The following is an 85,003-nucleotide window of genomic DNA, read 5'->3' as shown; positions in this document are numbered from 1 at the left end:
CTTTAATGATTCACATTATGAAGGCTTAAGGGTAATGGATAGTGATGCTGAGGTGATGCGCTATATCAATAAGGGTATCGTTAAAACGCCCGAAGAAACCAGGGAGGGCATCAGAAGGGTGCAGGCTCGCTGGGATAAGTATCACTTCTCGTGGTGGGCTATCAGAGAGAAATCTTCTGGTGCGATCGTTGGTGCAGCATGCCTCCAGCACCTGGCGAACGTGGAGGGGGCACCATTAGAGATTGGCTGGCGCCTCGTGCCTGAACACAATGGCAAAGGCTATGCTACAGAGGCAGCGAAAGCGATCGTTGATTACGCTGTAGAACGGGTGGGAGCATCTTATCTGGTGGCCGTGGCCGATCCAGAAAATATCGCATCGCAGCGTGTAATGAAAAGGTTAGGTATGTCTTATAAAGCCATAGAGCGGCATTACGATACGGAATGCGTTGTGTACGAGCTTAACATGAGTAAGCCTGCTTAATTAAGCGACACATAACTGCCACTTTATCTCAGCTTACAGCACCTCAACCAATTCAAATTCTTCTGCGATCAGTTCCATATCTTCAGAAAAATGGCCTTCGCGGAAGAAAAATCCCTGATGCTCTTTCCGCCAGTATTCAAGGCTTAAATCACCTTCACCCTCTTTGCGAGCGAATTTCTCATTAACATCGCAAAAACGCACCAGTCGCATGGAAACCAGCCGGATCACACAGACCGGGACATTCTGACCATCAAGGATTATGTTGTAGCTTCCTATCCGTGGAGCAGAGACATCCTGCGAGTACGAGGCAAAAGATCCGCAGGTGGCCGTTTTGAGCCCTTTTTTAATCAGGTCCGCAAGCGCGTTCGCCAGTTCCGGGTTGTCACCCATTTGCCAGGCCGCTGCGCCTGGGTACTTCGTTTTTAATTCCTCAACCTTAACCATTGAAATCCCTTCTCAACCCTTGACCATAAGAAACATAATAGCGGTTTTAACATAAACTCCCTCGATATTTGAAGCGTAATCGGCTTTCCTTCTACTTTTGTACACAGGCTGCCTGGAATACAAAGGGTTGCATGCATTGGTTGTGTAAATATATTCTTATGGGGGTATCTGTGTGGTGAATCTGCTGCCTGCACCCCGGCGCGTGACGTTATAATCAGTAACGAGTCATCGGGATGCTATCGGCACCACGCATTTTCTGTAACTTTTATCCCATTGGAAGGGGTTAGCGTGTTCAAGCTTAATACATCTCTACTGGCGGTTTTGCTGCTGTCAGGCTGTAGCTCCGATCTGGTTCTCAACCCACCTAAGCAACCTGAATACAAGTCGATGCCTGAAATAACGCAGTCTGTGACGCCATCACAACAGCGTGCAATCATGGCTGGCGAGCGGCCTGACTGGTCAGAAAGAACGCCGGTCAAGACAATAAAGCAATACTAATAAGCACTTAACAACCAGGGCTGCCGTTCGGCGGCCTTTTTATTTACCCATTTGAGAAGGTGCAAAGATGGAGCCTGGTTTGCGGGAAAATTTCTGACGGCGGACATGGTATTTCTTTCTTTATCAACCATGCTTAAGGCGAAGATAATTCAATCACTTCAGCATCACCGAAGCGGCAACGTCACTCGAGTCGAGAATCCTGAATGCGCCACGCACCTATCTCCATAGCTGCAGCCACGGCAATTTTTGTGCTGGGCGTTTTTATCATCAATATCCAGGTCTGGTACTCGGCGCGGGCTGACAGCCTTGCCGGGGCGCACTACGTCGTCAGGAATATGCACGTCATTCTTACAGAAGCGCATCATGCGACCCAGGTTGCAATGCGGCTTGCTGAGAATGAGTGTGATGCTGAAGGACAGTATCGGCTCGGCACTGAAGCGGCATTACAACCCCATCTGAGAACGATCGTTATTCTGAAAAAAGATGTGGTCTGGTGTTCCTCCTTGCCGGGAAACCGCGTGTTGTTGGTTAACGGGTCAGCGCTGCCTGAAGCGCCATTGTTACTTGTTCCATCGAAAAGTACGGTCAACGGCCTGCCGGTTCTCTTATACCAGACAAATCATGCCGGAAGCCGAATCATGGTGAGCATCAGCGACAGCCATATTCGGGATGCGCTGAATATGCCACTACGTGGCGTGGCGTATTCGCTGCTGGTCGGCAATCGTCGTTTAGGCCAATCTGGCGATGTCTTGACGGCAGCCCATTCAAACAACGATGTTCTGACGGTAAAAGACGTTGATTATGCCTTCGCGATTCAATTTAACGCTCCGCCTCTTTTTAGCCTAACGCGATTATTCGACCAGGCCGGTGGAGTGGTGTTATTTCTGCTGCTCGTTTCCTCTCTTTCTGCTTATCTTCTGCTGCGATATCTGTCTAAGGATATTTCGCCGGAAGAATCGCTGCGGACTGCCATCTACAGAAATGAAATTATTCCCTATTACCAGCCCGTCGTGAGCGGAAAAGAGGGCACCTTGCGCGGTGTAGAGGTGCTGGCAAGATGGAAGCATCCGCAATCCGGGTTTATTTCTCCCTCGTCATTTATTCCTCTTGCTGAAAAAACAGGGCTAATCATTCCCTTAACCCAAAGCTTAATGCGTCAGGTTGCAACGCAGATGAATGCAATTTCTACGCTGCTGCCGGAAGGATTTCATGTCGGGATTAACTTCAGTGCGTCTCATATCGTTGCCTCTACCTTTTTTGAAGAGTGTCTGAATTACAAGCGCAGCTTTGTTCAACAGGATCTTAATCTCGTTGTGGAGGTGACCGAGCGTGAACCTCTCCACGTAGATGAACATCTCGTTAAGACCCTGAATGCGCTACATGAAATAGGGTTTGCCATTGCCCTGGATGATTTTGGAACGGGATATTCCGGCCTGTCCTACCTGCAGGATCTGCACATCGATTACATTAAAATCGACCAAAGCTTTGTTGCCAGAGTGAATGCCAATGAGGATTCCACCCTGATCCTGGATTCGGTACTGGAACTGGCAAAAAAACTGTCAATCCGTATTGTGGCGGAAGGGGTTGAAACCCAGGAACAGCTTGATTACCTCATGCGCAATAACATCACGTTTTTACAGGGCTATTTCTTCTACAAACCCGTTCCTTTTAAGGAGTTGATAAAAATTCTGTTATCGAAGCCAAAGGTTAAAGTGAGGGTGGAGTGACGTTTGTCCCGTTGTCAGCAATTCCCGCCCGATACATTCATAAGTAGCGTATAATGCGGCGTCGAAAACCGCTCAACTCTTCTCTGGCCAGTACTATGACCCTCAATCGCGTTTGTTATTTACTCCTGCTCTTTGCTGCGATCGGCAGTCTTTTTACCTCGAGCCCTTTGGCTATGTGGTTTCTGCTGATCAATATGCTGACATTGGTCATGTATGGCGCCGATAAAATAGCGGCGCGGAAAGGCATGCGCAGGGTTCCGGAAGCCACGCTGCTGGTATTTGGCGTAACGGGCGGCTGGCCTGGCGCGATTGTGGGCCAACAGCTCTTTCGCCATAAAACACAAAAGCAGCCGTTTAAAACCTACTTTTTCTTAAGCATTGTCGTCAGCATCGCCGTGATGGCGGCGGTTTACCATTTCTCGCCTGTTTCTTCTTTATGGTCGTTTTGACATCAAGTTAACCTGAGTTTTTCAGATGCCAGCACTACGTTGATAAGAACGGTCATTCGGATAGTGCGTCGTGAATAAATCCTCTATCACTGCCAATAGTAGTAGGACTATTCTTAAGTTGTTGCTGTTTTTTGCACAATCTGAATAATACGTGCAACAACACGGACGGCAACATCCCATGAAAATAGTCTCTATTACGCTGGCAGCGCTGGTGCTTTATTCTGCACCTGCCTGGTCCGCTTTTCAGAAGCGGGAATATAATACCTGGTATATGAAAAATGCGGTGCTTTATGATATGACGCAGACCTCGGAAGGTTTTCCCGTCATGGTGAGCGTATCCCAGCCTGGGAGAAAATCCGCTAATTTGCTGGTGTCATATATTACGGAAGGCCGCTGTGGTGAGAATAATCTACCGCTTAATGTGAATGGTAAAGTGCTGCCCGCCAAATATAATTGTGTCCAAATAGGAAAGAACAGAATTGAACATTTTTCAGTGGTGGATGCGGACAGCGTTAATGGCATGGTGACGCATCTGAAATCTGATTTCACTATTCTCCTGCAAAACGATATCAAAATTTGGGCAGCAAATATCAAAGCGCCAAAATACGGGCTAACCCCGCGCTTTTAAAATCATGCTACGCTTGTTTGTTGTATCAGGAGCATGAGTATGAAGAACAAAGACGAACAAACAGGATTAGTGGGGCTGGCGATTGGGGCGGCCGTTATTGGGCTGGTTTCTGCCCAGAAACCAATCGATCGCGACAGCATTGTTGATGAGCTGGTCAGGCTCGGCAGGCAGAAAGGCGATGGTGTAGAGGATGAGGTTTTCGTCAAGGCTGCTGACCTGGTGAGGAAGGGGATCTAGCCATGGCTGATATTCGTCATGCGCAGTGCCATTGTGGCGCGGTGGCCTTTACCGTTGCGCTAACGGATGGCCTGAATACCGCGCGGCGCTGCAGTTGTTCCTTTTGTCGCATGCGGGGTGCGGTCGTCGTCTCTGCGCCGCTGTCAGGGATTACCGTGACCAAAGGTGAGGATAAGCTCACGGAGTACCGCTTCAATACGGGAACGGCACGGCACTTTTTCTGCTCGGTGTGCGGAATTTACACGTTCCATCAGCGGCGTTCTAATCCAAACGAATACGGCGTGAATGTGGCCTGCTTTGATAACGTCTCTCCGTTCGATTTCCCTGAAGTGAAGGTGATGGACGGGGTTAACCATCCCTCGGATGGAGATAGCGGGGTGTTTGGCTACCTCTCTTTTCGCAAGAAAGGAACAGGTCAGGCGTAATTGCCGCCTGGCCACTCTGTAATTAGCCTGGCTATAGTGGAGGGTGGTTATCTGAAACAGGAGAAACTATGCTTTGTGTTGAAAAAGACGATCCGCGTGAGGCCCCTGAATCAGGTGATAAAAAGCCTCAACCCGTGAAAAAATAACGCAATCTGTGCGTTTTCCCGCCACCGGCACTGCTGGTGGCTTTTCATTTCTCAGGGAATAATGTTAACCGCCATCCAGGTGGTTCAACACAGCACTGAGATGCCCGACAATATCAGCAAAATCAAAAATTAACGCCATCCAGATGAGCGCTAAAAGAGTTAGTACGACAACGGATACACGACCAAACAACGCTGTTATCCTTAGTGATGGAAAGGCTATCACCTGAGTTTAAACAGCTTTACCTCAACTTACCCTCAACCACGTGATTTCAGAACCTGCTTTTTGTGACGAACGTCAAGAGATGGGTGAGCCCGCATACTGATGCGGGCTCTGGCAATCAGAACTGGTAAACCAGACCCAGTGCCACGACATCATCCGTGCCGATGCCGTTGTTTTTGTAGAAGCTGTCATCTTCATCCAGCAGGTTGATTTTGTAATCAACGTAGGTGGACATGTTTTTGTTGAAGTAATAGGTTGCGCCGACGTCAGCGTACTTAACCAGATCCTGGTCGCCCTGGCCGTTGCCAAGGTCCTTGCCTTTAGACTGCAGGTAGGAAAGGGACGGACGCAGGCCGAAGTCGAACTGGTACTGTGCGGTCACTTCGAAGTTCTGGGTTTTGTTGGCAATACCGCCGCCTGAAGTGCTGTCACTGGAACCGTATGGCGTCATATTGCGGGTTTCAGAGTACATTGCCGCCAGGTAGATATTGTTAGCGTCGTATTTCAGACCCGCGGTCCATGCGTCCGCTTTATCGCCGCCAGCATATTGAGATGCTGCACCGGTGCCTGCGATCACCTGGTCATTAGTACGATCTGAAGAGGTATACGCTGCACCCGCAGTAATCCCCATGCCAAAGTCATAGGTTGTGGAGATACCGAAACCGTCACCGTTTTGGTTACGAATGTTGTTATCAGAACGGTTGTTCGTTCCTTCCTGAGAACAACCATTTTCGTCACAGTTGCTGCCTTCATTTTTGCCCTGATACTGCAGCGCAAAGTTCAGACCCTGCACCAGACCATAGAAGTCGGTGTTACGGTAGGTTGCTACGCCATTGGCGCGGCCGGTCATGAAGTTGTCGGCTTTGGTGTAGGAGTCGCCGCCGAACTCAGGCAGCATATCGGTCCAGCCTTCCACGTCGTACAGTACGCCATAGTTACGACCGTAATCGAAGGAGCCGTAGTCACCCACTTTGATACCGGCGAAGGCCAGACGCGTCCAGGACTGGTTATCAGACCCTTCGGTGTTATTGGCCTGAATGTTGTATTCCCACTGTGCGTAGCCAGTCATCATGTCGTTGATCTGGGTTTCGCCTTTGAAGCCCAGACGCATGTAGGTTTGATCCCCGTCAGCGCCTTTATCATCGGAGAAATAGTGCAGACCATCTACTTTTCCGTACAGATCTAATTTGTTACCGTCTTTATTATAAATCTCTGCTGCATGAGTTGCGCCAGCCATTAACAGAGCCGGAATCATCAGGGCCAGTACTTTTCTTTGCATTTTGATATTCCTTTGCGGTTGTTTTTATTTAATTACCTGTTGAACTTTCCGAATGCGAAAGTTGTCTCATGCTAAATCACTCCCGTGTAAGAGTAATAAATTATAATTGTTACGAACTAAGTAAAATCTAAACTGAATACATCAACGGTAATGGTCATTGGTTTGGTGAATGCTTTAAGGCTAAACATAATAAATTAAAATTATTAATCAGGTATGAATTAAGCTATTCTTGATGGCGTTATATGCCTTTAAGATTATTTATCCATAATTCGCATGAATAATATTTAGGGAACTAAATAGATATTTAATGATTATCTGGATTCGCCCGGTGTGAATACACCGGGTTTTTTTATGGCAAAAAAATGCCCGGACGCGCCGGGCAGAGAGACTAGTCGCTGGTCGATTTTTCGGCTTTACCCGCCAGCTGCGCCAGGAAGTCATACCGTTTTTGCAGATCTGCCGCAGCGTCTTTCCATAGCTGTTCGGCCACTTCCGGCTGCTGCGCGTTAAGGCGACGGAAGCGCTGTTCCTGCATTAACGTCTCGGCCAGAGCATCTGACGGCGGACGCGAATCCAGCGCCAGCGGTAATTTACCCTCGTCCGCACGGCGCGGATCGAACCGGTACAGCGGCCAGAAGCCGGTCGCGGTTAGCTGTCGCATCTGATCGTGGCTAAGAGCCAGGTCGTAGCCATGCTCTTCACACGGGCTGTAGGCAATGATCAGCGACGGGCCGGGATACGCTTCCGCCTCCTGGATCGCCTTCACCGTCTGGTTAAGCTGTGCCCCCAGCGAGATTTGCGCGACGTAAACGTGACCGTACATCATCATGCTCACCCCGAGATCTTTGCGTGCCTTGCGTTTCCCGTGCTCACCGAATTTCGTGACGGCACCCAGCGGCGTGGCTTTCGACGCCTGACCACCGGTGTTGGAATAACACTGCGTATCCAGCACCAGGATATTGACGTTTTCGGTCAGGCTTAGCACGTGGTCCAGCCCGCCAAAGCCGATGTCATAAGCCCAGCCGTCGCCGCCAATCAGCCAGATCGATTTTTCGACCAGGGCGTCCGCGTCGGTCAGCAGCTGTTCAGCGCCCGCCACGCCCTGAAGCGCCTGACGCAGCTCTGCAACCTGCTCACGACGTACCTCTGGCGTCGCGTCGGCGTGAAGCGCGTCATTGAGCCCGGCGGGGATCTGCCCGGCAAACTGCTCCAGCAGGCGCATCACGCGCGCGCGGTGCTGGTCAACGGTCAGGCGGAAGCCCAGACCAAATTCGGCGTTATCCTCGAACAGCGAGTTGGCCCACGCGGGACCGCGGCCGTTGGCGTCAGTGGTATACGGCGTAGAGGGCAGGTTGCCGCCATAGATAGACGAACAGCCGGTGGCGTTGGCAATCAGCATCCTGTCACCGTACAGCTGGGTAAGCAGCTTGATATACGGTGTTTCACCGCAGCCCGAGCAGGCGCCGGAGTATTCAAACAGCGGCGTGATCAGCTGCGAAGTGCGAATATCAATGCGTTCCAGTTTGCTGCGATCGATTTCCGGCAGATTCAGGAAGAAGTCATAATTCACTTTCTCTTCTTCGACGTGCTCCAGACGCGACATCATATTGATGGCTTTAATCTCCGGGTTCTGCCTGTCTTTCGCCGGACAAACCTCGACGCACAGGTTACAGCCGGTGCAGTCTTCCGGCGCGACCTGCAGAACGTATTTCTGTCCGCGCATATCGCGGGATTTTACATCCAGGGAATGCAGGCTGGCCGGGGCGGCCTCCATCTCTTCCGGCGACACCACTTTGGCGCGAATGGCAGAGTGCGGGCAGGCCGCCACGCAGTGGTTGCACTGAGTACACAGATCTTCTTTCCAGATGGGGATCGCTTCGGCGATGTTGCGTTTTTCCCAGCGGGTGGTGCCCATCGGCCAGGTGCCATCCGGCGGTAGGGCAGAGACGGGCAGGGCATCACCCAGCCCGGCCAGCATCGCCGCCGTCACGGTCTTCACGAAATCAGGTGCCGCATCAGACACCACCGGAGGGCGGTTCGGGCTTGCGGCGTTGACCGGCTGCAGCGGGACCTCAAACAGCGACTCGCGCGCCAGCGCGAGCGCCTGCCAGTTACGTTCGACCAGCTCCTGGCCCTTGCTGCTGTAGCTTTTGGCAATCGCGCCCTGCAGTTCCGCCAGCGCGCTGTCGCCCGGCAGGATATTCGTCAGATGGAAGAAGGCCATCTGCATAACGGTATTGATACGCGCGGCAAGGCCACATTCGCGGGCAATTTTCGCCGCGTTAACCACATAGAAACGGGCTTTTTTCTGGTTCAGCACCGCCTGCACTTCCTGCGGCAGGCGCGACCAGACTTCATCCGCGCTGTATGGCGTATTCAGGAGGAAAATACCGCCAGGTTTCAGGCGCTCGGCCATCTGGTACTTATCAATGAACTGCAGCTGGTGACAGCCAACAAAATCAGCCTGAGAAATTAGATACGCAGAGCGTATGGGCTGTTCGCTCACCCGCAGGTGGGAAACGGTCAGGCCGCCGGCTTTCTTGGAGTCATAGACGAAGTACCCCTGGGCGTACCACGGCGTGGAGTTCCCGATGATTTTGATGTTGTTCTTGGTCGCGGAGACGCTGCCGTCACTGCCCAGACCATAGAACAGCGCCTCGAGTTTGGCGGTCGAGGGCAGGGTGTTTTCCGGCAACGACAGGGACAGATTCGTCACATCATCATAAATGCCGACGGTAAAGCGCGGCTTGGGCTTCGCTTCGCTGAGCTCGTTGAAGACCGCCAGCACGCAGTCCGGTCCGAACTCTTTGGAGGACAAACCGTAACGCCCCCCGATCACGCGCGGCAGCGTTTCACGTTCGCCATGATTAAAGGCCTCGGCCAGGGCGGTCATCACATCCAGATACAGCGGTTCCGCCTGCGCGCCCGGCTCTTTGGTGCGATCGAGCACCGCAACGGTACGCGCGCTTTCCGGCAGCGCAGAGAGCAGATGTTTCGCCGAGAACGGCCGATAGAGACGCACTTTCAGCACGCCAACTTTTTCGCCGCGCGTCAGCAGCTCATCAACAACTTCCTCGCAGGTGCCAATGGCCGATCCCATCAGCACAATGACCCGTTCCGCCTGCGGATGGCCGTAATACTCAAAGGGTTTGTATTCCCGACCCGTTGCGGCAGCAAAGTCATTCATCGCCTGTTCAACATGGTCGTAAACCGCGTTGTACCACGGGTTGGTGGCCTCGCGGGACTGGAAATAGGTATCCGGGTTCGCCGACGTGCCGCGAATCACCGGGTGTTCCGGATTCAGAGCGCGGGCGCGATGCGCGTCAATGTCCGCCTGCGGAAGCAGATTCAGAATTGTCTCGTCAGCCAGCGGGACGATTTTGTTAATTTCGTGAGACGTACGGAAACCATCAAAGAAATGAATAAACGGCACCCGGCTTTTGAGCGTGGCGATATGCGAAATCAGGGCAAAGTCCTGGGCTTCCTGAACGCTGCTGGCGCACAGCATCGCGCAGCCGGTCTGGCGAACGGCCATCACGTCAGAATGATCGCCAAAGATAGAGAGCGCGTGGGTGGCAACGGTACGCGCAGCGACGTGCAGAACGAAGGGAGTCAGTTGTCCGGCAAGTTTGTACAGCGTCGGGATCATTAATAACAATCCCTGGGAAGAGGTAAACGACGTGGAAAGCGCCCCGGTCTGAAGCGCGCCGTGCACCGTGGCAATTGCACCGGCTTCAGACTGCATCTCAACCACTCGCGGGACATCGCCCCAGACGTTTTTTAACCCGTTACCCGCCCAGGCGTCCGCCTGCTCAGCCATGGTAGAACTTGGCGTAATCGGGTAGATGGCGATAACTTCACTGGTGCGAAACGCGACTGAGGCAACTGCACCATTACCGTCAATAGTTTGCATAGGACAGCACCCTTACATTGCGCAAAAAAATAGGGGTCTGTATTACGGCAACAAACCCTGAATATTATCTGTGTATTCTAGCAAACGGGGGATTTTTCGATTTTCGCTTTTGTGTCCTCGTTATTCCTGCCATCAATGTGTAGATCAAACTTTTGGCAGAAAAATTGCGAGAAATTGTTTCAGGAGCGCATAAATACGCACTTCCGCTCTCGACGACACGGGATGGGATGCCTATTATGCATAGGTTTCGCATTATTCATGGGGGAGAGAGCATGCGCTCAGCATTTTTGGTAGGGTGTGCCGCATTATTGTTGTCGGCATGCAGCAGTGAACCTGTCCAGCAGGCAACGGCCGCGCACGTGGTGCCGGGTATGAAAGCCGCGATGTCCAGCTCCGGTCAGGCCAACTGCGCGATGATTGGCGGTTCGCTGTCGGTAGCTCGCCAGCTTGATGGTTCAGCTATTGGGATGTGCGCCTTGCCAAACGGCAAACGCTGTAGTGAACAGTCGCTTGCCGTTGGAACCTGCGGTAACTACTGATTATTCTGCACGCTTAAACATCAGCGTTTTATCGGCTGTCGCCAGCGTTAACTGGTCTTCAGTCAGGTCGACCTGCGCGCCTTTGCGCAGCATGTCGCCGATGGCCTGATCCAGCTCGTTAAGCTGCGGCTCACTACAGAGCTTGCGCGTCATGGCCAGCGTTTTCACCTTCAGCTCGCCTTCGGACAATTTCCCCTGTCCGTTGAAGCGGTTACACATCTGGCCAGAAACGCTGATGTTATTCACCAGACTGATATCTGGCAGTGCGCTAAAACCGATCTCAGGTTGCGTTGTCGCGGTCTTCACGGCCTTACCGTCCACACTTTCCAGCACAAAGCGGTGGTTCTTAAGTTGCTCCGGCTGAACGGAGGCTTTACCCGGATTAACGCAGCCGGTAAGGACAAGACTGATAACACTTAACGCAATGAGCTTTTTCATTTTTCTTCTCAAACTATAAACACCGTGAATCTTTTTCCAGTGTAACGATACTCTGCCATGCGTTAATGGGGTTTATCTGAAAGTGCGGGGAGGAGCCGGGCAACGCAGCGGTTGCCCGGGATGACGTTAATGTGATTTAAACCCTGCCGCCGTCATCAGCATACGGAAGAGCATACTGACCGCAGCCAGCGCCAGTACGCTGCCGCCCCAGATAATGGCCAGCCACAGTAATCTTTTCCAGACCGGTTGTTGCATCAGTGATAACCCTCCCCATGCCGAACTTTGCCGCGAAATACGTAGTAACTCCAGAAGGTGTAGACCAGGATAACGGGAATGATCAACAGCGCGCCGACCAGCATAAAGCCCTGGCTTTGCGTCGGTGCGGCGGCCTGCCACAGGGTGATTGACGGTGGAATGATGTGCGGCCAGATGCTGATCCCAAGCCCGCTAAAGCCGAGGAAGATCAGCCCCAGCGTCAGGATAAACGGTCGGCTATGGCTGTCGGGATTATTCAGGCAGCGCCACTGATACAAACTAAAAATCACCACCAGGGCCGGGACGGGCAGCAGATAGAACAGGTTCGGCAGCGTAAACCAGCGCGCCGCGATGGCCGGCTGCGCCAGCGGTGTCCAGAGGCTGATCGCCGCAATAAACGCCAGCAGCACGATTAACAGGGTTTTCGATACCTGACGCATCCGCTGTTGCAATGCATTTTCGCTTTTCATTACCAGCCAGGTCGAGCCTAACAGCGCGTAGGCCACCACCAGGCCCGCGCCGCAAAACAGATTAAACGCGGTAAACCAGTCAAAGGGGCCGCCGATATAGGCCCGGCCGGTGACGCTAAAGCCGTTAATGACGGCGCCCACCGTCACGCCCTGGGTAAACGTCGCCAGAATGGAACCGCCTATAAACGCCTTATCCCAGAAAGGACGGTGTGCTGGCGTGGCTTTAAAGCGAAACTCAAACGCTACGCCACGAAAAATAAGACCGATCAGCATTAATGTGAGCGGAATGGTGAGGGCATCGATAATCACGGCGTAGGCCAGCGGAAAGGCGCCGAACAGGGCGGCCCCGCCCAGCACCAGCCAGGTTTCATTCCCGTCCCAGACCGGCGCGACGCTGTTAACCATCACATCGCGATCGTCGGCGTTCTGCGTGGCCGGGAACAGAATGCCAATCCCCAGATCAAAACCGTCCATCACGATATACATCAGCGTGGCAAAGACGATGATCACAAACCAGATAATGGAAAGATCGATACCCATTACGGCTGCTCCTTATGTTCAGTTGTGACGGCAGAAAGCGGGCGCGCCGGACGTCCGTCGGACTCGGTGGCGAAAGATTCATGCGGCTGCGGGCCTTTTCGGATGAGGCGCACCATATAGCTGTAACCCACGCCAAATACCGAAGTGTAAACGACGAAGAAGGCCAGCAGGCTCACGCTCATATGCAAATCGCCATGGGCAGAAACCGCATCCTTCGTGCGCTGGAGCCCATAGACCACCCACGGCTGGCGGCCCACTTCGGTGGTGATCCACCCGGCCAGAATAGCAATCAGCCCGGAGGGCCCCATCAGCAGGGCAAACCACAGGAAAGGACGGGAAGAATAAATGCGCTTTTTATAGCGCAGCCAGAGTGCCGTTACCCCAAGCAGCAGCATCAGCATGCCCAGGCCCGCCATAATGCGGAACGACCAGAAGACGATGGTGGAATTTGGGCGGTCTTCCTTTGGAAACTCTTTGAGCGCCGGAACCTGTTTATCCAGACTGTGTGTCAGAATAAGGCTTCCCAGCGCCGGGATCTCCAGCCCAAAGCGGGTGCGCTCCTGTTCCATATCCGGCCAGCCAAACAGCAGTAGCGGGGTAGGCTCGCCCGGTGGATTTTCCCAGTGACCTTCAATGGCGGCAATTTTCGCGGGCTGGTGCTTTAAGGTGTTCAGCCCGTGCATATCGCCCACCATGGCCTGGAGGGGCGCGACAATCAGCGTCATCCACAGCGCCATTGAAAACATTGCCCGGATGGCGGGGGTATTATTCCCGCGCAGCAGATGCCATGCCGCGGATGCGCCAACAAACAGGGCGCTGCTCAGGAACGCGGCTATCGACATGTGCAGCAGGCGGTAAGGGAAGGAGGGGTTAAACACCACCGCGAACCAGTCTACCGGCACCACCTGACCGTTGACGATCTCATAGCCCTGCGGGGTTTGCATCCAGCTGTTGGAGGAGAGGATCCAGAAGGTGGAGATAATGGTCCCCAGTGCCACCATGCAGGTGGAAAAGAAGTGCAGCCTCGGCCCGACTTTATTCCAGCCGAACAGCATCACGCCGAGGAACCCGGCTTCGAGGAAGAAGGCGGTAAGCACTTCATAGGTCAGAAGCGGGCCGGTAATACTGCCCGCAAACTGCGAAAAGCCGCTCCAGTTGGTGCCAAACTGGTACGCCATCACCAGCCCGGAGACCACGCCCATGCCAAAATTGACGGCAAAAATCTTCGACCAGAAATGGTATAGCGAGCGCCAGACCGGATTTTTTGTTTTCAGCCACAGCCCTTCGAGCATGGCAAGATAGCTTGCGAGACCAATGGTGATGGCCGGGAAAATGATGTGAAAGGATACGGTAAAGGCAAACTGTATCCGCGCAAGGTGAAAAGCATCTAAACCAAACATGCACAGCCTCAATGTCAAACGGTGTGCTGTTATGGTATAGGGGCGAAGATCGGACGAGCAGACGCAGAAAAGCGAATTTTAACCATAACAGTTGGCGTAAATTTCACGCTTTGGCCATCTGATATACCTCGCCGTTGTGGAATAAAAACATTCTTTTTATGAATTTTCCGCATTAAACCGCTTGCTTTGTCGTCAGCGTCGTGCGTTAATGGCCTTCTGGTTTTGAGTCCAAATAAATATCTGACGTAGTTTTATAAAGCAGTTCTCATCACGTTGTGCCTCTCCGCAGCCTCTCTTGGGTCTTTATCTACATTCCGATTCGTTTTGTTTAAAACCATTATGCCCAATCGGCCCATTAGTAATTTACGTTTTTACGTTTCAGGAGAAACCTATGACTTCATATATTCATTTTCGCTGCCCATGCTGTCATGGCTCGCAGTACCGTACCTCAGCCTTTGATGTGTCTGAGAAAAACCCGTTTGGCGCGAAATGCATTTTTTGCAAATCGTCGATGATCACGCTCGACCACCTGGCCGCCGCGCGTTCCGCTCAGAGCCACGTGACCGAATACCGTAAGTAATTCATCTTCCAGACTATAACAGTTCGCTAAATCTTCTCTTTTTCTCCTGCTGATATACACTGTCGGTCTTAAGGAGAATCTGATGAAAAAATACCAGCGTCTGGCGCAACAAATTATCTCGCAGATTGAGCTTGGCGTATGGCTGCCGGGCGATAAGCTGCCTTCCCTGCGAGAGCAGGTGGCAAGCAGCGGCATGAGTTTTATGACCGTTGGCCACGCGTATCAGATGCTGGAAAGTCAGGGGCGCATTGTCGCCAGACCGCAGTCGGGCTATTACGTTGCCTCGCGCCCGACCGCACAACAGCCTGCGCCACCCGCTCAGGTGATGCGTGACGAAGCGGTGGATATCAATACCTACATCTTCGACGTCTTACAGGCCAGCCGCGACCCGTCCGTTGTTCCTTTTGCTTCCGCATTTCCCGACCCCAGGCTTTTCCCGCTTCAGCAGCTCAACCGTTCGCTGGCAAACGTCAGCAAAACCGCGACGGCGATGAGCGTGATTGAGAACCTGCCGCCGGGAAACGTCGATCTCCGCCACGCCATTGCCCGCCGCTACGCGCAGCAGGGGATGAACATCTCCCCGGAAGAGATCGTGATCACCGCAGGCGCGCTCGAAGCGCTGAATCTTAGCCTTCAGGCGGTAACCGAGCCGGGTGACTGGGTGATTGTCGAAAACCCCTGTTTTTACGGTGCGCTGCAGGCGCTGGAACGCCTGAAGCTCAAAGCGTTGTCGATTGCGACGGACGTTCGCGAGGGGATCGATCTCAATGCCTTAGAGCAGGCGCTGAATGAGTACCCGGTTAAAGCCTGCTGGATCATGACTAACAGCCAAAACCCGCTCGGCTTCACGCTGAGCGCGGAGAAAAAAGCCCAGCTTGTCGCCCTGTTAACCCAGCACAACGTCCCGCTGATTGAAGATGACGTCTACAGCGAGCTCTATTTTGGACGTGAAAAGCCGCTTCCGGCGAAAGCGTGGGATCGTCAGGACATGACGCTACACTGCTCGTCCTTTTCAAAATGTCTGGTGGCCGGTTTTCGCATCGGCTGGGTGGCGGCAGGAAAACACGCGCGGCGCATTCAGCAGCTGCAGCTGATGAGCACGCTTTCAACCAGTTCTCCCATGCAGCTGGCGCTGGTGGATTACCTGGCGACCAAACGCTACGACGCCCACCTGCGCCGCCTGCGGCGTACGCTGGCCGAGCGAAAGCAGCAGGCCTGGCAGTCACTTCTTCGCCATATGCCTGCAGGCGTTAAAATTCACCATAACGACAGCGGCTACTTTTTATGGCTGGAACTGCCGGCACAGCTGGATGCGGGGCTGCTGAGCGAAAAGGCCTTAACGCACCACATCAGCATTGCTCCCGGAAAAATGTTTTCCACCTCTGACGCGTGGACGCCGTTCTTTCGTTTTAATACCTCCTGGGCCTGGGGAGAGCGGGAAGAGCAGGCGGTCATTCAGTTAGGAAAATTAATTAGCACGATGCTGGAATAATCCTTTCTCCGTTATTTAAATAATCAATTCTTATCCTGATGACGGCGCTGCGACTATTTCGCGGTGACCCGTCATAGGAAATCTGCATACCGTCTCTCGCGCCTAACCCCTTGTCTATAATCCAGTTAACGGGGAATGCGCCCTCGGTCACACCTTGATGAAATTTCCTGAAGCCGAACGGTGCGGCGCATTTGCGCGGTCTACGTTTAATAAGGGAGATATTTTTACGGCACGGCTGCCGCTAAATTTCATTGCGACAGGAGTAACTCTTATGAGCAAAAAATTTGCCCGCAGCAGCCTGTGCGCGCTCGGCATGACTATCATGACAGCGCAAGCCGCAGAACCACCAAAGGCCATTGGCGACGGGGAAGGTCGACTGGATATTATCGCCTGGCCGGGATACATCGAGCGGGGGCAGACGGATAAAAACTACGACTGGGTCACCCAGTTTGAAAAAGAGACCGGGTGTGCGGTTAACGTCAAAACGGCGGCCACGTCGGATGAAATGGTCAGCCTGATGGCGAAAGGGGGATATGACCTGGTGACCGCCTCAGGCGATGCCTCCCTGCGGCTGATCATGGGCAAACGCGTCCGGCCGATTAACCCCGATCTTATCCCCAACTGGAAAACCCTCGACGAGCGGATTGTGAAAGGGGAATGGTTTAACGTCGGCGGTAAAGTCTACGGCACGCCGTACCAGTGGGGGCCAAACCTGCTGATGTACAACACCAAAACCTTCCCGACGCCGCCGGACAGCTGGAGCGTCGTCTTTACCAAACAGGATCTGCCGGACGGTAAAACCAATCAGGGACGCGTGCAGGCCTATGACGGCCCGATTTATATCGCCGATGCGGCGCTGTTCGTCAAAGCGACCCAGCCGCAGTTGGGTATCAAAGACCCTTACCAGCTCACCGAAGCACAGTATGCCGCCGTGCTGAAAGTGCTGCGCGACCAGCATGCGCTGATCCACCGCTACTGGCATGACACCACCGTCCAGATGAGCGATTTCAAAAACGAGGGCGTGGTGGCCTCCAGCGCCTGGCCGTATCAGGCGAATGCCCTGAAGGCCGAGAACCAGCCCATTGCCACCGTCTTCCCGAAAGAGGGGGTGACAGGCTGGGCGGACACCACCATGCTGCACGCGCAGGCTAAACACCCGATGTGCGCCTACAAATGGATGAACTGGTCGCTGACGCCGAAAGTGCAGGGCGATCTGGCCGCATGGTTTGGCTCCCTGCCCGTGGTGCCGGAAGGGTGTAAAGCCAGCACGCTGCTGGGCGATAAAGGCTGCGAAACAAACGGTTATAATGAGTTCGACAAAATCATGTTCTGGAAAACCCCCATCGCAGAAGGCGGCAAATTTGTCCCTTACAGCCGCTGGACGCAGGATTACATCGCCATCATGGGTGGTCGTTAATTGCCCGGGAGCAGAACATGACGTACGCAGTCGAGTTTAACAATGTTTCCCGTCTGTACGGCGACGTCCGGGCGGTGGATGGGGTCACCATTGCGATCCGCGACGGAGAGTTTTTCTCCATGCTGGGGCCTTCGGGCTCCGGCAAAACCACCTGCCTGCGTCTGATCGCCGGTTTTGAACAGCTGTCAGGCGGGACGATTTCCATCTTCGGCAAAGAGGCGAGCGAACTGCCCCCCTGGGAGCGGGACGTGAACACCGTGTTTCAGGACTACGCGCTGTTCCCGCATATGTCGATCCTCGACAATGTTGCCTACGGGCTGATGGTCAAAGGCGTCGACAAGAAAAAACGCCATGCCCAGGCCCGTGATGCCCTGGAAAAAGTGGGCCTGAGCTTTGCCATCGCCCGCAAACCTTCGCAACTTTCCGGCGGCCAGCGTCAGCGTGTCGCCATCGCCCGCGCGCTGGTAAACGAACCGCGCGTCCTGCTGCTGGACGAGCCTTTAGGGGCGCTCGATCTCAAGCTGCGGGAACAGATGCAGTTCGAGCTGAAGAAACTTCAGCAGGAACTCGGCATCACCTTTATTTTCGTCACCCACGATCAGGGCGAGGCCCTTTCCATGTCGGACCGGGTGGCGGTGTTCAATAACGGGCGTATCGAGCAGGTGGATACCCCACGCGATCTTTACATGCGTCCGCGCACGCCGTTTGTCGCCGGATTTGTCGGCACCTCCAACGTTTTTGATGCGGGCCTTGCGCAGACGCTTTGCGGGATGGAGGGCACCTTTTCCCTGCGCCCTGAACATATTCGCCTTAATGAACAGGGTGACGTTCAGGTTCAGGGCGTCGTGCAGGCCGTTCAGTATCAGGGGGCTGCCACGCGTCTGGAGCTGAAGCTCGCCGATGGCGCCAAACTGCTGGTGAGCCAGGCTAACTTCAGTGACGCCTCGCCGCTGAGCGGCATTGCGCCGGGGCAGGCGGTCATGGCGTCATGGTCGCGCGAGGCGATGATCCGCCTTCACGAGGAGAGGTGAAATGGATATGAGCGTTGCGCATCCTCCCGCCCCGCGCGGCCGTCTGAGCCGCATGACGGCCCTGTTCTGGCGAAAGCCGTCGCTCGGTCTGTTCCTGCTTCTGCTTGCGCCGCTGATGTGGTTTGGCATCGTCTATTTAGGATCGCTGCTGACGCTGCTGTGGCAGGGGTTTTACACCTTTGACGATTTCACCATGGCGGTCACGCCGGATCTCACGCTGGCGAACATTCAGGCGCTCTTCAACCCGGCAAACTACGACATCATCCTGCGCACGTTAACGATGGCGATTGCGGTGACCATTGCCAGCGCCATCCTTGCGTTCCCGATGGCCTGGTACATGGCGCGATACACCAGCGGCAAGTGGAAAGCGTTTTACTATATCGCCGTGATGCTGCCAATGTGGGCGAGCTATATCGTTAAAGCCTACGCCTGGACGCTGCTGCTGGCGAAGGACGGTGTGGCCCAGTGGTTTCTCAGCCATCTCGGCCTGGAGCCGATTCTGACATCAATCCTGACGCTCCCGGCAATTGGCGGCAACACTTTGTCCACCTCCGGGCTGGGACGGTTTCTGGTCTTCGTGTACATCTGGCTGCCGTTTATGATCCTGCCCGTCCAGGCGGCGCTGGAACGCCTTCCGGCCTCGCTGCTGCAGGCCTCAGCCGACCTCGGCGCGCGTCCCCGGCAGACGTTCCGCTATGTCGTTCTGCCGCTGGCCATTCCGGGCATTGCGGCGGGGTCAATCTTTACGTTTTCCCTGACGCTGGGGGATTTCATCGTTCCTCAGCTGGTCGGCCCGCCGGGCTACTTCATTGGTAACATGGTCTACTCCCAGCAGGGCGCTATCGGCAATATGCCGATGGCCGCCGCGTTCACGCTGGTTCCCATCGTGCTGATTTCTCTTTATCTGGCGTTCGTGAAACGTCTGGGAGCATTCGATGCACTCTGAACGCGCACCGCTGTTCCTGAAAGTGGCAGCGTGGGGAGGCGTCATCTTCCTGCACTTCCCGCTGCTGATCATCGCGACCTATGCCTTCAACACCGAGGACGCCGCCTTCAGCTTTCCGCCGCAGGGGCTGACGCTGAAGTGGTTTAGCGTGGCGGCGGGGCGCGGCGATATCATTGAATCCGTGACGTTGTCACTTCAGATTGCCGCGCTTTCTACCGCTATAGCCCTTGTGCTTGGCACGCTTGCTGCAGCAGCGCTGTGGCGAAGCGCGTTTTTTGGCAAGAATGCGATCTCTCTGCTGCTGCTGTTACCGATTGCGTTACCGGGGATCATCACCGGCCTGGCGCTGCTGACGGCTTTCAAAACGATTAACCTGGAGCCGGGGTTTTTCACCATCGTGGTCGGACACGCCACCTTCTGTGTGGTGGTGGTGTTTAACAACGTGATTGCCCGGTTCAGACGCACCTCCTGGAGCCTGGTGGAAGCGTCAATGGATCTCGGGGCTGACGGGTGGCAAACCTTCCGCTATGTGGTGCTGCCCAATCTGGGTTCCGCGCTGCTGGCCGGGGGAATGCTGGCGTTTGCCCTGTCGTTTGACGAGATCATCGTCACAACGTTTACGGCGGGACACGAGCGCACGTTACCGCTGTGGTTGCTCAATCAGCTCGGGCGTCCGCGCGACGTGCCCGTCACCAACGTCGTGGCTCTGCTGGTGATGCTGGTGACAACTCTCCCCATTCTGGGAGCCTGGTGGCTAACCCGCGAAGGCGAAAACATTGCCGGCAGCGGGAAATAACAGTGATTTCAACAGGAAAATGCTATGCAAAAACATCTGCTGATAAACGGTGAGCTGGTTGCCGGAGAGGGTGAAAAACAGCCGGTTTATAACCCGGCCACTGGAGAGGTATTGCTGGAAATTGCTGAGGCGTCAGCGGCCCAGGTCGACGCGGCGGTGCTGGCGGCTGACCGTGCTTTTGCGGCGTGGGGACAAACGACGCCGAAAACCCGCGCCGAGTGCCTGCTGAAGCTGGCGGATGCGATTGAAGCGCACGGTGAGGCGTTTGCCCGGCTCGAGTCCCTCAACTGCGGCAAGCCGCTGCACTGCGCGCTGGGGGATGAAATTCCTGCGGTGGTCGACGTTTTCCGTTTCTTTGCCGGGGCCGCCCGCTGCCTGAACGGTCTGGCAGCGGGCGAGTACCTTGACGGTCACACGTCGATGATTCGCCGCGATCCGGTGGGCGTGGTGGCCTCTATCGCGCCGTGGAACTACCCGCTGATGATGGCAGCCTGGAAGCTGGCCCCCGCGCTGGCGGCAGGGAACTGCGTGGTGATAAAGCCCTCTGAGATCACGCCCCTGACCGCGCTGAAGCTGGCAGAGCTGGCAAAAGATATCTTCCCAGCGGGCGTTCTGAACGTGCTGTTTGGTCGCGGGAAAACGGTCGGCGACCCGCTCACCGGGCACGAGAAGGTCCGCATGGTTTCGCTGACCGGTTCGATTGCGACCGGGGAACATATCATCGGCCATACGGCGTCCTCGATTAAACGCACCCATATGGAGCTGGGCGGCAAAGCGCCGGTGATCGTGTTTGATGATGCCGATCTGGATGCGGTGGTCGAAGGGGTGCGGACGTTTGGCTTCTACAATGCCGGGCAGGACTGTACGGCAGCCTGCCGCATTTATGCCCAGAAGGGAATTTATGCCCAACTGGTTGAAAAGCTGGGCGCCGCGGTTGCCAGCCTTAAAATGGGGGCGCCGGAAGACACCTCTACCGAACTGGGACCGCTCAGCTCGGCCGCCCATCTGTCACGCGTCTGTCAGGCCGTCGATGAGGCGAAAGCGCTCGGCCATATCCGGGTTGTCACCGGCGGGAGCAAAAAAGAGGGGGCGGGCTACTACTTCCAGCCAACCCTGCTGGCGGGAGCAAAACAGGACGACGCCATCGTTCAGCGCGAGGTGTTTGGCCCGGTGGTGAGCGTCACCGAGTTTGATGACGAGGCGCAGGTGCTGGCCTGGGCAAACGACTCGCAATACGGCCTGGCGTCATCGGTCTGGACCAAAGACGTGGGGCGCGCCCATCGCCTGAGCGCGCGCCTGCAGTACGGCTGCACCTGGGTGAATACCCATTTTATGCTGGTGAGCGAAATGCCGCACGGCGGCATGAAATTATCGGGCTACGGGAAAGATATGTCGGTCTACGGGCTTGAGGATTATACGGTTGTCCGGCATGTCATGATCAAACACTGATCCGCTTAGCCTGGCCGCTTGCGCGGTCAGGCGTTCTCTTTGCCCGCCAGATGTGTTACGTAAGATACTCAATTGTTATTAGCCATAATTTTTAAGTGGTTATTCTGTAACGAAAAAACTTGATCTGTGTCAACATATGACGCATATTGCGTGCGGTTATTTTTTCGGCTCTGGTATACAGAATGACGTTGTATCAAAAGATGTTGGTTTTTTACGCAATCATGGCTTCCATCTGCGCGTTAATCACCTGGTTCCTCTCAAAAGACCGCAAACGTATCCGCCTGCTGAGCGCTTTCCTGGTGGGGTCAACCTGGCCAATGAGCTTTCCCGTTGCGCTGCTGGTCTCGCTTTTCTGAAGCACGCTTCCAGTTTTAAAAGATGAACATAGCATTCCTGATGTGATAACTGTATAAATACACAGTGCATCGTAAAAGGAGTGCTTATGAACAGTTTTTACTCGCAACAGGCCGGTTGCACCGTGCGCTGGCACGACTTGCCCGGCTCCGGCGATCCCGTGGTGTTCATTCACGGGCTGGGCTGCGCCGCTTCCTATGAATATCCCCGCGTCGTTTGTGACCCGCTTTTTGGCGCGCGCAGAGCGATTCTCATCGACTTGCCCGGCAGCGGCTACAGCGATAAGCCTGAGCACTACAGCTATAAAACCACCGACCAGGCGCACGTTGTGGCGGAGCTGATTGACCATCTTAAACTGGATTCCTTCTGGTTATACGGCCACAGCATGGGCGGCAGTATTGCTATCGAAACGGCGGGGCTGCTGGCTACGCGCGTGAAGGGACTGATGGTGTCAGAACCCAATTTTCACGCGGGTGGGGGGATGTTCAGCCGGTCAATCGCGGCGCAAAGCGAGCAACAGTTTCTGGAGCAGGGTTATGACGCCATGCTCAGCGCAGAAAAAACGGCGTGGGCAGGGTGCCTGCAGAGCAATGCGGCTTATGCCGTCTGGCGCGGTGCATCCAGCCTGGTGGCCGGCGTTGAACCGGAATGGGAAGCGCAGTTTCTGTCACTTCCTTGCCCGGTAACGTTGATTTTTGGCGAGCTCTCTCTGCCGGATGACGATGTGGAAAATCTGCAACAGAAAGGCGTTGAGGTAAAAATTATCCCTGCGGCGGGGCACTCTATGTCGTGGGAAAACCCCTCTGCGCTGGCGCAGGCATTAGCCGGGTGTATGACGATGTGATTATTGTGCAATTTATCATCGTGGCGAAATGTAGGCCGGGTAAGCGCAGCGCCACCCGGCAAGAAGGCGGCTACATTATTAAAGCACGTAGTGCCTGACGAGCGTCAGGCTGAACATCATGCGGGTGATGGTAATCAATGTTCTCGATCGCGCGGCTATAGAGTGCGACTAGCCAGTCGTAAACGTACGCGGTAGCCGCATGGACCGGCTGTTCACCCAGACGCGTCAGGCGGGGCTCGGCGCTGCTCACCACCGGGGTGACGAAGATGGCCTGCCCCTTGCGGATGCGGCTTGCCGGGCGCGTCGCCACGGGCGTCTTGTCGTAACCCAGCCAGCCAATGAAATTGCCCATCACGGCATGCAGTTGCGCAGCGCTACTCTTATCCGCTTCGACAATTCGCTGCAGCTGCTGAGGCAGATCCAGCCGGTAGCTGGTGACCACCAGCACATCCGCAATTTGCTGCAATACCGCAGGATCCAGCCCAAGACGGGCGGCTGTCGCCTCGTTGCGGCTCCACTGGCGCAGATGATTTATCCAGACTTTGTGCGCCAGGCGCGCTTTGTCTTTGGTCTGGTACAGACCTGCGCTTTCCTGGGCGTTCTCGGCAAACAGGTCAATGGTATCCGTAAATAGCCCGTTAACCTGCTCCTCGCGCGGCTGCTGAACGGCCAATAGCGTTTCAAAGGCCTTCAGCGGCGGCAGCAGGCCTTCAAGCAGCTCGCCGTGGCGGGCGGCACTGCTTTGCAGCGTGCGCACCATGTTTTCTGCCTGAGTGCGTCGGATACCTGGCTCCTCAACCAGCGGTGCCAGGTAGCTTTGCATCATCGCCGAGAGCTCCAGACGCAGCGCGTTTTTGAGCGTGCCGAGACGCTTCTGTCGCTGCGCGGGCAGCGTGGCCTGAGACAGCCACTCAATGACGCGCTGCATGCTGTGGCTGTCCAGAGCCTGCAGCGTGCCCCAGCGCAGGCCGGGCTTCCCGAGCAGATGCTGTACGGCTTCATCGAGATTCTGCCGGGTGGTAAAGCGAGCGTCGTGCGGGGTGATCGCCCATACCAGACCCGGCAGGGCAGATTCTTCCGCAGGCTGCGTCTCCCTGACCCAGTTCATTAACACTTTTGCTTTTTTGGCCGTCTGTTCGTGCTGCGCCGTCGCGTTGCAGATGACCAGCACATCCGGCTGGAGCTGTTGACGGTAGTGCTCAAGCAGCCACTGGGATTTTGCCTGGCGTAGCGGATCGGCATGGCGGTCTTCAAACACCGGGATATCAATGATATCGACATTATCCAGCGCGCCGTTCTCAACCGGAAGTACCAGCTCGCGGGTCAGGAAGGCCAGCACATCGACGGGGAGGCTGATGGCGTTCAGCATCTCACCGTTGTTCAGCGGATGGAGAAGCGTCTCTTGCGTATTCTGCAGCGCTACCGAGCCGTCGTGCGTCAGGAACCCTTCGCTAGGCAGCCCGAAGCTGTCCACCAGCAGGCTAAGGGGGGCCGCAATCTCGCTGGCATGGCTGGTCTGGTGCAGCACATGGGCCAGATTTAACCACTGCTGGGTCAGTTCCTGCTGCTCGCCCCACAGCAGCGACCAGACGCTGGCGCGGGTGCTGAGATCGAGCGAAGGCACCAGTTGGGCGAACTCGTGCCACAGGGCATCATCAATTTGCTGTTTCGCGGCGGGTACCGTGCTCTGCCAGAAGCGGGCAATCGCCCCCACGTCCTGCGCCGTGATGCCGGGCACGTTCTGCGGCTGGCGCAGACCGCGCCATTTCTCCAGGCGGGTTTCGATGACCGCCTTATCCACCGCGCGCATCTGCGGGTGCAGCGTCGTGCGGGCAATAAACAGCTGCACCAGCTCGGCCTCGGTGACCAGACTCAGGCGCAGCGGAAACGCCTCGTCAAGCGCTTCCGGGGTTTCCCCGGTGAAGCGGACGGCCATGTTGGTCAGGGCATGTCCCGGATTGATATGCGAAAAATAGTCAAAGGTGCGCTGGCCTGGCGTCACGTTCAGGCGTCCATTGCCGCTGCCGCACAGCGACAACAGCAGGTGCGCTTTCGCGCTCTGCGAATGGCCGTAAAGCCCGATGCTGCTCTGGCGGGTCATGGCGCGTTCAATGGCCTGCTCGCGCGCCTGCGCCGCGTTGATGCGGGCAAGCAGGGCGTCGGCATCGTTATCCAGCACGGGGGCGTTCAGGCGCGTCTCGTTGATCCACCCGATTAAGGCCTGAGTGGTGGTGGTCGTCGCTGTCATTTCAGGTATACGCTCCCGCTGTCGATCCAGTAGTGGCTGCCGCTGTGTCGGCGGTCGGCCAGGGTATTCAGTTTGAAGGTTAAGGCGTCAGGCGCCACCGGCGTGCCGTCCTGCAACCAGGCATCGCTCAGCTCGAAGGCCTCCGGGCCTTCATGCTTGCTGCCGCCGCAGAGTTTGAGCCGCACGTTCAGCACGCCGTCGCCGGCAATCGCTTTTGCCAGTTCGGCCGAGTTAATGCTGAGCGTGTAGAGCGGCGTGGCCGGCCAGCGCGCGTTCGCCAGCTGGCGGAAGCCGAGGGTGACGTTACCGCGCAGCGGGAAGTGCAGACGCGCGTCAAGCTTCGCGCCGGGTTTATCGAGATCGATATCCTGATACCAGACGTTTTCCTCGCGCAGGGTATTGACGGTGTTATCCAGCACGCCCAGATAGCGCACGGTGGAATACGCGCCAATGTCCGCGGCCTTAAAGTTGAAGCGCGGCAGACGCAGGTCAAGCGCCAGGCTGCAGAGCATGGCCCCCACGGCAGCGGTCGATTTCGGGTTGCCAATGCGCCCCTGCTGGCTGAACGGATACCACTCATGCACCTGGTATTTATCCAGCCAGACGATGCGGTTGACCGGCACCGGCTGCAGGTGGCGAATCAGCGCCTGAACGCCAGGCAGGCAGCCCGGGCGTCCGGTGATCAGCAGAATGTCGCAGCTATAATGGGAGATCGCCTCACACACCGCGTGGAGCGGGGAGGCCAGCGTAAACTGCCCGGCCAGCATCGCATCCTGCATTTCGCGGAAATTGACGTGCAGCGGCACGGCGAAGAGGTCAAAAGCGTCAGAACCCGCAGGCAGGGCATGGTCGATCGCCTGCTGCAGATAGTTCATCACGTTGCGGGTCGGCTTCTGCGGCAGGAGATCGCCAAAGGTGGCGTGCAGACCAGCCAGCGGATCGTCAACGTCGCTGGACTCCCACCCGGCAAGAATCGCATGGCCAAGCGGCATAAACAGCTGCAGCGCCGTCTGCTGGCGCAGTACGGCCTGGGTATCAATGCGCCCGGAGTCACCGAACAGCGAGGCCATCAGCAGCGAGGCATCCGCGATACCGGATTTCTGCAGCTGCGTTTGCAGAGCGGGCAACACGTAGCGCTGAATCACGTCCAGAAGCGTATCGTCGCCCGCGACCTTAAACCCTTCGCGGAACAGCAGCTGCGGGGTGATTTTGACGTTATTGCCGGAACCGTCGTCCAGCTGGTAATGGGTGATCGCCATATCCGTTGTGCCGCCGCCGATGTCGATGGACGCGACGCGTAACGCCCGTCCCGGCTGGCTGCCCGGCTCAGGCTCACGGTCCGGACGGGCAAGGGAGGCGAAGAAGGCTTCGGTCTGGCCGCCAAAGCGGGAGATGGCTTCGTTATACAGCCAGACCAGCTGACCGCAGCTGGCTTCATCCCACTCCATCTGGATTTCAGGTACCGGCACCACGCTTTTTTCCTGCTGTTTGCGGGTGACAAAATCCTCATCCTGCGGGTGCCATCCCATCGCTTTCCAGACAATCGCGATGGCTTCAAACATGCGGCGACGGAAGATCTCGCGCTCCTGCTTTGGCATGGCGGAGGGCAGCGTCAGGATCAGCGTGCGCAACTGGCGCGGCGAGGCAGGGAAGCCCAGGCGCAGGCGCGTGGCGACGCTGTTGATCTGCCCCAGCGCCTGTGCCAGCAGCTCGCACAGCATATGGGTCATCAGGGTGCTGCGGCTGTATTGCGGCGAGAAGACCGGCAGGCGCTCGTCCTGCGGCAGCGTGAAGAGCGGCTCGCCGTCATCGTTCATCAGGTTCATCAGCGGGAACGCGGTGGCAAGCGGTTCACGCTGGGTCTTGCTGTTCATCTGGCTAAAGCGCCAGTCCTGCACGACCGGGGTTTCATCCCACAGGTAGCGACGCGGGCTGGAGATACCGCTGTTGCCCTCGGTGCCCAGACGCTGCATCGCCAGCTTGCGGGCTTCATCACCGACGCGGACAATCGACGGCCAGACAAAGGCATCTTCGCGACCGCTTTCCACCGAGAAGTGCTGCTTGCCAAAACGCGCTTCCGAAAACTCGAGACGGCTGGTGAACAGCGGTTCGTTCAGGAACTGCGGCTCGCTGAGCGAGCGGACCTGCAGCTCGGCGGTCTGGCGCAGCCCATCGTTGGCATCGCCGTGGTCTTCAATAATGACGCCGCAGGTGTGGGTATTGCCCACGTCGAGGATCAGGTCGACCGGAATGGCAGGCGTGCTGAGCGTATGGGTGACAAATTTCACTTCCGGCACGGTGAGCTGTTCACCGAGCATGGTCAGCAGGTTGAGCCAGTGGGCCTGATACTCAAAGCTGCGCATCGCCTGCTGCAGGTCGCGTTCAGAGCGGTTCTCAACGCCGTCGGCATACTGGGTAAACGCCTCGCGCAGCCAGCCGTCAATCCAGGTCTGATCGAGGAAGCTGTCTACCTCGTTATCGCGCCAGGCCAGCGCGAAGCGGGTGCCGTTCAGAATATCGTTTTCCACCGGAGAGAGCGCGGACGTGGCATGGTCGGCAATCTGGCTGTCAAGCGCGAGGGTCACGCGGTGGGTATTGCCTGCCGTGTCGGGGGTCTCAAGCTTGCGCACCTGAACGCGGGCCCAGTTATCCGGCCCTTCCACAAACGTCCGCGGCGGGTTGAAGCGCAGGAAAGGAACCGGAAGCCAGACGCCATCCAGTACCGTCAGCGACTGATGCAGCGGGATAGTGGTTTCCGGCTTGACCACTTCAGGCTGGCCGCCGTTCATGCCCGGCAGGGTATAGCGACCGTTGACCAGGTCGAAATCGAGGCGCAACAGCGGGCCGTTCGCGGTTTTACGTACGAAGCGCCCGTTGCTGGCGGAGTCCTGCGGCGTCAGACCGAAATCGAGGAACTGCACGCCGCTGTTGGCAATAAGCGTGACGCTTTGTTTATAGTCGCAAAGATTTACCAGCATAGGATCAGGCACCTGCTTTCTTGAACGTCAGTGGGACGACGGTGTTGGCATCATAACGGGCGCGACATTCTGCGATATCGCTGGTGCCTGCTTTACAGGCCACTTCCGGCATCGGGTAGCGGGAACCGTCGGTGCAGCGGGCAGTACCGCGACTCTTAATCATCAGCTCGCCATTGCTGTGCAGCCCGGAGAAGACCTCCGCGCGGCAGACAATGTTGTCGCCGTGGACAACGCGGGCGAAACCTTTGTTGTTCTGGATTTGATAGCGCAGCGACGGCGGCTTGCCGGTGACCGGATCCTTCACGTCGAGGATGGCGCGCCAGGTGCCGTTCAGGAAGCGCGTCGATCCCGCTTTCACCTGATTCGCTTCCATCACCATGGCGTCTTTCGGAATGGCGACAATCACCACCGGAGCGGGTTGTGGTGCAGCTTCACCCGGAGCCGCTTCTTTTTCTTTGATGGCCACGACCTCAGCCTGATGCAGCGGTAACTTCATCGCCAGCGGTTCAACCGCCTTGATCGGCTTTGGCGCAATCTCCACGGGTTCAGGTGCGGGCGCCGGGGCGGGCTCAGCGGAAGGCGCCTGTTTCGGCCACAGCAGCGGGGCGGCAACGGCGGCAACGATCACGGCGGCAACCGGCAGAGTCCACAGGGGAACGCGGCGCTTTTTCACGACGTTCGCCGGAACAGGTTCCTGGACAGGTTGCGCAACGACGGGGGCCGGTTCGGGCTCATACAGATCCTCCGGCGTAATACGCACCACCGTGGACGGGGCGATCAGCGGCTCGTCCGCATGCTCAAAGGTCATCACCGGCTCTGGCTCAGGCTCGGGTTCAGGATCGTCAATCACAACGGGGGCTGGCTCAGGGATCAGCGATTCACGCAGGCAGTCGAGGACATCGTCGCGCGCGTTCTCGTTGAGGTTTACAAATCCCCAGAAGCTGATGACCGGCTTTCCGTCCACCAGGAAGAGGAAGTTTTCGCCCGGAAACTGAAATGCCTTCGACAGCAGAGAGCCAAAAAGCTGTTGCGCGGTTTTAGGCGACTGCAGGCATTTCTTGCTTAATGACTCGACGCTGGCGAGCGTGTTTTCCAGATAGCGCAGGGCGCGATAGCGATCATCTTCATCGGCCGCTTTCCAGCTGGTTACGCTCCCTTCAACCGGGGAATACCAGTCCACGCGGTCGCCGCTGTCGTTGACCTGAGGAATCGCCAGACAGTCGACGATGGCCTGTTGTTTGCGCAACCGGAGCGCTTCCCGGATTTGCAACGCTGATTCGAAAACGGCTTGTCCGCCGCCGCCAACGGCCTGAAAATCATCCAGATTACCGCTGCGTAAAAGAGTTTTTGCCACGATTTGATCCCATATACTTCTTCACACCATTACTTTAACGAACCGAGGACGCAACCAAACGGAGGAAGAGACGCTAAAAGCGCCGATTTCTTGCGGCATAGAAAGTGACGGTTGTGCTTGACGAATAATGGCACTTAAGACAAATCGTCTTTCTGGCTGCTGGCGGTTAAAACAGCAAAAACCGCGGCTTTAGAATAACCTGATAGTGTTTCGTTATTTGCCAGGTCAAAACGCCTGTGCTGTTATTACTGTCCTATATAATAAAACTGTCAGGGTTATAACCATGTCTACAGGGAAAACACTGCTCGCCCTTGCGCTGAGCGCGCTGTTACCAGCCGGTGCCGCATGGGCGGCAAACAACGACACCCTTATTTATTGTTCAGAAGCCTCCCCCGAGTCCTTCAACCCACAAATCGCCAGCTCTGGCCCGTCTTTTGTGGCCAGCTCTCAGGTGCTGTATAACCGCCTGATCAATTTCGACCCGGTGAAAAATACTCCGGTGCCGTCGCTGGCGGAGTCCTGGACAATCTCCCCGGACGGCAAGACCTATACCTTTACCCTGCGTAAAGGGGTGAAGTTCAACAGCAACAAATACTTCAAACCGACGCGCGATTTTAATGCCGATGACGTTATTTTCTCGGTCATGCGCCAGAAAGACCCTAAACACCCGTACCACAACGTGTCGCAGGGCAACTACGAATACTTTAACGATGTGGGTCTCGATAAGCTGATCCAGGACGTGAAAAAGGTCGATGACTACCACGTCCAGTTCACCCTCAGCGAACCCAACGCTGCGTTTCTGGCCGACTGGGGGATGGATTTCGCCTCGATTCTCTCCGCGGAATACGCCGACGCGATGCTGAAAAAAGGCACGCCTGAAAACGTGGACACCTGGCCGATTGGTACCGGGCCATACGTGCTGCAGCAGTACAAAGTGGATTCGCTGATCCGCTACGTCGCGAACCCGAACTACTGGGAAGGCGAGGTGCCGACGAAGCATCTCATCTTCTCCATTACGCCAAACGTGGAAACCCGCCTGGCGAAGCTGCAGACCAACGAGTGCCAGATTATTCCTGCGCCATCCCCGGTTCAGTTTGACGCCATCAAAAACAACAAAGACCTGACGCTGCACGCCGTCGATGCGCTGAACGTCGGTTATCTGGCGTTTAACACCGAGAAAAAACCGTTTGATAATGTGCTGGTGCGTCAGGCGCTCAACTACGCGACCGACAAGAAGGCCATCGTTAATGCGGTCTTTATGGGATCGGGCACGGTGGCAAAATCGCCGATCCCGCCAAATATGCTGGGCTTCAATAAAGACCTGAAGGACTACAGCTACGATCCTGAAAAAGCGAAAGCCCTGCTGAAGCAGGCGGGTCTGGAGAAGGGCGCGGAAGTCACGCTGTGGTCAATGCCGGTGCAGCGTCCGTATAACCCGAATTCGCGTCGTATCGCGGAGATGATCCAGAGCGACTGGGCAAAAGTCGGCGTGAAGGCCAAAATTGTCTCCTACGAGTGGGGCGAATATCTCTCCGGAATGCGTAAAGGCGAGCATGACTCCGCGCTGTTTGGCTGGATGTCCGACAACGGCGACCCGGACAACTTTGCCGATGTACTGCTCGGCTGCAACAGCATTAAAACCGGCTCAAACGCCGCGCGCTGGTGCGATAAGGGGTATGATGCCCTGGTACAAAAAGCGAAGCTGACCAGCAGCCCGGCCGAGCGCGCGAAGCTCTATGGCCAGGCGCAGGAGATTTTCTATCAGCAGGCGCCGTGGATTGCGCTCGCAAACGGGAAAACGTTCTACGCGACCCGCAGCAATGTGAGCGGGTACAGCGTAAGCCTGATGGGCAGCGATTTCTCAAAAGCGAAGCTGAACTAAGCCTTTTTAGCCGGGTGGCGGCTCCGCCTTACCCGGCCTACATTTGGCACCTGTAGGCCCGGTAAGCGTAGCGCCACCGGGCACATAATGAGGAGTGACAATGTCACATTTAAACGAAGTTATCGCCCGCGTCGATGCCGCCATCGAAGAGAGCGTGATTACCCACATGAACGAACTGCTGATCGAATTAAGCGATGATGCAGAGCTCAGCCGTGAAGAGCGCTACACTCAGCAGCAGCGTCTGCGCACCGCGATTTCGCACCACGGTAAGCAGCATAAAGAGGAGATGGACGCGCGTGAGGAACAGCTGACGAAAGGCGGCACCATACTGTAACCATCAAAACTGGCGTCGCGCCACCAGCCAGGCCCCGACCACCAGCATCACCGCGCCGCACACCGGGCCGATCAGGGCGCGCAGCGGGATGCCCTGGCTCCTCAGCACGTCCAGCACCAGCCCGCCAATCAGCTGGCTTGCCACCAGTACGGCGATGGTCGTCGCCGCGCCAACGTTCTGATAGCCGCTGATGCTGGCAAACACAAAAAACGACCCCAGCAGTCCCGGGATAAGCGTCCACCAGCGCACCGTTGCGGCGAGCTCGCTGAACCCGGCGACGCCCTGTTTCAGCAGCAGAATGCTGACAAACAGCACGATGCCGACCAGCGAATTCAGCAGCATCGCGATAAGAATGGTGGAGGAGGACTGGGTGATACGCACCATCAGGGTGTTTTGCACCACCAGGCCAATACCCGCCGCCACCAGAAACGCCAGCGTCAGTGACTGATTCATGGGATCGCGTCCGGGTCGCTGCGCTCGTCCAGCTGCAGCTGCATAAAGGTTAAGTCCAGCCAGCGGCCAAACTTGGTTCCCACCTGCGGCATTTGTCCCGTCGTCACAAAGCCGAGCGTTTCGTGGAGGTGTATCGAGGCATGGTTTTGCGCTTCAATCCCGGCCACCATCACGTGTTTACCGATGGCGCGGGCCTCGTTAATCAGCGCCTTCATCAGCGTGCGGCCAATCCCCTTGCCCTGATGGGCCGGGTGGACGTAGACCGAGTGCTCAACCGTATGACGGAAGCCGTCAAAGGCGCGCCAGTCGCCGAAAGAGGCGTAGCCGGTGATTACGCCGTCTTCCTCGCTCACCAGAACCGGGTAGCCCGCAAGCGAGCGCGCCTCAAACCAGGCGATGCGGTTATCGGTATCGACGGTTTTATCGTTCCAGATCGCGGCAGTGTGCAGCACCGCGTGGTTGTAAATCTCGCCTATCGCAGCGCAGTCTTCTTTGCAGGCATGACGAACGATCATGATGAAGCCTCTGTGTGTTGTTCACTATAGTATTACGTTATCGCTACGATATTACACAACTGTATCGCCCGATCGCTACGGCATAAGCCATATTTTTTTGTTATCAAAAGCCCATTGAATTGCCGTTCATACACTATAGTATGACGTCATGAACACCATAACAGACACAATGAATCAACGGATTAGCGCAAGAATTCGCCTTGAACGCGAGTCTCGCGGGTGGTCCCTGAGCGAGCTGGCGGACCGGGCAGGCGTCTCCCGCGCCATGATCCATAAAATCGAGCGCGGGGACAGTAGCCCGACAGCCACCTTGCTTGCCCGCCTGTCGGGCGCGTTTGGCATCAGCATGTCAACGCTGATTGCCCGGGCCGAAATGCAGGAGGGCAAGCTGCTGCGCCTGGCAAATCAGCCCGTATGGCGCGATCCGCAGACGCACTACCTCCGCCGCCATGTTTCCCCCCGTACCGATCTGCCCATCGACCTGGTTCAGGTTGAACTGCCTGCGGGCAGCGATGTTCCGATGCCGGCCTCTTCTTACGCGCTGGCGCGTCAGCTTATCTGGCTGCAGTCCGGTGAGCTGGTGTTTCAGGAGGGCGACACCCGCCACGAGATGCACGCCGGAGACTGTCTTGAGCTGGGGCCGCCTAATGACTGCCGGTTCATCAACGAGACGAATGAAACCTGCATCTATCTGGTTGTACGCCTCAATCAGTCTGGCTCGTAATGCTAATGCGATAACGCTGAACGTGAGCCAGGCTGTAATGACATTTGTACCAGAAGGAGATCCTGATGAATCACTCTGTTTCGCATAACCGCCGCTGGGTGCTGGCCTCTCGTCCACAGGGCGCACCGGTCGCGGAAAATTTTCGTCTGGAAACGCAGCCTGTTCCGGAACCAGGGGCGGGGCAGCTTTTGCTTCGTACCGTCTGGCTGTCGCTGGATCCTTATATGCGGGGTCGCATGAGCGACGCGCCATCCTATTCACCGCCGGTTGAGCTCGGTGCGGTGATGGTGGGGGGAACGGTCAGCCGCGTTGAACAGTCAAACCATCCCGACTACAAAGCCGGTGAATGGGTGCTGGGCTACAGCGGCTGGCAGGAATATGAACTCTCGGACGGCAGCGGCCTGGTGAAGCTGGGCGAAAATCCGTCTCATCCTTCCTGGTCGCTGGGCGTACTGGGTATGCCGGGCTTTACCGCCTATATGGGGCTGCTGGATATCGGGCAACCGAAAGCGGGTGAAACGCTGGTGGTGGCGGCGGCGACCGGCCCGGTTGGCGCGACGGTTGGGCAGATCGGCAAAATCAAAGGTTGCCGGGTGGTCGGCGTGGCCGGTGGCCCAGAGAAATGCCGCCATGCCGTTGAGGTGCTCGGGTTTGACCTGTGTCTGGATCACCACGCCGCGGATTTTGCCGACCAGCTCAAGCAGGCCTGCCCGAACGGCATTGATGTCTACTATGAAAACGTTGGCGGGAAAGTGTTTGACGCCGTGCTGCCCCTGCTGAACACCTCCGCGCGCGTGCCGGTGTGTGGCCTGGTGAGCGGCTACAACGCGACGGGCTTGCCTGACGGGCCGGACCGCCTGCCGCTTCTGATGGCGACTCTTCTCAAGAAACGCATTCGGATGCAGGGCTTTATCATCGGCCAGGACTATGGACATCGCATCCATGAGTTCCAGGAAGAGATGGGGCGCTGGGTGCAGGAGGGAAAAATCCACTATCGCGAACAGGTCACGGACGGGCTGGAAAACGCCCCCGAGGCGCTCATTGGCCTGCTGGAAGGACGAAACTTCGGCAAAGTCGTGATTCGCGTCGCGAGTGACAATAAATAAAGCGCAATATGGCGGGGTTTCCCGCCATATTTATTTGTGAAGATACGATATATTGTCTTTAATTACTGGACATGACTTTTCGCGCCATCATCCCCGATGAGCCCGAAAACGATAAAAAAAATGACGTTTACTTTTTTTGCTGTTTTTTGTACTTCCCACCACCAGGCATGACGATACAGGATATATCGTACCGGCGCCGTTTTATTAAAACTGGCGTTTAAAAATAGCATTAAGTTTTAGCTACAGGAATTCCACATGCTTGATTTGGATCACTTAGAAAAAGCCCAAAGGGTTAGCCTTACCATGCAGGTTGAACACAGTTTGAAAGGGGCGTTAATTACAGGCTCTCTCAAACCAGGAGCACGACTGATTACGAAAGAGATTGCTGATAAATTAGGCACCAGTATTACGCCGGTCCGCGAAGCGCTGCTGCGCCTGGTCTCCTCAGGCGCGCTTCACGCCACGCCCGCACAGGCATTTCTGGTCCCTGAAGTGACGCTGGAGCGTTATAACGAGATTAACGCCATCAGAAAACAGCTTGAGCCAATGGCGGTCGCCGCAGCATGCCAGAAGATGTCAGACGGCAAGCTGGAGGCGTTGCGCAAAATGTCAGAGGCTTTCCATGAGGCCATGCGCAATGGAAACGTTCAGCAGGCATTGCATGCGAATCGTATCTTCAGGTTTACGCTTTATCAGTATGCGGAAATGCCTACGCTTAATGCCTTAATTGAACAGCTATGGGTCCGCATCAGGCCCTGCATGAACTACCTGCATCACGAGCTTAACGACATCAAAACGGCAACGTATCACTATGACGAGCTGCTTTCGGCCCTTGAGCGGAGAGATGTTGATGCGAGCCAGAAGGCGATTGATAAGTTGATTGATGAAGCAGATTCTCTTTTACAGCGACAATATTTTAACTGAGAGATTATTTATTAGAGCGACTATATACCGCCGCTAATTATTTATCTGGTGAATAACTCCTGATGGCTTAATGCCATCAGGAGGGTTATTTCATATATAAAATAAACTTTTCTTTTTTGCTTACTCGAAGCGATAAGAGACCGACAGCCCGACGCCATAGTTTCGGCCTGGTGCAGGCTCGTAATAACGACCGTTGGACTCGTTGACAATTACCGAGCCCGCGTACTCTTTGTCGAACAGGTTATCGACGCGGCCAAAGACGTCCATTCCCCAGTTGCCGTAGTTAAATTTATACCCGGTATTCAGCCCGACTACCGTATAGGACGGCGCTTTCGCGGTGTTTTCGTCGTCGGCCATGATATCGCTCATGTAACGCACGTCTGTCCCCGCATACCAGCCTTCCTCTGGCTGCCAGCCAAACGAGGCGAAGCCCATGTTGCGCGCAATCCCCGGCATACGGTTACCGTTACAGTCTGCGTCGCTGCAGACGTTAGTCCGGTAGGTGGCATCCAGGTACGTCCAGGCCATCTTCAGCTTCCAGCTCTCAGCGAACTGCTGATCCAGGGAAACTTCGACACCCTGACGACGGGTTTTCCCGGCATTTTTATAGGTTGTACGGCCGCCAGAACTGGAGTCCACCACGATCTCGTCATCCGTATCGGTGCGGAACAGCGCCGCCGTCAGCAGGCCGTTGCCGATGCGGGTTTTGCTGCCCACTTCATACGTATTATTCGTGGACGGCTTCAGGCCAATATTCAGACCGCCCTGGTTATCGGCGCGATAGGAGAGCTCGTTGATGGTTGGCGTTTCAAAGCCACGCCCTGCGGCAGCGTAGAGGTTCCACGCATCCGTCACCGCATACTTCACGGCGCCCGCCGGGAGCCACTTGTGGTAGCTCGCGTCACCGCTGTCATCGCCGTTGCCCGGCGTAACGTAGTGGTCGTTGGAATCAAACCAGACCGAACTGTAGCGGACACCCGCGTCGACAGAGAGTTTCTGCGTCAGCTGCCAGCTCGTTTGCAGATAAGGATCGACGTTCCACATCAGGTTGCGTTCGTCACGACGTTTATCGCCTTTGACGCCGTAGTCCGGCACGCCGTTGCGCATCACGAAGTTCTCGTATCCGCGACGGTCTTCGCTCATGTTTTCGTAGTTCAGACCGGTGGTGAAGGTCACCGGAACCAGCAGCTCGCCGCGGTGTGTCCAGCGAGTGTCCACGCCCTGATAGTGGCGCTGCATATCAATCACCCCGCCGGAGTGAGTGGCTTTTAGCTGCGGCTGATACGGAATCGACTGGTACTGCGTCATTTCACGCTCGCCGGCGTACATCATCACGCTCAGGTCGTCCTGAGCGCTGAGCTGGCGATCGTAGCGCAGGCCGGCCTGGGTCTGCTTGATGGTCTTACGGGTGTTGTACTGATCGCCGCGCGGCGACTGACGCGGGTTGTCCCGCCACTCCTGGTAATTCAGTCCACCCGGATCGTTGGCCTTCATGTCCACGCTGTTGAAAATCAGCGTCAGCTTGCTGGCGTCGTCAATCCGTACACCCAGTTTGGCGTTAGCGAGATTTTTCCGCGCGCCGCTGTGGTCGCGGTAGCCTTTGGTGGTGAAGCGGGTGGTGGAGACGGTGTAATCCACGTCCCCGGCGTGGGTGCCGTCACCCATCGCGCCGGTGGCTTTCATGCCATAGCGCCAGGTCCCGTAACTGCCGTAATAGCTGCTGGCTTCAATGGTCGGCGGCTGCTGCCCGGTCTGAGTGTTGATGTTGATTACGCCGCCAGAGGCGTTGCCGTACAGGGCAGAGAAGGGTCCGCGCAGCACTTCAACGCTCTCCACGCTGGAAAGGTCGATGTTGGAGGTCTGACCCTGTCCGTCCGGCATGGTGGCTGGAATACCATCGACGTACATACGGATACCGCGCACCCCGAAGGTTGAGCGGGCGCCAAATCCGCGCATCGAAAGCTGGAGATCCTGGGCGTAGTTTTGACGGTTCTGAATTTGCAGCCCGGGTACGCTACCAAGGGATTCAGACAGGTTAATGCGGGGCGCGGCCTGGCGCATATCGTCGCCATTGACGACGCTGACCGCGGCCGGAGTATCAAGCTCCGATACGGTTTGCGGCGTGGCGCTGACGATCATGGTCTGTTCCTCTGCGCTCACGGCGGTGAGCGGCGCAAAATAACAGGAACCAGCAGCAGCGGGAGAGAAGCCTTACGGGCAGAAATGATTTTCATGAATAAAACCGGTTGTGGTGTATAAACGAACCAAATGGAACATGTCCATATATGTTAAAGGTTTTGTAAAAGTTTTGAAAACTATAACCGCACATTGCGTTAATGGAAGGCGAAGCGGGAAAGAAAAACTCCACATTTAACACATTAATGATTACTATTCTCATTATCAAAAGACAATGCCATGACGTTGTCTGCCGGAAGTGATGTCAGCCCAACCCCACTTTTCAGAAAAGGAATTGATATGTCTTTACGTCAACTGTGCTCGCCGCGTCTGAGCCTGTCGCTGCTGTCTGCCACTTTACTGCTTGCCGGGACGTTCCAGGTGCATGCCGCCGAAGAGGTGCTGCGTAAAGCGGTGGGCAAAGGGGCGTATGAAATGGCCGTGAGCCAGCAGGAGAATGCGCTGTGGGTGGCCACCTCGCAAAGCCGTAAAACCGACAAGGGCGGGGTTGTCTACCGTCTTGATCCGGTCACGCTGGACGTGACGCAGGCAATCCATAGCGATCTGAAACCCTTTGGCGCCACCTTTGACAAGGCGACTCAAACGCTGTGGTTCGGCAATACGATCAACGGCGCGGTAACCGCGATTGATGCAAAAACGGGTGACGTAAAAGGGCGGCTGGTGCTGGACGGGCGTCAGCGCAGCGAAACCGTCAAACCGCTGCAGCCTCGCCAGCTGGTGGTAGATGACGCGAGCAACACGATTTACATCACCGGTGTCGGTAAAGAGAGCGTGATTTGGGTCGTGGATGGCGCCACGCTGAAGCTGAAAGAAACCATTGCCAATACGGGCACCTACAGCACCGGCCTGGCGCTGGATGCGCAGGCGAAACGTCTGTACACCACGAATGCGGACGGCGAACTGGTGACGATTGATACGGCCAGCAATAAAATTATTGCCCGTAAAAAGGTGCAGGATGACGGGAAAGAGCACTTCTACCTGAACCTGAGCCTCGACACTGCCGGTCAGCGCGCGTTCCTGACCGATTCAAAACAGCCGGAAGTGCTGGTGGTGAGCCTGAAAGACGGTAGCGTGATCGAGAAAATCGCCGCGCCGGAATCCCTGGCGGTCCTGTTTAACCCGGCCCGCAATGAAGCCTACGTGACGCACCGTGAAGCCGGCAAGGTGAGCGTGATTGACGCGAAATCCTATAAGGTGACAAAAACCTTCGACACGCCGGTCTACCCGAACAGCCTGGCGCTCTCTGCGGATGGCAAAACCCTGTACGTGACGGTGAAACAGAAATCCACCCGCCAGCAGGAAGCCACCCAGCCTGACGATGTGATGCGTATTGCTCTGTAAGATGGGATTGCCCGGTGGCGCTGCCGCTTACCGGGCCTACAAAACCATGAAATGTAGGCCGGGTAAGGCGAAGCCGCCACCCGGCTTTTTTATTAACGCGAGGTTTCTTCTACCAGCGGGGCGTCGTGTTTTTCATCGTCAGGATGAACCGGCGCGGTGCTGTGAATTTCATGAACGCGTTTACGCACGCCGAACCAGCCCGCAATCAGTAGCACGGCCAGCAGCGGAATGGTCGCGATGGTGTAGGTGCCGTTCGGGTAGTCGAAGGCCATCAGCACCAGCACGCTGAACAGGAAGAGCAGGGTGAGCCAGGAGGTCACCGGCGCGCCAGGCAGCTTAAAGCTGACGTCAGCGGCTTTTCCTTCTTTAATCGCTTTGCGCAGACGCATCTGGCAGACCACGATAAAGCCCCAGGACGCAATAATCCCGAGTGCCGCCACGTTCAGAACGATTTCGAATACCTGAGACGGCACCAGATAGTTCAGGAACACGCCGAAGACATAGACCACCAGCGTCGCCAGAATACCGGCGTACGGCACGTGCTGCTTGCTCATCTTGGACATGAACTTCGGCGCAGAACCGCCCATGGACATGGAGCGCAGGATACGGCCGGTAGAGTAAAGACCTGAGTTCAGGCTGGAGAGCGCTGCGGTCAGGACCACGATGTTCATGATGCTGCCCACGTACGGCACGCCCAGCTTCGAGAAGAAGGTGACGAATGGACTCTGACCCGCCTGATAGGCGTTCCACGGCAGCAGCAGCACCAGCAGCACCACGGAGCCGACGTAGAAGAGACCGATACGCCAGATCACGCTGTTAATGGCTTTTGGTACCATCGTCTGCGGATCTTTACATTCACCTGCTGCGGTGCCCACCAGCTCGATGGAGGCGAAGGCGAACACGACGCCCTGAACCAGCACCAGCGCAGGCAGCAGACCGTGCGGGAAGAATCCGCCGTTATCGGTTATCAGGTGGAAGCCGGTGGCATTGCCATCCAGCGGCTTACCGCTGCCGAGGAAGACGGTACCCACGACCAGGAACACCACGATGGCCAGCACTTTAACCAGCGCAAACCAGAACTCCATCTCCGCGAACCACTTCACGCCGATCATGTTCATGGTGCCGACAATCGCCAGCGCGCCAAGCGCAAAGACCCACTGCGGCACATCGCCAAACGCGCCCCAGTAGTGCATATACAGCGCAACGGCGGTGATATCGACGATACCGGTCATCGCCCAGTTGACGAAGTACATCCAGCCCGCGACGTAAGCGGCTTTTTCACCGAGGAATTCACGGGCGTAAGAGACGAAGCTGCCGCTGGAAGGGCGATGCAGTACCAGCTCGCCCAGCGCGCGGAGAATGAAGAAAGAGAAGATCCCGCACACCAGATAGACCAGGGCGAGAGCCGGGCCAGCCATCTGCAGACGTGCACCCGCACCTAAAAACAGACCCGTTCCGATAGCGCCGCCGATGGCGATCATTTGAACCTGACGGTTGCCCATCGCTTTGTGGTAGCCCTCTTCGTGGGAGTTCAACCAGCGACGTTTAGCAGCGTGATGATCGGCTGCGCTTTTATTGCTTGTTTTCATTGAGTTACCTGTTTGCCTGTCTGAACCATTATCGTGATAGTCCTGCCTGGCAGAAAGCAATACAAACGATTGCTTCTGCGCAAACACATGTCGCCTTCCCAGTCATTCTGCGTATGGATAAGGCGAAACATGGCGAGGCATCCTACCTGCAATTCATAAGCGACGCAAAATATAACCGTGCCGAAAGTGATGCACGTCGAAGGAAATCGTGTGGTCAGAGCAGACGGGGAACACAACACGCTGAAACGTGATGAGTTTTTAGTCAAAACAATGGTGGGGTTGATTATTTAATCATCAGATTCTCTTAATTATTACCAGATGGTATAAATTTTTGCTGCTGCAGGGCATCGAGAAGTAACCTGAACGCGGTTGTGTGCTGCCGACGGCTCGGATAATAGAGGTGGTATCCTTCAAACGTGGGGCACCACGATTCAAGGACCCTGACCAGCCGTCCCTGATTCAGAGCGTCCAGGACCGAGGACTCGGGCACGTAGGCTAATCCGAGACCATTCTCCGCGGCGTCGATGCGCTGCGACAGGTTATTGAGCGTAAGCTGTCCGTCAACCCGCACGCGAAGCTCGCGCCCGTCGCGCTCAAATTCCCAGTCATACAATCCCCCTCGGGTGGGCAGGCGGAGATTGATACAGCGGTGTTCACCCAGCTGCTCCGGCACGAGCGGCACGCCAAAACGAGCCAGGTAATCCGGGGAGCCGACAACCGCCATGCGCATGTCCGGCGCAATCCGCACCGCAATCATGTCTTTTGCCACCTGTTCACCCAGGCGAACCCCCGCGTCGAAGCGGCCATCGACGATATCTGTCAGGCCATTGTCGACCGTCACTTCGACGTTAATGTCAGGATACTGCAGCATAAAAGCCTTCAGTACCGGCCAGAGCACGGCGTCCATCGCGTGCTCGCCGGCGACGATGCGGATAGCGCCTGCGGGTTTGTCGCGGCTGCTGCGAAGCGCCGTGAGTTCCTGTTCGATCTCCAGCAGATGCGGGCTGAGGCGCGAAAAAAGCTGCTCACCCGCGGGTGTCGGAACCACGCTGCGGGTTGTGCGGGTTAACAGGCGAACGTCTAATCGTGCTTCAAGCTTGCGCATCGCATGGCTCAGTGCCGATTGCGAGACGCCCAGCTGCGCCGCTGCGCGCGTAAAGCTGCGCTCGCGGGCCACCACCATAAAGGAGAGCAGATCGTTGAAATTATCTTTTAGCATCGCGGTTCTATTTATGAGTTTCAGTCATGTGTCCTATCTGATTATGCACCCTAATGCTGCGGAGTGCTTTGCGCTACTGTTAACGCAACAGTCAACGAGGAGCATAAGATGAAAATTATCCGTAGCGGTTCATTACCTTCAGTACGAGGACCGGAAGCCTGGTTCACCGGGGATGTTCGCATTGACGCGCCCTTTCAGGCGACCGAACCTGCCAGCGTCGGCGGGGCAACCGTAACCTTTGAGCCGGGCGCGCGCACGGCCTGGCATACGCATCCCCTGGGACAAACGCTGATTGTGACGCAGGGTCGCGGCTGGCTACAGGCGTGGGGCGAAGAGGCGGAAATACTGAATCAAGGCGATATCGCCTGGATCCCACCCGGCGTGAAGCACTGGCACGGCGCAAGTGCGCAAACGGCGATGACGCATCTTGCCATCGCCGAAGCGGTAAACGGCAGCCCGGTAACGTGGCTGGAAAAAGTGACCGACGAGCAGTACCCGAACGGCTAACCGCCAAAAACGGCAATCGCCTGCTGCAGGCGCGTCGTCCGCTGCGTCAGGTGATTCGCGGCGTGAGTGACATTATCCACCATCCCCGTATTGCTTTGGGTCATTGCGCCGATACGGGAGAGGGAGGCGTTGATGAGCGTCAGCGCCTGGGTTTGCTCCTGCGTGGCGAGGCCAATCTCCTTAATCAGGGTGGAAACCTGCAGAACATGGTCGATCATAACCGTCAGCTGTGATTCGGTTTGTCCCACCTTCTCCACGCCAGCGTTGACGCTGGCAACGTTTTTCTCGATCAGCGCTTTGATCTCTTTCGCCGCCGTCGCGGAGTGCTGCGCAAGATTGCGCACCTCAGCCGCGACCACGGCAAAGCCGCGGCCGGCTTCACCCGCGCGCGCCGCTTCCACGGCGGCATTCAGCGCAAGAATATTGGTCTGGAAGGCAATACGATCGATAACGCTGATAATATCGACGATCTGGCCGTTATCCTGCGAAACGGACTGCATCATACCGATGGTCTCTTTCATCATCGCTTCCCCGCAGTGGGCGCTGTCGCGGGTGCGATCCGCCATCTGAATCGCCTCGTTCGCGGTTTCGGCCGTCTGCTTCACGGCGCTGGCGATCTCTTCCACCGCAGATGCGGTTTGCTGCAAGAAATCGGCGGTTTCTTCAGAACGCGCCTGCAGCGCCGCGCCTTCTTTCGCGACCTGCTGGCTGATGGTGCCAATACCGCTGATTTGCGCCCCGACATCATCAACCAGAGAGTTCAGGTTTAAACCAGACTGATTCACCAGGCGCATCATCAGCCCGATGTCATCGATCCTGTCAAAATGGTAATAGTCCGTTTTACGTCCTGAAACCACGCGCTGCATCTGTTGAACAATGGATTTTACCGGCCGGGCGATCTGCGCATGAAGATAACAGGACAGCGCAGAAAAAAGCAGCACCAGAGTGGCGGCCTGAACGAGACGATCGCGGAATAAATACATCGCCAGGCAGGAAAGTAACGCCGTCACAGTAATACCAAGCTGAATTCGTTTTCCGGTACTGAGACATTTAAAGAGCGACAAAAAGGAAAATATACCGCGCCGAACGAACAGTCCTTTATAAAAACGGTACTGTTTTAATTCATTATTACGTACTTTTGCATACAGATTTTCACTGGCCGCGATCTCTTCCCGTGAGGGGATATTGCGCACCGAAATATAGCCGGTCAGGGATTCCCCCTGCCAGACCGGCGTCACGTTGGCCCGCACCCAGTAGTGATCGCCATTATGACGACGGTTCTTCACCAGCCCTGTCCAGGTCTCGCCCTGCTGGAGGGTAAACCACATGTCGCCAAACGCTTCGGCAGGCATGTCGGGATGGCGGATGAGGTTATGCGGCTCCCCCAGAAGATGCTCTTCTTTATATCCGCTGGCTTCTATAAAAGCCGAGTTAGCATAGGTAATATGACTTTTTATATCGGTAGTGGACATTAACGTCGAACCGGCGTTAAGCAAATACTCGTTTTGTGTAACGGGGGTGTTACGCCTCATGAGTAACTCCATGATGTTGTGCAAGAATAAAAAAGCCAGGAAAGCGCTCCGGCAAGATAAGTGTGATTATTTTAATAACGGTCTGGATATATTCTCGCTGAAATTGAGACTCTCCGAAATACCCGGCATTCATTATTTTTAATCTGTTAATGTTGTCGAATGTAATAAAATTGAAAATATTTTACTGGGTGTTATTTTGTATCGGCTTAAATAAATGACATAAGCCAAACTGCAAGAGGGAGATCGTCTCTCTGGAAAAATTGTCATGCTGAAATAGCGTTTCGTTAACAGGATGAAAACGCTATCATTTGGTCACATTTTCGTAAATACAGGGAGGCTGAGGTGAAAATTAACGTCATCGGTACCAGCGGGAGCGGAAAAAGCACGCTGGCGAAGCAGATTGCGACCGCGCTGTCTATTCCCTGTATCGAGATGGACAGACTCTACTGGCAGGCTAACTGGCAGGGCACGCCGGACGACGAGTTTCAGGCAAAGCTGGCGCAGGCGCTACAGGCTTCGCCAGACTGGGTGCTCGACGGTAACTACAACCGCACGCGACCGCTGAAATGGCGCGATGTCGATGTGGTGGTCTGGGTGGATTATGGGTTTACCCGCACCCTCTGGCAGGCCGTCACGCGAGCAATAAAGCGGGCCTGGCGTAAACACGAGCTCTGGCCGGGAACGGGAAACAAAGAGAGTTTCCGACGCGCGTTCTTCATCAGAGAATCCATTATCATCTGGACGATGAAAACCTGGCGTAATAACCGTACGCGCTATGAAGCCGACCTGCAAAACCCGCAATATAGCCATATTCGCTTCGTCCGCATTACCCGTCGGGAGCAGGTGGAAACGCTGATTGCCTCCTTAAAATCTTATTCTTAGCAGGGTTTTATATATCTGTTTTCCGGCAAACTAAATGTAAATTAATTGTTTCTCAGAGGTGAAATGCGCCTTTAATAATGTCGACATGTTAAGTCAAACGAGAACGCAACATGTCATGGCGAATCAGCATTCTGGATAAAAGCCCCATCGCTGAAAACGAAACGGCTGCCGATGCACTGGCGCGTACCCTGGCGCTGGCGCAGCAGGCAGAAAATCTGGGCTATCACCGCTTCTGGATTGCCGAACACCACAACACCCCACAGCTTGCCAGCCCTTCGCCGGAGCTGCTGATTGCCTGGATCCTCGGGCAAACCACGCGCATTCGCGTCGGGTCCGGCGGCGTAATGCTCCAGCACTACAGCCCTTATAAAGTCGCCGAGAACTTCAACGTGCTGGCCGCGCTGGCGCCTGGCCGCGTCGATCTCGGCGTTGGAAAAGCCCCCGGCGGATTACCGCTCTCAACCCGCGCGCTGCAGCAGGGCCTGAATCAACAGGAAAAGGGCAGCTTTGCCGAACAGCTGGCCCAGCTCGACCGCTGGATCCGTCCTGAGCATCACGCTATTGAAGAGGCCGTCCGCGCCACGCCGCTGCCGCCGTTGCCTGCTGAGGGTTTCCTGCTGGGCGCGAGTACCGAAAGCGCGCTGCTGGCCGCCAGGCTCGACTGGCACTTTGTGTTTGCCGCACACCTGAACGGTGACCCGGACCTGCTGCGCGAGGTGGTATCGACCTGGCGTGAGAACAGCGCGCGGGACGTGATAGTGGCGGTGCAGGCGATTGTCGCGCCGACGCAGGCCGAGGCAGACGCGCTGGCGCAGAAGGTCGAAGTGTGGGGCGTTGAGCTGGCAAACGGCCAGCGTGTCACCGTGGCCAGCGAAGAACAGGCCTACGCGTTTGCACGCCAGGCGGGCAGTGAGCCGGTGCGCATTGCACGTCGCGCACAGTCGCTGCTGGCGGGCACCGCTGAGTCGGTAGTGGAACAGCTCAACGCGCTGCATCAGCAGTGGGGCATTGACGAATTTATCATCGACACGCCGGTAGCGGAGGGGGCTACGCGCGTTGCGTCGCTGCGACTGCTTGCCGGGGCGCGTCTTAACAAGGAGGTCACCGTATGAGCTTTGGCGAACAACTGATTGCCTGGCGCCGCGAACTGCACCAGAACCCGGAGCTGTCCGGCCAGGAAGTCGAAACTACCGCGCGCCTGCGCCAGTGGCTGACCAACGCCGGGATCACCCCACAGCCTTACGACCTGTCGACCGGGCTGGTGGCGGAAATCGGGACGGGCAGCAGGCTGGTTGCGCTGCGCGCTGACATTGACGCGCTGCCGATCGAGGAGCGCAGCGGCGTGCCGTTTAGCTCACAGCATGCAGGGGTGATGCACGCCTGCGGACACGATATTCACACCAGCGTCATCCTCGGCGCCGCGTTAAAGCTGAAAGAGCGGGAGGCCTCGCTTAACGGCCGGGTGCGCATCCTGTTTCAGCCTGCTGAAGAGAACTTTGGCGGTGCGAAGAGCATGGTGCGGGCCGGTGCCCTGCGCGATGTCAGCGCGATTTTCGGTATGCACAACGAGCCTGGCCTGCCGGTTGGTGAGTTCGCCACCCGCGGCGGGCCGTTCTACGCCAACGTCGACCGCTTCGTGATCCGCATTACCGGTAAAGGCGCGCACGCCGCACGTCCTCATGAAGGCAACGACGCCATCGTGCTGGCAAGCCAGCTGGTAACGGCGCTGCAAAGCGTCGCCAGCCGCAACGTCAACACGCTGGATTCGGTGGTGCTGAGCGTCACCCGCATCGCAGGCGGCAACACCTGGAACGTGCTGCCGGAAAGCGTCGAGCTGGAAGGCACGCTGCGTACCCATCGCACGGAAGTGCAGCAGAATGTGAAAGCCCGCGTGGGTGAAATTGCCGCCGGGTTTGCCAGCGCCTTCAGCGCGCAGATTGATATCACCTGGTATGCCGGGCCTACCGCGCTGGTGAATGACGAACGCTGGGCTGATTTTGCCACCTCGGTCGCGCGTGAGGCCGGATATGAAACCCGGCACGCGGAACTGCATATGGGCGGGGAGGATTTTGCGGTCTATTTGCAGTCTGTTCCCGGCGCGTTTGTCAGCATTGGCAGCAACAGTCCGTTTGGTTTACATCACCCGGCCTTTAATCCGGATGAAGCACTGATTGAGCCCGCCGCCCGCTATTTTGCACAGCTTGCGGAAAAAGCCCTGCAACACGTTTAATTCAGGAGAGGTAAAGATGTCTGCAACCCGACAACTGCGGCTGGGCACCATTCTGCATGGTGCATCCGGGAATATGTCCGCCTGGCGCCATCCTGCGGCGATTGCCGACGCCAGTATTAATTTCGACTTTGTGAAAGCGACGGCGTTAAAGGCTGAGGAAGGGAAGCTCGATTTCCTCTTCGTGGCCGATGGTCTCTATATCAACGAGAAATCGATCCCCCATTTTCTGAATCGGTTTGAACCGTTAACCGTGCTTTCCGCACTGGCCAGCATTACCTCGCGCCTGGGGCTGGTGGGAACCTTATCCACCTCCTACAGCGAGCCCTTTACCACGGCGCGCCAGTTCGCCAGCCTCGATCACCTGAGCAATGGCCGCGCGGGCTGGAACGTGGTGACCTCGCCGCTGGAAGGGTCAGCAAAGAACTTTTCCCGTGAAAAACACCCCGAGCATGCGCTGCGCTACCGGATTGCCGATGAGTATCTCGACGTGGTGAAAGGGCTGTGGGATTCCTGGGAAGGGGACGCGTTTATCCGCAACAAAGAGAGCGGCCAGTTTTTTGACCCGGCCAAACTGCATACGCTCGATCACCACGGTGACTTCTTCAAGGTCGCCGGTCCGCTGAATATTGGCCGCACGCCGCAGGGGCGACCAATTGTCTTTCAGGCCGGGGCGTCGGACGACGGGAAAAAGCTGGCGGCAAAACATGCCGACGCCATTTTTACCCACCACGAGACCTTCGACGAGGCAAAAGCCTTTTATCAGGATGTAAAACAGCAGCTCGAAACAAACGGCCGCCGCGCGTCGGATCTCCATATTTTCCAGGGCGTTAGCGTGATTGTGGGGAAAGATGCCGATGACGTGGAACACCAGTACCAGACCACGGCGGCGCTGGTGTCGATTAATGACGCCCTCAATTACCTCGGGCGTTATTTCGAACATCACGATTTCAGCCAGTATCCGCTCGACGAGCCGTTCCCGGATATCGGCGACTTAGGCAAAAACAGCTTCCGCAGCACCACGGATGAAATCAAGCGTAATGCCCGCGAACGCAGCTTAACCCTGCGTCAGGTGGCGCTTGAAGCCGCTTCGCCGCGCCCGCGCTTTTCCGGCACGCCGGAGGAGGTGGCTGACGGTCTTCAGGCCTGGTTTGAAGGTTATGCCGCAGACGGCTTCATCATTCAGGGCGGCACGCCGGACACCTTCCCGCGCTTTGTTGACCAGGTGGTACCGATTCTTCAGTCTCGCGGGCTGTTCCGTACCGACTACCCGGGCACCACGCTGCGCGAAAGCCTTGGCTTAGACCAACCGAAAAACCAGTACACACAACAATAAAAGAGAACCCCGCTATGCAGAAATCATCGCTTGTTCTGGCGCTCGCGCTGGCCTTTACCCCTGCCGTCTGGGCAGAGAACGTCAATATTAACGGCACCGGCGTAAGCATCGAGGCCAATAAAACGCCGATTAACACCGCGAAAAATAGCGAGGCGGTGGCACAGCTGCCGAAAGACTATCGCTTTGCCGTGCCGGGGAAATTTACCGTGGCGGTGGCGGGACTCAATCAGCCGCCGCTGACGGTCTTCTCCGACGACAACAAAACGCTGCTGGGGAGCGAAGTTGACGTCGCGCGTCTGGTCGCCGACAGCCTCGGGCTGGAGCTCAACGTGGTGCCCACCTCCTGGGAAGACTGGCCGCTGGGCGTCGCGTCCGGGAAATACGATGCCGCCATCAGCAACATCACAGTCACTAAAGAGCGCAAACAGAAGTTTGATTTTGCCACCTACCGTAAGGATTCCCTCGGTTTCTACGTGAAATCGACAAGCCCAATCAAATCGCTTCAGAAAGCGGAGGACATCGCCGGGCTGAAGATTATCGTGGGCTCCGGCACCAACCAGGAGGCCATCCTGCTGGCGTGGAATGCCGAAAACCTGAAGAAGGGACTGAAGCCCTTTACCCCGATCTACACCAAAGACGATGCGGCCCAAACCCTGGCGCTGCAGTCCGGGCGCGCGGATGCCTACTTTGGCCCGAACGTGATTGGCGCCTGGAAAGCGGCGCTGAACGGGAAAACCAAACTGGTGGGCAGCGTCGACGGCGGCTGGCCGAAGGCGGCGCACATTGCGGTGACGCTGAAAAAAGGCAGCGGGCTGGTTGAGCCGGTACAGACCGCGCTGAACGGCGTCATCAAAAACGGCGATTACGACAAAGTGCTGAACCGCTGGGGTGAAGGGGTTGAGCGCATTCCGCAGTCCGAAGTGAACCCGGCGGGCCTGGGCGATTAAGGAGGCGTGATGAGCGAACGATTTCGTGATGTTTCACCGGAAGATGCCGAACTTCAGCCCATTATCGAGGGGCTGTTCGGGGAATATGCGGCCCGCTACGGGGACTACTTTTCCAAAGACGCGGAAGTGGAGCTCACCGAGTGGTATTTAGCGCCGCAGGGGCTGTTTATCGTCCTGGAGCGCGACGGGAAGATTATTGCCACCGGCGCGTACAAACCCTTCGACGAACGCACCGCGGAAATCAAACGTATCTGGACGGACAAAACCCTGCGTCAGCAGGGGCTTGCCGGGCGCGTGGTGCAGGAGCTTGAGCGCAGGGCGGTGCTGGCAGGGTACAGTCAGATCTACCTGACAACCGGCTTTCGTCAGCCGGAAGCGGTGAGGCTCTATCTTAGCCAGGGCTATCAGCCGCAGTTCGATCTGAACCGCGATCCGGAAGAGTATAGCCAGCCGCCGTTTGACGGTCGGCTGCGTTTCACCAAAACGCTGGTACGTGAAGCGTTCAGCAAAACCGCATGAGGAACGACGATGAGCAACGTTGAAACCATTAAGGTGGTCCCGGCGCGTTATCCGCTGCGGGCCGTCGGCGCCGCGGTGGCGCTGTTTGTCCTGGCGGTCGTGATTCAGTCAGTTGCCTTTAACCCGCGCTGGGAGTGGGCGGTGTTCGCCCGCTGGTTCTTCGACCCGGTTATCCTCGAAGGCGTCGGGCAGACCCTGCTGCTGACGCTGATCGGCACCGCGCTGAGCGTGGTGTTTGGCGGCATGCTGGCGCTGGCGAGACTCTCGTCATCCTGGCTGCTGAGCAGCCTGGCGTGGGCGTATATCTGGCTGTTTCGGTCGCTGCCGCTGATCGTCGTGCTGATCATCCTGTACAACTTTTCCTATCTCTACGACACGCTCTCGCTCGGCGTGCCGTTCACCGGCATCACCTGGGGCAGCTTTGAAACCATCAACGTGCTGGGGCAGTTCTCTACCGCCGTGGTGGGGCTAACGCTGGTGCAGAGCGCCTATACCGCCGAGATCATTCGCGGTGGTTTCCTCGGGGTCGATCACGGGCAGTATGAGGCCGCCGCCGCGCTCGGCCTGCCGGCCTGGCGCCGCACGGTGCGCATCATTTTGCCTCAGGCGCTGCGCACCATCCTGCCGTCGGGGTTCAATGAAATCATCAGCCTCGCCAAGGGCACGGCGATGGTCTACGTCCTGGCGATGCCGGAGCTGTTCTATACCATTCAGATGATCTACAACCGCACGCAGGAGGTGATCCCGCTGCTGATGGTCGGTGCCGCCTGGTATCTGGTGATTACCACCGTCCTGTCCGCTATCCAGTACGGTGTTGAACGCGCACTCGCCCGCAGCGAACGCCGCTCTGCGGTTAATCAGAACCGTGCCGCCCGTCGCACCCGTTCCGTCACCACCACGCCAGCACAGGAGCCTATCCATGCAAGCCTCTCCTGAAGGACATATCTCAATCACCGGCGTCAGCAAGTATTTTGGTCGCCATAAGGCGCTCGACAACGTGTCGCTTGAGATCCCGCCCGGGTCCGTGACGGTCATCCTAGGGCCGTCCGGGTCGGGAAAATCGACGCTGCTGCGCACCATAAACCACCTGGAGCGCGTCGACGAAGGCTTTATTCAGATCGACGGGGACTACATTGGCTACCGTCGCCAGGGCGACAAGCTCTACGAGCTGAAGGAGAAAGAGATCCTCAAACAGCGCGTCAACGTGGGCTATGTGTTTCAGAACTTCAATCTCTTTCCCCATCTCACGGTGCTGGAAAACCTGATTGAGGCGCCCATCGCGCATAAAAAGCTCAGCAAAAGAGAGGCGGTGGAAAGCGCGTACAGCCTGCTGGACGTGGTCGGGCTACGGGACAAAGCCGATGCCTGGTCCCGCCATCTCTCCGGCGGCCAGCAGCAGCGCATTGCCATTGCCCGCGCGCTGGCGTTACGTCCCCGCGTGATGCTGTTTGATGAACCCACCTCGGCGCTGGATCCGGAGCTGGTAGGGGAAGTGCTGGACGTGATCAAAAAACTGGCCCGGTCCGGCACTACCCTGGTGGTAGTGACCCACGAGATCGGCTTTGCCCGCGAGGTGGCGGATCAGGTGGTGTTTATGGTCGACGGAAAAATCGTCGAGCAGGGCAGCAGTGACGAGGTATTAAACCGTCCGTCACATGCGCGAACGCGCCAGTTCCTCTCCAAAGTCTTGTAAGGAGTGCCAATGAAATATGGACTTCTGGCGGGGCTGGTCTTCACGACGGCGAGCCACGCCAGCATCGATCTGAAAGCCAACGAGCAGCCGCTGCCGGTGACGGTGGATCGGCAGGCCGTGGCGAAGATCCCCGCCGGCTATAAATTCGTTGAGCCGGGTACGCTGACGGTCGCCGTCTCGATGCTGAACTCCCCGCCGCTGGCGCTGATGGCCAGCGATAACCGCACGCGGATCGGCAGCGACCCGGATATCGCCCGCCTGCTGGCGGGCAGCCTGGGGCTGAAGCTAAAGCTGGTGCCGACGGCGTGGGAAGACTGGCCGCTGGGGATCGCCTCCGGGCGCTACGACGTGGCGCTGGTGAACATTGCAGTGACCGAACAGCGTAAAGAGAAGTTTGATTTTGCGACCTACCGCGTCGATTCGCTGGCGTTTTCGGTGAAATCCACCAGCGAGATTCAGTCAATCAAAAGCGCGGAAGATCTGGCCGGGAAAAAGGTGATTGTCGGCTCGGGTACCAATCAGGAGCGCATCCTACTGGGCTGGAACGAAGAGAATAAAAAGGCGGGGCGGGCGCCTGCGCTGCCGGTCTATCTTCACGACGATGCCTCGGGCAATCTCTATATCCAGTCCGGCAGGGCGGATGTGTTCTTCGGCCCCCAGTCGGTTTCAGCTTACAAAGCGGCGCTCACCGGCAAAACCCGCGTGGTCGGTTTAGGGCCGAAGAAAGCTTATGTCGCCACCACGACCAAAAAAGGCAATCAACTGGTTTATGCCCTGCAGGCCGCGCTGAACGGTGCGATTGAGCGCGGAGAGTACCAGAAGGTGCTGGCGCGCTGGGGCGAGCAGGGCGAAGCGGTGACGCAATCGGAGGTCAACCCGCCTGGGATAACCTACTAATGGTGCTCTACACTTAGGATTTTCACTCCTGAGGGGGCAACATGATTAAACTCTATGGCGTACCCGGCTGGGGCTCGGCAATCAGTGAGGTGATGCTGACCCTGGCTGATATCCCTTATCAATTCATCAACGTGGACGGGTTTGACCAGCCCGGTCCGCAGCGTGAATTGCTGCACAAGCTCAATCCGCTGTGCCAGGTGCCGACGCTGGAGCTGGAAAATGGCGCCATCATGACCGAAACGGCGGCGATTGCCCTGATGGTGCTCGACCGGTGTCCCGATCTCGCCCCACCCGTAGGGCAGGCTGAACGTCAGCCGTTTCAGCGTTTGCTCATCTGGTTCGTAGCCAACGTCTATCCCACGTTTACCTATGCAGACTATCCCGAACGCTGGGTGCCGGATGCGCCGGAACAGCTGCAGAAAAACTGCATCGAATACCGGAAATCCCTCTATTTGTGGTTCGAAAGCCAGCTTAAGGCTGCCCCGTTTGCGCTGGGGGAACGGCTGACGCTGCTGGATGTGTATATTGCGGTCGCGCGCACCTGGGGGCCCCGTCACGCCTGGTTTGCCGAAAATACCCCTAAATTCACGGCGATTGCGGACGCCGTATGCCAGCGACCGGAACTGCACAAGGTGTTAAAGGCAAACAAAATTATCTGATAACGTGGAACCCACATTCACAACCGGAAGCCTGCACATGCCACACGTAGATATTAAATGTTTTCCCCGTGATTTAAACGACGAACAGAAAGCTGCCCTGGCGGCGGATATTGCCGACGTGATTATTAGCCATTTCAACAGCAAAGACAGTTCCGTGTCGGTGGCGCTGAAGCAGATCGCGCCTGAAGACTGGAAGGCGCAGGTCTGGGATACCGAAATTGGACCGAAGCTGGAGGAGCTTATTAAGAAGCCCGGGTATTCGATGTAAGATCTTCTGCCGGGGAGCGGATAAATCCTTCCCGGCTTGACTTCCCGTTTTTCGCAAAAATCGATAAAAATGCGTTTTGTCTTATCCGCTACAATTAACGTTTCTGACTGGCATATTATTCATCCTTAGGAAAGATCTCCAACAGAATCAATTAAGGACAGACACGTTAAAGGATAATTTTCTGATGACAAAATTACCCCGTTTTTCATTCGCCTTTCTTCATCCCCGTTACTGGCTAAGCTGGGCCGGCATTGCGGCTCTGTGGCTCATCATGCTGCTCCCTTATCCGTTTCTGTTCAGAATCGGTCATGGCCTGGGTCGACTGGCGATGCGCTTACTGCCTCGCCGCGTTGAGATTGCCCGCCGCAACCTGGAGCTTTGTTTCCCGGAGATGAAAAAGGATGAACGCGAGTCATTGCTGCAGCGTAATTTTGAATCGGTAGGAATGGGGGTAATCGAAACCGGAATGGCATGGTTCTGGCCTGCATGGCGGGTAAAGAAATGCTTTACCGTGCAGGGGTATGAGCACATGGAAAAGGCGAGGGCGCAGGGAAAAGGCGTGGTGCTGGTAGGGATACATTTTCTGACCCTTGAGCTGGGCGCGCGGATATTTGGCATGCTTAACCCCGGTATCGGGGTCTATCGTCCTAATAACAATGCTCTGCTGGACTGGCTTCAGACGCGCGGGCGCCTGCGCGCCAACAAAACCATGCTCGATCGCCATGATTTAAAGGGCATGATCCGCGCGCTGAAGCAGCATGAAATTTTGTGGTACGCCCCGGATCACGACTATGGCAAAACCAACAGCGTGTTTGTGCCGTTCTTTGCGGTGCCGGATGCCGCGACGACGGCGGGCAGCTATATGCTGGTCAAAAGCGCTAACCCTGCCGTTATCCCCTTTGTGCCGCGCCGCAGGGCGGATGGCACCGGTTACGAGCTGATTATTCTGGAGGATATCAGCGAGGCGCTGCAGGGCGGCGATAAAGAAGCCGTGGCGACGCAGATGAACAGGGCAATTGAGCAGGCCGTACGCATGGCCCCAGAGCAGTATATGTGGCTGCACCGTCGCTTCAAAACCCGTCCTGAAGGGGTACCTGACCGGTATGCCCGTCTGAAGCAGGCGGCAACTCGGGTTGATAGTCTCTCCGCCAGCGATTTTTCTGACCGTTCACGCATACAGCACTGACACCACAGCGATGCCCTCACCCTGCGGTGAGGGCATGACCGGCGCTACAGCGCGGATCGGCGGTACGGTGCATAGTCCGCCTGCCACCAGGTTTTCTCGATACGCGCCATCAGGGTTTCATCATCTAACGCTGGCGCCACGCCTTGTTCAATGGCGGCCCGGGCGACGGCAACGGCAATCTGGCGTGAGACCGTTTCAATCTGATCTACCGGCGGCAGTAATCCTCCTCTTTCCGTGGTCACGAGCGGAGACTGCGCGGCCAGGCTGCGGCTTGCTGCCATCAGCATCTCTTCCGTCACCCGGCGCGCGTTACAGGCCAGCACGCCCAGCCCAAGGCCCGGGAAGATATAGGCGTTGTTGCACTGGGCAATCTCATAGTGCGCATTCTCCCAGAATACCGGGGCGAACGGACTGCCGGTGGCCACCAGCGCGGCACCCTGGGTCCAGGCGATAAGGTCCTGCGGCTGGGCTTCCGCCCGCGACGTTGGGTTCGAGAGCGGCATGATGATTGGGCGCGGACAGTGGCGATGCATCTCTTTGACGATCTCTTCACTGAACAGCCCCGGCTGGCCTGAAACGCCGATCATCACCGTGGGATGCGCGTTCTTCACCACGTCCAGCAGGGAAATATTTTGCGAGTCTACCTGCCAGCGACTAACGGCGTCGCGCGCGGTGAGCAGGTTTTTCTGGAAATCGAGCAGGTTGGTCATGTCGTCGGTCAGCAGGCCGAAGCGATCGACCATAAAGATCCGGCTGCGGGCTTCCGACTCGCTCAGGCCGTCATCGACCATTAGCGCCACAATTTTTTCAGCAATCCCGCATCCGGCAGAGCCGCTGCCCAGGAACACCACGCGCTGGTCGCGAATGCGCGTCCCCGCCGCGTGCGCCGCCGCGATCAGCGTCCCGGCGGTGACGGCTGCCGTGCCCTGGATATCATCATTGAAGCAGCACAGCTGGTCGCGGTAGCGCTGCAGAAGTCGGGTGGCGTTTTTCTGCGCAAAGTCTTCAAACTGCAGGAGAACGTTGGGCCAGCGCGCCTTAACCGTGCTGATAAACATATCCATAAATTCAGCGTACTGGTCGTCGCTGATGCGCGGGTGACGCCAGCCCATGTACATCGGGTCGTCGAGGTGTTGCTGATTATTGGTGCCGACATCCAGCATAATCGGCAGGGTGGAGGCCGGATGGATCCCTCCGCAGGCGGTATACAGCGACAGCTTGCCAATCGGTATGCCCATACCGCCGATACCCTGGTCGCCGAGGCCTAAAATGCGTTCTCCGTCCGTTACCACAATCACCCGAACGTCGTTGCGCGAGAAACTTTGCAGCATCTCATCAATGCGGTGGCGGTTAGGCCATGAAATAAACAAGCCGCGCGCGCGGCGATAAATCGTGGAGAAATGCTCGCAGGCTTCACCCACCGTCGGGGTATAGATAATCGGTAACGTCTCTTTCAGATGCGAACGCAGGAGGTTGTAAAAGAGGGTTTCATTGGTGTCCTGAATATTGCGCAAATAAACATGGCGGGAAATGTCGCTTTTAAAATGGCAGAACTGCACCCAGGCGCGCTCCGTTTGCTCTTCAATGGTTTCAACGTTATGCGGCAATAATCCATGCAGATTAAAATTATCCCGCTCTTCCTTAATAAAGGCGAGGCCTTTATTTAATAACGGATTTTCCAGCAGTACGGCGCCATTATAGGGCGTGTACAGAACGTCTTTACGAGACATGGTTAACTCCTGAATATTTAAACGAAACAGAAATAAGACGAGCAGAAACAGTGACTTTAAGGATGATAAAGACACGGGGTTTTCTGTGTTTTGTTGGGGAGCTAATTTAGCGCTTAGCTAACGGAGCAGGAGTGATAAGGGTCACATTATTTCTGGTTTTATTAATTTCAAAAGAATTGCATTGAATGCCATGAATAAATTTAGTTACATAATAATGAATTAAATTATTTAAAAGGAAAGGGCTGTTGTGTTCACATTTCTCTTCGAAAGCCCATGTTAATTTCACGCTGAGCCTGTTTTTGAGAAAAGGCCACCAAAGTCATTATTTTCTATTTAAGAACATTTATTCGAATCAGGAATAGTTTTCCGCTTATTCCTTTCTCTGTATATCCGAACACAAATTTCAGGTGATTATATGAAAGATAATCCTGTACCGACTTCCGCGCTGTCGACCTCGCGTTTTGCTTTTGGGCTTAACACGACCGAGGTGGGCGCGGTTCCGCTGATGCTGTTCGTCGGGATTGCCGCGATTGTGGCGACGTCCGCCTGGGCAGGGCTGCTGCCGAAAAATATGATAGGCGGACTGGCGGTCATCATGACCCTTGGTTTTGCGTTTGCCAAAGTGGGCCGTCAAATCCCCGTGCTGAAGGACATCGGCGGCCCGGCGATCCTGTGTCTGATGGTGCCTTCCGTGCTGGTCTATTTTGGCGCATTCGGGAAACAAACCCTTGATACGGTGCATCTGCTGATGAAGGAGGCGAATCTGCTCTATTTCGTCATCGCCTGCCTGGTGGTCGGCAGCATCCTGGGGATGAACCGGGTGCTGCTGATCCAGGGCATGATGCGCATGTTTGTTCCGCTGGTGGCGGGAACACTGATGGCCGTGCTGAGCGGGCTTATTGTGGGAACGCTGTTTGGGTATACGCCTTACCACACCTTCTTCTTTATCATTGTCCCTATCATTGGCGGTGGAATTGGCGAGGGGATTTTGCCCCTGTCTCTGGCTTATTCGGCAATCCTGGGGCAGACGCCGGACGTCTACGTGGCGCAGCTGGCTCCCGCTGCGGTCGTCGGAAATATCTTCGCCATTATTTGTGCCGGCTCGCTGGCGCGTCTCGGGACGAAACGTCCTGCGCTTTCAGGAAATGGCATGCTCACGCGGAGTAAAGACGACGCCAGCCTGTTCGCCGGGGCGCCTGGCGCTCAGCAGACGGATTTTCATTTGATGGGCGGCGGATTGCTGATGGTGTGCGCGTTTTTCATCGTCGGAGGCTTGTTTGAAAAACTGGTCCATATTCCCGGCCCGGTGCTGATGATCCTGATTGCCGTCCTGTGTAAATACTTCAGGGTGATCCCGGCCTCAATGGAGCAGGGGGCGCACAGCTGCTATAAATTCGTTTCGGCTGCGCTGGTCTGGCCGCTGATGATCGGCCTCGGGATGCTATACGTGCCGCTTGAAAGCGTGGTGTCGGTCTTCTCGGTGGGCTATGTAGTGGTATGCGGATCGGTGGTGATTGCGATGGCGCTGAGCGGCTACGTGATTGCGTCGCGTCTGAATATGTATCCGGTGGAAGCGGCGATTGTAACCTGCTGCCACAGTGGGCTGGGCGGTACGGGAGATGTGGCCATTCTGTCCGCCTCCAACCGCATGTCGCTTATGCCGTTCGCGCAGATCGCGACGCGTATTGGCGGTGCCTCAACGGTGATTTTCGCCACGCTGTTGATGGGCTGGATTATGGCGCACTGATTCGAATCGTCAGGATACTGAATCGCAACGACATTTACAGCGTGTCGCTGCGGTTCAGTCCTTTATAAAACTCACCGCGCTGTATAGAATTACCGCAGCCACAGCGACGGGATACCACACGATGACCGGAAGAGTTGATTATCAGATTGAAAAATATCTCCTGACCGAAGCTGCCGAACCGGAGCGCCTGACGCGCCAGTGGGCAGAGGTTCTGGAGGAGTGTCGTGAGCAAAAGGCCGGTGCAGAGGAGCGGCTGCGCCTCGCGTTGCTTAATGTGGATTACGTCACCAGCTTCGAGCTGCCCTTCAGGCTGCTTCTCACCCGTGCGCCCCAGTTGATTGATGCCGTCAGGAAAGAGCTTCAGCTCAGTCAGAAAAATGTTCTGTTTAACGGCAAGCGCTTTGGCTGCGTCTACAGCCTTAAACGGGATCTGGACGGCATACCTGACGAGTTTACCTATCACCTGAAGACGCGGATCCAGCGCAGTGACGCCACGGGCGCGACGGAAGCGTCTTACCGACAAATTGCCCAGCAGGTGAAAGCGCCAAAGGAACGCCTCAAACTGGCGCTGGACAACGGGCTGTCTGTAACCGCGCTTGACGGGCTTTTCTGGTTTGGCATTCAGCGCATCGCGGCTGATGTACAACGGTTACGCAAAACAGGGATGCGGATCGTGACGTCCAACGCCGAGGTGTTCGATACGCTTACCAAAACAACCCGGCAGATCCCGGTCTATCGCCTGGAAGGGACTGAAATTACTTAACCTGCAGCAGGATCGCCATCAGCCCCGGAAAACGGGTATCCAGATCGTCTCGTCGCAATGAAATCATGTTTTCGCGTCCCTGCGGACGCTGCCAGATGACCCCGCTGTCGCGCAATACGCGCCAGTGATGGGTCATCGTGGACTTCACCACGTCCTCCGGGCGCAGCGCGTTACAGCTCAGTTCGCTGCCGTCGGCGAGCCGGCGAATAATCGATAGCCGGAGCGGGTTGCCGAGGGCAAAGAGCACATTTTCCAGCAGTATTTGTTCAGTTTCAGGGTGGTTAGGGATCATCGTTTTCCTGCGTATGGCGTCAGATTGAGCTATATCAACAATAGGTCAATCCTTAAAAAATAGTTCGATAATACTCGTACAATAGGACTATTATAGCAAACGAACGAATGCACGACCATCCTGGTCGTCACAAACACGTCATACTGACTAAGGAAATATCATGCCCCGACCCATCCCTCTCGAACGTTATCGCAACATCGGTATCTCCGCGCATATCGATGCCGGTAAAACCACCACCACCGAGCGCATCCTGTTTTATACCGGGATGAGCCACAAGCTGGGTGAAGTACACGATGGCGCGGCAACCACTGACTGGATGGCGCAGGAGCAAGAGCGCGGGATCACCATTACCTCCGCGGCGGTTAGCTGCTTCTGGCCAGGTATGGACAGAGGCTATGAGCCGCACCGGATTAACATCATCGACACCCCGGGGCACGTGGATTTCACCATTGAGGTGGAACGTTCCATGCGCGTCCTCGACGGTGCCGTGATGGTGTATGACTCCGTGGGCGGCGTGCAGCCGCAGTCGGAAACCGTCTGGCGTCAGGCCAATAAATATCACGTACCGCGTCTGGCCTTCGTCAACAAAATGGACCGTCCGGGTGCCGACTTCTTCCGCGTCGTGCGGATGATGCAGGAACGCCTGAAGGCCAATCCGGTGCCGATTGTCATCCCGGTGGGTGCCGAAGATCACTTCACCGGCGTGGTGGATCTGATCAAGATGCGCACCATTCTGTGGGACGATGCGACGCAGGGCATGGTGTTTACCTATGCGCCCGTGCCGGACGATTTGGTCAGTACCGCGCAAGAGTGGCGTGAAAAAATGGTCTCTGCGGCGGCGGAAGCCAGCGATGAACTGATGGACAAGTACCTGGAAACCGGCGACCTGACGGAAGCGGAAATTATTAAAGGGCTGCGTATTCGCACCATATCGGGCGAGATCCAGCCGATGCTCTGCGGCAGCGCGTTTAAAAACAAAGGGGTGCAGCGCATGCTCGATGCGGTGATCGAGCTGATGCCGTCGCCGCTGGACGTGCCGGCCATTGATGGCGTGGATGAAAAAGGGCAGCACGCGGAGCGTCACCCGAGCGATGATGAGCCGTTCTCGGCGCTGGCGTTCAAGCTGATGAGCGATCCGTACGTCGGGCAGCTAACCTTTATCCGCGTCTACTCTGGCGTGCTGCGTAAAGGCGACGCGGTGTATAACCCGGTAAAAGGGAAGAAAGAGCGTATCGGGCGAATCGTACTGATGCATGCCAACGATCGCCACGAGGTGGACGAACTGCGCGCCGGGGATATCGCGGCCTGCGTGGGGCTGAAAGACGTGACCACCGGCGACACGCTCACCGATCCGAACGCCGTCATTACGCTTGAACGCATGGAGTTCCCGGACCCGGTGATCTCGCTGGCGATTGAGCCGAAAACCAAAGGCGATCAGGAGAAAATGGGCATCGCGCTGCAGCGTCTGGCGGCGGAAGATCCGTCTTTCCGCCTGCACACTGACGAAGAGTCCGGTCAGACCATTATCTCCGGGATGGGTGAGCTACACCTTGAGATTATCGTCGATCGCATGAAGCGTGAGTTTGGCGTCGAGGCAAATATCGGTCGTCCGCAGGTGACCTACCGTGAAACCCTGCGTAAAACGGTGAAGGACATCGAAGGCAAATTTGTCCGACAGTCCGGCGGTAAAGGCCAGTACGGCCATGTGGTCCTGAGTCTGGAGCCGCTGGAGCCCGGAAGTGGTTTTAAATTTGAAGATGCCACCAAGGGCGGCGTGGTGCCGCGCGAGTATATCCCGTCCGTTGAGAAAGGGCTGCGGGAAGCGATGAACAGCGGCGTGCTGGCGGGCTATCCGGTCGTCGATGTTAAAGCGACGCTGACGTTTGGCTCGTATCACGACGTCGACTCCTCGGAGATGGCGTTCCGCATGGCGGCGATCCTCGGCTTTAAAGAGGGCGCCCGCAGGGCGGATCCGGCGATCCTTGAGCCGATCATGCACGTGGAGGTGGAAACACCGGAAGAGTACGCCGGTAACATCATGGGCGATCTCTCTTCCCGCCGCGGCATGGTGCAGGGGATGGCAGAGCAATACGGAAGCCAGATTATTCGCGCTGACGTGCCGCTGGCGGAGATGTTTGGTTATGCCACGACATTGCGCTCGATGTCCCAGGGACGCGCGACGTATACGATGGAGTTCCATCATTTTGCGGAAGCCCCGCGGAATGTTGCGGATGAGATTATTGCACGGCGTGCGAAGTAGTACGGTCACCCTCTCCCAATAGGGGGAGGGTTTTCTCAATCCAGCGCCTTCACCATCTTCCCGCTCGCCACAAACGTCCCGGCTCCAAGATGATGCAGGGTATTGAGCTTATCCCCGTCAAACTGCCAGCGTCCGGCAATAAACGCCCGCTCATCCGCTGCCGCTGAAACCACTTCACCAAACAGCGTGTCGTATTTCTCTGCCGCGGAGGTCACGGGTAATAACCGGCATTCCATCCACGCCAGGCATTTCTCTTCAATGACCGGCAGGCCGAGCTCCGGGCCATTCACGACCGGGATCCCGTAGCAGTTGAATTTGTCCTCGTCGCGCCCGCTGACGCTGCCCACCGCGTAAGTCCAGTTGGCCGCCGCCACGCCGGGAATGACGATGCCAAATTTCCCGCTGCGTTCGATCAGCTCGCGTGACCAGGTACTTTTATCCACGACTATCGCGATGCGTGGCGGTTCAAACTCAACGGGCATGGACCATGCGGCGGCCATAACGTTACGTCTGTCGATCGTTTCATCACGACTGGTAATCAGTACGGTAGGACCGTGGTTGAGCAGACGGCTGGCATGACGTAATTCAACAGGGCGAAAGTGGCTCATAGGATCTCCTCATCTGTAACGATGAGTATGACGAAAAAGCACGTAAATCAAAGTGAGCGCGTAGAATTAGTTTATAAACACAGCGTCACTATCAAAGGAAACTGATATATGTCCCCCTTTCTGACCGCCTATTTCGCCCGCATCGGCTGGAAGCAACCGGCTTCTGCTGATATAGACACCCTGCGCGCACTGCATTTACATCACAACTGCGCGATCCCGTTTGAGAATATCGATGTCGTCCTGCCGCGCGAAATTCATCTCGAAGACCAGTGTCTGGTCGACAAATTGCTGACCGCCCGTCGTGGGGGATACTGCTTTGAGCAAAACGGCCTGTTTGAGCGGGTATTGCGTGACGTCGGGTTTACCGTGCGCAGCGTATTGGGGCGCGTGGTATTAGCGAGCCCGCCGCAAATGCCGCCGCGCACGCACCGCCTGCTGCTGGTTGAGCTTAACGGTGAGCGCTGGATTGCGGACGTGGGGTTTGGCGGCCAGACGCTGACGGCGCCGATTCGTTTACTCGCTAACGAGGAGCAGGAAACGCCGCACGGTCTGTATCGTCTGCTGAGCGAGGGCAACGACTGGGTGCTGCAGTTCCGCCACCACGAGCACTGGCAGTCGATGTACCACTTTGACCTGACGACGCAGTATTTCAGCGATTACGTGATGGGGAATTTCTGGTCGGCGCACTGGCCGCAGTCGCATTTCCGCCATCATCTGCTGATGTGCCGCCATCTGCCGGACGGCGGCAAGCTGACGCTGACCAACTTCAACTTTACCCACTGGCAGAACGGTCATGTGCAGGAGCAGATCCATTTGCCGGATGCGGAGGCGCTGTATAAGCTGCTGCAGGAACGCTTTGGGCTGGGCGTTGACGATGCAAAACACGGTTTTTCACTTGCAGAGTTGACGGCGGTGATGGCGGGCTTTGATACACATCCTCAGGCGGGAAAATAATGCGCAAAGGGGCCTTAGCCCCTTTGTCATGTCATGGCTTACAGCTGAGTAAACTTGCCAATCCACGGGCTGTTGTTTTCCGCTGACCATAGCTGAACAAGCAGCTCTCTGAATTTTTCCGCCGCCGGGCTGAGAGGGTTTTCCCGGCGTTGTACTAGCCCCAGCGTTCGCCGGATGACGGGTTCAATCAGCGGGCGACTAACAAGGACATGATGTTCATCGGTCGGCATCGCCAGACTCGGCACAACAGACACCCCGAGACCCGCCTCTACCATCCCCAGTGACGTTGACAGGTGACGCACTTCGTAAAACCAGTTCGGCTTCCAGTCCATCTTTTCAAAAGCCTGATCGATAAGCGAACGGTTCCCGCTGGAACGCCTGACTCCAATCAGCTTCATGCCTGCCAGATCGTCCCAGGTCACCAGCGGTTTTTTCGCCAGTTCATTGTCGCGGCGGCATGCCAGAACAAAGGGTTCGTTTACCAGCGGGGCAAAATCGATATTCGGATGTGTGATGTTTATCATATTTATGCCGAAATCTGCGTCGCCATTTAAAACCGCTTCGAGACAATCGCTGGCACTGTGCTCAAGGATGCGGATCCGGATGTTTGGATAGTCATTGTTATAATCTCGTATCACTGAAGGCAGAAAATAGAAGGCGGCAGTAGGGATACAGGAAACCGTAATAACCCCGGCCTGATGCGTCGCCATCTCTTTAATACTCAGGACTGAGCTTTCATAAAAATCGATTAAATTCTTTGCCTTAGGTAAAAATTCTCTTCCCACCGTCGTGAGCTTGACGCTGCGCGTTGAACGCTCAAATAGCGTGGTACCCAGACTTTCTTCCAGTTTTTGAATTCTTCGTGTTAACGCCGGTTGTGAAATATGAAGAAATTGCGACGCTTTTGTAAAACATCCGATTTCTGCAATTTTTACAAACGCTTGTATTCCCTGTAATTCATGTTGCATGTCTGCATCCCATTTTCGCTTTTCTTAAACCACGATAACGCAAGGGCTATTAATGTGCAAAACGTATTAATCCCGCTTTTTTTGACATTAGAGTTATCAACTGGAGTGTGAAAACCTTATTGCGTTCCTGATAAAACGAAATGAGAAAAACACATGTTAAAGATCCCTTGCGTATTAATGCGTGGCGGTACGTCAAAAGGCCCCGTTATTTTGGCCAGCGACCTGCCTGAGGAAACCGAAGCGCGCGACGCGGTGTTACTCAGCTTGATGGGCGCAGGTCATGAACTTGAAATTGATGGCATTGGCGGTGGAAGCCCGCAAACCAGTAAGGTGGCCATCGTCAGTCCTTCCGACAGCCCGGACGCTGATGTGGATTATTTATTCGCACAGGTGATGGTGAATGAACGTCGCGTCGATACCACGCCAAACTGCGGCAATATGCTCTGCGCGGTGGGGCCCTTTGCGATAGAAAAAGGGCTGGTGAAGGCGCAAAGCCCGGTGACAACGGTGCGTATCCGCAATCTGAACACCGGAACACTGGTCGACGCCGAGGTGCAAACGCCGGATTATCGCGTTGTGTATGAAGGCGATACCCAGATTGACGGAGTTCCGGGTACTGCCGCGCCCATTGGTTTAACCTTCCTGAATTCAGCGGGTTCCAAAACAGGAAAATTGCTTCCGACCGACAGCGTTACAAACGTATTCGACGGTATTGACGTTACCTGTATTGATATGGCGATGCCGATGGTATTGATTGAGGCCTCGGCACTGGGGAAAACAGGAGGGGAGTCACCCGCGGAACTGGATGCCGATGCGGCGTTTAAAGCAAGGCTGGAGAGCCTGCGTCGTCAGGCGGGTGAGGCGATGGGCTTAGGGGATGTGTCAAACAAAGTGATCCCTAAACCGGTTCTCCTCAGCCGGGCGCGCAACGGCGGAACGCTTCAGGTGCGGTATTTCATGCCACACACCTGCCATAAATCCCTGGCCATTACCGGCTCGATTGGTATTTCGACCGCGACGCTTATAGAAGGCTCCGTCGCCGCTAAAATTGTCGCTGGTCGTCCAAAAGAGCGCTTTACCAATATTATTGATATTGAACACCCAAGTGGAAAAATATCCGTGTCATTGTTGAGGGACGGGAACAATATCGAAAATACCCGAGCTGCGGTAATTCGTACTTCCCGTAAGCTATTTGAAGGTGTCGTCTGCGTACCTGAAAAAATGCTCTCTGAAGTTGATTAGGTAAAAGCCAAACTAAGAAACATACCTGTCTTAAACAATTACATTCTGTACCTTAACTATAATACTGAGGTTATTATGGCGTTCACGCATGCTAACAATACCCTGAAAGCGCCCGATCCTGTAAAAGCCAGCGCGCATATTCGCGTAATTCTGGCACTCGCATTATCCGGGCTTGCAGAACTTGCTTCTCTGTTTTTTATTCAGCCACTGCTTCCAACGCTGGCCGTGGAATATAATGTTCCGGTCAGTCAGGTGAGTATTATCTTATCCGCAGAAACGGCCTTGCTGGCAATTGGGTTGCTGTTTACCGGGACGTTATCCGATCATTATGGCAGGAAGCGGTTAATTATCGTCTCCCTCCTGCTGGGCGGCATTCTGACGCTGCTCTGCCCGCTGGTGGAATCCTGGGCGATGCTGGTGGCGCTGCGTGCGGTGATTGGTCTGGCGCTGAGCGGCATCGCGGCGGCAGCAACCGCCTACATCAGTGAGGAGGTCGCACCGGTGGCAGCTGGCATCGTGACGGGCTATTTTGTCTTCGGTAACTCGATGGGCGGCATGTCCGGCCGTATTGTTGCCAGCCAGCTGATCGACCACGTTTCCATTAATGTCATCTTTTACGGCTTTGCCGTCAGCCTGATTGCGGTTGCTATTTTGGTGAAATTCCTGCTGCCAGATTCCAAAAATTTTACCCCTACCCAGAACCTGGACGTGATGCGAATGGTGAAAGGGGCAGCATCGCATTTCAAAAATAAAAATCTGGCGCTGGCGTTTGTCATCAGCTTTATTATCTTCGGCGCATTTACCTCACTGTATAACTATCTGGCCTTCTTCCTGAAAGGTGAACCGTTCCATATTTCACCGGCAAATGCAGGCCTGCTCTCCTTTAGCTTCGCCCTGAGTTTCTTTACGGCACCGCAGGCAGGCCGCTTATCGGCAAAATATGGCGCAATGAAAGTCCTGCGCGTGTTGTTCCTGATCATGGCGTTCGGCATGCTGCTGACGCTCACGTCGAACGTTGTCACCTTTATTGTTGGCGCAGTGATTTTTACCGGCTGTTTCTTCGGCTGCCATTCTATCGGCTTAAGCTGGGTCAGTAAAAATGCCACGCATGCAAGAGGTCAGGCCGTCGCGCTCTATTTATTCTTCTACTACATGGGCGGTTCGGTGATTGGTTTTATCAACGGTTTTGTCTTCCATTCAATGGGCTGGCAGGGAATGACCGGATTTATTCTGGCATTACTTGGCGTTGGCGTAGTCGTGGCTACGTATCTGGCATCTGGTAATAAGCAGGTTCTGGTTCCAGCGCGGTCAGCTGAGTAAGTAGCATGACAATGTGTTCACGCTTCGGTGCGTGAACACAGAATGAGCACGTATATTAATCAGGTATTATTATGAAACTAGCAAGTTATATTCATCAGGGCCGTAAAAGCTACGGAATGTATACTGAGTCGGGCTTTATCGACCTGGGTAATAAAATTGGCCATCAATATGCAACCCTGAAAGATCTCCTTCAATGGGATGCGATTGATGTCGCCAGACAATATATCGATTGCCCGGTGGATATTAGGCCTGAAGACGTGACCTTTTTGCCCGTTATAGAAGCGCCCGGAAAGATTTTCTGCGTGGGGATGAATTACGCTGAAAAAAGAAAAGAGTTTGCTGAGACGAATAATGCCCCCACGCTGTTTATCCGTTTTCCTGATTCGCAAACTGGGCATGCTCAGCCGGTGATAAAACCGGTTCTCTCCAGCGAGTTCGATTATGAAGGCGAGCTGGCCGTAATTATCGGTAAACCCGGTAGCCAAATTGACGTCAAAAACGCGCTCAGCCACGTCGCGGGATACAGCTGCTACATGGACGGCTCCGTGCGCGACTGGCAGCACGCCTGGTTCACCGCCGGTAAAAACTGGACGCAAACCGGCGCCTTCGGCCCCTACATGACCACGGCGGACGAGATCCCCGATCCTCACGCCCTGACCATTCACACCTGGCTGAACGGCATGCTGGTTCAGGATGACTCCACAGGCAGCATGATCCACAAAGTGGCGGATCTTATCGCCTACATCAGTACGTTCACCTCTCTCAGCGCCGGCGACGTCATTATTACCGGTTCGCCAGGCGGCGTCGGCAAAAAGCGCAATCCACCTCTGTTTCTGCACGACGGCGATCGCGTTGAAGTGGAGATCGAAAATGTTGGCCGGCTGGTCAATACCATTGTGGAAGCCCAGCCGCAGCCACAAGCGTTAGCTGTCTAAACGCTCAGGAGAGAGAAGATGTACACCGCCAGAACACCCGAGTTTGAGGTTATTAACGCCGGTAACGCCCAGTCCCGGGAAGAGGTTGTCCGCTTCCTGGCCCGCAACGGTTTAGGTATTGATGACGATATTGCGCAATTTATTGTTGCCCGCTATCAGCGCCATCTTGTCGCCTGCACCGGCATTGCGGGTAACACGTTGAAGTGCATCGCAGTGGATGCCGGGTGGCGGGGCACGTCGTTAATCCTGACGTTAATCCATGAGGCCGAACTTCAGGCGGCACAGAACGGTGAACATCAACTCTTTCTCTTTACCTGTCCGGATAACGTGAAGTCATTTCGCGGATGCGGGTTTTATCCGCTGGTGACGGTCGAGAACCGTGCGTCATTAATGGAGAATACGCCGGTGGGTATTCATCGTTATTGCAGCCAGCTGCGCCGCCATCATTTCGTGCCGGGGAAAAATATTGGCGCGATTGTGATGAACGCCAATCCGTTCACCCTCGGCCACCAATATCTTATCGAGCATGCGGCGAGCCGGTGCGACGCGTTACATGTTTTCGTGGTCCAGGAAGATGTCTCGGCATTTTCGTTTAAAGAACGGTTCGCGATGGTCAGGGACGGATCGCAGCACCTGCCGAATGTCACCGTTCATCCGGGGTCGGCGTATATTATTTCGCGCGGGACATTCCCGAGCTATTTCCTGAAAGATAAGCAGGTCATCGATAAAACCTACGCGGCAATTGACCTCATGCTGTTCAGAAATTACATCGCCCCCGCGTTGAATATTAACCATCGTTTCGTGGGTACCGAGCCGTTCTGTCCTTTAACCGCCGAATATAACCGGGCGATGCACCGCTGGTTGGAAGAAGAGACGAGCACAGCGGCCCGTATTAGCGTACACGAAATAGAAAGAAGAACGGACGGTAATAATGTGCCGGTATCGGCTTCAGCCGTTCGTCGTTTATTAAAAGAAAACAACATCGCTGCCGCCAGCCGCATGGTGCCTGCCACCACGCGCGCGTTTCTGAATAACGGAATACAGCATCAGCCCTGTTTATCCGAGCCGCTGACGGCAGCGGTTTAAGTGCATTATCACAGGAAAATGAATATGAAAATTGTGCAAGCCGCGATGGCGGGAACGCTGGAGTCCAGCGACCTCATGGTTAAGGTCAGCCCCGATGAGAGCGGGCTGGACGTGGTCATCCAGAGCGAAGTGTATAAGCAATTCGGCGACCGAATTGCAGAGGTAGTCTATGAAACCCTGGCTGCGTTCAACATCGAACAGGGGCAGATCATTATTGATGATAAAGGCGCGCTGGACTGCGTGATCCGCGCCCGCGTGCAGGCTGCACTGCTCAGAGGGACAGCCCGGGAAGACATTGCATGGGAAACGTTATAATGAAAAAGTTACGTCGCAGTATGTTATTTATTCCCGGTTCAAGTGCTGCCATGTTGTCGACGGCATTTATCTATAAACCAGACTCCATTATGTTTGACCTGGAAGATGCCGTTGCGCTGAAAGAAAAAGACAGCGCGCGTCTTCTGGTATTTCACGCGCTGCAACACCCGATGTACAACGATATTGAAACCGTTGTCAGAATTAACCCGCTTAATACCCCTTTTGGTTTAAAGGATCTGGAAGCCGCCGTCAGGGCAGGGGTGGATGTTATTCGTCTGCCGAAAACCGACACACCGGAAGATATTTATCAGCTCGAACGTGAAATCGTCCGCATTGAAGAAAGCTGCGGGCGTCCTGTTGGCTCAACGAAATTAATGGCGGCAATCGAATCCGCCGTCGGCGTCATTAATGCCGTTGCCATTGCGAAATCCTCCGACCGTTTAATGGGGATTGCGCTCGCCGCCTTTGACTACGTGATGGATATGCAAACCGAGCGGGGCGACGGAACAGAGCTGTTTTATGCGCGGTGCGCGGTATTACATGCCGCGCGCGGGGCAGGGATCGACGCTTTCGACGTGGTCTACGCCGATGTCAATGACGAGGCCGGTTTCCTGAAAGAAGTGGATCTCATCCGCCGGATGGGCTTCAACGGAAAATCGCTGATTAATCCGCGACAAATTGAAATTCTTCACAACGCCTACGCGCCCACGCAGGAAGAAGTGGATTACGCCCAGCGCGTGATTGCTGCCGCAGAAGAGGGCGAACGCAACGGACTCGGGGTGATCTCGCTGAACGGCAAAATGATCGACGCGCCGATTATCAACCATGCCCGGGTTGTTATCGAACGCAAAAATGCCTCTGGCATTCGTCAGTAATCACCTTTTTTCGCAAGCGACAGGATGAATAATGAAAAATCTCACAGAAACCCTGCACCACATTCCCGGCACGCGTCGTGAATACGTCGCCTTCAGCGGCGCTAACGCGACGACGCCGTATCTTTCTGATACACAGCAAAAATATCAGCGCAAACTTTTTGCCAGCGTGGACGAGGTGCTGGACCGTTGCGATTTGCATGACGGCATGACCGTCTCCTTCCATCACGCGTTCCGCGAAGGCGACAAGGTGATCAACTATGTGATGGATAAGCTGGCTCAGCGCGGTCTGAAAGGGATCACGCTCGCGTCCAGCTCGTTAATGTCGTGCAATGCCCCGCTTATTGAACATATTCGCAGTGGCGTGATTGGCAAAATCTACACCTCCGGCATGCGTGGCGAGCTGGCGGATGCGATTTCACACGGGCTGATGGATGAGCCGGTACAGATCCACTCCCACGGCGGGCGGGTGAACCTGATTCAGAAGGGTGAAATTGCCATTGATGTCGCCTTTCTGGCGGTGTCCTGCAGCGATGAATATGGCAATGCCAGCGGCAACGGCGGCACATCGCAGTGCGGCTCGCTCGGTTACGCTATGGTCGACGCGCAATATGCCAAAAAGGTGGTCTTGCTCACCGAAACCCTGAAGCCGTTCCCCAACCTGCCGGCCAGTATCGTTCAGGACCGGGTTGACTATGTGGTGCAGATTGAGAGCGTCGGCGACCCGGCAAAAATCAGCGTCGGCGCCGCCAGGGTCACCAGCAATCCACGTGAGCTGATGATTGCCCGTTCTGCCGCCGACGTTATCGAACACTCTGGCTATTTCCGCAACGGCTTTTCCATTCAGACCGGTTCAGGTGCGGCATCCACCGCCTGTACGCGGTTTATGGAAGCCCGGATGCGCAAACACAATATTGTCGCCCGGTTCGCGCTCGGCGGGATCACCGGCAGCATTGTCGATCTGCATCAAAAGGGGCTCATTGAAAAGATCCTCGATACGCAAAGCTTTGACGGTGCTGCGGCCGCTTCCATGACCGTCAATCCTGGCCATGTGGAAATCTCCACCAACGTGTATGCGAACCCGGCTGCAAAAGCCGCCTGCTGCGACAGGGTGGACGTGGTTATCCTCAGCGCGCTGGAGGTGGACACCCGGTTCAACGTCAACGTGCTGACCGGTTCCGACGGGGTGATGCGCGGCGCGTCGGGCGGGCATTGCGACGTCGCCGCGGCGGCAAATCTCACCATCGTGGTTGCCCCGCTGATCCGCAGCCGAATTCCTACCGTTGTCAGGCAGGTCACCACCCTAGTGACGCCGGGCGAAAGCATTGACGTTCTGGTTACCGATCACGGTATTGCCGTTAACCCGGCGCGCCCGGAGGTCCGCGAACGCTTGATTCACGCCGGGCTGCCCGTCGTCGACATTGAGGTGCTGTATCAGAAGGCGTTGCTCATCTCGGGTGAGCCTAAGCCGGTGGCGTTTACCGACCGGATCGTTGGCGTGGTGCGCTACCGCGACGGCAGCGTGATTGATGTGGTTCACCAGGTGAAGGAGTGATCCCCATGACGGATAACGCATCGAACGCCCCTGTTTCGCTGGAACAGGTTCTGACATCAAAAGAGCAGCGCGCACGCCGACAGCAGGCGTGGCTGTTTCAGTCGGATCATACCGTGGTATCCGTCACGCTGGTCTGGCCGGGGGCGGTGAAGGATACCGGTCTGGCCCGACGAGTGATGGCCGTTGCGAATGAGGCGCTCGGAGAGCTATTCCGCACGCATCAGTGGACGGTCTGTCGCCAGCAGACTCTGCAGCCGGTCACCGGGCCGGAAGCGCTCTGGTCGGTGGCGGCCCCGGCCTGGATGATCAAGCACGTCACCGCGCATCTCGAAGATAACCATCCTCTGGGACGCCTGTGGGATATCGACGTGCTGTGTCCGAAAACGGGACTGCTGAAAAGAAGCGCCATCCAGCAACCGATGCGCAGATGCTTTATCTGTCATGAACCTGCTCACGTTTGTTCCCGCATGCGACGTCATTCGCTGGCCGAGCTCACGCGCGTAATCGAGGCGTTAACCGATGACTACTTCGCTTGCCAGATGTAATGCGCCAGACGTTCAGCACCCCTTCGCGGAGCTGGCGGCCGAGGCCCTGTACCGTGAAATTCGCTTGACCCCGAAACCGGGTCTGGTAGATCGCGTCAACAGCGGGGCGCATCGCGATATGAATTACGCGCTGTTTATGGCCAGTATCGCGGCCATTGCCCCGTGGTTCACCGCGTTCTTTAACGTCGGCAGGGAGACGGCCCGTCTTGCCGGGCCGCAAACGCTGCGGGCAATAAGGCCGGTCGGTCTGGCCTGCGAACAGGCGATGTTCAACGCCACCGGCGGGGTGAACACCCATAAAGGCGGCATCTTCTCTCTGGGGCTGTTGTGTGCCGCGGCAGGGCGTCTGACGCAAAGGCAGGAAAGCCTCACGCAGCGCAGCCTGTGCGATGAGAGCAAGGCGATTTGCGCTGGCATCGTTGATCGGGAGCTGAAAAATCGCGGCGTGGCGAAAACGAAGGGCGAGCAGCAGTTCCAGGCATACGGTTTAACCGGTGCCCGAGGGGAAGCTGAAAGCGGTTTTGCCACCGTCCGCCACGCCGGACTACCTCACTTTGAAATGGCACTGCGCCAGGGAGCCTCTGAGGATGACGCGTTACTGAGAATGTTGCTCGGGCTGATGGCGGCGAATCCGGATACCAATCTTGTTTCACGGGGGGGAATAAAAGGGCTGAATTATGCCAGACGCTATTCCAGACGAATTTTAGCGGTGAAACATCTGACGCCGGAGAAACGCGTTAATGCCTTAACCAATATGGACGTTCAGTTTATTCGCCGGAATTTAAGCCCGGGCGGGAGCGCAGATCTTATCGCCGTCGGATGGTTATTGTCGCAGTTTCCGTGCGAATAATCGAAAAGGAAAACGTCATGATTGAACAACGCCTCAAGCAGCTCAGTAGCGTCTATACCGTGGTTCTTGTGCCGGGTCTGAGAGACAGCGATGAACATCACTGGCAAAGCTGCTGGGGCCGACGTTTTCCTTTCTGGAAGCGAATTCAGCAGAAAAACTGGTTCGAGCCCGATATTGAAAACTGGGTCTCCGCCATTACCCGCGAGCTGGCAGCGTGTCAGCTGCCCGCCATCCTCGTCGGCCATAGCTTTGGCGCGCTGGCGTCATGCCGGCTGCTGCAAACGCGGCGGGTAAACGTCGCCGGGGTGGTGATGGTCGCACCGGCAGAGCCCGCGTTTTTCGGACTTGAAGAGGCCATTCAGCCTGCGCCATTACCGGTTCCCTGCCTGATGTTTGCCAGCAGAAACGATCCCCTGATGCGCTTCACCCGCGCGCAGTTCTGGGCTGCCTGTTGGAAGGGGCAGTTAATCGATATCGGCGAGGCCGGACATATTAATGCCGAATCTGGCCACGGTGAATGGCCTTACGGACTCGAACGGCTAACAGAATTTTGTGAACAACTTTAGCTTTAACAGGAGAACCTATGTTAGATGATTACACTCAGCACCGGAAAGCCCGCCAGGAGGCGGGTATTCCGGCGAAACCGTTAACAGCGGAACAGACAGCGGCGCTGATCCAGCGTTTACTTCACGATGCGCCGACACATCACCCGCAATTAATCGATTTATTAACCCACTGCGTCCCACCGGGTGTCGATCCTGCGGCAAAGTTAAAAGCTGAATTTTTATTTAAGGTGGCTTTGCAGGACTACCGTGTTAACGGCCTCTCTCCTGAAGCGGCCACCACGTTGCTGGGTACCATGCAGGGCGGCTATAATGTCCAGCCGTTGATTGCGCTTCTTGATCATCCGGATCTGGCACCGCTGGCCGCACAGCAGCTCTCTTCGACCATCCTCATTTTTGACAAATTCAGCCAGCTTGAAACCAAAGCGATGGCCGGTAACGTCCATGCGAAAGCGGTGCTTCACGCGTGGGCGAATGCCGAATGGTTTACCCGCCGCCCGGCGATGGCTGAAAAAATCACCCTGAAGGTGTTTAAGGTGCCCGGTGAGACCAATACTGACGATTTGTCTCCGGCGCCGGAAGCGTGGTCACGGCCGGATATTCCACTGCATGCGCTCTCCATGCTCAGTAACGCCCGGGAAGGGGTTGAGCCGGATGAGCCCGGCGCGCGCGGGCCGCTGCGCCAGCTGGCAGAATTAAAAGCGGCTGGCTGGCCGCTGGTCTATGTTGGTGACGTTGTGGGAACGGGATCGTCACGTAAATCCGCCACCAACTCCATTTTATGGCACATCGGGAACGATATTCCTTTCGTGCCGAATAAACGCAACGGCGGGTTTGTGTTTGGCGGCAAGATTGCCCCCATTTTCTTTAATACGCTCGAAGATTCCGGTGCCTTGCCGGTAGAGATGGATGTCTCCACGCTGACGACCGGGATGCTGATCGATCTTTATCCCTGGAAAGGCGAAATTCGTGAGACCGAAAGCCAGCGTCTGGTGACGACCTTTACGCTTAAAACCGAGGTGCTGCTGGATGAAGTGCGTGCCGGCGGGCGGATCCCGTTGATTATCGGACGCAGCCTGACGGCGAAAGCGCGGGAATCGCTGAAGCTCGCGCCTTCAGATGTCTTCCGTAAGCCTGCGGCGCCTGCGCCTTCCACCGCCGGTTTTACGCTGGCCCAGAAGATGGTTGGTAAAGCCTGCGGCGTCGCGGGGATCCGTCCCGGGCAGTATTGCGAGCCAAAGATTTCGACAGTCGGTTCACAGGATACCACCGGCGGGATGACGCGTGATGAGCTGACCGATCTGGCGTGCCTGACGTTTTCAGCCGATCTGGTGATGCAGTCTTTTTGCCACACCTCTGCGTATCCAAAGCCGGTGGATGTTCGGCTGCATGAAACGCTGCCGCAGTTTATCACCCGTCGTAACGGGGTCGCGCTGAAACCGGGGGACGGCATTATCCACTCCTGGCTTAACCGCATGCTGCTGCCGGATACGGTGGGCACCGGTGCCGACTCCCATACCCGCTTCCCGCTGGGGATCTCCTTCCCGGGCGGCTCCGGACTGGTGGCGTTCGCCGCGGCAACGGGCATTATGCCGCTGGATATGCCGGAATCGGTGCTGGTTCGCTTTACGGGCGAGATGCAGAAAGGGATCACCCTGCGCGACCTGGTTCACGCCATTCCGCTCTACGCCAGAAAGCAGGGCCTGTTGACGGTCGAGAAAAAGAATAAGCGCAATATTTTCTCGGGCCGGATCCTTGAAATTGAAGGGCTGGAAACACTGAGTGCAGAGCAGGCGTTTGAGCTGGCTGACGCCTCCGCTGAACGGTCTGCTGCCGCTTGCGTGATGCGCCTGTCGGAGGACAAGGTCGCACAATACCTGCGTTCCAACGCGGCCCTGCTGCGCTGGATGGTTAAGCAGGGATATGAGAACGCCGACACGCTTGAACGACGCATCGCTGAAATCGAGGCGTGGCTGGCTAACCCGTCGCTGCTTTCGGCCGATCCTGATGCGGAATATGCCGCAGTCATTGAGATTGATCTCAATGAAATCACCGAACCGGTGGTCTGCGCGCCAAACGATCCGGATGATGCTCGCTTACTTTCTGAGGTGGCCAACACGCCGATAGAGGAGGTCTTTATTGGCTCCTGCATGACCAACATCGGTCATTTCCGCGCTGCGGGTGAAATCCTGGCCGATGCCGGTGAAAGCCAGGCGCGGCTGTGGATCGCGCCTCCGACCAAAATGGATGCCCGGCAGCTTTCCCGTGAGGGCTATTTTAGCCAGTTTATAAAGTCGGGGGCGCGAATCGAGCCCGCGGGCTGCTCCCTCTGCATGGGGAACCAGGCGAGGGTGCGCGAAGGGAGCCACGTGGTATCGACGTCAACCCGAAATTTCCCGCATCGTCTGGGAACGAATGCCAGCGTTTTCCTTGCCTCGGCAGAATTAAGCAGCGTCGCGGCCATCCTGGGTAAAATGCCCACCGTTGACGAGTATTTTCGCTATACCGATAAACTTCACGGCGCGCATGAAAATATCTATCGTTATCTCAGTTTTGACACCCTGACCGAATATCAAATCACAGAAGGTGATAATATTCCGGTTGTTAGCGTGTAGTTTTTTATTATTTATTTAGCAAATGTATTTATCCGGCAGAGGCGTCTCTCAGGAGAATCCTCTGCCATTCAGGGACCCTTTTTCTCATGGGTGAGACATGCTTAAATCCAATGTTTTAAAAACAATCTTACTTGCCGTAATAATATTATTATCAATATTTATTCCTCCGCCTGATGGATTAACCAAAGAGGCGTGGATACTGGCAGGAATATATTTATCCGCTATCGTTGGCCTGGTCATTAAACCTTATCCCGAACCCGTCATCATGCTCGTCGCGGTCGCGTTAACCTGTTTTACCGTGACAAAATTCCCGGATTCACCCGTCAAATCAATGGATGTGCTGAGCGGATACGCTTCCGGCACCACCTGGCTGGTGTTCAGCGCCTTTACGCTTAGCGCGGCGTTTGTCACCACCGGTCTGGGGAAACGGCTTGCCTACTGGTTTATCCTGAAATTTGGCAGCACGACGCTGAGGCTGGGCTATGTAACCGCCTTGCTGGATTTGGTTCTGGCACCTGCCACTCCCTCAAATACCGCGCGGGCAGGTGGGGTGGTTTTCCCTATTATTAACAGTATCGCGACCGTATTGGGGTCAACACCACAAGAGTCACCGCGCAAGGCCGGACGTTATTTAATGGTCAATGTCTATATGGTCACTAAAACGACCAGCTATATGTTTTTAACGGGCTTTGCCGGGAACGCGTTAGCGCTTCAGCTCATTTCAGATATTTTCCATATTCATATTAGCTGGATCGGCTGGATGCTGGCGGGCGCCCCGCTGGGGTTATTGATGCTGTGTATCATTCCCTATATTTGCTACCGGGTTGCTTCCCCGGAAATTAAACATATTGATAATGTCGCAATTGCGACCAACGGTCTGCAAAGCCTCGGGGCAATGAGCATCAAAGAGAAAGGGCTGGTGGTGATTTTTATCGCCGCGTTACTCGGTTGGATCTTCTCTCGTCACCTTGGGCTAAATGAATCCGCCGTCGCCATTATCGCGATGGGGGCAGCGCTGCTGTTTAATATTATCGGCTGGAGCGATGTTCAAAAAAATAAGGGCGGCTGGAATACCCTGATGTGGTACGGGGGCATCATCGGTCTGAGCGCCACCCTGAGCAAGGAGGGCTTTTTCCGCTGGCTGGCTGATTTCCTCTCTGCTCATCTGGATTTTCTCAGCGCCGGTAATATGACCATCGTGATTATCGTGTTTCTCAGCGTCCTGGTTCGCTATTTCTTTGCCTCCGGCGGGGCATACGTCGCGGCCATGGTGCCGGTGTTTGCCACCGTAGGTCTCGTCACCGGAACGGCGCCCGTCCTGCTGGCGCTTGCCATTCTGTTTTCCAACTCGTATGGCGGCTGTATCACGCACTATGGCGGCGCGGCAGGACCCATTATCTTCGCCTCGGGGTATAACGATATTAAGTCATGGTGGACGATTGGCACCGTCGTGGCGCTATGCACGTTTCTGATCCACATGTTCCTCGGCATTCCGTGGTGGGGTTTCCTGATGCAGCACGGTATGCTGCAGTATTAATCGCCCGGTGGCGTCTACACCTGACCGGGCCTACGTGCGTGTGAACGTAGGTCGGGTAAGGCGTAGCCGCCACCCGACAAATCAACGGCGCGATCTCACCACCTGATACCGCCGCGTAAAGTACTCAAACGGCGCGCTCCACACGTGCACCAGGCGGGTGAAGGGGAAGATGAGGAAGATCGTCATCCCCAGCACCAGATGCACGCGGAAGATCGGCGCCACGCCGCTCAGCATTTCTGATGAACCGCCCTTAAACGTCACGATCCCCTGCGCCCAGCCAACCAGCTTCATCATCTCGCTTCCGTCAGGATATTGCGCGGAGAAAGGAATGGTCGATAGCCCCAGAATGCACTGTATCAGCAGGATACTCATAATGATGATATCCGGTGTGGTGGAGGTGGCACGCACCCGCTGGTTGAACAAGCGGCGAATCAGCAGCATCGACCCGCCGATCAGCGTCAGCACGCCGCAAATTCCGCCCGCAATCATGGCCAGCTGCTGCTTAACCGCGACGGGTAAAAACCAGGCGTACATCCAGTGCGGGGTTAACATGCCGAACAGGTGCCCGAAGAAGATCCCCAGAATCCCGATATGAAACAGGTTAGAGGCCCAGTTCATCCCGCGTTTGCTGAGCATCTGGCTTGACGAGGCGCGCCAGGTGTACTGCCCATAGTCGTAGCGCAACCAGCTACCGAGGAAAAACACGGTGGCGCAGATGTACGGATAAATGTCATAGAAAAACACGTTCAGGTAGTGTGTCATTTTGGGCCTCCGGCGCTGACGTCCACGTACTGCGGCGCGACGTCCTGGCTAAAGCGTCGTTGATATTGCTGCATCGGCGAGCTGTCGCACGATGTGGCGTTGTCTTCGATAAACTTCACCTGTTCCTCTTCCCACACGGCGTCCAGCGCCTGACGGGTATCATCCCGTTTTTCACCGGACACCTGTTTCGCCACGCTGTCGCTGGAAAGCCGCGTTCCCGCCAGCGCCAGCAGGGCGTCAAACAGCTGATAGTGCGCCACGCCGCGCTGCTTCAGGCGGCCGCCGATCAGCGCCAGGATCGGTGCGACGTTTTGCAGTCCTTCACGCGCTTCGTCATCGGATACGATGCTCAGGTATTCCAGGTAGAGCGGCAGGTAGTCCGGCAGCTCGCGGCAGTCCAGCTCAAGACCCGCTTTCTCATACTGGCTCATCAGGTCGACCATCGCCTGGCCGCGATCGCGGGACTCGGCGTGAACGTGCTCGAACAGCAGCAGGGACGTTGCGCGACCGCGCTCAAACACCTCACACCATTCGGCCTGTTTATCCAGCAGCGGGGCGCTCAGGTGCTGGCGGGCAAACGGCAGCATCATGGGCGCGTCCTGCGCAATTAACGAAAGCGCCTCAGAGCGGTTTTCCCACAGCAGCTCATCGGGATACTCGATCAGCAGCGCGATGATTTTGAGGATCTGCATTACTCTCCCTCCCCGTGTTCGCGCACCTCGGTGATGTTGATCGCGTCGATGCGGCTGCTGTTGAAGAGGTTGAATTTCGTATCGGAGCCGTGGCAGCCGTCGCCGAAGGTGAAGCCGCAGCCGTTTTTCTCCGGGAAGGCGTCGCGCGCCATTTCGCGGTGGCTGGTCGGGATCACGAAGCGGTCTTCGTAGTTGGCAATCGCCAGATAGCGGTACATCTCCTCAACCTGCGCTTCGGTCAGGCCGACCTCTTCAATGGCGCGGGTATCGGTCACGCCTTCCACGGTCTGGGAACGCTTGTAGTGACGCATTGCCATCATGCGCTTCAGGGCGCGCAGCACCGGGCCGGTATCGCCCGCGCTGAGCATGTTCGCCAGATACTGCACCGGAATGCGCAGGCTTTCGACTGCGGGAAGAACGCCGTCGCTCTGCGGCAGGCCGCCGGCGTCCGCGTAGGACTGAATCGGTGACAGCGGCGGCACGTACCAGACCATCGGCAGGGTGCGGTATTCCGGGTGCAGCGGCAGAGCCAGCTTCCAGTCCATCGCCATTTTGTAGACCGGGGAACGCTGGGCGGCGTCAATCACGTTCTGCGGGATACCCTGCTTCAGCGCTTCCTCAATGACCGCCGGATCGTTCGGGTTGAGGAACACGTCGCACTGGCGCTCGTACAGATCGGTTTCATGCTCGGTGCTGGCCGCCTCTTCAATACGATCTGCGTCATACAGCAGCACCCCGAGATAGCGGATGCGCCCGACGCAGGTTTCCGAGCAGACGGTCGGCTGGCCGGACTCAATGCGCGGGTAGCAGAAGATGCACTTCTCTGACTTGCCGCTCTTCCAGTTGAAGTAGATTTTCTTGTAGGGACAGCCGCTGATGCACAGGCGCCAGCCGCGGCATTTGTCCTGGTCGATCAGCACAATGCCGTCCTCTTCGCGCTTGTAAATCGCGCCGCTCGGGCAGGTGGCGACGCAGCTCGGGTTGAGACAGTGCTCGCACAGGCGCGGCAGGTACATCATGAAGGTGTTTTCGAACTGGCCGTACATCTCCTTCTGGATCTTCTGGAAGTTGCGGTCGCGGGCGCGTTTTTCGAACTCGCCCCCCAGCAGCTCCTCCCAGTTGGGGCCCCAGACGATTTTGTCCATGCGCTTGCCGTCAATCAGCGAGCGCGGGCGGGCGGTAGGGAGGTGATCCCCCTCCGGGGCGCGGTGCAGATCCTGATAGTCAAAGGTGAAGGGTTCGTAATAATCGTCAATCTGCGGCAGGACGGGGTTAGCGAAAATCTTCGACAGCACGCCCATCTTGCCGCCGAGACGCGGCGTCAGCTTGCCGTGAATGCCGCGGATCCAGCCGCCTTGCCACTCCTCCTGATCTTCCCAGTTTTTCGGGTAGCCGATGCCCGGTTTGGTTTCGACGTTGTTAAACCACGCATATTCCATCCCTTCACGCCCGGTCCAGACGTTCTTACAGGTGACCGAGCAGGTGTGGCAGCCGATGCATTTATCGAGATTCAGAACCATGCCAACCTGTGAGCGTATTTTCATTTTTTCGCCTCCTGGACCTGATCCCGACCTTCGCCGTCCAGCCAGTTAATGTTTTTCATTTTGCGGATCATGATGAACTCGTCGCGGTTGGAGCCGACGGTGCCGTAATAGTTAAAGCTGTACGCCAGCTGCGCGTAGCCGCCGATCATATGCGTCGGTTTCGGGCAGACGCGGGTCACCGAGTTGTGGATCCCGCCGCGCCGTCCGGTCACCTCGGAACCCGGAATGTTCAGGATGCGCTCCTGAGCGTGGTACATCATGGTCATGCCCGGCGGCACGCGCTGGCTGACCACCGCGCGGGCGGTGAGGGCGCCGTTGGCGTTGAAGGCCTCGATCCAGTCGTTGTCCTCAATGCCCAGCTCGCGCGCGTCGGTTTCGCTGATCCAGACGATGGGCCCGCCGCGCGACAGGGTCTGCATCAGCAGGTTTTCGCTGTAGGTGGAGTGAATGCCCCATTTCTGGTGCGGCGTCAGGAAATTGAGCGCTTTTTCCGGGAAGCCGTTCGGCGGGATCTCGCGCATATGGGTGACGCTGCGGGTGTCAATCGGTGGACGATAGGCCACCAGACTTTCGCCGAAGGCGCGCATCCAGGGATGATCCTGATACAGCTGCTGGCGGCCAGACAGCGTGCGCCACGGGATCAGCTCGTGAACGTTGGTATAGCCCGCGTTATACGACACGTGCTCGCTCTCCAGGCCGGACCAGGTCGGGCTGGAGATGATTTTACGCGGCTGCGCCTGGATATCGCGGAAGCGGATCTTCTCATCTTCCTTGTTCAGCGCCAGATGGGTGTGATTGCGCCCGGTCAGCTCGCCAAGCGCTTCCCAGGCCTTCACCGCCACCTGGCCGTTGGTTTCCGGCGCAAGGGCGAGGATCACCTCTGAAGCGTCAATGGCAGTTTCAATGCGCGGGCGGCCTTTCGCCGGGCCGTCGAGCTTGACGTAGTTGAGCTTGCCGAGGAAATCGACCTCGCTCTGCGTGTTCCACGATATGCCTTTCCCGCCGTTGCCGAGCTTATCCATCAGCGGGCCGAGAGCGGTGAAGCGTTCGTAAGTTTCCGGGTAGTTCCGCTCGACGACCGCGATGTTCGGCGCCGTTTTACCGGGGATCAAATCGCATTCCCCTTTGCGCCAGTCCTGAATGTCAAACGGCTGCGACAGCTCCGCCGGGGAGTCATGCTGTAGCGGCTGTAACACCACGTCGGTTTCGGTGCCGAGATGCCCGACGCAGACCTCGGAGAAGACGTTGGCGATGCCCTTGTAGATCTCCCAGTCGCTGCGGGACTCCCACGCCGGGTCGACGGCGGCCGAGAGCGGGTGAATAAACGGATGCATGTCCGAGGTATTCATATCGTCTTTTTCATACCAGGTGGCGGTCGGCAGGACGATATCCGAGAACAGGCAGGTGCTGGACATGCGGAAGTCGAGCGTCACCAGCAGGTCGAGCTTGCCCTCAATGGCGGCGGTCTGCCACTCCACTTCCTCAGGCTTCACGTCGTCGGTTGAGCCCAAATCCTCGCCCTGAATCCCGCTCTCGGTGCCGAGCAGGTATTTTAGCATGTACTCGTGGCCTTTCCCGGACGAGCCGAGCAGGTTAGAGCGCCAGACGAACAGGTTGCGCGGGTGGTTCTTGCCGCTGTCCGGCTGCTCGCAGGCGAAGCGGATATCGCCCGATTTTAATGCCTGAACGGTGTACTCCTGCGGCGTGATGCCCGCCGCGTCCGCGCGGGTCTTGATGTGCAGCGGGTTGAGGTTGAGCTGCGGCGCCGACGGCAGCCAGCCCATGCGCTCGGCGCGGACGTTGAAATCAATCAGGTGGCCGGTGAACCTCGAGGCGTCCGCCAGCGGAGAGAGCAGCTCCTGCGCGGTCAGCTTCTCGTAGCGCCACTGGCTGGCGTGGTTGTAGAAGAAGGAGGTGCTGTTCATCTGGCGCGGCGGGCGGTTCCAGTCCAGCGCGAAGGCCAGCGGCAGCCAGCCGGTTTGCGGGCGCAGCTTCTCCTGGCCGACATAGTGCGACCAGCCGCCGCCGCTCTGCCCGACGCAGCCGCAGAAGACCAGCATGTTGATCATCCCGCGGTAGTTCATGTCCATGTGGTACCAGTGGTTCACCCCTGCACCGAGAATGATCATCGACCGGCCGTGGGTTTTGTGCGCCGTGTCGGCAAACTCGCGGGCGATTTTTTCAATCAGCCGGGCGGGCACGCCGGTGATCTGCTCGCCCCAGGCGGGGGTATAGGCTTTGACCTGGTCATAGCTCTCTGCGGCGTTGCTGTCCTCCAGACCGCGATCGAGACCGTAGTTCGCCAGCACCAGATCGTAAACGCTGACCACGCGCTTCTCGCTGCCGTCGGCAAGCGTCAGGGTTTTGCTCGGCACGCGGCGCGTCAGCACCGGATCCTGCTTCACGCTGCGGAAATGCGGGTTCTCGTTGCCGCCAAAGTAGGGGAAGGCGACATCGGCCACGCTGTCGTGGGTAATGAGCAGCGACAGCGTCAGTTCGGTGTCGTGGCCCGCAGCCTGTGGCTCCAGGTTCCATTTGCCTTTTTCTCCCCAGCGAAAGCCGATGGAGCCGTTTGGTACTACCAGATTTCCGGCAATATCAAAGGCGACGGTCTTCCACTCCGGGTTATTGGCTTCCCCCAGCCCGTCGACAAGGTCCGAGGCGCGCAGCATACGTCCCGGCACCACGCGACCGTCTTCCTGCTCGTCCAGCAGCACCAGCATCGGCATGTCGGTGTAGCGGCGGCAGTAGTTAAGGAAGTAGTCGCTTGGGTTATCGAGGTGAAATTCTTTGAGGATCACGTGGCCCATCGCCATGGCGAGGGCGCTGTCGGTGCCCTGTTTGGGGGACAGCCACTGGTCGCTCAGCTTCGCGACTTCCGAGAAGTCCGGCGTGATGGCGACGGTTTTGGTGCCCTTGTAGCGCACCTCGGTGAAGAAATGGGCGTCCGGGGTTCGGGTCTGCGGCACGTTCGAGCCCCAGGCGATGATATAGCTGGAGTTGTACCAGTCGGCGGACTCCGGCACGTCGGTCTGCTCGCCCCAGGTCATCGGCGACGCCGGAGGCAGGTCGCAGTACCAGTCGTAGAAGCTCAGGCAGGTACCGCCCAGCAGGGAAAGATAGCGCGTGCCGGCGGCGTAGGAGACCATCGACATCGCCGGAATAGGGGAAAAACCGGCCACGCGGTCCGGACCATAGTTTTTGATGGTCCAGACGTTGGCGGCGGCAATCAGCTGGTTCAGCTCTTTCCAGTTCGAGCGGATAAACCCGCCTTTACCCCGCGCCTTCCTGTAGCTTTGCGCCTTTTGCGGATCGCTCTGGATGGCGTCCCAGGCCAGCACCGGATCGGTATGCTGCGCCAGCGCCTCGCGCCAGAGCTCAATCAACCTGCGGCGCACCAGCGGGTATTTAAGACGGTTGGCGCTATAGAGATACCACGAGTAGCTTGCGCCACGCGGGCAGCCGCGCGGTTCGTGGTTGGGCAGGTCAGGGCGGGTGCGCGGATAGTCGGTCTGCTGGGTTTCCCAGGTCACGAGGCCGTTTTTAACGTAAATCTTCCAGCTGCAGGAGCCGGTACAGTTCACGCCGTGGGTGGAGCGCACGATCTTGTCGAACTGCCAGCGCTGACGGTAGCCGTCCTCCCAGTCGCGGTTGGTGTTATATACCTGCCCGTGCCCGTTGGCGAAGCTGTCCCCCTTTGTTTTGAAATAACGAAAGCGATCCAACAGTTTGCTCATGACATTTCTCCTGCTTCGGACGTGTAGTTATTCTTGTTTTGCGGATTTGCGGCCATACACCAGCCAGGTAACGAGCACGCAGACGATGTAAAACACGAGGAACACCTTCATGGCGCCGACCGGCGATCCGGTCATCGCCAGCGAGGTGCCAAAGGCTTTGGGAATGAAGAACCCGCCAACGGCGCCGATAGCGGAGATAAAGCCCAGCGCGGCGGCGGTCTCTGTCACCGCTTCGTGCTGCGCCTGCTCGTCCGTGCCGCCCTGTTTTTTGACGCGGTCGAGCGTGATTTGGCGGAAGATAATCGCGATCATCTGGAAGGTCGATCCGCTGCCGAGCCCGGCGGTGAGGAACAGCCCCATAAAGACCAGATAGAACGCGACAAAGCTGCCGGAGCCAGAGCCGGGCAGCGTCAGGAAGATCAGGGCGCTGAAGAGGGCCATAAAAACGAAGTTAATCAGCGTGACCCGCACGCCGCCCAGTTTGTCAGAGATCATCCCGCCCGCCGAACGCGCCAGCGCACCGATTAGAGGGCCAAAGAAGGCGAGGTGCAGAATGTTGACGTCCGGAAACTGGGTTTTTGACAGCATGGCAAAGCCCGCCGAGAAGCCGATAAACGAGCCGAAGGTCGCCAGATAAAGCAGGCTCAGCAGCCAGAGATGAAAGCGCTTCAGCACCGGGAGCTGGCTGGCGATAGAGGCCTTGGAGCTGGCGATATCGTTCATTCCAAAGAAGGCCGCAAGGGTGGCCAGCAGCAGCAGCGGCGCCCATATCCAGGCCGCATTGGCCAGCCACAGGGTGGAACCGTCATCCTGCGGTACGCCCTCCACGCCCAGGAAGGTAAACATCGGCAGGAAGATCACCAGCGGCGCGACCAGCTGCATCACGCTGACGCCCAGGTTGCCGAGCCCGCCGTTAATACCGAGCGCGCTACCCTGTTTTGCCTTGGGGAAGAAGAAGCTGATGTTGCCCATGCTGGAGGCAAAGTTGGCGCCTGCA

At 56.5% G+C, this 85,003-nt stretch carries 75 protein-coding genes and 2 pseudogenes (1 of these 77 only partly in view); 52 read left to right on the top strand and 25 right to left on the bottom strand.

Annotated elements, in window-relative coordinates:
* On the top strand, nucleotides 1-481 hold a 481-nt coding region (locus ACVCAM_RS04300), incomplete at its 5' end, for a GNAT family N-acetyltransferase (RefSeq protein ID WP_447093536.1).
* 33 nt (nucleotides 482-514) lie between these two features.
* Here the strand turns inward: ACVCAM_RS04300 and ACVCAM_RS04295 are convergent.
* Nucleotides 515-925 (bottom strand): ASCH domain-containing protein, encoded by a 411-nt coding sequence (locus ACVCAM_RS04295; RefSeq protein ID WP_407223408.1) that lies wholly within the window; start codon nucleotides 923-925, stop codon nucleotides 515-517.
* A gap of 288 nt (nucleotides 926-1,213) precedes the next feature.
* Between ACVCAM_RS04295 and ACVCAM_RS04290 the strand changes: the two genes are divergently transcribed.
* The 7 genes from ACVCAM_RS04290 to ACVCAM_RS04260 all read left to right on the top strand — a co-directional run bounded on the left by ACVCAM_RS04290 (nucleotide 1,214) and on the right by ACVCAM_RS04260 (nucleotide 5,035).
* Nucleotides 1,214-1,423 carry a hypothetical protein gene (locus tag ACVCAM_RS04290; protein WP_126287803.1) on the top strand — a complete coding sequence of 70 codons (210 nt, stop codon included), beginning with the start codon at nucleotides 1,214-1,216 and terminating at the stop codon, nucleotides 1,421-1,423.
* Between the two features lie 203 nt (nucleotides 1,424-1,626).
* The gene (locus tag ACVCAM_RS04285; protein WP_348581250.1) at nucleotides 1,627-3,150 is read left to right on the top strand and encodes a cyclic diguanylate phosphodiesterase; all 1,524 of its coding nucleotides are present in this window, start codon (nucleotides 1,627-1,629) and stop codon (nucleotides 3,148-3,150) included.
* Nucleotides 3,151-3,245: 95 nt separating this feature from the next.
* A complete protein-coding gene (locus ACVCAM_RS04280; RefSeq protein WP_032667215.1) occupies nucleotides 3,246-3,599 on the top strand; it encodes a DUF1294 domain-containing protein in 354 nt (117 codons plus the stop codon).
* A 178-nt stretch (nucleotides 3,600-3,777) separates the two neighbouring features.
* Nucleotides 3,778-4,227 carry a hypothetical protein gene (locus tag ACVCAM_RS04275; protein WP_447093535.1) on the top strand — a complete coding sequence of 150 codons (450 nt, stop codon included), beginning with the start codon at nucleotides 3,778-3,780 and terminating at the stop codon, nucleotides 4,225-4,227.
* Between the two features lie 39 nt (nucleotides 4,228-4,266).
* Nucleotides 4,267-4,464, top strand: a complete 198-nt coding sequence (locus tag ACVCAM_RS04270; protein WP_008501277.1) for a hypothetical protein — start codon at nucleotides 4,267-4,269, stop codon at nucleotides 4,462-4,464.
* Nucleotides 4,465-4,466: 2 nt separating this feature from the next.
* The gene (locus ACVCAM_RS04265) at nucleotides 4,467-4,889 is read left to right on the top strand and encodes a GFA family protein (RefSeq protein WP_407223407.1); all 423 of its coding nucleotides are present in this window, start codon (nucleotides 4,467-4,469) and stop codon (nucleotides 4,887-4,889) included.
* Between the two features lie 68 nt (nucleotides 4,890-4,957).
* Complete coding sequence (locus ACVCAM_RS04260; RefSeq protein WP_223239581.1) at nucleotides 4,958-5,035, top strand: hypothetical protein; 78 nt, start codon at nucleotides 4,958-4,960, stop codon at nucleotides 5,033-5,035.
* A gap of 338 nt (nucleotides 5,036-5,373) precedes the next feature.
* On the opposite strand, the gene ompC is transcribed toward ACVCAM_RS04260, so the two are convergent.
* A complete protein-coding gene (gene ompC, locus ACVCAM_RS04255) occupies nucleotides 5,374-6,534 on the bottom strand; it encodes a porin OmpC (protein ID WP_008501279.1) in 1,161 nt (386 codons plus the stop codon).
* A 388-nt stretch (nucleotides 6,535-6,922) separates the two neighbouring features.
* The gene (nifJ, locus tag ACVCAM_RS04250; RefSeq protein ID WP_025910830.1) at nucleotides 6,923-10,447 is read right to left on the bottom strand and encodes a pyruvate:ferredoxin (flavodoxin) oxidoreductase; all 3,525 of its coding nucleotides are present in this window, start codon (nucleotides 10,445-10,447) and stop codon (nucleotides 6,923-6,925) included.
* 272 nt (nucleotides 10,448-10,719) lie between these two features.
* Between nifJ and ACVCAM_RS04245 the strand changes: the two genes are divergently transcribed.
* Nucleotides 10,720-10,986 (top strand): putative hemolysin, encoded by a 267-nt coding sequence (locus ACVCAM_RS04245; protein ID WP_008501281.1) that lies wholly within the window; start codon nucleotides 10,720-10,722, stop codon nucleotides 10,984-10,986.
* Here ACVCAM_RS04245 and hslJ read toward each other — a convergent pair whose 3' ends face one another.
* From hslJ to ACVCAM_RS04225, 4 genes are all read right to left on the bottom strand, one after another.
* Nucleotides 10,987-11,424 carry a heat shock protein HslJ gene (gene hslJ, locus ACVCAM_RS04240; protein ID WP_008501282.1) on the bottom strand — a complete coding sequence of 146 codons (438 nt, stop codon included), beginning with the start codon at nucleotides 11,422-11,424 and terminating at the stop codon, nucleotides 10,987-10,989.
* Nucleotides 11,425-11,550: 126 nt separating this feature from the next.
* On the bottom strand, nucleotides 11,551-11,679 hold the full coding sequence (locus ACVCAM_RS04235) for a DUF2474 domain-containing protein (protein WP_008501283.1): 129 nt from the start codon (nucleotides 11,677-11,679) through the stop codon (nucleotides 11,551-11,553).
* Nucleotides 11,679-12,689, bottom strand: a complete 1,011-nt coding sequence (gene cydB, locus ACVCAM_RS04230; protein ID WP_257183847.1) for a cytochrome d ubiquinol oxidase subunit II — start codon at nucleotides 12,687-12,689, stop codon at nucleotides 11,679-11,681. Before cydB ends, ACVCAM_RS04235 begins: the two co-directional genes overlap by 1 nt.
* Nucleotides 12,689-14,089 carry a cytochrome ubiquinol oxidase subunit I gene (locus ACVCAM_RS04225; RefSeq protein WP_407223405.1) on the bottom strand — a complete coding sequence of 467 codons (1,401 nt, stop codon included), beginning with the start codon at nucleotides 14,087-14,089 and terminating at the stop codon, nucleotides 12,689-12,691. Before ACVCAM_RS04225 ends, cydB begins: the two co-directional genes overlap by 1 nt.
* Nucleotides 14,090-14,480: 391 nt before the next feature.
* Between ACVCAM_RS04225 and ymcF the strand changes: the two genes are divergently transcribed.
* The 9 genes from ymcF (at nucleotide 14,481) to ACVCAM_RS04180 (ending at nucleotide 22,998) form a co-directional block, all read left to right on the top strand.
* Nucleotides 14,481-14,669 carry a cold shock small protein YmcF gene (gene ymcF, locus ACVCAM_RS04220; protein ID WP_008501286.1) on the top strand — a complete coding sequence of 63 codons (189 nt, stop codon included), beginning with the start codon at nucleotides 14,481-14,483 and terminating at the stop codon, nucleotides 14,667-14,669.
* Nucleotides 14,670-14,751: 82 nt separating this feature from the next.
* Complete coding sequence (locus ACVCAM_RS04215; protein WP_021240253.1) at nucleotides 14,752-16,161, top strand: aminotransferase-like domain-containing protein; 1,410 nt, start codon at nucleotides 14,752-14,754, stop codon at nucleotides 16,159-16,161.
* Between the two features lie 271 nt (nucleotides 16,162-16,432).
* A complete protein-coding gene (gene ydcS / locus ACVCAM_RS04210) occupies nucleotides 16,433-17,578 on the top strand; it encodes a putative ABC transporter substrate-binding protein YdcS (RefSeq protein ID WP_407223403.1) in 1,146 nt (381 codons plus the stop codon).
* Between the two features lie 17 nt (nucleotides 17,579-17,595).
* A complete protein-coding gene (locus ACVCAM_RS04205; protein WP_023344245.1) occupies nucleotides 17,596-18,609 on the top strand; it encodes an ABC transporter ATP-binding protein in 1,014 nt (337 codons plus the stop codon).
* A 1-nt stretch (nucleotide 18,610) separates the two neighbouring features.
* Nucleotides 18,611-19,555 carry an ABC transporter permease gene (locus tag ACVCAM_RS04200; protein WP_407223402.1) on the top strand — a complete coding sequence of 315 codons (945 nt, stop codon included), beginning with the start codon at nucleotides 18,611-18,613 and terminating at the stop codon, nucleotides 19,553-19,555.
* A complete protein-coding gene (locus ACVCAM_RS04195; protein ID WP_407223401.1) occupies nucleotides 19,545-20,351 on the top strand; it encodes an ABC transporter permease in 807 nt (268 codons plus the stop codon). The genes ACVCAM_RS04200 and ACVCAM_RS04195 overlap by 11 nt, the downstream gene beginning before the upstream one ends.
* Before the next feature lie 24 nt (nucleotides 20,352-20,375).
* Nucleotides 20,376-21,800, top strand: a complete 1,425-nt coding sequence (gene patD, locus ACVCAM_RS04190) for an aminobutyraldehyde dehydrogenase (protein WP_021240249.1) — start codon at nucleotides 20,376-20,378, stop codon at nucleotides 21,798-21,800.
* 182 nt (nucleotides 21,801-21,982) lie between these two features.
* A complete protein-coding gene (locus tag ACVCAM_RS04185) occupies nucleotides 21,983-22,156 on the top strand; it encodes a GhoT/OrtT family toxin (protein WP_013096478.1) in 174 nt (57 codons plus the stop codon).
* A gap of 86 nt (nucleotides 22,157-22,242) precedes the next feature.
* Nucleotides 22,243-22,998: an alpha/beta fold hydrolase gene (locus ACVCAM_RS04180; protein WP_025910847.1), complete on the top strand. Its 756-nt coding sequence runs from the start codon at nucleotides 22,243-22,245 to the stop codon at nucleotides 22,996-22,998.
* 70 nt (nucleotides 22,999-23,068) lie between these two features.
* Here ACVCAM_RS04180 and ACVCAM_RS04175 read toward each other — a convergent pair whose 3' ends face one another.
* Genes ACVCAM_RS04175 through ACVCAM_RS04165 form a run of 3 tightly spaced genes read right to left on the bottom strand, consistent with a single transcriptional unit; the run spans nucleotide 23,069 to nucleotide 29,578 of the window.
* On the bottom strand, nucleotides 23,069-25,246 hold the full coding sequence (locus ACVCAM_RS04175) for a virulence factor SrfC family protein (RefSeq protein ID WP_407223399.1): 2,178 nt from the start codon (nucleotides 25,244-25,246) through the stop codon (nucleotides 23,069-23,071).
* Nucleotides 25,243-28,224: a virulence factor SrfB gene (locus ACVCAM_RS04170; protein WP_025910851.1), complete on the bottom strand. Its 2,982-nt coding sequence runs from the start codon at nucleotides 28,222-28,224 to the stop codon at nucleotides 25,243-25,245. Before ACVCAM_RS04170 ends, ACVCAM_RS04175 begins: the two co-directional genes overlap by 4 nt.
* A gap of 4 nt (nucleotides 28,225-28,228) precedes the next feature.
* Nucleotides 28,229-29,578, bottom strand: a complete 1,350-nt coding sequence (locus tag ACVCAM_RS04165; protein ID WP_025910876.1) for an SrfA family protein — start codon at nucleotides 29,576-29,578, stop codon at nucleotides 28,229-28,231.
* A 283-nt stretch (nucleotides 29,579-29,861) separates the two neighbouring features.
* Here ACVCAM_RS04165 and ACVCAM_RS04160 point away from each other — a divergent pair, with 283 nt between their 5' ends.
* Both ACVCAM_RS04160 and ACVCAM_RS04155 read left to right on the top strand, forming a co-directional pair.
* Complete coding sequence (locus ACVCAM_RS04160; protein ID WP_023327585.1) at nucleotides 29,862-31,460, top strand: ABC transporter substrate-binding protein; 1,599 nt, start codon at nucleotides 29,862-29,864, stop codon at nucleotides 31,458-31,460.
* Nucleotides 31,461-31,560: 100 nt separating this feature from the next.
* Nucleotides 31,561-31,794 (top strand): YdcY family protein, encoded by a 234-nt coding sequence (locus ACVCAM_RS04155; RefSeq protein WP_023292296.1) that lies wholly within the window; start codon nucleotides 31,561-31,563, stop codon nucleotides 31,792-31,794.
* Between the two features lie 3 nt (nucleotides 31,795-31,797).
* Here the strand turns inward: ACVCAM_RS04155 and ACVCAM_RS04150 are convergent, their stop codons facing one another.
* Together ACVCAM_RS04150 and ACVCAM_RS04145 are read right to left on the bottom strand one after the other, a co-directional pair.
* Nucleotides 31,798-32,247, bottom strand: a complete 450-nt coding sequence (locus ACVCAM_RS04150; protein WP_023292297.1) for a DMT family transporter — start codon at nucleotides 32,245-32,247, stop codon at nucleotides 31,798-31,800.
* Entirely contained in the window at nucleotides 32,244-32,762 is a 519-nt protein-coding gene (locus tag ACVCAM_RS04145) for a GNAT family N-acetyltransferase (protein ID WP_023292298.1), read from the bottom strand. The genes ACVCAM_RS04150 and ACVCAM_RS04145 overlap by 4 nt, the downstream gene beginning before the upstream one ends.
* Before the next feature lie 148 nt (nucleotides 32,763-32,910).
* On the opposite strand from ACVCAM_RS04145, the gene ACVCAM_RS04140 reads away from it, so the two are divergent.
* The 3 genes from ACVCAM_RS04140 to ACVCAM_RS04130 all read left to right on the top strand — a co-directional run bounded on the left by ACVCAM_RS04140 (nucleotide 32,911) and on the right by ACVCAM_RS04130 (nucleotide 35,516).
* On the top strand, nucleotides 32,911-33,486 hold the full coding sequence (locus ACVCAM_RS04140) for a helix-turn-helix domain-containing protein (RefSeq protein ID WP_008501301.1): 576 nt from the start codon (nucleotides 32,911-32,913) through the stop codon (nucleotides 33,484-33,486).
* A 65-nt stretch (nucleotides 33,487-33,551) separates the two neighbouring features.
* On the top strand, nucleotides 33,552-34,592 hold the full coding sequence (locus ACVCAM_RS04135) for an NADP-dependent oxidoreductase (RefSeq protein ID WP_059360596.1): 1,041 nt from the start codon (nucleotides 33,552-33,554) through the stop codon (nucleotides 34,590-34,592).
* A 255-nt stretch (nucleotides 34,593-34,847) separates the two neighbouring features.
* Nucleotides 34,848-35,516 carry a GntR family transcriptional regulator gene (locus tag ACVCAM_RS04130; RefSeq protein WP_407223396.1) on the top strand — a complete coding sequence of 223 codons (669 nt, stop codon included), beginning with the start codon at nucleotides 34,848-34,850 and terminating at the stop codon, nucleotides 35,514-35,516.
* 120 nt (nucleotides 35,517-35,636) lie between these two features.
* Here the strand turns inward: ACVCAM_RS04130 and pqqU are convergent.
* A pseudogene (gene pqqU / locus ACVCAM_RS04125) lies at nucleotides 35,637-37,750 on the bottom strand (TonB-dependent receptor PqqU).
* 241 nt (nucleotides 37,751-37,991) lie between these two features.
* On the opposite strand from pqqU, the gene yncE reads away from it, so the two are divergent.
* A complete protein-coding gene (yncE, locus tag ACVCAM_RS04120; RefSeq protein ID WP_023327580.1) occupies nucleotides 37,992-39,053 on the top strand; it encodes a 7-bladed beta-propeller protein YncE in 1,062 nt (353 codons plus the stop codon).
* 92 nt (nucleotides 39,054-39,145) lie between these two features.
* Here the strand turns inward: yncE and ansP are convergent, their stop codons facing one another.
* Nucleotides 39,146-40,642 carry an L-asparagine permease gene (ansP, locus tag ACVCAM_RS04115; RefSeq protein WP_008501774.1) on the bottom strand — a complete coding sequence of 499 codons (1,497 nt, stop codon included), beginning with the start codon at nucleotides 40,640-40,642 and terminating at the stop codon, nucleotides 39,146-39,148.
* A gap of 304 nt (nucleotides 40,643-40,946) precedes the next feature.
* On the bottom strand, nucleotides 40,947-41,861 hold the full coding sequence (locus ACVCAM_RS04110) for a LysR family transcriptional regulator (RefSeq protein WP_008501773.1): 915 nt from the start codon (nucleotides 41,859-41,861) through the stop codon (nucleotides 40,947-40,949).
* A gap of 108 nt (nucleotides 41,862-41,969) precedes the next feature.
* On the opposite strand from ACVCAM_RS04110, the gene ACVCAM_RS04105 reads away from it, so the two are divergent.
* Entirely contained in the window at nucleotides 41,970-42,368 is a 399-nt protein-coding gene (locus tag ACVCAM_RS04105) for a (R)-mandelonitrile lyase (protein WP_032663446.1), read from the top strand.
* Here the strand turns inward: ACVCAM_RS04105 and ACVCAM_RS04100 are convergent.
* Nucleotides 42,365-43,900 (bottom strand): methyl-accepting chemotaxis protein, encoded by a 1,536-nt coding sequence (locus ACVCAM_RS04100; protein WP_407223394.1) that lies wholly within the window; start codon nucleotides 43,898-43,900, stop codon nucleotides 42,365-42,367. The genes ACVCAM_RS04105 and ACVCAM_RS04100 overlap by 4 nt on opposite strands.
* 342 nt (nucleotides 43,901-44,242) lie before the next feature.
* On the opposite strand from ACVCAM_RS04100, the gene ACVCAM_RS04095 reads away from it, so the two are divergent.
* The 11 genes and pseudogenes from ACVCAM_RS04095 (at nucleotide 44,243) to ACVCAM_RS04045 (ending at nucleotide 54,514) form a co-directional block, all read left to right on the top strand.
* Complete coding sequence (locus ACVCAM_RS04095; RefSeq protein WP_447093534.1) at nucleotides 44,243-44,782, top strand: AAA family ATPase; 540 nt, start codon at nucleotides 44,243-44,245, stop codon at nucleotides 44,780-44,782.
* Nucleotides 44,783-44,892: 110 nt separating this feature from the next.
* Nucleotides 44,893-45,894, top strand: coding sequence for an LLM class flavin-dependent oxidoreductase (locus ACVCAM_RS04090; RefSeq protein ID WP_008501769.1), 1,002 nt, complete (start codon nucleotides 44,893-44,895; stop codon nucleotides 45,892-45,894).
* Nucleotides 45,891-47,012 (top strand): amidohydrolase, encoded by a 1,122-nt coding sequence (locus ACVCAM_RS04085; protein ID WP_045908821.1) that lies wholly within the window; start codon nucleotides 45,891-45,893, stop codon nucleotides 47,010-47,012. The genes ACVCAM_RS04090 and ACVCAM_RS04085 overlap by 4 nt, the downstream gene beginning before the upstream one ends.
* A 16-nt stretch (nucleotides 47,013-47,028) precedes the next feature.
* Nucleotides 47,029-49,292: pseudogene (locus tag ACVCAM_RS04080) on the top strand (NtaA/DmoA family FMN-dependent monooxygenase).
* Between the two features lie 9 nt (nucleotides 49,293-49,301).
* The gene (locus ACVCAM_RS04075) at nucleotides 49,302-49,811 is read left to right on the top strand and encodes a GNAT family N-acetyltransferase (RefSeq protein ID WP_008501765.1); all 510 of its coding nucleotides are present in this window, start codon (nucleotides 49,302-49,304) and stop codon (nucleotides 49,809-49,811) included.
* Nucleotides 49,812-49,820: 9 nt separating this feature from the next.
* Nucleotides 49,821-50,747, top strand: coding sequence for an amino acid ABC transporter permease (locus ACVCAM_RS04070; protein WP_045333895.1), 927 nt, complete (start codon nucleotides 49,821-49,823; stop codon nucleotides 50,745-50,747).
* Nucleotides 50,731-51,504, top strand: a complete 774-nt coding sequence (locus ACVCAM_RS04065) for an amino acid ABC transporter ATP-binding protein (RefSeq protein WP_106105839.1) — start codon at nucleotides 50,731-50,733, stop codon at nucleotides 51,502-51,504. The genes ACVCAM_RS04070 and ACVCAM_RS04065 overlap by 17 nt, the downstream gene beginning before the upstream one ends.
* A gap of 9 nt (nucleotides 51,505-51,513) precedes the next feature.
* The gene (locus tag ACVCAM_RS04060) at nucleotides 51,514-52,401 is read left to right on the top strand and encodes an ABC transporter substrate-binding protein (protein ID WP_407223391.1); all 888 of its coding nucleotides are present in this window, start codon (nucleotides 51,514-51,516) and stop codon (nucleotides 52,399-52,401) included.
* A gap of 41 nt (nucleotides 52,402-52,442) precedes the next feature.
* Nucleotides 52,443-53,060, top strand: a complete 618-nt coding sequence (locus tag ACVCAM_RS04055) for a glutathione S-transferase family protein (protein ID WP_063452852.1) — start codon at nucleotides 52,443-52,445, stop codon at nucleotides 53,058-53,060.
* Nucleotides 53,061-53,097: 37 nt separating this feature from the next.
* The gene (gene pptA / locus ACVCAM_RS04050) at nucleotides 53,098-53,328 is read left to right on the top strand and encodes a tautomerase PptA (protein ID WP_106105840.1); all 231 of its coding nucleotides are present in this window, start codon (nucleotides 53,098-53,100) and stop codon (nucleotides 53,326-53,328) included.
* A gap of 184 nt (nucleotides 53,329-53,512) precedes the next feature.
* On the top strand, nucleotides 53,513-54,514 hold the full coding sequence (locus tag ACVCAM_RS04045; RefSeq protein WP_407223389.1) for a Kdo(2)-lipid IV(A) acyltransferase: 1,002 nt from the start codon (nucleotides 53,513-53,515) through the stop codon (nucleotides 54,512-54,514).
* Nucleotides 54,515-54,558: 44 nt separating this feature from the next.
* Here the strand turns inward: ACVCAM_RS04045 and ACVCAM_RS04040 are convergent, their stop codons facing one another.
* The gene (locus tag ACVCAM_RS04040) at nucleotides 54,559-56,244 is read right to left on the bottom strand and encodes an NAD-dependent malic enzyme (RefSeq protein ID WP_023292315.1); all 1,686 of its coding nucleotides are present in this window, start codon (nucleotides 56,242-56,244) and stop codon (nucleotides 54,559-54,561) included.
* Nucleotides 56,245-56,659: 415 nt separating this feature from the next.
* On the opposite strand from ACVCAM_RS04040, the gene ACVCAM_RS04035 reads away from it, so the two are divergent.
* The gene (locus tag ACVCAM_RS04035) at nucleotides 56,660-57,991 is read left to right on the top strand and encodes a 2-hydroxycarboxylate transporter family protein (protein WP_023327567.1); all 1,332 of its coding nucleotides are present in this window, start codon (nucleotides 56,660-56,662) and stop codon (nucleotides 57,989-57,991) included.
* A 121-nt stretch (nucleotides 57,992-58,112) separates the two neighbouring features.
* Nucleotides 58,113-58,754 carry a DNA-binding protein gene (locus ACVCAM_RS04030; RefSeq protein WP_407223388.1) on the top strand — a complete coding sequence of 214 codons (642 nt, stop codon included), beginning with the start codon at nucleotides 58,113-58,115 and terminating at the stop codon, nucleotides 58,752-58,754.
* Here the strand turns inward: ACVCAM_RS04030 and ACVCAM_RS04025 are convergent.
* Nucleotides 58,747-59,046 carry an ArsR/SmtB family transcription factor gene (locus tag ACVCAM_RS04025; protein WP_008501755.1) on the bottom strand — a complete coding sequence of 100 codons (300 nt, stop codon included), beginning with the start codon at nucleotides 59,044-59,046 and terminating at the stop codon, nucleotides 58,747-58,749. The genes ACVCAM_RS04030 and ACVCAM_RS04025 overlap by 8 nt on opposite strands.
* 160 nt (nucleotides 59,047-59,206) lie before the next feature.
* On the opposite strand from ACVCAM_RS04025, the gene fusA reads away from it, so the two are divergent.
* A complete protein-coding gene (fusA, locus tag ACVCAM_RS04020; protein WP_021240221.1) occupies nucleotides 59,207-61,306 on the top strand; it encodes an elongation factor G in 2,100 nt (699 codons plus the stop codon).
* A 35-nt stretch (nucleotides 61,307-61,341) separates the two neighbouring features.
* On the opposite strand, the gene ACVCAM_RS04015 is transcribed toward fusA, so the two are convergent.
* Complete coding sequence (locus ACVCAM_RS04015) at nucleotides 61,342-61,914, bottom strand: flavin reductase family protein (RefSeq protein WP_023292319.1); 573 nt, start codon at nucleotides 61,912-61,914, stop codon at nucleotides 61,342-61,344.
* A 108-nt stretch (nucleotides 61,915-62,022) separates the two neighbouring features.
* On the opposite strand from ACVCAM_RS04015, the gene nhoA reads away from it, so the two are divergent.
* Nucleotides 62,023-62,868 carry an N-hydroxyarylamine O-acetyltransferase gene (gene nhoA, locus ACVCAM_RS04010; protein ID WP_407223386.1) on the top strand — a complete coding sequence of 282 codons (846 nt, stop codon included), beginning with the start codon at nucleotides 62,023-62,025 and terminating at the stop codon, nucleotides 62,866-62,868.
* Between the two features lie 38 nt (nucleotides 62,869-62,906).
* On the opposite strand, the gene ACVCAM_RS04005 is transcribed toward nhoA, so the two are convergent.
* A complete protein-coding gene (locus ACVCAM_RS04005; protein WP_025910926.1) occupies nucleotides 62,907-63,836 on the bottom strand; it encodes a LysR family transcriptional regulator in 930 nt (309 codons plus the stop codon).
* A 153-nt stretch (nucleotides 63,837-63,989) separates the two neighbouring features.
* On the opposite strand from ACVCAM_RS04005, the gene ACVCAM_RS04000 reads away from it, so the two are divergent.
* The 12 genes from ACVCAM_RS04000 to ACVCAM_RS03945 all read left to right on the top strand — a co-directional run bounded on the left by ACVCAM_RS04000 (nucleotide 63,990) and on the right by ACVCAM_RS03945 (nucleotide 77,271).
* On the top strand, nucleotides 63,990-65,078 hold the full coding sequence (locus tag ACVCAM_RS04000; RefSeq protein ID WP_032667216.1) for a 4-oxalomesaconate tautomerase: 1,089 nt from the start codon (nucleotides 63,990-63,992) through the stop codon (nucleotides 65,076-65,078).
* Nucleotides 65,079-65,123: 45 nt separating this feature from the next.
* Nucleotides 65,124-66,398 carry an MFS transporter gene (locus tag ACVCAM_RS03995; protein WP_407223801.1) on the top strand — a complete coding sequence of 425 codons (1,275 nt, stop codon included), beginning with the start codon at nucleotides 65,124-65,126 and terminating at the stop codon, nucleotides 66,396-66,398.
* Nucleotides 66,399-66,469: 71 nt separating this feature from the next.
* The gene (locus ACVCAM_RS03990; protein ID WP_213375243.1) at nucleotides 66,470-67,333 is read left to right on the top strand and encodes a fumarylacetoacetate hydrolase family protein; all 864 of its coding nucleotides are present in this window, start codon (nucleotides 66,470-66,472) and stop codon (nucleotides 67,331-67,333) included.
* Nucleotides 67,334-67,351: 18 nt separating this feature from the next.
* Nucleotides 67,352-68,419 carry a [citrate (pro-3S)-lyase] ligase gene (gene citC / locus ACVCAM_RS03985; protein WP_045410306.1) on the top strand — a complete coding sequence of 356 codons (1,068 nt, stop codon included), beginning with the start codon at nucleotides 67,352-67,354 and terminating at the stop codon, nucleotides 68,417-68,419.
* Between the two features lie 24 nt (nucleotides 68,420-68,443).
* A complete protein-coding gene (citD, locus tag ACVCAM_RS03980) occupies nucleotides 68,444-68,734 on the top strand; it encodes a citrate lyase acyl carrier protein (RefSeq protein WP_407223384.1) in 291 nt (96 codons plus the stop codon).
* Entirely contained in the window at nucleotides 68,734-69,609 is an 876-nt protein-coding gene (gene citE, locus ACVCAM_RS03975) for a citrate (pro-3S)-lyase subunit beta (RefSeq protein ID WP_023616934.1), read from the top strand. The genes citD and citE overlap by 1 nt, the downstream gene beginning before the upstream one ends.
* Nucleotides 69,610-69,640: 31 nt before the next feature.
* Nucleotides 69,641-71,161, top strand: a complete 1,521-nt coding sequence (gene citF / locus ACVCAM_RS03970; protein ID WP_045410302.1) for a citrate lyase subunit alpha — start codon at nucleotides 69,641-69,643, stop codon at nucleotides 71,159-71,161.
* Nucleotides 71,162-71,166: 5 nt separating this feature from the next.
* The gene (gene citX, locus ACVCAM_RS03965; RefSeq protein WP_025910942.1) at nucleotides 71,167-71,706 is read left to right on the top strand and encodes a citrate lyase holo-[acyl-carrier protein] synthase; all 540 of its coding nucleotides are present in this window, start codon (nucleotides 71,167-71,169) and stop codon (nucleotides 71,704-71,706) included.
* Entirely contained in the window at nucleotides 71,681-72,556 is an 876-nt protein-coding gene (citG, locus tag ACVCAM_RS03960) for a triphosphoribosyl-dephospho-CoA synthase CitG (RefSeq protein WP_407223383.1), read from the top strand. The genes citX and citG overlap by 26 nt, the downstream gene beginning before the upstream one ends.
* 17 nt (nucleotides 72,557-72,573) lie before the next feature.
* Nucleotides 72,574-73,122, top strand: coding sequence for an RBBP9/YdeN family alpha/beta hydrolase (locus tag ACVCAM_RS03955; protein WP_039025287.1), 549 nt, complete (start codon nucleotides 72,574-72,576; stop codon nucleotides 73,120-73,122).
* Nucleotides 73,123-73,139: 17 nt separating this feature from the next.
* The gene (gene acnB, locus ACVCAM_RS03950; RefSeq protein ID WP_025910945.1) at nucleotides 73,140-75,734 is read left to right on the top strand and encodes a bifunctional aconitate hydratase 2/2-methylisocitrate dehydratase; all 2,595 of its coding nucleotides are present in this window, start codon (nucleotides 73,140-73,142) and stop codon (nucleotides 75,732-75,734) included.
* Nucleotides 75,735-75,831: 97 nt separating this feature from the next.
* Entirely contained in the window at nucleotides 75,832-77,271 is a 1,440-nt protein-coding gene (locus ACVCAM_RS03945; protein ID WP_032651969.1) for an anion permease, read from the top strand.
* 81 nt (nucleotides 77,272-77,352) lie between these two features.
* On the opposite strand, the gene narI is transcribed toward ACVCAM_RS03945, so the two are convergent.
* The 5 genes in view from narI to ACVCAM_RS03920 are tightly spaced (at most 27 nt apart) and all read right to left on the bottom strand, a layout consistent with a single transcriptional unit that may run on beyond the window.
* Nucleotides 77,353-78,033, bottom strand: a complete 681-nt coding sequence (gene narI, locus ACVCAM_RS03940) for a respiratory nitrate reductase subunit gamma (protein ID WP_014883923.1) — start codon at nucleotides 78,031-78,033, stop codon at nucleotides 77,353-77,355.
* A complete protein-coding gene (gene narW, locus ACVCAM_RS03935) occupies nucleotides 78,030-78,725 on the bottom strand; it encodes a nitrate reductase molybdenum cofactor assembly chaperone (protein ID WP_025910954.1) in 696 nt (231 codons plus the stop codon). The genes narI and narW overlap by 4 nt, the downstream gene beginning before the upstream one ends.
* Complete coding sequence (narH, locus tag ACVCAM_RS03930; protein WP_008501747.1) at nucleotides 78,725-80,269, bottom strand: nitrate reductase subunit beta; 1,545 nt, start codon at nucleotides 80,267-80,269, stop codon at nucleotides 78,725-78,727. The genes narW and narH overlap by 1 nt, the downstream gene beginning before the upstream one ends.
* Nucleotides 80,266-84,006 (bottom strand): nitrate reductase subunit alpha, encoded by a 3,741-nt coding sequence (locus ACVCAM_RS03925; RefSeq protein ID WP_025910956.1) that lies wholly within the window; start codon nucleotides 84,004-84,006, stop codon nucleotides 80,266-80,268. The genes narH and ACVCAM_RS03925 overlap by 4 nt, the downstream gene beginning before the upstream one ends.
* A 27-nt stretch (nucleotides 84,007-84,033) precedes the next feature.
* Nucleotides 84,034-85,003: the 3' portion of a NarK family nitrate/nitrite MFS transporter gene (locus tag ACVCAM_RS03920; RefSeq protein WP_025910957.1), read on the bottom strand. Its footprint extends 419 nt past the window's final position; the window shows 970 of its 1,389 coding nt (coding positions 420-1,389); the start codon falls outside the window, past its right edge; its stop codon occupies nucleotides 84,034-84,036.

The sequence above is a fragment of the Enterobacter sp. CFEC122 genome, from assembly GCF_052983755.1.
Note: the sequence above shows the minus strand (reverse complement) of the source record. Positions and strands in the feature narration are given on the sequence as shown.

Coding starts and splice junctions, on each gene's coding strand:
- ACVCAM_RS04170 (WP_025910851.1), bottom strand. CDS start 28,224: ATGCTGGTAAATCTTTGCGACTATAAACAAAGCGTCACGCTTATTGCC.
- ACVCAM_RS04090 (WP_008501769.1), top strand. CDS start 44,893: ATGTCATGGCGAATCAGCATTCTGGATAAAAGCCCCATCGCTGAAAAC.
- nifJ (WP_025910830.1), bottom strand. CDS start 10,447: ATGCAAACTATTGACGGTAATGGTGCAGTTGCCTCAGTCGCGTTTCGC.
- narH (WP_008501747.1), bottom strand. CDS start 80,269: ATGAAAATACGCTCACAGGTTGGCATGGTTCTGAATCTCGATAAATGC.
- ACVCAM_RS04005 (WP_025910926.1), bottom strand. CDS start 63,836: ATGCAACATGAATTACAGGGAATACAAGCGTTTGTAAAAATTGCAGAA.
- ACVCAM_RS04015 (WP_023292319.1), bottom strand. CDS start 61,914: ATGAGCCACTTTCGCCCTGTTGAATTACGTCATGCCAGCCGTCTGCTC.
- ACVCAM_RS04270 (WP_008501277.1), top strand. CDS start 4,267: ATGAAGAACAAAGACGAACAAACAGGATTAGTGGGGCTGGCGATTGGG.
- ACVCAM_RS04065 (WP_106105839.1), top strand. CDS start 50,731: ATGCAAGCCTCTCCTGAAGGACATATCTCAATCACCGGCGTCAGCAAG.
- ACVCAM_RS04150 (WP_023292297.1), bottom strand. CDS start 32,247: ATGAATCAGTCACTGACGCTGGCGTTTCTGGTGGCGGCGGGTATTGGC.
- citD (WP_407223384.1), top strand. CDS start 68,444: ATGAAAATTGTGCAAGCCGCGATGGCGGGAACGCTGGAGTCCAGCGAC.
- ACVCAM_RS04295 (WP_407223408.1), bottom strand. CDS start 925: ATGGTTAAGGTTGAGGAATTAAAAACGAAGTACCCAGGCGCAGCGGCC.
- ACVCAM_RS04145 (WP_023292298.1), bottom strand. CDS start 32,762: ATGATCGTTCGTCATGCCTGCAAAGAAGACTGCGCTGCGATAGGCGAG.
- ACVCAM_RS04225 (WP_407223405.1), bottom strand. CDS start 14,089: ATGTTTGGTTTAGATGCTTTTCACCTTGCGCGGATACAGTTTGCCTTT.
- ymcF (WP_008501286.1), top strand. CDS start 14,481: ATGACTTCATATATTCATTTTCGCTGCCCATGCTGTCATGGCTCGCAG.
- ACVCAM_RS04155 (WP_023292296.1), top strand. CDS start 31,561: ATGTCACATTTAAACGAAGTTATCGCCCGCGTCGATGCCGCCATCGAA.
- ACVCAM_RS04200 (WP_407223402.1), top strand. CDS start 18,611: ATGGATATGAGCGTTGCGCATCCTCCCGCCCCGCGCGGCCGTCTGAGC.
- ACVCAM_RS04100 (WP_407223394.1), bottom strand. CDS start 43,900: ATGAGGCGTAACACCCCCGTTACACAAAACGAGTATTTGCTTAACGCC.
- yncE (WP_023327580.1), top strand. CDS start 37,992: ATGTCTTTACGTCAACTGTGCTCGCCGCGTCTGAGCCTGTCGCTGCTG.
- nhoA (WP_407223386.1), top strand. CDS start 62,023: ATGTCCCCCTTTCTGACCGCCTATTTCGCCCGCATCGGCTGGAAGCAA.
- ACVCAM_RS04265 (WP_407223407.1), top strand. CDS start 4,467: ATGGCTGATATTCGTCATGCGCAGTGCCATTGTGGCGCGGTGGCCTTT.
- patD (WP_021240249.1), top strand. CDS start 20,376: ATGCAAAAACATCTGCTGATAAACGGTGAGCTGGTTGCCGGAGAGGGT.
- ACVCAM_RS04280 (WP_032667215.1), top strand. CDS start 3,246: ATGACCCTCAATCGCGTTTGTTATTTACTCCTGCTCTTTGCTGCGATC.
- ACVCAM_RS04055 (WP_063452852.1), top strand. CDS start 52,443: ATGATTAAACTCTATGGCGTACCCGGCTGGGGCTCGGCAATCAGTGAG.
- ACVCAM_RS04140 (WP_008501301.1), top strand. CDS start 32,911: ATGAACACCATAACAGACACAATGAATCAACGGATTAGCGCAAGAATT.
- ACVCAM_RS04185 (WP_013096478.1), top strand. CDS start 21,983: ATGACGTTGTATCAAAAGATGTTGGTTTTTTACGCAATCATGGCTTCC.
- ACVCAM_RS03945 (WP_032651969.1), top strand. CDS start 75,832: ATGCTTAAATCCAATGTTTTAAAAACAATCTTACTTGCCGTAATAATA.
- ydcS (WP_407223403.1), top strand. CDS start 16,433: ATGAGCAAAAAATTTGCCCGCAGCAGCCTGTGCGCGCTCGGCATGACT.
- ACVCAM_RS03990 (WP_213375243.1), top strand. CDS start 66,470: ATGAAACTAGCAAGTTATATTCATCAGGGCCGTAAAAGCTACGGAATG.
- citX (WP_025910942.1), top strand. CDS start 71,167: ATGACGGATAACGCATCGAACGCCCCTGTTTCGCTGGAACAGGTTCTG.
- ACVCAM_RS04160 (WP_023327585.1), top strand. CDS start 29,862: ATGTCTACAGGGAAAACACTGCTCGCCCTTGCGCTGAGCGCGCTGTTA.
- ACVCAM_RS04235 (WP_008501283.1), bottom strand. CDS start 11,679: ATGCAACAACCGGTCTGGAAAAGATTACTGTGGCTGGCCATTATCTGG.
- ACVCAM_RS04245 (WP_008501281.1), top strand. CDS start 10,720: ATGCGCTCAGCATTTTTGGTAGGGTGTGCCGCATTATTGTTGTCGGCA.
- ACVCAM_RS03925 (WP_025910956.1), bottom strand. CDS start 84,006: ATGAGCAAACTGTTGGATCGCTTTCGTTATTTCAAAACAAAGGGGGAC.
- ompC (WP_008501279.1), bottom strand. CDS start 6,534: ATGCAAAGAAAAGTACTGGCCCTGATGATTCCGGCTCTGTTAATGGCT.
- narW (WP_025910954.1), bottom strand. CDS start 78,725: ATGCAGATCCTCAAAATCATCGCGCTGCTGATCGAGTATCCCGATGAG.
- acnB (WP_025910945.1), top strand. CDS start 73,140: ATGTTAGATGATTACACTCAGCACCGGAAAGCCCGCCAGGAGGCGGGT.
- citF (WP_045410302.1), top strand. CDS start 69,641: ATGAAAAATCTCACAGAAACCCTGCACCACATTCCCGGCACGCGTCGT.
- ACVCAM_RS04075 (WP_008501765.1), top strand. CDS start 49,302: ATGAGCGAACGATTTCGTGATGTTTCACCGGAAGATGCCGAACTTCAG.
- ACVCAM_RS04105 (WP_032663446.1), top strand. CDS start 41,970: ATGAAAATTATCCGTAGCGGTTCATTACCTTCAGTACGAGGACCGGAA.
- ACVCAM_RS04205 (WP_023344245.1), top strand. CDS start 17,596: ATGACGTACGCAGTCGAGTTTAACAATGTTTCCCGTCTGTACGGCGAC.
- ACVCAM_RS04025 (WP_008501755.1), bottom strand. CDS start 59,046: ATGATCCCTAACCACCCTGAAACTGAACAAATACTGCTGGAAAATGTG.
- ACVCAM_RS04085 (WP_045908821.1), top strand. CDS start 45,891: ATGAGCTTTGGCGAACAACTGATTGCCTGGCGCCGCGAACTGCACCAG.
- citG (WP_407223383.1), top strand. CDS start 71,681: ATGACTACTTCGCTTGCCAGATGTAATGCGCCAGACGTTCAGCACCCC.
- pptA (WP_106105840.1), top strand. CDS start 53,098: ATGCCACACGTAGATATTAAATGTTTTCCCCGTGATTTAAACGACGAA.
- ACVCAM_RS04195 (WP_407223401.1), top strand. CDS start 19,545: ATGCACTCTGAACGCGCACCGCTGTTCCTGAAAGTGGCAGCGTGGGGA.
- ACVCAM_RS04180 (WP_025910847.1), top strand. CDS start 22,243: ATGAACAGTTTTTACTCGCAACAGGCCGGTTGCACCGTGCGCTGGCAC.
- ACVCAM_RS04030 (WP_407223388.1), top strand. CDS start 58,113: ATGACCGGAAGAGTTGATTATCAGATTGAAAAATATCTCCTGACCGAA.
- ACVCAM_RS04260 (WP_223239581.1), top strand. CDS start 4,958: ATGCTTTGTGTTGAAAAAGACGATCCGCGTGAGGCCCCTGAATCAGGT.
- ACVCAM_RS04110 (WP_008501773.1), bottom strand. CDS start 41,861: ATGCTAAAAGATAATTTCAACGATCTGCTCTCCTTTATGGTGGTGGCC.
- ACVCAM_RS04135 (WP_059360596.1), top strand. CDS start 33,552: ATGAATCACTCTGTTTCGCATAACCGCCGCTGGGTGCTGGCCTCTCGT.
- fusA (WP_021240221.1), top strand. CDS start 59,207: ATGCCCCGACCCATCCCTCTCGAACGTTATCGCAACATCGGTATCTCC.
- ACVCAM_RS04060 (WP_407223391.1), top strand. CDS start 51,514: ATGAAATATGGACTTCTGGCGGGGCTGGTCTTCACGACGGCGAGCCAC.
- ACVCAM_RS04275 (WP_447093535.1), top strand. CDS start 3,778: ATGAAAATAGTCTCTATTACGCTGGCAGCGCTGGTGCTTTATTCTGCA.
- narI (WP_014883923.1), bottom strand. CDS start 78,033: ATGACACACTACCTGAACGTGTTTTTCTATGACATTTATCCGTACATC.
- ACVCAM_RS04285 (WP_348581250.1), top strand. CDS start 1,627: ATGCGCCACGCACCTATCTCCATAGCTGCAGCCACGGCAATTTTTGTG.
- ACVCAM_RS03955 (WP_039025287.1), top strand. CDS start 72,574: ATGATTGAACAACGCCTCAAGCAGCTCAGTAGCGTCTATACCGTGGTT.
- ACVCAM_RS04070 (WP_045333895.1), top strand. CDS start 49,821: ATGAGCAACGTTGAAACCATTAAGGTGGTCCCGGCGCGTTATCCGCTG.
- ACVCAM_RS04175 (WP_407223399.1), bottom strand. CDS start 25,246: ATGACAGCGACGACCACCACCACTCAGGCCTTAATCGGGTGGATCAAC.
- ACVCAM_RS04035 (WP_023327567.1), top strand. CDS start 56,660: ATGAAAGATAATCCTGTACCGACTTCCGCGCTGTCGACCTCGCGTTTT.
- ACVCAM_RS04130 (WP_407223396.1), top strand. CDS start 34,848: ATGCTTGATTTGGATCACTTAGAAAAAGCCCAAAGGGTTAGCCTTACC.
- ansP (WP_008501774.1), bottom strand. CDS start 40,642: ATGAAAACAAGCAATAAAAGCGCAGCCGATCATCACGCTGCTAAACGT.
- ACVCAM_RS04045 (WP_407223389.1), top strand. CDS start 53,513: ATGACAAAATTACCCCGTTTTTCATTCGCCTTTCTTCATCCCCGTTAC.
- ACVCAM_RS04215 (WP_021240253.1), top strand. CDS start 14,752: ATGAAAAAATACCAGCGTCTGGCGCAACAAATTATCTCGCAGATTGAG.
- citE (WP_023616934.1), top strand. CDS start 68,734: ATGAAAAAGTTACGTCGCAGTATGTTATTTATTCCCGGTTCAAGTGCT.
- citC (WP_045410306.1), top strand. CDS start 67,352: ATGTACACCGCCAGAACACCCGAGTTTGAGGTTATTAACGCCGGTAAC.
- ACVCAM_RS04000 (WP_032667216.1), top strand. CDS start 63,990: ATGTTAAAGATCCCTTGCGTATTAATGCGTGGCGGTACGTCAAAAGGC.
- ACVCAM_RS04040 (WP_023292315.1), bottom strand. CDS start 56,244: ATGTCTCGTAAAGACGTTCTGTACACGCCCTATAATGGCGCCGTACTG.
- hslJ (WP_008501282.1), bottom strand. CDS start 11,424: ATGAAAAAGCTCATTGCGTTAAGTGTTATCAGTCTTGTCCTTACCGGC.
- cydB (WP_257183847.1), bottom strand. CDS start 12,689: ATGGGTATCGATCTTTCCATTATCTGGTTTGTGATCATCGTCTTTGCC.